Annotated in this window: 106 protein-coding genes and 1 other RNA gene (2 of these 107 cut by a window edge); 63 read left to right on the plus strand and 44 right to left on the minus strand. The window is 65.1% G+C overall.

Going from position 1 to position 111,746, the window contains the following annotated elements; all coding sequences use genetic code 11:
* Positions 1-371, plus strand: the 3' portion of a protein-coding gene (gene slmA / locus AC1D0O_RS07250; RefSeq protein ID WP_477652870.1) for a nucleoid occlusion factor SlmA. The gene continues 280 nt to the left of window position 1, outside the view; 371 of the gene's 651 nt are visible here — the last part of the coding sequence; its start codon lies beyond the left edge, outside the window; it ends in the stop codon at positions 369-371.
* Between the two features lie 116 nt (positions 372-487).
* Here the strand turns inward: slmA and manD are convergent, their stop codons facing one another.
* The 7 genes from manD to AC1D0O_RS07285 all read right to left on the minus strand — a co-directional run bounded on the left by manD (position 488) and on the right by AC1D0O_RS07285 (position 6,506).
* Positions 488-1,699 carry a D-mannonate dehydratase ManD gene (gene manD / locus AC1D0O_RS07255; protein ID WP_477652871.1) on the minus strand — a complete coding sequence of 404 codons (1,212 nt, stop codon included), beginning with the start codon at positions 1,697-1,699 and terminating at the stop codon, positions 488-490.
* Positions 1,700-1,750: 51 nt separating this feature from the next.
* The gene (locus AC1D0O_RS07260; RefSeq protein ID WP_477652872.1) at positions 1,751-2,557 is read right to left on the minus strand and encodes an amino acid ABC transporter ATP-binding protein; all 807 of its coding nucleotides are present in this window, start codon (positions 2,555-2,557) and stop codon (positions 1,751-1,753) included.
* A complete protein-coding gene (locus AC1D0O_RS07265; RefSeq protein WP_477652873.1) occupies positions 2,554-3,213 on the minus strand; it encodes an amino acid ABC transporter permease in 660 nt (219 codons plus the stop codon). Before AC1D0O_RS07265 ends, AC1D0O_RS07260 begins: the two co-directional genes overlap by 4 nt.
* The gene (locus tag AC1D0O_RS07270) at positions 3,210-3,875 is read right to left on the minus strand and encodes an amino acid ABC transporter permease (RefSeq protein WP_477652874.1); all 666 of its coding nucleotides are present in this window, start codon (positions 3,873-3,875) and stop codon (positions 3,210-3,212) included. The genes AC1D0O_RS07265 and AC1D0O_RS07270 overlap by 4 nt, the downstream gene beginning before the upstream one ends.
* Positions 3,876-3,960: 85 nt before the next feature.
* Positions 3,961-4,809, minus strand: coding sequence for a transporter substrate-binding domain-containing protein (locus tag AC1D0O_RS07275; RefSeq protein WP_477652875.1), 849 nt, complete (start codon positions 4,807-4,809; stop codon positions 3,961-3,963).
* A 56-nt stretch (positions 4,810-4,865) separates the two neighbouring features.
* Positions 4,866-5,705: a substrate-binding periplasmic protein gene (locus AC1D0O_RS07280; protein ID WP_477652876.1), complete on the minus strand. Its 840-nt coding sequence runs from the start codon at positions 5,703-5,705 to the stop codon at positions 4,866-4,868.
* Between the two features lie 60 nt (positions 5,706-5,765).
* Positions 5,766-6,506, minus strand: a complete 741-nt coding sequence (locus AC1D0O_RS07285) for a FadR/GntR family transcriptional regulator (RefSeq protein ID WP_477652877.1) — start codon at positions 6,504-6,506, stop codon at positions 5,766-5,768.
* Positions 6,507-6,633: 127 nt separating this feature from the next.
* Between AC1D0O_RS07285 and AC1D0O_RS07290 the strand changes: the two genes are divergently transcribed.
* On the plus strand, positions 6,634-8,061 hold the full coding sequence (locus AC1D0O_RS07290; protein WP_477652878.1) for a mannitol dehydrogenase family protein: 1,428 nt from the start codon (positions 6,634-6,636) through the stop codon (positions 8,059-8,061).
* Positions 8,062-8,080: 19 nt separating this feature from the next.
* Complete coding sequence (locus AC1D0O_RS07295; protein WP_477652879.1) at positions 8,081-8,836, plus strand: SDR family NAD(P)-dependent oxidoreductase; 756 nt, start codon at positions 8,081-8,083, stop codon at positions 8,834-8,836.
* Positions 8,837-8,840: 4 nt separating this feature from the next.
* Here AC1D0O_RS07295 and AC1D0O_RS07300 read toward each other — a convergent pair whose 3' ends face one another.
* From AC1D0O_RS07300 to AC1D0O_RS07330, 7 genes are all read right to left on the minus strand, one after another.
* Positions 8,841-9,896 carry a malate/lactate/ureidoglycolate dehydrogenase gene (locus tag AC1D0O_RS07300; protein WP_477652880.1) on the minus strand — a complete coding sequence of 352 codons (1,056 nt, stop codon included), beginning with the start codon at positions 9,894-9,896 and terminating at the stop codon, positions 8,841-8,843.
* 21 nt (positions 9,897-9,917) lie between these two features.
* Positions 9,918-11,462 (minus strand): UxaA family hydrolase, encoded by a 1,545-nt coding sequence (locus AC1D0O_RS07305; RefSeq protein ID WP_477652881.1) that lies wholly within the window; start codon positions 11,460-11,462, stop codon positions 9,918-9,920.
* 38 nt (positions 11,463-11,500) lie between these two features.
* Complete coding sequence (locus AC1D0O_RS07310; RefSeq protein ID WP_477652882.1) at positions 11,501-12,895, minus strand: TRAP transporter large permease; 1,395 nt, start codon at positions 12,893-12,895, stop codon at positions 11,501-11,503.
* A gap of 22 nt (positions 12,896-12,917) precedes the next feature.
* Entirely contained in the window at positions 12,918-13,472 is a 555-nt protein-coding gene (locus AC1D0O_RS07315; RefSeq protein WP_477652883.1) for a TRAP transporter small permease, read from the minus strand.
* A gap of 158 nt (positions 13,473-13,630) precedes the next feature.
* Positions 13,631-14,635, minus strand: coding sequence for a sialic acid TRAP transporter substrate-binding protein SiaP (locus AC1D0O_RS07320; RefSeq protein WP_477652884.1), 1,005 nt, complete (start codon positions 14,633-14,635; stop codon positions 13,631-13,633).
* 89 nt (positions 14,636-14,724) lie between these two features.
* Positions 14,725-15,687, minus strand: coding sequence for a tripartite tricarboxylate transporter substrate binding protein (locus AC1D0O_RS07325; RefSeq protein ID WP_477652885.1), 963 nt, complete (start codon positions 15,685-15,687; stop codon positions 14,725-14,727).
* A 73-nt stretch (positions 15,688-15,760) separates the two neighbouring features.
* Positions 15,761-16,504 carry a FadR/GntR family transcriptional regulator gene (locus AC1D0O_RS07330; RefSeq protein WP_477652886.1) on the minus strand — a complete coding sequence of 248 codons (744 nt, stop codon included), beginning with the start codon at positions 16,502-16,504 and terminating at the stop codon, positions 15,761-15,763.
* Positions 16,505-16,628: 124 nt separating this feature from the next.
* On the opposite strand from AC1D0O_RS07330, the gene AC1D0O_RS07335 reads away from it, so the two are divergent.
* The 14 genes from AC1D0O_RS07335 to AC1D0O_RS07400 all read left to right on the plus strand — a co-directional run bounded on the left by AC1D0O_RS07335 (position 16,629) and on the right by AC1D0O_RS07400 (position 30,445).
* Positions 16,629-17,363 (plus strand): SDR family oxidoreductase, encoded by a 735-nt coding sequence (locus AC1D0O_RS07335; protein ID WP_477652887.1) that lies wholly within the window; start codon positions 16,629-16,631, stop codon positions 17,361-17,363.
* A complete protein-coding gene (locus AC1D0O_RS07340; RefSeq protein WP_477652888.1) occupies positions 17,360-18,106 on the plus strand; it encodes an SDR family NAD(P)-dependent oxidoreductase in 747 nt (248 codons plus the stop codon). Before AC1D0O_RS07335 ends, AC1D0O_RS07340 begins: the two co-directional genes overlap by 4 nt.
* A 37-nt stretch (positions 18,107-18,143) precedes the next feature.
* The gene (locus AC1D0O_RS07345; protein WP_477652889.1) at positions 18,144-18,992 is read left to right on the plus strand and encodes a fumarylacetoacetate hydrolase family protein; all 849 of its coding nucleotides are present in this window, start codon (positions 18,144-18,146) and stop codon (positions 18,990-18,992) included.
* 109 nt (positions 18,993-19,101) lie between these two features.
* The gene (locus AC1D0O_RS07350; protein WP_477652890.1) at positions 19,102-19,341 is read left to right on the plus strand and encodes a hypothetical protein; all 240 of its coding nucleotides are present in this window, start codon (positions 19,102-19,104) and stop codon (positions 19,339-19,341) included.
* Positions 19,342-19,599: 258 nt separating this feature from the next.
* Positions 19,600-20,340, plus strand: coding sequence for a TetR/AcrR family transcriptional regulator (locus AC1D0O_RS07355; protein WP_477652891.1), 741 nt, complete (start codon positions 19,600-19,602; stop codon positions 20,338-20,340).
* Positions 20,341-20,359: 19 nt separating this feature from the next.
* Complete coding sequence (locus AC1D0O_RS07360; RefSeq protein WP_477652892.1) at positions 20,360-22,156, plus strand: acyl-CoA dehydrogenase C-terminal domain-containing protein; 1,797 nt, start codon at positions 20,360-20,362, stop codon at positions 22,154-22,156.
* Between the two features lie 27 nt (positions 22,157-22,183).
* Complete coding sequence (locus AC1D0O_RS07365) at positions 22,184-22,618, plus strand: DUF2147 domain-containing protein (protein WP_477652893.1); 435 nt, start codon at positions 22,184-22,186, stop codon at positions 22,616-22,618.
* Positions 22,619-22,642: 24 nt separating this feature from the next.
* Entirely contained in the window at positions 22,643-23,527 is an 885-nt protein-coding gene (locus AC1D0O_RS07370; RefSeq protein WP_477652894.1) for an alpha/beta hydrolase, read from the plus strand.
* 2 nt (positions 23,528-23,529) lie between these two features.
* The gene (locus AC1D0O_RS07375; RefSeq protein WP_477652895.1) at positions 23,530-25,944 is read left to right on the plus strand and encodes a 3-hydroxyacyl-CoA dehydrogenase/enoyl-CoA hydratase family protein; all 2,415 of its coding nucleotides are present in this window, start codon (positions 23,530-23,532) and stop codon (positions 25,942-25,944) included.
* Positions 25,944-26,450: a DUF4442 domain-containing protein gene (locus AC1D0O_RS07380; protein ID WP_477652896.1), complete on the plus strand. Its 507-nt coding sequence runs from the start codon at positions 25,944-25,946 to the stop codon at positions 26,448-26,450. Before AC1D0O_RS07375 ends, AC1D0O_RS07380 begins: the two co-directional genes overlap by 1 nt.
* Positions 26,451-26,473: 23 nt before the next feature.
* Positions 26,474-27,673 (plus strand): acetyl-CoA C-acyltransferase, encoded by a 1,200-nt coding sequence (locus tag AC1D0O_RS07385; RefSeq protein WP_477652897.1) that lies wholly within the window; start codon positions 26,474-26,476, stop codon positions 27,671-27,673.
* 207 nt (positions 27,674-27,880) lie between these two features.
* Entirely contained in the window at positions 27,881-28,759 is an 879-nt protein-coding gene (locus AC1D0O_RS07390) for an alpha/beta hydrolase family protein (protein ID WP_477652898.1), read from the plus strand.
* A 28-nt stretch (positions 28,760-28,787) separates the two neighbouring features.
* Positions 28,788-29,612, plus strand: coding sequence for an acyl-CoA thioesterase (locus AC1D0O_RS07395; protein WP_477652899.1), 825 nt, complete (start codon positions 28,788-28,790; stop codon positions 29,610-29,612).
* 35 nt (positions 29,613-29,647) lie between these two features.
* On the plus strand, positions 29,648-30,445 hold the full coding sequence (locus AC1D0O_RS07400) for an enoyl-CoA hydratase (RefSeq protein WP_477652900.1): 798 nt from the start codon (positions 29,648-29,650) through the stop codon (positions 30,443-30,445).
* Between the two features lie 102 nt (positions 30,446-30,547).
* Here AC1D0O_RS07400 and AC1D0O_RS07405 read toward each other — a convergent pair whose 3' ends face one another.
* On the minus strand, positions 30,548-31,564 hold the full coding sequence (locus tag AC1D0O_RS07405) for a LysR substrate-binding domain-containing protein (protein WP_477652901.1): 1,017 nt from the start codon (positions 31,562-31,564) through the stop codon (positions 30,548-30,550).
* A 135-nt stretch (positions 31,565-31,699) separates the two neighbouring features.
* On the opposite strand from AC1D0O_RS07405, the gene AC1D0O_RS07410 reads away from it, so the two are divergent.
* The 5 genes from AC1D0O_RS07410 to hpaI all read left to right on the plus strand — a co-directional run bounded on the left by AC1D0O_RS07410 (position 31,700) and on the right by hpaI (position 37,285).
* On the plus strand, positions 31,700-32,716 hold the full coding sequence (locus AC1D0O_RS07410; protein WP_477652902.1) for a tripartite tricarboxylate transporter substrate binding protein: 1,017 nt from the start codon (positions 31,700-31,702) through the stop codon (positions 32,714-32,716).
* Between the two features lie 20 nt (positions 32,717-32,736).
* A complete protein-coding gene (locus AC1D0O_RS07415; RefSeq protein WP_477652903.1) occupies positions 32,737-34,302 on the plus strand; it encodes a UxaA family hydrolase in 1,566 nt (521 codons plus the stop codon).
* Positions 34,303-34,461: 159 nt separating this feature from the next.
* A complete protein-coding gene (locus tag AC1D0O_RS07420) occupies positions 34,462-35,463 on the plus strand; it encodes a Bug family tripartite tricarboxylate transporter substrate binding protein (protein WP_477652904.1) in 1,002 nt (333 codons plus the stop codon).
* 4 nt (positions 35,464-35,467) lie between these two features.
* Positions 35,468-36,427, plus strand: a complete 960-nt coding sequence (locus tag AC1D0O_RS07425) for an NAD(P)-dependent oxidoreductase (RefSeq protein ID WP_477652905.1) — start codon at positions 35,468-35,470, stop codon at positions 36,425-36,427.
* Between the two features lie 54 nt (positions 36,428-36,481).
* Positions 36,482-37,285, plus strand: a complete 804-nt coding sequence (gene hpaI / locus AC1D0O_RS07430) for a 4-hydroxy-2-oxoheptanedioate aldolase (protein ID WP_477652906.1) — start codon at positions 36,482-36,484, stop codon at positions 37,283-37,285.
* An 18-nt stretch (positions 37,286-37,303) separates the two neighbouring features.
* On the opposite strand, the gene amaB is transcribed toward hpaI, so the two are convergent.
* From amaB to AC1D0O_RS07445, 3 genes are read right to left on the minus strand one after another with little or no spacing between them, the layout of a single operon-like run.
* Positions 37,304-38,815, minus strand: a complete 1,512-nt coding sequence (gene amaB / locus AC1D0O_RS07435) for an L-piperidine-6-carboxylate dehydrogenase (protein ID WP_477652907.1) — start codon at positions 38,813-38,815, stop codon at positions 37,304-37,306.
* A 29-nt stretch (positions 38,816-38,844) separates the two neighbouring features.
* Entirely contained in the window at positions 38,845-40,062 is a 1,218-nt protein-coding gene (locus tag AC1D0O_RS07440) for an aminotransferase-like domain-containing protein (RefSeq protein ID WP_477652908.1), read from the minus strand.
* The gene (locus AC1D0O_RS07445) at positions 40,059-41,087 is read right to left on the minus strand and encodes a 2-oxoadipate dioxygenase/decarboxylase family protein (protein ID WP_477652909.1); all 1,029 of its coding nucleotides are present in this window, start codon (positions 41,085-41,087) and stop codon (positions 40,059-40,061) included. Before AC1D0O_RS07445 ends, AC1D0O_RS07440 begins: the two co-directional genes overlap by 4 nt.
* 80 nt (positions 41,088-41,167) lie before the next feature.
* Between AC1D0O_RS07445 and AC1D0O_RS07450 the strand changes: the two genes are divergently transcribed.
* Complete coding sequence (locus tag AC1D0O_RS07450; RefSeq protein WP_477652910.1) at positions 41,168-42,082, plus strand: LysR family transcriptional regulator; 915 nt, start codon at positions 41,168-41,170, stop codon at positions 42,080-42,082.
* A 41-nt stretch (positions 42,083-42,123) separates the two neighbouring features.
* On the opposite strand, the gene AC1D0O_RS07455 is transcribed toward AC1D0O_RS07450, so the two are convergent.
* Positions 42,124-42,408 carry a hypothetical protein gene (locus AC1D0O_RS07455; protein ID WP_477652911.1) on the minus strand — a complete coding sequence of 95 codons (285 nt, stop codon included), beginning with the start codon at positions 42,406-42,408 and terminating at the stop codon, positions 42,124-42,126.
* 53 nt (positions 42,409-42,461) lie between these two features.
* Complete coding sequence (locus AC1D0O_RS07460) at positions 42,462-43,283, minus strand: IclR family transcriptional regulator (RefSeq protein ID WP_477652912.1); 822 nt, start codon at positions 43,281-43,283, stop codon at positions 42,462-42,464.
* 208 nt (positions 43,284-43,491) lie between these two features.
* Between AC1D0O_RS07460 and AC1D0O_RS07465 the strand changes: the two genes are divergently transcribed.
* The 7 genes from AC1D0O_RS07465 to AC1D0O_RS07495 all read left to right on the plus strand — a co-directional run bounded on the left by AC1D0O_RS07465 (position 43,492) and on the right by AC1D0O_RS07495 (position 50,345).
* On the plus strand, positions 43,492-44,562 hold the full coding sequence (locus AC1D0O_RS07465) for an ABC transporter ATP-binding protein (protein WP_477652913.1): 1,071 nt from the start codon (positions 43,492-43,494) through the stop codon (positions 44,560-44,562).
* Entirely contained in the window at positions 44,559-45,455 is an 897-nt protein-coding gene (locus AC1D0O_RS07470) for an ABC transporter permease (RefSeq protein ID WP_477652914.1), read from the plus strand. Before AC1D0O_RS07465 ends, AC1D0O_RS07470 begins: the two co-directional genes overlap by 4 nt.
* A 114-nt stretch (positions 45,456-45,569) precedes the next feature.
* Entirely contained in the window at positions 45,570-46,364 is a 795-nt protein-coding gene (locus tag AC1D0O_RS07475; RefSeq protein ID WP_413329086.1) for an ABC transporter permease, read from the plus strand.
* Positions 46,361-46,693 (plus strand): (2Fe-2S)-binding protein, encoded by a 333-nt coding sequence (locus AC1D0O_RS07480; RefSeq protein ID WP_477652915.1) that lies wholly within the window; start codon positions 46,361-46,363, stop codon positions 46,691-46,693. The genes AC1D0O_RS07475 and AC1D0O_RS07480 overlap by 4 nt, the downstream gene beginning before the upstream one ends.
* Positions 46,690-48,072 carry an FAD/NAD(P)-dependent oxidoreductase gene (locus AC1D0O_RS07485; protein WP_477652916.1) on the plus strand — a complete coding sequence of 461 codons (1,383 nt, stop codon included), beginning with the start codon at positions 46,690-46,692 and terminating at the stop codon, positions 48,070-48,072. Before AC1D0O_RS07480 ends, AC1D0O_RS07485 begins: the two co-directional genes overlap by 4 nt.
* On the plus strand, positions 48,069-49,226 hold the full coding sequence (locus tag AC1D0O_RS07490; RefSeq protein ID WP_477652917.1) for an NAD(P)/FAD-dependent oxidoreductase: 1,158 nt from the start codon (positions 48,069-48,071) through the stop codon (positions 49,224-49,226). The genes AC1D0O_RS07485 and AC1D0O_RS07490 overlap by 4 nt, the downstream gene beginning before the upstream one ends.
* Before the next feature lie 51 nt (positions 49,227-49,277).
* On the plus strand, positions 49,278-50,345 hold the full coding sequence (locus AC1D0O_RS07495) for an ABC transporter substrate-binding protein (protein ID WP_477652918.1): 1,068 nt from the start codon (positions 49,278-49,280) through the stop codon (positions 50,343-50,345).
* An 87-nt stretch (positions 50,346-50,432) separates the two neighbouring features.
* Here the strand turns inward: AC1D0O_RS07495 and AC1D0O_RS07500 are convergent, their stop codons facing one another.
* Positions 50,433-52,679 (minus strand): heavy metal translocating P-type ATPase, encoded by a 2,247-nt coding sequence (locus AC1D0O_RS07500; RefSeq protein ID WP_477652919.1) that lies wholly within the window; start codon positions 52,677-52,679, stop codon positions 50,433-50,435.
* A gap of 93 nt (positions 52,680-52,772) precedes the next feature.
* On the opposite strand from AC1D0O_RS07500, the gene cadR reads away from it, so the two are divergent.
* The 9 genes from cadR (at position 52,773) to AC1D0O_RS07545 (ending at position 62,247) form a co-directional block, all read left to right on the plus strand.
* Positions 52,773-53,312, plus strand: a complete 540-nt coding sequence (gene cadR, locus AC1D0O_RS07505; RefSeq protein ID WP_477652920.1) for a Cd(II)/Pb(II)-responsive transcriptional regulator — start codon at positions 52,773-52,775, stop codon at positions 53,310-53,312.
* Between the two features lie 74 nt (positions 53,313-53,386).
* On the plus strand, positions 53,387-54,118 hold the full coding sequence (locus AC1D0O_RS07510; RefSeq protein ID WP_477652921.1) for a TetR/AcrR family transcriptional regulator: 732 nt from the start codon (positions 53,387-53,389) through the stop codon (positions 54,116-54,118).
* Positions 54,115-54,999, plus strand: coding sequence for an SDR family oxidoreductase (locus AC1D0O_RS07515; RefSeq protein ID WP_477652922.1), 885 nt, complete (start codon positions 54,115-54,117; stop codon positions 54,997-54,999). The genes AC1D0O_RS07510 and AC1D0O_RS07515 overlap by 4 nt, the downstream gene beginning before the upstream one ends.
* Positions 54,996-56,609, plus strand: coding sequence for an acyl-CoA carboxylase subunit beta (locus AC1D0O_RS07520; RefSeq protein WP_477652923.1), 1,614 nt, complete (start codon positions 54,996-54,998; stop codon positions 56,607-56,609). The genes AC1D0O_RS07515 and AC1D0O_RS07520 overlap by 4 nt, the downstream gene beginning before the upstream one ends.
* A 65-nt stretch (positions 56,610-56,674) precedes the next feature.
* Complete coding sequence (locus AC1D0O_RS07525; protein WP_477652924.1) at positions 56,675-57,853, plus strand: acyl-CoA dehydrogenase family protein; 1,179 nt, start codon at positions 56,675-56,677, stop codon at positions 57,851-57,853.
* Positions 57,854-57,858: 5 nt separating this feature from the next.
* Positions 57,859-58,647 (plus strand): enoyl-CoA hydratase/isomerase family protein, encoded by a 789-nt coding sequence (locus AC1D0O_RS07530; RefSeq protein ID WP_477653305.1) that lies wholly within the window; start codon positions 57,859-57,861, stop codon positions 58,645-58,647.
* Positions 58,644-60,587, plus strand: a complete 1,944-nt coding sequence (locus AC1D0O_RS07535) for an acetyl/propionyl/methylcrotonyl-CoA carboxylase subunit alpha (protein WP_477652925.1) — start codon at positions 58,644-58,646, stop codon at positions 60,585-60,587. Before AC1D0O_RS07530 ends, AC1D0O_RS07535 begins: the two co-directional genes overlap by 4 nt.
* The gene (locus AC1D0O_RS07540) at positions 60,584-61,759 is read left to right on the plus strand and encodes an acyl-CoA dehydrogenase family protein (protein WP_477652926.1); all 1,176 of its coding nucleotides are present in this window, start codon (positions 60,584-60,586) and stop codon (positions 61,757-61,759) included. The genes AC1D0O_RS07535 and AC1D0O_RS07540 overlap by 4 nt, the downstream gene beginning before the upstream one ends.
* The gene (locus AC1D0O_RS07545; protein ID WP_477652927.1) at positions 61,756-62,247 is read left to right on the plus strand and encodes a thioesterase family protein; all 492 of its coding nucleotides are present in this window, start codon (positions 61,756-61,758) and stop codon (positions 62,245-62,247) included. The genes AC1D0O_RS07540 and AC1D0O_RS07545 overlap by 4 nt, the downstream gene beginning before the upstream one ends.
* 615 nt (positions 62,248-62,862) lie before the next feature.
* Here the strand turns inward: AC1D0O_RS07545 and otsA are convergent.
* The 6 genes from otsA to AC1D0O_RS07575 form a co-directional block, all read right to left on the minus strand.
* A complete protein-coding gene (gene otsA, locus AC1D0O_RS07550; protein WP_477652928.1) occupies positions 62,863-64,245 on the minus strand; it encodes an alpha,alpha-trehalose-phosphate synthase (UDP-forming) in 1,383 nt (460 codons plus the stop codon).
* On the minus strand, positions 64,242-66,101 hold the full coding sequence (locus tag AC1D0O_RS07555; protein WP_477652929.1) for a glycoside hydrolase family 15 protein: 1,860 nt from the start codon (positions 66,099-66,101) through the stop codon (positions 64,242-64,244). Before AC1D0O_RS07555 ends, otsA begins: the two co-directional genes overlap by 4 nt.
* On the minus strand, positions 66,098-66,925 hold the full coding sequence (gene otsB / locus AC1D0O_RS07560) for a trehalose-phosphatase (RefSeq protein ID WP_477652930.1): 828 nt from the start codon (positions 66,923-66,925) through the stop codon (positions 66,098-66,100). Before otsB ends, AC1D0O_RS07555 begins: the two co-directional genes overlap by 4 nt.
* Before the next feature lie 56 nt (positions 66,926-66,981).
* Positions 66,982-68,280, minus strand: a complete 1,299-nt coding sequence (locus AC1D0O_RS07565) for a multifunctional CCA addition/repair protein (protein ID WP_477652931.1) — start codon at positions 68,278-68,280, stop codon at positions 66,982-66,984.
* A 178-nt stretch (positions 68,281-68,458) separates the two neighbouring features.
* Positions 68,459-68,764 (minus strand): NIPSNAP family protein, encoded by a 306-nt coding sequence (locus tag AC1D0O_RS07570; protein ID WP_477652932.1) that lies wholly within the window; start codon positions 68,762-68,764, stop codon positions 68,459-68,461.
* Positions 68,765-68,776: 12 nt separating this feature from the next.
* A complete protein-coding gene (locus AC1D0O_RS07575) occupies positions 68,777-69,460 on the minus strand; it encodes a glutathione S-transferase family protein (protein ID WP_477652933.1) in 684 nt (227 codons plus the stop codon).
* Positions 69,461-69,836: 376 nt separating this feature from the next.
* Between AC1D0O_RS07575 and AC1D0O_RS07580 the strand changes: the two genes are divergently transcribed.
* Positions 69,837-70,580 (plus strand): class I SAM-dependent methyltransferase, encoded by a 744-nt coding sequence (locus tag AC1D0O_RS07580; RefSeq protein WP_477652934.1) that lies wholly within the window; start codon positions 69,837-69,839, stop codon positions 70,578-70,580.
* Positions 70,581-70,612: 32 nt separating this feature from the next.
* Here the strand turns inward: AC1D0O_RS07580 and AC1D0O_RS07585 are convergent, their stop codons facing one another.
* Positions 70,613-71,569 (minus strand): complex I NDUFA9 subunit family protein, encoded by a 957-nt coding sequence (locus AC1D0O_RS07585; protein WP_477652935.1) that lies wholly within the window; start codon positions 71,567-71,569, stop codon positions 70,613-70,615.
* Between the two features lie 182 nt (positions 71,570-71,751).
* Between AC1D0O_RS07585 and AC1D0O_RS07590 the strand changes: the two genes are divergently transcribed.
* Positions 71,752-72,195 carry a hemerythrin domain-containing protein gene (locus AC1D0O_RS07590; protein ID WP_477652936.1) on the plus strand — a complete coding sequence of 148 codons (444 nt, stop codon included), beginning with the start codon at positions 71,752-71,754 and terminating at the stop codon, positions 72,193-72,195.
* An 11-nt stretch (positions 72,196-72,206) separates the two neighbouring features.
* Here the strand turns inward: AC1D0O_RS07590 and AC1D0O_RS07595 are convergent, their stop codons facing one another.
* From AC1D0O_RS07595 to AC1D0O_RS07630, 8 genes are all read right to left on the minus strand, one after another.
* Complete coding sequence (locus tag AC1D0O_RS07595; RefSeq protein ID WP_477652937.1) at positions 72,207-72,758, minus strand: MgtC/SapB family protein; 552 nt, start codon at positions 72,756-72,758, stop codon at positions 72,207-72,209.
* Between the two features lie 93 nt (positions 72,759-72,851).
* Positions 72,852-73,436, minus strand: a complete 585-nt coding sequence (locus AC1D0O_RS07600) for a YdeI/OmpD-associated family protein (protein ID WP_477652938.1) — start codon at positions 73,434-73,436, stop codon at positions 72,852-72,854.
* 87 nt (positions 73,437-73,523) lie between these two features.
* Positions 73,524-74,699 (minus strand): ABC transporter substrate-binding protein, encoded by a 1,176-nt coding sequence (locus AC1D0O_RS07605; protein WP_477652939.1) that lies wholly within the window; start codon positions 74,697-74,699, stop codon positions 73,524-73,526.
* Between the two features lie 49 nt (positions 74,700-74,748).
* Positions 74,749-76,602 carry an AMP-dependent synthetase/ligase gene (locus AC1D0O_RS07610; protein WP_477652940.1) on the minus strand — a complete coding sequence of 618 codons (1,854 nt, stop codon included), beginning with the start codon at positions 76,600-76,602 and terminating at the stop codon, positions 74,749-74,751.
* A gap of 127 nt (positions 76,603-76,729) precedes the next feature.
* Positions 76,730-77,527, minus strand: coding sequence for an ABC transporter ATP-binding protein (locus AC1D0O_RS07615; protein ID WP_477652941.1), 798 nt, complete (start codon positions 77,525-77,527; stop codon positions 76,730-76,732).
* Positions 77,524-78,321 carry an ABC transporter ATP-binding protein gene (locus tag AC1D0O_RS07620; RefSeq protein ID WP_477652942.1) on the minus strand — a complete coding sequence of 266 codons (798 nt, stop codon included), beginning with the start codon at positions 78,319-78,321 and terminating at the stop codon, positions 77,524-77,526. Before AC1D0O_RS07620 ends, AC1D0O_RS07615 begins: the two co-directional genes overlap by 4 nt.
* Positions 78,318-79,394, minus strand: a complete 1,077-nt coding sequence (locus AC1D0O_RS07625; RefSeq protein ID WP_477652943.1) for a branched-chain amino acid ABC transporter permease — start codon at positions 79,392-79,394, stop codon at positions 78,318-78,320. Before AC1D0O_RS07625 ends, AC1D0O_RS07620 begins: the two co-directional genes overlap by 4 nt.
* Before the next feature lie 124 nt (positions 79,395-79,518).
* Positions 79,519-80,394: a branched-chain amino acid ABC transporter permease gene (locus tag AC1D0O_RS07630; protein ID WP_477652944.1), complete on the minus strand. Its 876-nt coding sequence runs from the start codon at positions 80,392-80,394 to the stop codon at positions 79,519-79,521.
* A 109-nt stretch (positions 80,395-80,503) separates the two neighbouring features.
* Here AC1D0O_RS07630 and AC1D0O_RS07635 point away from each other — a divergent pair, with 109 nt between their 5' ends.
* The 3 genes from AC1D0O_RS07635 to AC1D0O_RS07645 are packed head-to-tail and all read left to right on the plus strand — an operon-like array spanning position 80,504 to position 83,054.
* Entirely contained in the window at positions 80,504-81,889 is a 1,386-nt protein-coding gene (locus AC1D0O_RS07635; RefSeq protein ID WP_477652945.1) for an acyclic terpene utilization AtuA family protein, read from the plus strand.
* Complete coding sequence (locus tag AC1D0O_RS07640; RefSeq protein WP_477652946.1) at positions 81,886-82,260, plus strand: AtuA-related protein; 375 nt, start codon at positions 81,886-81,888, stop codon at positions 82,258-82,260. Before AC1D0O_RS07635 ends, AC1D0O_RS07640 begins: the two co-directional genes overlap by 4 nt.
* Positions 82,257-83,054: a crotonase/enoyl-CoA hydratase family protein gene (locus AC1D0O_RS07645; protein ID WP_477652947.1), complete on the plus strand. Its 798-nt coding sequence runs from the start codon at positions 82,257-82,259 to the stop codon at positions 83,052-83,054. Before AC1D0O_RS07640 ends, AC1D0O_RS07645 begins: the two co-directional genes overlap by 4 nt.
* A 3-nt stretch (positions 83,055-83,057) precedes the next feature.
* Here AC1D0O_RS07645 and AC1D0O_RS07650 read toward each other — a convergent pair whose 3' ends face one another.
* Positions 83,058-83,495, minus strand: coding sequence for an acyl-CoA thioesterase (locus AC1D0O_RS07650; protein WP_477652948.1), 438 nt, complete (start codon positions 83,493-83,495; stop codon positions 83,058-83,060).
* Positions 83,496-83,543: 48 nt separating this feature from the next.
* Between AC1D0O_RS07650 and AC1D0O_RS07655 the strand changes: the two genes are divergently transcribed.
* From AC1D0O_RS07655 to lepB, 12 genes are all read left to right on the plus strand, one after another.
* Positions 83,544-85,391, plus strand: a complete 1,848-nt coding sequence (locus tag AC1D0O_RS07655; RefSeq protein ID WP_477652949.1) for an ABCB family ABC transporter ATP-binding protein/permease — start codon at positions 83,544-83,546, stop codon at positions 85,389-85,391.
* Positions 85,392-85,761: 370 nt separating this feature from the next.
* Positions 85,762-86,730: a LysR substrate-binding domain-containing protein gene (locus tag AC1D0O_RS07660; RefSeq protein ID WP_477652950.1), complete on the plus strand. Its 969-nt coding sequence runs from the start codon at positions 85,762-85,764 to the stop codon at positions 86,728-86,730.
* Between the two features lie 176 nt (positions 86,731-86,906).
* Positions 86,907-88,313: an aspartate ammonia-lyase gene (locus AC1D0O_RS07665; RefSeq protein ID WP_477653306.1), complete on the plus strand. Its 1,407-nt coding sequence runs from the start codon at positions 86,907-86,909 to the stop codon at positions 88,311-88,313.
* A gap of 242 nt (positions 88,314-88,555) precedes the next feature.
* Positions 88,556-89,446, plus strand: coding sequence for a transporter substrate-binding domain-containing protein (locus AC1D0O_RS07670; protein WP_477652951.1), 891 nt, complete (start codon positions 88,556-88,558; stop codon positions 89,444-89,446).
* A 112-nt stretch (positions 89,447-89,558) separates the two neighbouring features.
* Entirely contained in the window at positions 89,559-90,281 is a 723-nt protein-coding gene (locus AC1D0O_RS07675) for an amino acid ABC transporter permease (protein WP_477652952.1), read from the plus strand.
* 1 nt (position 90,282) lies between these two features.
* Positions 90,283-90,972 (plus strand): amino acid ABC transporter permease, encoded by a 690-nt coding sequence (locus tag AC1D0O_RS07680; RefSeq protein ID WP_477652953.1) that lies wholly within the window; start codon positions 90,283-90,285, stop codon positions 90,970-90,972.
* Positions 90,973-91,024: 52 nt separating this feature from the next.
* Complete coding sequence (locus AC1D0O_RS07685) at positions 91,025-91,762, plus strand: amino acid ABC transporter ATP-binding protein (protein ID WP_477652954.1); 738 nt, start codon at positions 91,025-91,027, stop codon at positions 91,760-91,762.
* 189 nt (positions 91,763-91,951) lie between these two features.
* On the plus strand, positions 91,952-93,019 hold the full coding sequence (pyrC, locus tag AC1D0O_RS07690) for a dihydroorotase (RefSeq protein ID WP_477652955.1): 1,068 nt from the start codon (positions 91,952-91,954) through the stop codon (positions 93,017-93,019).
* On the plus strand, positions 93,019-93,801 hold the full coding sequence (locus AC1D0O_RS07695) for an NYN domain-containing protein (RefSeq protein ID WP_477652956.1): 783 nt from the start codon (positions 93,019-93,021) through the stop codon (positions 93,799-93,801). Before pyrC ends, AC1D0O_RS07695 begins: the two co-directional genes overlap by 1 nt.
* A 5-nt stretch (positions 93,802-93,806) precedes the next feature.
* Positions 93,807-94,559, plus strand: a complete 753-nt coding sequence (locus AC1D0O_RS07700) for a DUF3025 domain-containing protein (protein WP_477652957.1) — start codon at positions 93,807-93,809, stop codon at positions 94,557-94,559.
* Positions 94,560-94,656: 97 nt separating this feature from the next.
* Positions 94,657-95,532: a protease HtpX gene (gene htpX, locus AC1D0O_RS07705; RefSeq protein WP_477652958.1), complete on the plus strand. Its 876-nt coding sequence runs from the start codon at positions 94,657-94,659 to the stop codon at positions 95,530-95,532.
* 60 nt (positions 95,533-95,592) lie between these two features.
* Positions 95,593-96,261, plus strand: coding sequence for a signal peptidase I (gene lepB, locus AC1D0O_RS07710; RefSeq protein WP_477652959.1), 669 nt, complete (start codon positions 95,593-95,595; stop codon positions 96,259-96,261).
* A 7-nt stretch (positions 96,262-96,268) separates the two neighbouring features.
* Here the strand turns inward: lepB and AC1D0O_RS07715 are convergent, their stop codons facing one another.
* From AC1D0O_RS07715 to AC1D0O_RS07725, 3 genes are read right to left on the minus strand one after another with little or no spacing between them, the layout of a single operon-like run.
* On the minus strand, positions 96,269-96,964 hold the full coding sequence (locus AC1D0O_RS07715; RefSeq protein ID WP_477652960.1) for a ProQ/FINO family protein: 696 nt from the start codon (positions 96,962-96,964) through the stop codon (positions 96,269-96,271).
* A 33-nt stretch (positions 96,965-96,997) separates the two neighbouring features.
* A complete protein-coding gene (locus tag AC1D0O_RS07720; protein ID WP_477652961.1) occupies positions 96,998-97,624 on the minus strand; it encodes a flavin reductase family protein in 627 nt (208 codons plus the stop codon).
* Positions 97,621-99,291 carry an NAD(P)/FAD-dependent oxidoreductase gene (locus tag AC1D0O_RS07725; RefSeq protein ID WP_477652962.1) on the minus strand — a complete coding sequence of 557 codons (1,671 nt, stop codon included), beginning with the start codon at positions 99,289-99,291 and terminating at the stop codon, positions 97,621-97,623. The genes AC1D0O_RS07720 and AC1D0O_RS07725 overlap by 4 nt, the downstream gene beginning before the upstream one ends.
* Positions 99,292-99,376: 85 nt before the next feature.
* Between AC1D0O_RS07725 and rnpB the strand changes: the two genes are divergently transcribed.
* Positions 99,377-99,717: RNase P RNA component class A (gene rnpB / locus AC1D0O_RS07730), an RNA gene on the plus strand.
* Here rnpB and AC1D0O_RS07735 read toward each other — a convergent pair.
* From AC1D0O_RS07735 to AC1D0O_RS07745, 3 genes are all read right to left on the minus strand, one after another.
* The gene (locus tag AC1D0O_RS07735; protein WP_477652963.1) at positions 99,712-100,182 is read right to left on the minus strand and encodes a DUF2127 domain-containing protein; all 471 of its coding nucleotides are present in this window, start codon (positions 100,180-100,182) and stop codon (positions 99,712-99,714) included. The genes rnpB and AC1D0O_RS07735 overlap by 6 nt on opposite strands.
* 106 nt (positions 100,183-100,288) lie before the next feature.
* Entirely contained in the window at positions 100,289-101,140 is an 852-nt protein-coding gene (locus AC1D0O_RS07740) for a basic amino acid ABC transporter substrate-binding protein (RefSeq protein WP_477652964.1), read from the minus strand.
* 232 nt (positions 101,141-101,372) lie between these two features.
* Complete coding sequence (locus AC1D0O_RS07745) at positions 101,373-103,025, minus strand: MBL fold metallo-hydrolase (RefSeq protein WP_477652965.1); 1,653 nt, start codon at positions 103,023-103,025, stop codon at positions 101,373-101,375.
* 691 nt (positions 103,026-103,716) lie between these two features.
* Here AC1D0O_RS07745 and dapF point away from each other — a divergent pair.
* From dapF to AC1D0O_RS07760, 3 genes are all read left to right on the plus strand, one after another.
* The gene (gene dapF, locus AC1D0O_RS07750) at positions 103,717-104,595 is read left to right on the plus strand and encodes a diaminopimelate epimerase (protein ID WP_477652966.1); all 879 of its coding nucleotides are present in this window, start codon (positions 103,717-103,719) and stop codon (positions 104,593-104,595) included.
* Positions 104,596-104,673: 78 nt separating this feature from the next.
* A complete protein-coding gene (locus AC1D0O_RS07755; RefSeq protein WP_477652967.1) occupies positions 104,674-105,369 on the plus strand; it encodes a DUF484 family protein in 696 nt (231 codons plus the stop codon).
* Between the two features lie 11 nt (positions 105,370-105,380).
* Complete coding sequence (locus tag AC1D0O_RS07760; RefSeq protein WP_477652968.1) at positions 105,381-106,436, plus strand: tyrosine recombinase XerC; 1,056 nt, start codon at positions 105,381-105,383, stop codon at positions 106,434-106,436.
* Positions 106,437-106,458: 22 nt separating this feature from the next.
* Here AC1D0O_RS07760 and AC1D0O_RS07765 read toward each other — a convergent pair whose 3' ends face one another.
* Positions 106,459-108,237 carry a sensor domain-containing diguanylate cyclase gene (locus AC1D0O_RS07765; RefSeq protein WP_477652969.1) on the minus strand — a complete coding sequence of 593 codons (1,779 nt, stop codon included), beginning with the start codon at positions 108,235-108,237 and terminating at the stop codon, positions 106,459-106,461.
* A 183-nt stretch (positions 108,238-108,420) separates the two neighbouring features.
* Here AC1D0O_RS07765 and AC1D0O_RS07770 point away from each other — a divergent pair, with 183 nt between their 5' ends.
* The 3 genes from AC1D0O_RS07770 to dksA form a co-directional block, all read left to right on the plus strand.
* The gene (locus AC1D0O_RS07770) at positions 108,421-109,611 is read left to right on the plus strand and encodes a class I SAM-dependent rRNA methyltransferase (RefSeq protein WP_477652970.1); all 1,191 of its coding nucleotides are present in this window, start codon (positions 108,421-108,423) and stop codon (positions 109,609-109,611) included.
* A 170-nt stretch (positions 109,612-109,781) separates the two neighbouring features.
* Entirely contained in the window at positions 109,782-110,858 is a 1,077-nt protein-coding gene (locus AC1D0O_RS07775; RefSeq protein WP_477652971.1) for a CobW family GTP-binding protein, read from the plus strand.
* Between the two features lie 344 nt (positions 110,859-111,202).
* Positions 111,203-111,746 carry the 5' portion of an RNA polymerase-binding protein DksA gene (dksA, locus tag AC1D0O_RS07780; protein ID WP_477652972.1) on the plus strand. The gene runs 500 nt beyond the window's last position, so 544 of the gene's 1,044 nt are visible here — the first part of the coding sequence; it begins with the start codon at positions 111,203-111,205; its stop codon lies beyond the right edge, outside the window.

The raw sequence follows: 111,746 nt of genomic DNA on the forward strand, positions 1-111,746 counted from the left end.
TCAACCAGATCGGCGAACGCGAACCCGACCACTCGGTCCGCACCCGCAAGCTGGTGGTCATGGTGCTGCAGTTCGCCGAAAAAAATCCCGGCATGACTCGCGTCATGGTCGGCGATGCCTTGGTGTTTGAAAACGAGCGCCTGCAGGAACGCATGAACCAGTTCTTCGACAAACTGGAATCCAGCCTCAAACAAAGCCTGCGCGACGCGGCAGCCGCCAGCGGCGCCGCCACCCCCACGGTAGACGCCCAGGTCCGCGCCTCGGTCATCGTCGCCTTTATGGTCGGCCGCCTGCAGCGTTTTGCCCGCTCCGGCTTCAAACGCCTGCCCTCGGAACACCTCGAAGCCAGCCTGGCGACGATCCTGGCCTAAGGGCACGGATTCTTATCTAGTGGGGGCCGGGGTCCGGCTTTGCCGGCCCCAAGGCGCCTGTCCCCTTGAGGGGAGGGGCGCTACACGAAGTGAGCGTCCGATAGGGGTGAACTTCCCTACCAGTTCCAGAGCGTGCCGTCGTGCTGCAGCCGGTTCACCGGCAAGTAAGCGCGCTGGTACGGGTATTTGGCGGCCAGCTTTTCGTCGATCTCCACGCCGTGGCCCGGTGTTTCGCCGCAGTGCATGAAACCCTTGTCGAAGCGGTAGCTGTGCGGGAAGACCTCGTCGGTCAGCTCGGTGTGGCGCATGTATTCCTGCACGCCGAAGTTGGGCACCCAGGTGTCGAAATGCAGCGCCGCGCCCATGCACACCGGTGACAAATCGGTCGCGCCGTGGCAGCCGGTGCGCACCTGGTGCATGGAGGCGAAGTCGGCGATGCGCCGCAAATGCGTGATGCCGCCGGCATGCACGACGGTCGCGCGGATGTAGTCGATCAGCTGGTTCTGGATCAGGTCCTTGCAATCCCAGATGGTGTTGAAAATCTCGCCCACGGCCAGCGGCGTGGTGGTGTGCTGGCGGATCAGGCGGAAAGCCTCCTGGTTTTCGGCCGGCGTCGCGTCCTCCAGCCAGAAAAGGTGATACGGCTCCAGCGACTTGCCGAGCCGGCCGGCTTCTATGGGCGTCAGCCGGTGATGCGCGTCGTGCAGCAGATGGATGTCCGGCCCCACGGCCTGGCGCACCGCGTCGAACAGTTTCGGCGTGTGCAGCAGGTATTTTTCGCTGCTCCAGTCGTGCTCGCTGGGCAGGTTGCCGTCGGCCGGCTCGTAAAACATGCTGCCCTTGCCCACGCCATAAACCTTCTCGAGGCCCGGCACGCCGCTTTGCGCGCGTATCGCCTGGTAGCCCATTTCCTTGTAGCGCAGCACCTCGTCCACCGTGTGGGCGATGTCGCTGCCGTTGGCGTGGCCGTAGACCATCACGCCGTTGCGGCTGCGCCCGCCCAGCAGCTGGTACAGCGGCAGGCCGGCGGCCTTGGCCTTGATGTCCCAGAGGGCGGTGTCGACCGCGGCGATCGCGCTCATGGTCACCGGGCCGCGCCGCCAGTAGGCGCCCTTGTAGAGGTATTGCCAGATGTCTTCGATCTGGTGCGCGTCGCGGCCTATCAGGCAGGGGATGACGTGCTCGGTCAGGTAGCTCACGACCGCCAGCTCACGCCCGTTGAGCGTGGCGTCGCCGATGCCGGTCAGGCCTTCGTCGGTTTCAATCTTGAGGGTGACGAAGTTGCGGCCGGGGCTGCAGACGATGACGCGGGCGTTGGTGATTTTCATGAAAAGTCAGGGGGTAAAGAAAGAAAAAAGGCGGACAAGGCGGGATGGTGCTCAGCCGTTCCATCCCAGGTGGCCGAGGAAGTCGCGTGTGCGCGCGACCGTGGGGTTCTCGAAGATCTGCGTGGGCGGGCCTTCTTCCAGGATGGCGCCGTTCTCAAACACCACCACCCAGTTCGCCACGCGCTGGGCAAAACTCATTTCATGCGTGACGACGATCATGGTCATGCCTTCCTGGGCCAGCTTTTTCATCACGTTGAGCACTTCGCCCACGGTTTCCGGATCCAGCGCCGAGGTCGGCTCGTCGAACAGCATCACCTCAGGCTCCATCGCCAGCGCGCGGGCAATCGCCACGCGTTGCTGCTGGCCGCCCGAAAGGTTGGCTGGGAAGTTGCCGGCCTTGGACTCCAGCCCGACCTTCTCAAGCAAGACCATGGCGCGTTTGCGTGCGTCGGCCTCGCTCATGCCCAGCACGGTGATGGGGCCCATGGCCACGTTGTCCAACGCCGTCTTGTGCGGGAACAGCTCGAAGCTCTGGAACACCATGCCCATGCGCTGGCGCACTTTGCGCACCTCGGTTTCGCGCGTGGGCAGCGGAATGCCGTCCAGCAGCACGCGCCCGCCGTTGAGGGTCTCGAGCGCGTTGGTGCAGCGCAGCAGCGTCGACTTGCCCGAACCCGAAGGCCCGATCAGGCACATGACCTCGCCCTTGTTAACCTGCAGCGACACGCCGTTGAGCGCCACAAAGTCGCCGTACAGCTTGCGCACGTCTTCGTAGACCAGCACGGGCGGCTGCCCTGCGCCCTTGCGTGGTGCCGCTGCGGCGGCGGGGATCGTGCCTTGTGGGGTAGCTGATGTCATTCCTTGACTCCGTATTTTTTGTGGATCCAGTCCACGAGTTTTGCCTGGGGGTAGCCCATCAGCCAGTAGATCGCGGCCATGGCGGTCAGCATCTCCAGCACCCGGAAGGTCTGGGCGCGTATCTGCATCGAGGTGTAGGCCAGCTCGCTGACGGCGATCACCGACACCAGCGAGGTGTCCTTGAACAGCGAGATCCAGGTGCTGGCCAGCACCGGCAGGATGCGGTGCGCCGCTTGCGGGATCACCACCTTGAACATGGCCTGGCGGCGCGACATGCCCATGGCGAGCGCCGCTTCCATCTGGCCCTTGCGGATGGAGTTGATGCCGGCGCGGAAGGTCTCGGCGTTGTAGGCCGAGATGTTGAGCACCAGCGCGACCAGCGCCGTCGTGAGCGCGGAGAACTGCACGTCGAAGGCGATGGGCATCACGTAGAAGGCCCAGTAGATCACCAGGATCAGCGGCAGGTTGCGGAAAAATTCGACAAAGGCCAGCGAAGCCGAACTCAGCAGTTTGTTGGACGACAGGCGCATCAGCGCCAGCAATATGCCGCCCGGTACGGCCAGCAGCATGGTCAGCACCGTCAGGCCCACGGTCATGAGCGCGCCGTCCCACAGCGCGCCGCGGTGCGTCCAGATGACGTTCCAGTCGAAGTTCATGAGCGCCCCAGATGTGCGAGTTTTTGGTACATGCGGTCGACGACGCGGGTGACCGGGAACAGCACCAGGAAATACAGCACCATGACGGTCGTGAACACCTCGACCGGCCGATAGCTCTGGCCGGCCACGGTTTCGGCGCGGTGCATCAGCTCGGGCACGGCGATCACGGTGGCGATGGCCGTGTCCTTGATCGCCATGGTCAGCACCGAGCCGAAGGCCGGCAGCATGCGGATGGTGGCCTGCGGCAGGATGATCTTGCGCAGGATCTGCGCGCGCGACATGCCCAGCGCCAGCCCGGCGCGCGTCTGCCCGGGCCGTATCGACTCAATGCCGGCGCGGATGATCTCCGAGGCATAGGCCGCGATGTGCAGCGTCAGCCCCACCAGCGCGGCCCAGAAGGGAGGAAAGGTCACGCCGGCCAGCAGCGGGAAGGCGAAGTAAATCCACACCAGCACCACCAGGATGGGGATGGCGCGCATGGTGTCGACGTAAAAAACCAGCACGGTGCTGAGCCAACGCGGGCCGTAGAGGCGCAGCAGCGCGATCACCAGCCCCGACAGGATGCTGGTCACCGCGCTGACCACGCTGAGCAGCACAGTGATGCCCAGCCCGCCGGCGAAGAAGCGCCAGTTCTCGATGATCGGTGAAAAGTCCACGTCCATGAAAGGTCCGTCCGGGTTGAATGAGGAAGGGCGGCCCGCCTGCCAGGGCAGCGGGCCGCGCTGGCGGCACGGGGCCGGGCCGGATTTACTTGAGGTTCTGCGTCATGCGCACTTCTTCGGCCTGCAGTTGCGGCTCCATGCGTTTTTCGACTTCACGCAGCCAGTCCAGGTAGACCTGCTCGTTCTTGTTCACGCCCATGCCGGTTTTGATCTCGAAGATCTTGCTGTCCTGGCAGTTGTTTTCTTTCGGGAAAACCGCCAGGCCCTTGACCTTTTTGTTGATGTTGGGCCAGAGCATGCGGTTCAGCGGCGCGACGTCCGAGCGGCCGGCCAGCACCTCTTCAATCGGCGCGACCGAGCCCGAATTGGCCACGCCGCGCAGCTTGGCCTTGGAGAACTGCTCGCGCACCAGCGGCTCTTCGCCGGCGCCCGAGAAATAGGCCATGGTGATCTCGGGCTTGTTGAAGTCTTCCAGCGTCTTGGCATTCGTGAACTTAGGGTTGTCGGCACGGCCGAACATGCAGACGCCGGTGCTGGAGAAGGTCACGAAGTCGATGATCTTGGAGCGCTCGGCATTCTGGTTCAGCGGGCCGATCATGATGTCCATCTGGTTGGCGATCAGCGCCGGCACCTTGGTTTCGTGGCTGACCGGGACCGGCACGACCTTCACGCCCAGCAGCTTGGCGAACTCCTTGCCCAGCAGCCACGACGGGCCGGACCAGGGCTCGCCTTCGCCGGTGGTGTTCTGGGCGAGCCAGGGCGGGTTGTTGACCACGCCGACACGCAGCACGCCGGCCTTGCGGATCGCGTCTATGCGCGGGCTGGCGCCGGGCGCGGGCGGCGTCTGGGCGAAGGCGGCGGCCGATACGCCGGCGGCGACGGCGGCCAGCGCGAGATGCCGGCACAGGCGCAGGGAGGAGGTGATGCGGTTCATGGTTTGTCTCTTTCTCTTGGGTGAATGGGGGACGTTTTCCGGTGCTTTCCCGGTGTTTACTTGAGCGACTCGATCACGCGCTTTTCTTCGGCGGCGAGTTTGGGTTCCAGTGTTTTTTCCACCGCGCGCAGCCAGTCGAGATAGGCCTGCTGGTTCTTGTCGACAGCCAGGCCCACGGGCGAGGCTTTTTCCTTGCTGCCCTGGCAATTGTTCTCCTGCGGGAACACCGTCAGGCCCTTGACCTTCTGGTTCAGGTTGACCCAGGGCACCCGGTTGATGGGCGCCGCATCGGCGCGTTTGGCCATGATTTCCTCGACGGGTGCGGTGGCGCCCGAACTTGCAACGGCACGGAACTTGGCCTTGGGGAAACGCTCTTTCACCCAGTTCTCTTCGGCGCCGCCCGTGAAATAGGCGATGGTGATGTCCGGGCTGTTGAGGTCGTCCACCGACTTGACCTTGGCGAGCTTGTCATTGCCCGCGCGGCCGAACATGCAGACGCTGGTGGTGGAATAAATGACGAAGTCCACCACCTTGAGCCGCTCCGGCGTTTCGCCCAGCGGGCTGATGGTCATGTCGACCTGGTTGGCGGCCAGCACCGGCACCTTGGTTTCATGCGACACCGCCACCGGCACCAGTTTGACGTTCAACAGGCGTGCGTATTCGTTGGCCAGCGTCCAGGCCGGGCCGCTCCAGGCCTGGCCGCCACCCGTGGTGTTCTCGAGCAGCCAGGGCGAGTTCTGCAGAACGCTGACACGCAGTTCACCGGATTTTTTGATCGCGTCTATGCGCGGGCTGGCGCCGGCCGGGGGCGGCGCCTGGGCCAGCAGCGCGGTACCCGACAGACCCAGCAGCAGGCCGACCAGGGTGGCTTTGGGTTTCAGTTTTGGCATGTTCATCTTGTCTCTCTTGGTGTTGTTGGGGGAAGAACTGTCGGGGCTAAAAGCAAGGAAGTAGCGTTATCTCCAGGCTTGTGCAAATTCGCTGATTACGCGCTCGAGATGGGCGCGCATGGCGGCCCGGGCGGCGATGGGGTCGCGCGCCAGCAAGGCCTTGAAGATGCGCTGGTGGTCGGCGTGCGAGGCCAGGCGCAGCTCGGGCGTGTGGAAGTGGTGTTCGATCTTGGTCCAGACCGGGCCCTTGGCCTGAGCCCACATGGCGCTCACCATCTGCAGCAGCACGCTGTTGCCGGTGGACTCGGCGATGCGCAGGTGAAACAACTGGTCGGCCGCCTCGTTTTCTTCCTTGTTGTCGATGTGCTCGCGCATGTCGCTGAGCGCCGTGAAGATGCGGTCCAGGTCGCCGTCCTTGCGTGTTTCCGCCGCGACCGAGGCGATTTCCGACTCGATCAGGCAGCGCGCGCGCAGCAGTTCAAAAGGGCCGGGGCCGGTTTCCGACATGAAGGGCGAAGAGGCAGGGTTGCCGCGCACCTGCGTCACGTAAATGCCCGAACCGCCGCGCACCTCGACCACGCCCTGCAGCTCGAGCGCGATCATGGCTTCGCGCACCGAGGTACGGCTCACGTCAAAACGCTCGGCCAGCGCGCGCTCCGAGGGGAGCCGTTCGCCGAGCTTGAACTCGCCCTGGGCGATCAGCGCCAGCAGCTGCGTGGCCAGGCGCTGGTAAGAGCGGTCGGACAGTGCCCGGGGTGGGTTGGACGCGTCGTCCGGGGAGGCCGGCTGGATGAGTTGAAGTGCCATGGTGGCTCCAAAGTGGTTGGACCAATTATGGGATTTCAAGGCAATAAAGACCAATAGTGGTTTACCACTATGGCTAACTGGTCGGTCCAATTGTTCAATAAAGTCCTTTCATCGGCTGACACTAGGCATGCGCTCACTCTCTCAAACCGTGCTGGATAACGGGGCGGTTCCACCTTCCCTGCATCTCCCCGATTACCCGCGAAGCGCCCTGGCACCCGGCGTGCTGCACCTCGGCCTCGGCGCGTTTCACCGCGCCCACCAGGCCGTGGTCTTCGATGCCCTGCTGCAGGCCGGCGACCCGCGCTGGGGGGTGCTGGGCGTGGCCATGCGCAGCACCGGGCTGGCCGATGCGCTGGCCCGCCAGGACGGGCTTTACACCCTGCAAATCGCGAGCGCGGAAGGGCGGCGCTGGCAGCTGGTCGGCTCGGTGCTGAACACCTGTGTCGCGGCGCGCGAGCCGGACCGCGTCACCGCCGCCCTCGCTGCGCCGGCCACCCGCTGGGTCACGCTGACCGTGACCGAAAAAGCCTACGGCGCCGAGCTCGCGGCGCAGCTTGTGGCCGGCCTGGCCGCGCGCCATGCGGCCGGCCTGGGCGGCCTGACCATCGCCTCCTGCGACAACCTGAGCGGCAATGGCGGCAAGCTGCGCCAGCTGTGCCTGGACGCCGCAGCGGCCCAGGACACCGTGCTGGCGCAGTGGATAGAGAACAGCTGCGCCTTTCCCAACAGCATGGTGGACCGCATTGTCCCCGCGGCCACCGCGCAGCACCGTGACGACGCCGCCCGCGTGGCCGGCCTGGACGACGCCTGCGCCCTGGGCACCGAGGCCTTCTGGGAATGGGTGATAGAGCGCCACTTCGTGGACCCCGCCGACGGCGCTGCGCTGGCGGCCGCGGGCGTGCAGGTGGTCGAGGACGTCAGGCCGTTTGAAGAGGCCAAGCTGCGCATGCTCAACGGCAGCCACACCGCTATCGCGCTGATGGGCGCCGTCATGGGCCTGCCCACGGTGGCTGATTGCGTGGCCAACGCCGACATCCGCTGGTTCATCCATCACCTGATGACCGACATCGTGATGCCGCAGCTGCAGCGCCCCGGCCTGCCGGCCTACCGCGATGCGCTGCTCGCGCGTTTCGCCAACCCGGACCTGCACCACAAGGTGCACCAGATCGCCTCGGACAGTTCGCTCAAGATTCCTTTGCGCTGGCTGCCCACGCTGCAGGCCCGGCTGGCGGCCGGCGCCGATGTCGAGCCGCTGGCATTCGCGACCGCTGTCTGGATGCGCTACCTGCTGGCCGAAGACGGACAGGGCCGGCCTTATGCGATTTCAGACCCGGCCGGCGAGCGCCTGCAGGCGCTCGCGCAACAGCACCGCGGCGATGTCGCCGGCACCGTGGCGGCCTTGCTTGGGCAGCCGGCCATCTGGGGCGAAGTGCTCCCCGCCGACCCGCGCTGGACTTCACGCGTGGGCTTCTGGCTGGAACGCATCCAGGCCCTGGGGGTCGGCGAGGCGCTCGCGCAATTCAAATCCGGGCACGCGCCCAAACCTCAACCCTGAACACGGAAATATTTCAACCATGATCCCCCAACATCCTCCCATCCGAGATCAGGTCGCCCTCGTCACCGGCGCCAATGCCGGCATGGGCTTGGCGACCGTGCGCGCGTTGCTCGACGCGGGTTACCGCGTTGCGGCAACCGACCTGCGCACGGAAGCTGTGACCAGCGAACTGGCCCACCACGGCGACCGGCTGGCCTGCTTTGTCATGGACGTGAGCGACCATGCCCAGGTGCATTCGGCCTGCGATCAGATCGAAAAGCATTTCGGACGCATCGACGTCTGCGTCAACAACGCGGGTTTCCTGCAGTACGCCAACTGCGAGCAGACCACACCCGAACTCTGGCACAAGACGCTGAGGATCAATCTGGATGGCGTGTTCTACGTGAGCCAGCGCGTGGCCCCGGGCATGAAGGCGCGCGGCTTCGGCCGCATCGTCAACATCTCGTCTTTCGGTGCGAAGACCGGCGGCCTGTCGCCGCTGCCCGCTTATGCGGCCAGCAAGGGAGGCGTCACGTCCCTGACCTTCAGCTTCGCGCGTGAATACGCGCCCTTCGGCGTGACCTGCAATGCGCTGGCCCCTACCTTTGTAAAAACCCAGATGCTGACCGAACAGGTCAGCGCCGAGCGGCAGGCTGAGCTGCGGCAAAAGATTCCGGTGGGCCGTTTCTGCGAGCTTGAAGAACTGGCGCACAGCGTGCTGTTCCTGGCCCATCCCCTGAGCGGCTTTATCACCGGCGAGGTGCTGGATTTGAACGGCGGCCTGCAGTTCGACTGAGGGATCAGTTCGCCAGGCCCACCTTGGCGGCGGCGCCGACGATCTCTTCCCAGGTGCTGGCGTCGATCTCGATGCCGTCCCGTTCGCGCTCCACGCGCGCGCGGCGTTCGGGTTCTCCGGCGATCTGCACGGCTTGTACGCCGTCGGCCGGCGGGCTTTTGCGCAGCCATTCGACAAAGGCCAGAGCCTCGGTTTCCATCGCCGATTGTGTGCCCAGCTTGCCGGGGTCAATCAGGATGGTCAGCATGCTGTTGTAGACGGCGCGTGTGCCCACTGTCGGGTGGTGCCAGGTGCCGCCGCCGGTCAGCGCGCCACCCAGCAGTTCGCAGGCCACGGCCAAGCCGTAACCCTTGTGCTCGCCGAAAGGCATCAGTGCGCCGAAAAATCCATTGGCCTGCGGCACCACCACCACGCCGGGGTCGGTGGTCGGCTGGCCGTGCTCGTCGATCAGCAGGCCGGGCTGTACTGACTTGCCCTGGTTGTGCGCGACGCGCATCTTGCCCTGGGCCACGCGGCTGGTGGCGAAGTCCAACACAAAGGGCGGGCTGTCTTTCAGCGGTATGCCGATGCAGCAGGGGTTGGTGCCGTAGCGGCCGTCGGCACCGCCCCAGGGCGCGACCACCGGCCGCGTCATGACGTTGACGAAGTGCAGCGACACCAGGCCCTGGGCCACGGCCATCTCCGCGAAATGGCCTATGCGCCCCAGGTGGTGCGATTCGGCCAGCGCCAGGATGCAGCTGCCTTGTTCCTTGGCGCGGGCCATGCCCAGCAGCATGGCCTGCTCGCCGACCACCTGGCCGTAGCCGCGCTGGCCGTTGAGGCTCAGCAGCGCACCGGCGTTGAGCACCGTCTTGACCTGTGCATTGGGCGTGAGGCCGCCTTCAAGCACCGCGTCCACATAGCGCGGCAGCATGCCCACGCCGTGCGAGTCGTGGCCGCTGAGGTTGGCCATGACCAGGTTGGATGCGACTTTTTCGGCTTCTTGCGCCGAACTGCCGGCGGCGACGAGGATGCGGGCGCAATGGGCCCGCAGGTCTGAGGCTTGGATGTTTTTTTGCATGAAGCGAGACTGGAATGGAATTTACATCACGGCGCCGACTTGCCAGGGCACAAACTCGTTCTGGCCGTAGCCATGCTTTTCGCTCTTGCTGGGTTCGCCCGAGGCGGTGGCCAGCACCATGTCAAAAATGCGTTGCCCCATCTCCTGCACCGACACGCCAGCGTCGATGATCTCGCCGCAGTTGATGTCCATGTCTTCTTCCTGCCGCTTCCACAGCGCCGAATTGGTGGCGAGCTTGAGCGAAGGCGAGGGCGCGCAGCCGTAGGCCGAACCGCGGCCGGTGGTAAAGCAGATGATGTTGGCGCCGCCGGCCACCTGGCCCGTGGCGCTGACCGGGTCGTAGCCGGGGGTGTCCATATAGACAAAACCGTGCGCGCCCACGGGTTCGGCGTATTCATACACCGCCTCGAGGTTGGAGGTGCCGCCCTTGGCGACCGCGCCCAGCGATTTTTCGAGGATGGTGGTCAGGCCGCCGGCCTTGTTGCCCGGCGAGGGGTTGTTGTTCATTTCGCCATCGTTGATCTGGGTGTAGTGCTCCCACCATTTGATGCGCGAGATCAGTTTCTCGGCGATGTCGGGGCGCACGGCGCGCCGCGTGAGCAGGTGCTCGGCGCCGTAGATCTCGGGCGTTTCGCTGAGGATGGCGGTGCCGCCGTGGGCCACCAGCAAGTCCACCGCCGCGCCCAGCGCCGGGTTGGCGCTGATGCCTGAATAACCGTCGGAGCCGCCGCACTGCAGGCCGATCGTGATGTGGGCGGCGCTGCAGGGCTCGCGTTTCACGGCGTTGGCCTGCGGCAGCATTTCCTTGATCATGGCGATGCCCTTGGCCACGGTCTTGGCCGTGCCGCCCGTGTCCTGGATGCTGAAGACGCGCAGGGTTTCGCCCTCGCGCAGGCTGCCGTGGGCCAGCCAGGCGTTGATCTGGTTGGACTCGCAGCCCAGGCCCACCACCAGCACGCCGGCGAAGTTGGGGTGCGTGGCGTAACCCGTCAGCGTGCGCTGCAGGATCTGCAGGCCCAGGCCGTCGCTGTCCATGCCGCAACCGGTGCCGTGCGTGAGCGCCACCACGCCGTCGACGTTGGGAAAATTTTTGAGCGCTGAAGGATTGTTCTGCCGCGAGAAATGGTCGGCAATCGCGCGCGCGGCCGTGGCCGAGCAGTTCACGCTGGAGAGGATGCCGATGTAGTTGCGCGTGGCCACGCGGCCGTCGGGCCGCTTGATGCCCATGAAGGTCGCCTCCCGTTTGGCCGGCGCCGGCTTCACGTCGGCGCCGAAGGCATAGTCGCGCGCGAAGTCGCCCTTGTCGGGCCCCATGTCCAGGTTGTGTGTGTGCACGTGCTCGCCGGGCGCGATGGGCTTGCTCGCGAAACCGATGATCTGGTTGTAGCGCCGCACTGGCTCACCCGCGGCCAGCGCGCGCGTGGCGATCTTGTGGCCGGCGGGGATCAGGCCGCGCACGGCGACGTTTTCGACCTGGGTGCCGCCCACCAGCTGGGCGCGGGCAATCAGGACGTCGTCGGCGGGGTGCAGGCGGATAAAGGGCGTGGCGGGGGTCGTGGTCGTCATGGAAGTCATCGTGAAGTTATGGGACGGTTGTACCCCAATCAATAAAACATCTTCGGTAGCCAGAGTACTGCTTTCGGGAAGTAGGTGATGATGCCCAGGCTCAGCAGCAGCGGCACCAACCAGGGCAGGATGGCGATGGTGGTGCGTTCCACCGACAGGTTGGCCACGCGCGCCAACACAAACAGCACCATGCCCATGGGCGGGTGCAAGAGGCCGATCATCAGGTTGAGCACCATGACCAGGCCGAAATGCACCGGGTCTATGCCCAGCTGCGCGGTGATGGGCAGCAGGATGGGCACCAGGATGGTGATGGCGGCCGTGGGTTCCAGGAAGCAGCCAACGAAGAGCATCAGCAGGTTGGCCAGCAGCAGGAACACCCAGGGGCTCTGGGTAAAGCCCAGCACCCAGGCGGCGATCGCCGTGGTCACGCCGGTGGCTGTCAGCATCCAGCCGAAGATGGACGCGGCCGCCACGATGAAGAGCACGGTGGAGGTGGTTTCAACCGTATCCAGGCAGACCTTGACGAACATCTTGAACTTGAGCGCCTTGTACCAGAAGAAGCCCAGCACCATGGCCCAAACACAGGCCGCAATCGCGCCTTCGGTGGGCGTGAAAAGGCCGGTCGTCATGCCGCCTATCAGCAGCACTGGTGTCATGATGGGCAGCACGGCCTCGAACTTAAAAATCTTGTCGAGCACGAACAAGGCGATGAGCCCGGCAATCACCGTGACCTGCGCGGGCGCGCCGGCCTTGCTGATCAGCAGCCACAGCACCAGTGGCCAGGCCGCGACCACGCCCAGCTCTATCAGGGCTTTGCCCAGCTTGCTGGCCGAGAACTTGATGTCGGCGCCCCATTTGTTCTTGTGGGCGAAGTAGGCCACGGTCAGCATCATCAGCACCGCCATCAGCAGGCCCGGCAACAGGCCGGCCAGGAACAGCGCGCCAATCGACACATTGGCCATCATTCCGTAGATCACAAAAGGCAGGCTGGGCGGGATGATGGGGCCCAGCGTGGCGGAGGCGGCCGTCACGCCGACCGCGAATTCCGACGAATAGCCGTGCTCCTTCATGGCCTTGATCTCGATGGTGCCCAGGCCGGCCGCGTCGGCGATCGCCGTGCCGCTCATGCCGGCGAAGATCACCGAGCCCAGCACGTTGACGTGGCCCAGGCCGCCCTTGAGCCAGCCCACCAGCGCCAGCGCGAAGTTGTAGATGCGGGTGGTGATGCCGGCATTGTTCATCAGGTTGCCGGCCAGGATGAAAAAGGGAACGGCCAGCAGCGGGAAGCTGTCTATGCCCGACACCATGCGGTGGATCACCACAAAGGGCGGCAGGTTGCCGGTGACCAGGATGTAGACCAGCGAGGCGCCCGCCATGGCGATGGCGACCGGGATGCCGGCGCCCATGAAGATCAGGAAAAATATTTTGAGCATGATGGTGCAGTGAGCTTCGCGCTCAGCGGTCTTCCATGGTGGATTCGGGGCGTTCCAGCACGCTGTAGCCGCGGCGGTAATGAATCAGGGCGACCTGCAGCGAGCGCACCAGCATGGCGGCAAAACCCAGCAGGCACAGGCCGTACACGATGTTCATGGGCAGGTCGACGATGGTCATGCGGGTCTGGTTGCCGATTTTTTCCATCATCTGCACGGTCATGAACACGGCAGCGCCGTAAAAGGCGATGCGCAGCACGTCTGTCACCGTCGACATGACGCGGCCCATCTTCGCGGGCATGTGGCGGTAGAAAAAATCCACCTGGATGTGGTTGTTCTTGGCCACGCCTATGGCTGCGCCTATGAACACCACGGCGATCAGCTCATACCGGGCGATCTCTTCTGTCCACGCGGCGGAGTCGTTGAAGACGTAACGCGTGATGAACTGGTACAGCACGGTGGCGCCCAGCACCCAGAAAAACGCCAGGGCCATCCAGCCTTCGACGGTGACGGTGGACAGGTCCACCGCCTCGTCCTCGGTATGGAATGAACCGTCGTCGCTGATGATTTTTTCAGTCATCGTGTTTCCTTTGTTTTTGCCTTGCCAGCAGAGCGGGGTAGTCGTCCGGAAAGCGTAGCGAGCGGTCCGAGGTCGCGTCGAGAAGCGCAGCCGTACTCCGGTACGGCGAGCATCACAGGCGCGAGATCGGGCCGCGCAGTAGCTTTACGGGTGGCTACCTACTTCAAATTAATAATGCGGTCGTAATCGGCTTGACGATAACCCTGGTCCGCAGGGGAAGTGTTCTTCAGCACCGCCGCACGGAAGGCGTTCTTGTCGACCGTGATCACGTTGTTGCCTTTTTTCTTGAACTCTTCGACCAGCCGGGCTTCCGAGGCGATGATCTCGCGGCCGGTTTTTTCGGCGGCTTCCAGCATCACGTCGCTGAAGATCTTTTTCTCGTCGGCGCTGAGCTTGCCCCAGAGCTGGCCCGAGACCACGGTCAGCAGCGAGTCGACGATGTGGCCGGTCAGTGAAATGTTCTTCTGCACTTCATAGAATTTTTTCGCTTCGATGGTGGGCAGCGGGTTCTCCTGTGCGTCCACCGTGCCGTTTTGCAGCGCCAGGTAGACCTCGGCAAAGGCAATCGGGGTCGGGTTGGCGCCCAGCGCCTTGGGGAAAGCCATATAGGCCGGCGCGTCGGGCACGCGGATCTTCAGGCCCTTCATGTCTTCGGGCTTGGTGATGGGGCGCGCGGCGCTGGATGTCACGTGGCGCGCGCCGTAGTAATTGAGCGCGGTGATGTGGTTGCCGCTTTTCTGGTCGTAGCCGGCGGCCAGTTCCCTGAACACATCGCTGTTGGCGAACTTGAGCTGGTGCTCGGCGTCGCGGAAGATAAAGGGGAAATAGCCAATCGCCAGCGGCTGGTAGGTGCGGCCGGCAAAACTCGCGCCCGTGAGGATGATGTCCACGGTGCCCAGGGTCAGGCCCTGGTTGATGTCGGCCTCCTTGCCCAGCGTGGAGGCCGGGAACACCTGGATCTCATACTTGCCGTTGGTGCGCTTCTTGATTTCGTCGCCGGCCCAGACCGACCACTTGTGGAAGGGCTCGGAGGTTTCATAGACGTGCGCCCATTTGAGCTTGGTCTGCGCCGAGGCAATGCCGGAAAAGCCCAGGGCTCCGGCCATCAGCGCGCAGGCGGCGATGGCTTTGACGGCGAATCGTTTGTTGTGGAATGCATTCATGGTTGTCTCCTCAAAGGGTGTTGCTGGCATGAAAGGGGAAAACCGGCGTGCGCGCCAGCACGCACGCCGTGAAGCCGGGGTCTGTTGCCTCAGTTCTTCAGATTGAGCTTGGTCACGAGTTGCTTGAAGGTGTCGTTGTCGCGCACCATCTGCGCCTTGAAGGCGGGGCCGTCGGCATAGGCGTAGCCCAGGTTGAGCTTGTCCATGACCTCGCGCATGATGGGCTCTTCAGCCGCCTTCTTGCTGAAGGCCCGGATGGTTTCCACGACTTCAGGCGGCGTACCTTTGGCCACGCCGAGGCCGCGCCACGTGCCGATGGACAGATCGATGTTGCGTTCCTTTAGCGTCGGCACGTTCTCGAAACCCTTGACGCGCTGGTCGGCCATCACGCCGAGGATTTTCAGCTTGCCGGCGGCCACGTGCACCGCGACTTCGGCCGGGCTTACGCCCACGGCGTCCACATGGCCGCCCAGCAGGGCCAGCACGGCGGGGCCGGCGCCCTGGAAGGGAATGTGGTTGAACTTAGCGCCGGTTTTTTCTTCCAGCGAGGCGGCGGCCAGGTGCCAGATCGAGCCGTTGCCGGCGTTGCCGACCTTCACGTCGCTGCCGGTCCTTTTGGCGGCGGCCAGGAAGTCTTCAATCGTGTTGTAAGGCGAATCCGCGCGCACCGTGATGGCGGCCGGGTCGGCGTTGAGGCGGGCAATCGGGATGAAGTCGTCCTGCGTGATCTTGGTGATGCCCATGTGCGGCAGTATGGTCACCTCGACGAAGAGCATGGCGATCTTGTAGCCGTCGGGCTTGGCGTTCACCACGTCGGCCAGGCCGATGGCGCCGCTGGCGCCCGGCTTGTTGTAGACCACCAGCGATTGTGTGGTGTATTTTTTGGCCGCTTCGGCATAAGCGCGCGCCAAAGAGTCGGTGCCGCCGCCTGGCTGGAAGGCCACCATCACTTCAATCGGTTTGTTGGGGTAGGGCTGGGCCCAGGCGCCGCCGCAGAGGCCGGTGAGCAGCAGGGCCGCGGCCAGCCGTTGGGTGCGGGTCAGGAAGTTCATGCTTTGTCTCGCTTTCTTTCTTATGGATCAAGTTGCTGTTGAGGGGAAATCTCCGGGTGCGGGATGCTTCTTCTTATTTCTTGGGTGCTTTTGCTTGCTTGGTGGTCCGGCGCCAGCTCACGCTGAAACGCTTGTGCGACTGGTCCATGTGCTCGTGCATGGCCGCGCGCGCGGCGTCGGGATTGTGGTTGCGCACCGCCTCAAGAATCGCCTCGTGCTCCGCGATCGCCGAGCGCCAGGAATCCACGGTCTCAAAATGGCCGCCAAGGCGCTCGAACAGCGGGCCGCGCCGCGAGTCCCAGAAGCGCTGTATGGTTTCAATCAGCACCACGTTGCCGCAGGACTCGACGATGGCGCTGTGAAAGGCGCGGTCGCCGTTCAGCGGCAGCACGCCGCGGTCGGCATCCAGCTTCATGCTGGCAATGGCCTTGTCCATGGCGTCGATGTGTTTGCGTTTGGCCTGGGTGGCGGCCATGGCGGCGACCTCGCCTTCGACCACGCGGCGCGCGCGTATCAATTCCAGCGGGCCCCATTCATCGGGCGGGATCTGTTCGGCCCGGCTGTTGCCGTGGCTGGGCGCCTTGCTGCGGTCCAGCACGTAGACGCCGGAGCCGGTGCGCACCTCGACCCAGCCCTCGACTTCCATCGCGATCAGTGCTTCGCGCACCGAAGGCCGGCTCACGCCCAGCTGCCGCGCCAGGTCGCGCTCGGCCGGCAGGCGCGCGCCCACGGCCCATTCGCCGGCGGAGATCAGCGTGCGCAACTGCTCGGCGATCTGGCGGTACAGGCGTTGCGGTTCGACGGTCTGCAGGGGCATGGGTGAAAAAAGCGGAGGGGAGGGGCGGCTTAAGGGTTAGCCAGAATTGGACAAGTGGTCAGGCCAATTGATAATCCCATGAAACCCCCCGGCCAACATCCGGCAAAACCCTGTAGGAGCACTGATGAGACTTGAAGGAAAAAAAGCACTGGTCACCGCGGCGGGCCAGGGCATTGGGCGCGCCAGCGCGCTGGCGCTGGCGGCCGAAGGCGCGCAGGTCTGGGCCACCGACCTGAACCCCAAGCTGCTGGAAAGCTACCAGGGCGTGGCCAACGTCACCGCGCTGCCGCTGAATGTGCTCGACAAGGCCGCCATCCACAAGCTGGTGGGCGGCCTGCCGGCGCTGGACGTGCTGTTCAACTGCGCGGGTTTTGTACACGGCGGCACGGCGCTTCAGGCCACCGACGAAGACCTCGAGTTCGCCTTCCAGCTCAATGTGCGCGCGCAGTTCTGGATGATCCAGGCCGTGCTGCCGAAAATGCAGGCTAAAAAAGGCGGCAGCATCATCAACATGGCCAGCGTCTGCGGCAGCATCAAGGGCCTGCCCAACCGCTTTATCTACGGCACGACCAAGGCCGCGGTGATCGGCCTCACCAAAAGCGTCGCGGCCGACTTTGTGGCCGACGGCGTGCGCTGCAATGCGATCTGCCCCGGCACCGTCGACACGCCCTCGCTGCAGGACCGCATCAACGCCAACGACGACCCGGTGGAGGCGCGCAAGGCCTTCATCGCACGCCAGCCGCTGGGCCGCCTGGCCCAGGCGCATGAAATCGCGCCGCTGGTGGTGTTCCTGGCCAGCGACGAAGCCGCCTTTGTGACCGGCCAGGCCTACAACATCGACGGCGGCATCACCATATGAACCAGCTCGACCTGAAGGGGCGGCACGCCGTCATTACAGGTGGTGCGGTCGGCCTGGGCTTTGCGGTTGCGCAGCGCGTGCTGGCTTCGGGCGGCACGGTCACCTTGTGGGACATCAATCCCGAAGCGCTGGCCAAGGCCAAAGAGGCGCTGGGTGCGGGTGTGCACACCGTGGCCGTCGATGTCAGCAGCCATGCCAGCGTGGTGGAGGCGGTCAAACAGACGGTTGCCCACAACCCGGCCATTGATGCCCTGGTCAACTCGGCCGGCATCACCGGCCCCAACGTCAAGCTCTGGGACTATCCGCCCGAGCAGTGGATGCAGGTGCAGCAGGTCAACCTCAACGGGTTGTTCTTCTGCTGCCGCGAAGTCGTGCCGCACATGCGCGCGCGCAACTATGGGCGCATCGTCAACATCGCCTCGGTCGCCGGCAAGGAGGGCAACCCGAATGCCAGCGCCTACAGCGCCAGCAAGGCCGCGGTGATCGCCCTGACAAAATCGTTGGGCAAGGAACTCGCCGACACCGGCGTGCGCGTCAACTGCGTCACGCCGGCCGCCGTCAAGACGCCGATTTTTGAGCAGATGACGCCGGAGTTCATACAGTTCATGCTTTCTAAAATCCCCATGGGCCGCTTTGGCATGCCCGATGAGGTGGCCGCCATGGTGAGCTGGCTTTGCACCGAAGATTGCTCTTTTTCGACCGGCGCCGTGTTTGATCTGTCGGGCGGCCGCTCTACATACTGACTTATCGATCCTCTCTTTATTCATCAAAAGGAAAACCATGAAACTCGTTCGTTATGGCAACCCCGGCAAGGAAAAGCCCGGCCTCATCGATGCCAATGGCAAGCTGCGTGACCTGAGTGGCGTCATCAAGGACATCGGCCCCGAGCAGCTGGGCGACGCCGCGCTGGCCAAGCTCGGCAAGCTTAAGACCGACAAGCTGCCGCTGGTCAAGGGCTCGCCGCGCTACGGCAGCCCGGTCACCGGCACGCGCAAGTTCATCGCCATCGGTCTGAACTACGCCGACCACGCCGCCGAATCCGGCCTGCCGATTCCGGCCGAGCCCGTGGTCTTCATGAAAGCCACCAGCTGCATCCAGGGCCCCAACGACCCCATCATGCTGCCCAAGAACTCGGTCAAGACCGACTGGGAAGTCGAGCTCGGCGTGATCATCGGCAAGCAGGCCCGCTACGTCTCGCAGAAATCCGCGCTGGACCACGTGGCCGGCTATTGCACCATCAACGACGTCAGCGAACGCGAATTCCAGATCGAGCGCGGCGGCACCTGGGACAAGGGCAAAGGTTGCGACACCTTCGGCCCCCTGGGCCCCTGGCTGGTCACGCGCGATGAAGTGCCGAATCCGCAAAAGCTGTCGATGTGGCTGGAAGTCAACGGCAAGCGCGTGCAGAACGGCAGCACCAAGACCATGATCTTCAGCGTCGCGAAAATCGTCAGCTACGTGAGCCAGTTCATGACGCTGGAACCCGGCGACGTCATCACCACCGGCACGCCGCCCGGCGTCGGCCTGGGCATGAAACCGCCGGTTTTCCTGAAGAAGGGCGACACCGTGTCGCTGGGCATCGAAGGCCTCGGCGAGCAGCACCAGACGGTGGTGCCGTTCAAGCGGTAAGCATGCGGATGGTGATTGCGCAGGCCTAGGGTCTGCGTAATCGCCTGTAATCGACAGGCCGTGTGCGCCGCCGGAATATCAGTTTCCCTGAAACTGATATGGAGCCAACATGCCAAACCAAGTCTTCGATCGCGGCCACACCGCAAACCTTGGGGCCAACACCGTCCCAGGCAACCTGCAACTGATCGGCGTAGGCGCCAGCTACACCATCGCCATCAATGGGGGCGCGGCAGTCGCCCATGTGATCGCAATCGGCCACGTCGACAGCTACCCGATCAACAACCAGCCTGTTTCCATCACGAACACCACAGGCGCGGCAGGCCCAGCCAACATGACCTTGATTTGGTAGCCGATTCCACCTCTCGTGCTGGATTGACAAGTTCCAGCGGGCAGCTGCGGAACCGGCTTTGCCGGGCCGCAGGCGCCGCCCCTGAGGGAGGAGCAGGCTATACGAAGTGAGCCTGAAAGAGGGGGAGGGCTCTGGGGTTTACCCTATCCACGGTTAGAACTGGGTCCCTATAAGCAGGCACCCAACAACCCCTGCTTGCCCATGGTCATCAAAGTGTTGCAAAATAGAACGACCGTTCGTTTTATTTTGTAGCACCCCATGCCCGTCACAGAACTCCCCGCCAAAGCCTCCCGCGCCCCCGTTGCGGGCAGCGCCGTGGCCAAAAGCCAGCAAAAAGGCCAGCAGACCAAGGCGGCCATTGTGGATGCGGCCCTGGGCCTGGCGACGCAAATCGGCCTGGAGGGCCTGAGCATAGGCGCGCTGGCCGAGGTCATGCGCATGAGCAAGTCCGGCGTGTTCGCGCATTTCGGCTCGCGCGAGGAACTGCAGATCTCGGTGATTCGTGAATACCACGTGCGTTTCGAGGAAGAGGTCTTCTTCCCGGCGCTGCAGCAGCCGCGCGGCCTGCCGCGTCTGGCGGCGCTGTTCCACAACTGGATGAAACGCACCTCGCTCGAAATCGATTCGGGCTGCCTTTACATCAGCGGCGCCGTCGAGTTCGACGACAGGCCGGGCCCGGTGCGCGATGCGCTCGCGGGTTCGGTGCGCACCTGGCTGGCCGCCATGTACCGCGCCGTGGTGCAGGCCAAGGAGGCCGGCCACCTGCGGCCCGACGCCGATGAACACCAGATGGCCTTTGAAATCCACGGCCTGATCCTGGCGCTGCATTACGAGGCCCGCTTCCTGAAGACGCCGGGCTCCATGGACCGCGCCAACACGGGTTTTGCCAACATCCTGGGGCGCTACGGTGCTGACGCCGCCGCGCCTTCCATTCCGTCCACCTCTTCCGCTTCGCCCAAAAAAGCTTCGGGCAAAGCTTCCCCCTCCAAACCGGTTTAACGCTAAAGGACCCACTCCCATGCCACAGTACAGCCCACCCCTGCGCGACATGCAATTCGTCATGCACGAAGTGCTCAAGGTCACCGATGAATTCAAGGCCATCCCCAAGCACGCGGACGTCGACGTCGACACCATCAACGCGGTGCTCGAAGAAGCCGGCAAGTTCGCCGCCGAAGTGACCTTTCCGCTGAACATCAGCGGCGACGAAGAGGGCTGCAAGCTCGACAAGACCACGCACGAAGTCACGCCGCCCAAGGGCTTCAAGGAAGCCTATGCGCAGTACGTCGAAGGCGGCTGGGCCGCGCTGAGCTGCGACCCCGAATATGGCGGCCAGGGCCTGCCCTTTGTGCTGAACCAGTGCCTCTACGAAATGCTCAACTCGGCCAACCAAGCCTGGACCATGTACCCGGGCCTGTCGCACGGCGCTTACGAAGCCCTGCATGCCCACGGCACCGACGAGCAGAAAAAGCTCTACCTGCCCAAGCTCACCAGCGGCGAATGGACCGGCACTATGTGCCTGACCGAGCCGCATTGCGGCACCGACCTGGGCCTGCTGCGCACCAAGGCCGAACCGCAGCCCGATGGCACTTACCGCCTGACCGGCAACAAGATCTTCATCAGCGCCGGTGAGCACGACATGGCCGCCAACATCGTGCACCTGGTGCTGGCCCGCCTGCCGGACGCGCCCCAGGGCAGCAAGGGCATCAGCCTGTTCGCCGTGCCCAAGTTCAACATCGGCAAGGACGGCGCCCTCGGTTCGCGCAACGGCATCTACTGCGGCGGCCTGGAGCACAAGATGGGCATCCACGGCAACGCCACCGCGCAGATGGTGCTGGAAGACGCCGTCGGCACCATGGTGGGCGCGCCCAACAAGGGCCTGGCCGCGATGTTCGTGATGATGAACGCCGCCCGCCTGGGCGTGGGCAACCAGTCGCTGGGCCTGACCGAAGTGGCCTTCCAGAACGCGCTGGCCTACGCCAAGGACCGCATCCAGATGCGTTCCCTGTCCGGCGTCAAGGCCAAGGACAAGCCCGCCGACCCCATCATCGTGCACCCCGACGTGCGCAAGATGCTGCTGACGGCCAAGGCCTATGCCGAAGGCGGCCGCGCGCTGGCGATCTACTGCACGCTGCTGCTCGACAAGGAACTGAACCACCCCGACGAGAAGGTGCGCAAGGACTCCGGCGAAATCGTCGCCCTGCTCACGCCCATCGTCAAAGCCTTCCTGACCGACAACGGCCACATCGCCACCAACGCCTGCATGCAGGTCTTCGGCGGCCACGGCTTCATCAAGGAATGGGGCATGGAGCAGTTCGTGCGCGACAACCGCATCAACATGATTTACGAAGGCACCAACACCATCCAGTCGCTGGACCTGCTGGGCCGCAAGGTGCTGGGCAACAACGGCGCCACGCTGAAAAAATTCGGCAAGGTGATTGGCGCGCTGATCGCCGAGGAAGGCGTCAACGAGAAGATGGCCGAGTTCATCAACCCGCTGGCCTACCTGGCCGACCAGATGACCAAGTTCACCACCGAGCTGGGCTTCAAGGGCTTCCAGAACCCCGACGAAGTGGGCGCCGCCGCCGTCGACTACCTGCGCGTGGCCGGCCATCTGGTGTTCGGCTACTTCTGGGCGCTCATGGCACAAACCGCGCTGCGCGAGATCGCCGCGGGCAATACCGACAAGTTCTATGTGGCCAAGCTGCAGACCGCGCGTTTTTACTTCGCGAAACTGTTCCCCGAAACCGCGACGCTGATGCGCACGGCACGCTCGGGCAGCAAGGCGCTGATGGAAACCGACGAAGCACTGGCTTGATTTTTTTGAACAGGACAAGGAGACACCATGAAACACCCATTGCTCGCATTGACCCTGGGCCTGATGGCCATTCCGGCGCTGGCCCAGAACACGCCGGTCGGCCTGTGGCGCGGCTTCGACGAAAAAACCGGCGAGCCCAAATTCGAGGTTCGCATCGTTGAGAGCGGCGGCGTGTTGAACGGCAAGGTCGAAAAGCGGCTGTCTCCCGGCGTCAAGCCGGACGATGTCTGCACCGAATGCACTGACGACCGCAAGGACAAGCCGCGGCTGGGCCTGGAGATCATCCGCGGCGCGAAGAAGTCGCCCGACGCCGATGTCTGGGAAGGCGGCAAGATCCTGGACCCGGACAACGGCAAAAGCTACAACCTCAAGATGACCCCGGTTGAGGGCGGCAAGAAGATGGACGTGCGCGGCTCTTTTGGTCCTTTCGGCCGCACCCAGACCTGGACGCGTCTGCAATGAATGCCGCGCACATAAGGGCCAGCCATGGGTGAAGCGATTTCCCGTTTGTGGTCACGGCCCTTTGGCGCCGGTGGCGGCACACCGCCGGCCGCACGCCGCTGGTACGGCCACCATCTGCTCAAGAAGCCGTTTTTCGGACGCTTCATGAAGCCCTGGCGCTGGCCGGCGAACGTGCCGCAAGAAGGCTGGGAACGGGTGCGTATCGACAGCCGCAGCAGCAGCCGGCTCGAAGCCATCGTGGCGCGCACGCCGCTGGCCCCGCGCGGTGTCGTGGTGTGCGCCCATCCCATGGGCTTTGCCTGCAAAGGGTTCTGGTTGCGCCACGGCCACGCCCAGGCGCTGCTCGATGCGGGCTTTCATGTGGTGGCTTTCGACTTCAACGGTTTCGGTGAAAGCCCGTCGACCAATTTCGATTTTCCCGGCGACGCGATGTCGGTGGGCCTCTGGGCGCGCGCCGAATTCGCGGGCTTGCCGGTGCATGCGCTGACGGCGTCTTTCGGCGCCATCAACACGCTGAGCGCGATCGCCGAAGCGAATTTCCCTTACGACAAAGTGGTGGCCGAAGGCTGCCCGCCCACACTGCCCGATTTCTGGAAAGCTTACCCTTTTGCCCATGCGGTGCTCAACGTGATCCGGCGCATCAGTCCGCAAGGCGAGCTGCATCTGCGGCCCGTGCACCACCTCGCCAATATGCGCGACGTGGACGTGCTGCTGATCCACAGCCGGGGCGACCGCTGGACGCCGGTGCATTTTGGCGATGCGCTGCAGCAGGCCGCCTCGAGGCCCGAGCGCATCCAGCGCGTGATCCTCGACAAGGCCGACCACACCCACGGCATGCGCGACGAGCCGCAGCGCTACCGGGGCGCGGTGCTCGAATTTTTTAACCAGTCTTCTCCCACAAGGTCTTAACCATGTCACGATTCCAAGTCAAAAAAGTCGCCGTGCTCGGCGCCGGCGTCATGGGCGCGCAGATCGCCGCCCACCTGGCCAACGTCAAGGTGCCGGTCATCCTGTTCGACCTGCCGGCCAAGGAAGGCCCGAAGAACGGCATCGTCATCAAGGCGGTCGAAGGCCTGAAAAAACTCAAGCCCGCCCCGCTGGGCGTGCCCGAAGACGCGGCGCTGATCCAGCAGGCCAACTATGAAGAAAACATGGAGCTGCTGCGCGAATGCGACCTCGTCATCGAGGCAATCGCCGAGCGCATGGACTGGAAGACCGACCTGTACCACAAGATCGCGCCTTTCATCGCCGAAGGCGCCATCGTCGCCAGCAACACCTCGGGCCTGTCCATCACCAAGCTCAGCGAGGCGCTGCCTGAATCCATCAAGCCGCGCTTTTGCGGCATCCACTTCTTCAACCCGCCGCGCTACATGACGCTGGTCGAGCTGATCAACACGCCGACCACCGAACCCAAGGTGCTGGACGACCTCGAGGCATTCGTCACCAGCGCGCTGGGCAAGGGCGTGATACGCGCCCACGACACGCCCAACTTCATCGCCAACCGCGTCGGCATCGCCAGCATGCTGGCCACCATCAAGGAAGCCGAAGCCTTCAAGCTCAGCTACGACGTGGTCGACGACCTGACCGGCAAGAAGCTGGGTCGCGCGAGCTCGGGCACCTTTCGCACCGCCGACGTGGTGGGCCTGGACACCATGGCCCACGTCATCAAGACGCTGCAGGACAACCTCGGCCCCGGCAAGGTTGAAGACCCGTTCTCCGACATCTACGGCACGCCGCCCGTGCTGGCCAAGCTGCTGGAGTCCAAAAGCCTGGGCCAGAAGACCGGCGCCGGCTTTTACAAAAAGCAGGGCCGCGACATCCTGCGCCTGGACCCGGAAAGCATGGAGTACGTGCCGGCCGGCGCAAAGGCCAATGAGGTCGTGGGCCGCATGCTCAAGAAGCCCGCGGGCGAACGCCTGAAGCTCTTGCGCGAGGCCGAGGGCGCCGAAGCGCGTTTCCTCTGGGCCATCCTGCGCGACCAGTTCCACTACGCCGCCGTGCACCTGGAAAGCATTGCCGAAACCGCGCGCGACATCGATTTCGCGATGCGCTGGGGCTTTGGCTCCAAGCAGGGCCCCTTCGAACTCTGGCAACAGGCTGGCTGGAAACAGGTCGCCACCTGGATCCAGGAAGACATTGATGCCGGCAAGGCGCTGTCCAAGGCGCCGCTGCCCGAGTGGGTGTTCAAGGGCCCGGTGGCAGAGGCCGGCGGCGTGCACACCGAGCAGGGCTCGTGGAGCGCTTCCGCCAAGAAATTCATCCCGCGCCGCAAGCTGCCGGTCTACGAGCGCCAGTTCTTTCCCGAGGACGTGCTGGGCTCCAAGGCGCCGGCCTTTGAAACCGCCGGCACCACCTTGCATGAAGACGACGCGATACGCCTCTGGACGCTGGGCGGCGCGAACGACGACGTGCTGATCGCCAGCATCAAGACCAAGATGCACGCCATCAGCCCCGACGTGGCCGAAGGCCTAGCCATGGGCGTGGACCTGGCCGAGAAAAGCTACAAGGGCATGGTCATCTGGTCCAACGACGAGATGTTCTCGGCCGGCGCCGACCTGCAAGCCATGCTGCCCGCCTTCATGATGGGCGGCGCCAAGGCGATTGAAGGGGCCGAGGCCGAACTGCAGAATGTGATGCTCAAGCTGCGTTACGCGGCCGTGCCCGTGGTGTCGGCCATCCGCGGCATTGCGCTGGGCGGTGGCTGCGAAATGGCGGTCTACTCGGCCAAGCGCGTGGCCGCGATGGAAAGCTACATCGGCCTGGTCGAAGTCGGCGTGGGCCTGGTGCCTGGCGCCGGCGGCCTGACCTACATCGCGCGCCGCGCCGCGGAAAACGCCGGCACCTCGACCAACAAGGACATCTTGCCCTTCCTGACCGAAGGCTTCACTGCCGCGGCCATGGCCAAGGTCGGAACCAGCGCGATTGAAAGCCGCAAGATCGGCTATTTGCTCGACAGCGACGTGATCGTGCCGAACAAGGACGAGCTGCTCTTCGTCGCGCTCAACGAGGCGCGCGCGCTGTTCAACTCGGGCTACCGCGCGCCGCACAAGCGCCAGTTCCCGGTGGTCGGCCGCAACGGTTGGGCCACCATCAAGGGCCAGCTGGTCAATATGCGCGACGGCGGCTTTATCAGCGCGCACGACTTCCACATCGCGGGCCTGATCGCGGGTGTGGTCTGCGGCGGCGACGTGGATGCCGGCACCTTGGTGACGGAAGAGTATTTGATGACGCTGGAGCGCAAGGCCTTCTGCTCATTGCTCGAACACCCCAAGACCCAGGAGCGGATCATGGGAATGATGAGCACGGGCAAGCCCGTTCGTAACTGATGTCTGACCACAAGCCCAACCGCTTGGAGCGGCAGCTGGAACGGCTCACCGAAGTGCCGGCCTTCGCGCGCCCCTGGTTTCGCAACGTGGTGCTGCGCCGGGCCGTTCCCTTCACCGGTACCGCCGGCCTGGAGTTCGTCGAGATGACGACGGGCCGGGTCGAGATCGGCATTCGGAACGAGAAGAAGGTGCAGAACCACATAGGCGGCGTGCATGCCTCGGCCATGAACCTGCTGGCGGAAACCGCCACCGGCATGGTGGTCGGCATGAACGTGCGCGACGACTGCATTCCGCTGGCCAAGGAACTGAAGATGGCGTTCAGGAAGCGCGCCACCGGCGCCCTGCGCGCCGTGGCCACGCTGAGCGAGGCTCAGCGCACGGCCATGCAAGCCAGCGACAAGGGTGAAGTCACCGTGCCAGTCATCGTGACCGATGAAGCCGGCGTCAACCCGGTGGAATGCGAATTTGTCTGGGCCTGGATTCCATCCGGCCCACGGAAAAGTTAACCGAGAAATTGAAGGAAACCATCATGGCCAAACAAGTCCAGGAAGCCTACATCGTCGCCGCCACCCGTACGCCCATCGGGCGCTCGGGCCGCGGCTATTTCCGCAACATGCGGCCCGACGACCTGCTGGTCAAGGCGCTGCAGGCCGCGCTGGCGCAAGTGCCGTCGCTGGATCCCAAGGCGATTGAAGACATCATTTGCGGCTGCGCGATCCCCGAAGGCCCGCAGGGCCTGAACGTGGCGCGCATAGGCGCGGTGCTGGCCGGCCTGCCGACCAGCGTGGGCGGCATCACCGTCAACCGCTTCTGCGCTTCGGGCCTCTCGGCCATCCAGATGGCGGCCGACCGCATCCGCGTGGGCGAGGCCGACGTGATGGTCGCCGCCGGCACCGAGAGCATGAGCATGGTGCCCATGTCGGGCAACTCGCCTTCGCTGTCGCCCAGCATGTTCATGAACGACGAGAACGTCGGCATCGCCTACGGCATGGGCCTGACGGCCGAGAAGGTGGCCCAGCAGTGGAAGGTCTCGCGCGAGGCACAGGACCAGTTCGCGCTCGAATCCCATCTCAAGGCCATCAAGGCCCAGCAGGCCGGCGAGTTCAGCAATGAGATCACGCCGGTCGAAGTGACCGACCGCACGGCCAACCTGGAAACCGGCGAGGTGATTGCCAAGACCCGCACCGTGAGCCTGGACGAGGGCCCGCGCCCCGACACCTCGCTCGAAGGCCTGGCCAAACTCAAGACGGTGTTCGCCGCGCGGGGTTCGGTCACCGCTGGCAACAGCTCGCAGACCTCCGACGGCGCCGGCGCGCTGGTGCTGGCCAGCGAAAAAGCCGTCAAGCAGTTCGGCCTCAAGCCGCTCGCGCGTTTTGTGAGCTATGCCGCCAAGGGCGTGCCGCCGGAGATCATGGGCATAGGCCCCATCGAAGCCATCCCTGCTGCCCTGCGTTATGCCGGCCTCAAGCAGGAAGACATCGACTGGTTTGAACTGAACGAAGCCTTTGCCGCGCAGTCGCTGGCCGTCATCAATACGCTGAAGCTGGATGCCTCCAAGGTCAACCGCATGGGCGGCGCGATCGCGCTGGGCCATCCGCTGGGGGCTACCGGAGCGATCCGGGCGGCGACGGTGATTCATGCATTGCACAGGCATCAGCTTAAGTACGGAATGGTCACGATGTGCGTGGGCATGGGACAAGGCGCCGCCGGCATCTTCGAGAGAGTGTGAGGGGCTACTGCGCGGGCGATCTGCGGCGTTGGTCCGGTGCTCCCCATCCTCACGTACCTGAAGTACGTTCCGGTGGGTCCGCTCCGTCCGCCTTGCATCTCATCCCGCTCGCTACGCCCTTGAGGCCGTCGTGATTGAGGCCGTTGTGGGCGGGGCCGTCGGTTGGTTATGTGAACGGTTATTGCTGATCTTTTTCAGGAGACATCCATGCAGATCCAGACCCTCGACACCGGCACGGCGCAGCTCTCGCTGCGGGTTTATGACGCAACCCTGGCTGCTCACACCAGTGTGGTGATTGGTGGGGCCATGGGCGTGCGGCAGCATTACTACGCGCCTTTTGCGCAGTGGCTGTCGAGCCAGGGCTTTCGGGTCACGACTTTTGACTACCGCGGCTCGGGGGATTCGTTGCCGGGTACGGCCAATGGCGGCCTGCGCGGCTTCAAGGCCGACCTGCTGGATTGGGCCAATGACTATGAAGCCATGGTCGATGCCGCCAAGGCGGCCTTGCCGGATGCACCGCTTTACCTGCTGGGCCACAGCCTGGGCGCGCAACTGCCGGGTTTCTTCAAGAATCAGCACAAGGTCGACGGCCTGGTCAGCATCGCGGCGGGCAGTGGCTATTGGCGCGACAACGCGCCGCAACTGCGGCGCATGATTTTGTACTTCTGGTACGTGCTGGTGCCGCTGGCGACGCGGCTCTTTGGCTATTTCCCGGGACGCAGCCTGCGCAAGGTCGGCGACCTGCCGGCCGGCGTGATGATGCAGTGGCGCAAGTGGTGTTTGAACCCGCAGTACAGCGTGGGCGCCGAAGGCGAAAGCGCACGCCTCAGTTATGGGAAGGTCAGCTTCCCGGTCACGGCGCTGTCCATCACCGATGACGAACTCATGACCTGGCGCGGCACGCAAAACCTGATCAACCTCTACACCAATGCGCCGCGCAGCTTTGAACGCATCGCGCCGGCCGACCTCAAAGTCAGGCGCATCGGCCATTTCGGTTTCTTCCGCGAGCAGTTCAACAACACCCTGTGGCCGCGTGCCCAGCAGATCATCGAAGGCATGGCCGGCGTCGCCAGGAAGACCGCCTGAACCGCGAAGCTGCTGCACACTTGCCGACATGAGCAACCCCCACTCCTTTGACCAGGCGCTGCGGCTCGAAGCTGCCGGCGCCGACATGCCCGACACCTGGCTGGGCCACAGCAGCCCCGATTACTGGAACATGGTGGGCCCCTTTGGCGGCACCACGGCGGCCACGGCCTTACGCGCCATCCTGCTGCACCCGGCCCTGCTCGGTGAGCCGGTCGCGCTGACCGTCAACTATGCGGCGGCCATGGCGGAAGGGCCGTTCAATGTGACGGCCAGACCCGTGCGCACCAACCGTTCGACCCAGCACTGGACGGTGGAACTGTCGCAGGACGGCGATGCGGGCGGCGCCGTGATGACGGCCACGGCCGTGACCGCCGTGCGCCGCGAGACCTGGAGCCTCAATGACACGCCGATGCCCGCGGTGACGCTGGCCGATGCGACGGGCCGGCTGCGCTTTGCCACCTCCGCCTGGACCAACCGCTACGACATGCGGCCGGTGCGCGGCCTGATCCCGCAGGTCTGGGACGGTAGCGGTGTGGACAGCCTGACCCAGCTGTGGGTGCGTGACGACCCGCCGCGCCCGCTGGACTTCCCGGCGCTGGCCGCCATGTCCGACGTGTTCTACCCGCGCGTCTGGCTGCGCCGCGCCACGCGCGTGCCGGCCGGCACAGTCTCGATCACGACCTACTTCCATGCGGACAGCCGGCAGCTCGTGGAATGCGGCGAGGGATTTTTGCTGGGCCAGGCCAAGGCGCAGGCTTTTCGCAACGGATTTTTCGACCAGAGCGCGCAGCTGTGGAGCGAGGCCGGCGTGTTGCTGGCTACCAGCACGCAGATCGTCTATTACAAGGAATGAAGGCCCCTACACTTGGCGTCTCAACGGAAAACACCATGAACACTCCCACTCCAATTTCCACCGGCAGCATCCCCGAAATCCTGAGCCACGTCGACGCCGGCGTGATGACCATCACGCTGAACCGCCTGGACAAGAAAAACTCCATCACGTCCGCCATGTATGGCGCCCTGGCCGACGCACTCGAATCGGCGAATCATGACGCGGCCGTGCGCGCCGTGGTGATCCAGGGCCATGAAACGATTTTTTCGGCCGGCAACGACATTGCCGATTTCCTGAACAAGCCGCCCGCCACCATGGACTCGCCGGTGTTCCGCTTCCTGCGCGGCATCAGCAGCTTTCCCAAGCCGCTGGTCGCCTCGGTGTGCGGCCCGGCCGTCGGCATAGGCACCACGCTGCTGCTGCACTGCGACCTGGTGTATGCGGGCGACAACGCCGCGTTCTCGATGCCCTTTGTGAACCTGGGCCTGTGCCCCGAGGCGGCGTCCAGCTTCCTGGTGCCGCAGCTCATGGGCTACCCGCGCGCGGCCGAGGCCCTGCTGCTGGGCGAGCCCTTCATGGCCGAAACGGCACTGGAGATAGGCCTGATCAACCGCATCGTGCCGCCCACCGAAGCCAATGCGCTGGCACAAAGGCAGGCGCAAAAACTCGTGGCCAAGCCGCTCAGCGCACTGATGGAAACCAAGCGCCTCATGAAAAAAGGCAATGCCACCCTAGTGGCCGAACGCATGGCCGAAGAGGGCGCGAGTTTTGGCCGCATGCTGGGTGAGCCGGCTGCGAAAGAGGCGTTTTCGGCGTTCTTGGATAAGCGAAAACCGGATTTCAGCGCAGTCTGAAGTTTGCTGCTTCTTGCCCCTTCCCCCGCTGGGGGAAGGCTGGGATGGGGGCCTCGGCTTTATTTTGAGCCGCGATGATTCGTACGTCGCGAGCCCCCATCCCTACCTTCCCCCAGAGGGGGAAGGCGTCACACGCACTTGCACCGGCCTGCGGTTCTTGCGAACCTTGGCCTGCGGATCGGATTGCCGCGTGGATTCCGCCGTCAGGCGCAGGCAGGCCATCAACTGCTCGCTGCTGGGTGTCAGCCGCCGTCCCCGCACGGTGATGAGTCCGATAGGCGGCAGTTCAATCGGAACCTCGATCGGCAGGACATCCAGCAAGCCTTCCCGCTGGAAGTGCAGACCGACCGAGCGCGCCAGGAAGCCGGCCGCGTCGCGTTGCTGCACAAAGGTGCTGAGCGCCAGGAAAGACGATGTCTCGATGATGTCGGTGGGCGGATTCAGGCCATGGCGGAAGAAGGTCTGCTCTATCTTCACGCGCAGCGATGCCCAGGGCGGGGGCAGCACGCAGGGTATGCCGGCCAGATCGTTCCAGCCTGGATTTTTCTTGCGCATGAGCGCGTGGCCGTGCTTGACCACGACCACCATGGGTTCGTCGAACAACGCTTCCGTCACCAGGTCGGGAGCGGCATAGCCGGGCTCCAGGCGGCCGACGAACAAGTCCAGTTCGCCCATGCGAAGCCGGGGCAAAAGCCGCGTCAGGTCGCCTTCTTCCACCAGCACCGTCGCCAGGGTTGAGCGCTGCTTGAGCAGTTTGACGGCGCCCGCCAGAAGCACCGGCATGGCCACCACCATGGAACCCACACGCGTGCGTCCCGCCGCACCGCTGGCCACGGCGGAAATTTCGTCGCGGGTGCGCTCGTACTCGGCCAGCACCGAACGGGCAAACCGGACGATGGCTTCGCCGCTGGAGGTCGGCTCGGTGCCGCGGGTGGAGCGGTCAAACAGGGCCAGCCCCAGCATGCTCTCGACTTCGGTCAGCATTTTCGACACGGCGGGCTGGCTGACCGACAGGAATTCGGCGGTTCGGCCCAGGTGGCGGAACTGGTCCAGCGCCACCACCAGTTGCAGGTGGCGCAGCTTGATGTTGGAACGCAGGACACGGTCGATCTGGGTCATGCTTCATGTTAACCCATAGGATATGAAGCGATTCCAATATTCGATTAGGTTGTTATGAAGAAGCTGGCAAGAATCGGGGAACAAGAAATGCGGCGAAGCCGCAGCACGGCATCCACCCAGAGGCAGACAAACCCCATGACAACTTCCCCCGAGGTTCCCCCTTTTCCTTTCAACGCCAGGCGCCGCAGCCTGCTCATCGGCGGCGCCCTGGCCGGTGCCGGCGCGTTGGTCAACCCTTTGCGCGCGCTGGCCCAGGGCTATCCCGAACGCCCCATCACCTTCATCTGCCCCTGGCCCGCGGGCGGCACCGCCGACCAGTCCATGCGCGCCCTGTGCCAGGTCGCATCGCGCGTACTGGGCCAGCCGATCGCGGTGGAAAACAAGGCGGGTGCTTCCGGCATGATAGGTACCCGGGCCCTGGCTTCCGCCAAGCCCGACGGCTACACCATCGGCCAGATTCCCATTTCCGTCACGCGCTTTTCGCAGCTGGGCACCCTGCAACTCGACCCGCTCAAGGACCTGACCTATCTGGCCCGCACCTCGGGCCAGACTTTCGGCATGGCCGTCCCCGCGGACTCGCGCTTCAAATCGTTGCAGGAGCTTGTGGCCTTTGCCAAGGCCAATCCCGGCAAGGTGACTTATGCGCACGCGGGCGTCGGCGGCGCCACGCACGTGGGCATGGAAGAGTTCGCGCTTGCCGCCGGCATCCAGTTCAACCATGTCCCCTACAAAGGCGGCGCCGAGGCGCTGCAGGCCGTGCTCGGCGGGCATGTGGACCTGCTGGCCGATTCCAGCTCCTGGGCGCCGCATGTCGAGGCGGGCAAGCTCAGGTTGCTGGCCACCTGGGGTGAACGCCGCGCCTCGCGCTTCAAGGATGCGCCCACGCTCAAGGAACTGGGCTACAACGTCGTGGTGGATGCGCCCAACGGCATAGGCGCACCCAAGGGCCTGGACCCGGCCGTCGCGATGAAGCTGCGCGAGGCCTTCCGTGCGGCCGTGGCCAGCCCCGAGTTCAAGCAGGTGGCCGACAGGATCGATGCGCCGGTGCTTTACCTGGACGGCCCCGACTATGAGAAATACGTCGCCGCCATGTACCAGAAAGAAACCACCCTGATCGACAAGCTCAAGCTCAAGGAGCTGATGAAGAGCTAGGACCTGACCTGAACGGAACCATGACCGCCATCACCACCGCCACCACCGCCTTCACGGCACTCCCTGCCGCCAGCCCCCTGATACGCCTGCACGTCAACGACAACGTGCTGGTGGCCAAAACCGCGCTGTCGCTGGGCCAGGAACTGCCCGGGACCGGCGCGCGCGCGCGCGCGCAGGTGCCGGCGGGGCACAAGGTCGCGGCGCGCCGCATCGCCCAGGGCGAGCGCATCCTCAAGTACGACACCGTGATTGGCGTGGCGGCACGCGACATCGAGGCGGGCGACTACGTGCATTCGCACAATATGGCGCTGGTGGACTTTGAGCGCGACCCGGCCTTCGGCCGGGACGTGCGGCCGGTGGACTATGTGCCGGAAGCCGAGCGCGCCACCTTCATGGGTTTTGTGCGTCCCGACGGCCGCGTGGGCACCCGCAATTTCATCGGCATCCTGTCGTCGGTCAATTGCTCCGCCACCGTCATCAAGAACATCGCGGCCCACTTCACGCCGGAGCGGCTGGCGGCTTTCCCCCACGTGGACGGCGTGGCGGCTTTCGCGCAAACCAGCGGCTGCGGCATGTCGTCCCCCAGCGAGCATTTCGACGTGCTGCGCCGCACCCTGGCCGGCTACGCGCGCCATCCCAACCTGGCCGGCGTGCTGATCGTCGGTTTGGGTTGCGAGCGCAACCAGGTTTCGTCACTGGTGGAGTCCCAGGGCCTCGAGACCAGCAAACTCATGCGCACCATGGTGATGCAGGAGGTCGGCGGCACCCGCGCCACGATAGAGGCCGGCATTGCGGCCGTGCTGGAGATGTTGCCCGAAGCGAATGCGGCCAGGCGCCGGCCTGTACCGGCGAGCCACTTGAAGATCGGCCTGGAGTGCGGTGGCTCGGACGGTTTTTCCGGCATCACGGCCAACCCGGCGCTGGGCGCGGCCATGGACATCCTGGTGCGCCACGGCGGCACCGCCATCCTGTCGGAGACCCCTGAAATCCACGGCGTCGAATACATGCTGACCCGCCGCGCCGTCACGCCCGAAGTGGGGCAGAAGCTGCTGGACCGGCTGGCCTGGTGGGAAAAATACACGGCAGGCCACAACGCCCAGTTCAACGGCGTGGTCGGGCACGGCAACCAGGCGGGCGGGCTGGCCAACATCTTCGAGAAGTCTTTGGGATCGGCCATGAAGGGCGGCACCACGCCGCTGCAGGCGGTCTATGAGTATGCAGAGCCGATCACCCAGAACGGCTTTGTTTTCATGGACTCGCCCGGCTACGACCCGGTGGCTTCGACCGGCCAGATCGCCAGCGGCGCCAACCTGATCTGCTTCACCACCGGCCGGGGCTCCATGTTCGGCTCCAAGCCGGCGCCCACGATCAAGCTGGCAAGCAATACACCCATGTTCAAGCGCCTGGAAGAAGACATGGACATCAACTGTGGCGCCATCCTGGACGGCGAGCTGGACGTCGCGCAGATGGGCCGGTGGATTTTTGAGGAGATCCTGCGCCATGCCTCCGGCGAGCCGACCAAGAGCGAAGCGCTGGGCCTGGGTGACCACGAATTTGTGCCCTGGCACCTGGGCATTGTCAGCTAGGGTCTTGAAACAAGCGCTGTTGACGCTTTGACCCGCGCGCCAGGTATCTCTGCCAGGGCTTGCCCGGGCGATAGGCCCGAAAGGCCCTCAACGCTCTCGACCGCTTGAACCGCTTGAACCGTTTGAACCGTTTGAAAAATACACAAGGAGACAACGACCATGCCAACTTTTCCTCCCACCATGCGGCGGGCTGCCCGCCGGATACTGCTGCTTGCCGCTGTGGCAGCTTGCGGGCTGAGCCCCGCGGCCAATGCGCAAAGCGACTATCCCAACAAGCCGCTGACACTGCTGGTGCCTTACCCGGCCGGAGGCGCCAACGATGCCGTGGCGCGCCTGGTGGGGCTGAAGATGGGCGAGATCCTCAAGCAGCCGGTCATCATCGACAACCGCCCGGGTGCCGGCACCACCATTGGTACGTCGGCAGCGGCCAAGGCGGCTCCCGACGGCTACACGCTGGTGCTGGGTTCGCTGGCCAGCCACGCGGTCAGTCCTCACCTCTATGCCAAGCCGGGCTATGACGCCATCGCCGACTTCACCCCCGTGGGAACCATCGGTGTTGTGCCCATGGTGCTGATCGTCGCCAAAGAATCGCCGTATACCGACTTGCGTTCGCTGGTCGAAGCCGCGCGGCGCCAGCCGAACGCGCTGAACTATGGTTCCGCGGGCAATGGGTCCCCGCTGCACTTGGCGGCCGAGCTGTTCAAGCAAAGCGCGAATATCCAGATCAACCATGTGCCCTACAAAGGGGGCAATGCCCACACGATGGACCTGATGGGCGGCCGGCTCGACATGATCCTGGATACCTTGACCAGCGCCACGCCGCTGATCAAGGGCGGCAAGGTCCGGGCCTTGGCGGTCGCGGCATCCGCCCGGTTGCCCGAGTTACCGGGCGTCCCCACCTTTTCGGAGGCGGGCTATCCCGGTTTTGAGGTCAATGCCTGGTATGCGCTGTACGCGCCCGCCAAGACCAGCAAAGAAGTCGTCGGCCGCCTCAATGCGTCGCTGGTGGCCGTGCTCAAACAGCCCGACGTCCTTGAGAAGTTCGGCAACCTGGGCGTGCGGACCCAGCCCGGCTCGCCGCAAGACCTGGCCCGCTTTACCCAGGACGAATGGAGCCGCTATGGCAAGGTCATTGCCGCCAACGGCATCCGCATAGACTGAACGCATGGACTCCACTTTTCAGGTTCTCGTAACCGCTGCCCACTGGGCCCCGTCCGCGCAGGACATCGTGCGCGGCGCGGGCGGGCAGATCACCTTTTTACCCGACCCTGTTACCGAAGACCTGCTGGCCGCGCAACTGGCGGACACAGGCGCGCAGGCCGTGGTGTTGCGGGGCTCCAAGCCCATTTCGGCACGCGTTCTGGCTGCCGCCCCGGCGTTGAAGATCGTCGCCAAGAACGGGGCGGGCGTGGACAGCGTGGACCTGGTCGCTGCCCGCCAGCGCGGGGTGGCCGTCGCCGTGGCGCCCGCCGCCAATGCCGATGCCGTGGCCGAACATGCGCTGGCGCTCATGCTTGCGCTCACGCGGCAGTTGCCTTTGCTCGACGGCATGGTGCGCGGCGGCCGCTGGGCCGACAGCAGCTGGCAAGGGCGTGATTTCCGCGGCGCAGTGGTCGGCATCGTGGGCTACGGCAGCATAGGCCGCAGCACGGCGCGGCTGGCTGCCGCGCTGGGCGCCCGGGTGCTGGTATTGCGTCCCCCTGGGCAGGCCGACAGCCATGCGACCGAGCCCGACCTGGACCGCTTTCTGGCGCAGCTCGACATCCTGAGCCTGCACTGCCCGCTGACCGAACGCACACGCGGCCTGATAGGCCGGCGCGAGCTGTCGCTCATGCGGCGCGGCAGCCTGCTCATCAACACGGCGCGCGGCCCCGTCGTGGACGAAGCGGCGCTGCTGGAGGCCTTGCAATCCGGCCACCTGGAGGGTGCCGGGCTGGACACCTTCGATACCGAGCCCCTGCCGGCCGGCCACCCGCTGCTGGCGCTGCCCAATGTGCTGCTCACGCCGCATGTCGCGGGCGTCACCCGCAACGCGGCGGCGCAAGTGGCCAACATCACCGCGCGTAACATCGTGGACTACCTGGCCACCGGCACTTTGCCCGCCCACCATCTGGTGGCGGGCTGAGCCGGCCCGGCGACTTCCTCTTTCATGGACTCTCCTGGACCCAACACTTGCGCCATGCCCGCCAATAATTCCTTCAAAACCGCTCTCGCCGCCCGCCGGCCCCAAGTCGGCCTGTGGCTTTCCATGGCAGATCCCTATCTGGCCGAGGTCAGCGCCACCGCCGGCTTCGATTGGCTGCTGATCGACGGCGAGCATGCGCCCAACGATTTGCGCAGCACGCTGGCTTCGCTGCAGGCTGTGGCGCCCTACCGCGCGCAGCCCGTGGTGCGCGCGGTGGCGGGCGAAGTGCCGCTGATCAAGCAGTTGCTGGACATAGGCGCGCAAAACCTGCTGATCCCCATGGTCGACACGGCCGAACAGGCGCAGGCCATGGTCAGCGCCACACGTTATCCGCCGCTGGGTATTCGCGGGGTCGGCAGCGCCGTGGGGCGTGCTTCGCGGTGGAGCGCGCGCACCGACTACCTCGACACGGCCGACGGCGAGGTCTGCCTGCTGGTGCAGGCGGAAACCGTGGCCGCGCTGGGCAACCTGGAAGCCATTTGTGCGGTAGAGGGCGTGGACGGTGTTTTCATCGGCCCCGCCGACCTGGCCGCCTCCATGGGCCACCGCGGAAAACCCGGCCACCCCGAGGTGCAGGCCGCGATCGAGCAGGCCATGAAAACCATCATCGCTTCGGGGAAGGCGGCCGGCACGCTGACCTCGGACCCGGCACTGGCCAGGCGCTACCTCGAGCTGGGCTGCACTTTTGTGGCCGTCGGCGTTGACGTCCTGGTCTATGCCAACGCCGCCAGGCGCCTGGCGGCAGACCTTGTGCCCTCCGGCGCCGCGCAGCCGGCAGCACCCGGCGCGGCCTACTGACGCCGGCCTTCTCGGGCCCTAGATCTCGAAGCGGATACCCTGCGCCAGCGGCAGGCTGGAGCCGTAGTTGACGGTGTTGGTGGCCCGGCGCATATAGGCCTTCCACGAATCGGAGCCCGACTCGCGTCCGCCGCCGGTTTCCTTCTCGCCACCGAAGGCGCCGCCGATTTCCGCGCCGCTGGTGCCGATGTTGACGTTGGCAATGCCGCAATCGGAGCCGCGCGCCGAGGTGAAAATCTCGGCCTCGCGCAGGTCCTGCGTGAAGACGGCCGACGACAGGCCGTGCACCACGGCGTTGTTCATCGCGATGGCGTCCTCGAAGTTGTCATAGGGCACGACGTAGAGGATGGGCGCGAAGGTTTCGTGCAGCATGGGGCCGGCTTGTTCCTTCAATTCCACGATGGCGGGGCGCACATAGTGGGCCGAGCCTTCGCCGGGCTGCTTGTCGCCGAAATGCACCGTGGCGCCCAGCTTCTTCGCTTCACCCAGCGCCGACTGCATGGCTTCGAATGCGCGGCCGTCGATCAGCGGGCCGACCAGCGTGCCGTCTTTGAGCGGGTTGCCGATGGGCAGGCGTTCAAAGACGGCGACCAGGCGTTTGACCAGCTCCGGGTAAATGGAGCGGTGCACGACGAGGCGGCGCAGGCTGGTGCAGCGCTGGCCGGCGGTGCCGGCCGCCGCGAATGCCGCGCCGCGCACCACGAGTTCCAGGTTCGCCGAAGGGCAGACGATGGCCGCGTTGTTGCCGCCGAGCTCCAGCAGCGAGCGCTTGAACAGGCCGGCGCAGGCGATGGCCACGTTCTTGCCCATGGCGGTGGAACCGGTGGCGCTGACCAGCTTCACGTGCGGATGTTTCACCAGCGCCTCGCCGGTGGCGCGCTCGCCGATCAGCAGTTCGCTCAGGCCTTGCGTGGCCAGTCCCAGCTCTTTCGCCGTCTGCAGCAGCAGGCCGTTGAGCGCGATGGCCGACAGCGGGGTTTTCTCCGAAGGCTTCCAGGCCAGGGTGTTGCCGCAGACCAGCGCCAGCGCGGCGTTCCAGGCGAACACCGCCATCGGGAAGTTGAAGGCCGAGATGATGCCGACCACGCCCACGGGGTGCCAGGTTTCCAGCAGCTTGTGGTCGGGGCGTTCGCTGGCAATCGTCAGGCCGTAGAGCTGGCGCGACAGGCCGACCGCGAATTCGCAGATGTCGATGACCTCCTGCACCTCGCCCAGGCCTTCCTGCAGAATCTTGCCGGTCTCCAGCGAGATCAGCTGGCCCAGCCCGGCCTTGTGGCGGCGCACGGTTTCACCGAAGGCGCGCACCAGTTCACCGCGCTTGGGCGCGGGAACGTTGCGCCATTCGAGAAAACGCTGCTGCGCGGCGTTGAGCGCACTGTCGACCTCGGCAGCGCTGTGTGCGGCCACACGGGCCAGCTGGCTGCCGTCGATGGGCGTGGCCACTGTGATGGCCGAGGCTGCCTTGCTGGCCAGCTCGGCGTTGAGGCCCAGGGCCTTGAAGAGGGAGGAAACGTCGTTGGCGTGACTCATGATGAAGTCCTTTCGTGGGTGTCTTGAAATCAGTGTTGGGTGGCGAGCTCGCGCAATCCGCGGCCCAGGCGTTTCGCGCCTTGCCGCAGCGCGTCCGGCGTGGGGTTGGCAAAACTCAGGCGCAGCCAGGGCTGTGCGTTGTTGCCGATGCTGAAGGCGGCGCCCGGCACCACCAGCACCTGGTGTTGAAGGCCGAAGTCCACCCAGGCCTGCGTGGGCAGCAAGGGCAGGGCAGCGTTGAGTTTTGCCCATATGAACATGCCGCCCTTCGGCTTGTCAAACTCCAGCAGGCCACCGCAGTGCGCGCGCAAGGCCTGGTCCAGCGCCCTGCCTTTGGCGGCATAGGCCGGACGCAGATCAGCCAGGTGCGATGCCAGGCGACCGGAAGCCAGCATGGTCGCCAGCGTCAATTGCTCCAGCGAACCGCTGTGCACGTCGGCCGCCTGCTTGGCCAGCACCACGCCGCGCGCGATCTCGGCCGGCGCCAGCAGCACACCCAGGCGCAAGGCCGGCGCGACCACCTTGGAGTAGCTGGTCATATACGCGACCTGCGCGGGCGAGCCGGCTTGCTGGTTCAATTGCGCGAGCGAAGGCGGCGGCGCTTCCTCAAACCAGAGTTCGCCATAAGGATCGTCTTCGATCAGCGTGACGCCGTACTCTGCGGCCAGTTCCAGCAGGCGCAGCCGGCGTGCCAGCGGCATCACGGCACCGGTCGGGTTGGCGAAGTTGGGCACGACGTACAGCACGCGCGGGCGGTCGGCCTGCAGGATGGGTTCGAGTTTGTCGATGTCCATGTCTTGCGCGTTGGTCGGCACTTCGACCAGGCGCGCGCCCGCGAAACGGAAGGCCTGCAGCGCCGCCGGGTAGTTGAAGGATTCCACCGCCACGCCTTCGCCGGGTTCAACCAGCACGCGCGCGAGCAGGTCTATGGCCTGCTGCGAGCCGGTGGTGATCAGCACGCCGTCAGCCTGCGCCGCCAGGCCGCGCTGTTGCAGCAGCGCCGCGCTGGCTTCGCGCAGCGCGGCCAGGCCTTCGGTGGCGCCGTACTGCAGGCTGCGGCCTTGCAGCCGGCCGGCCACTTCCAGCAGCGACTCGCGCAGCCAGTCGGCCGGCAGCAGCGCCGGGTCGGGATGGCCGCCGGCCAGTGAAATCATGCCCTCGCGGCCGGCCAGCGCCAGCATGGCGCGTATCGGCGAACCGCTGGCCTGCGCGTACAGCGGGCGCAGCGCCCCGCGCGCAGCCGTCATGCGCGGGCGGCCGTCATGCCGAAAATGCCGGTGGCGTTGCCGGCGTCAAAGGCCAGGTCCAGGCGCGGCTGCACCGGGTCGTTGGCCGCGCCGGCGGTGCGCAGTTCGTCGCGTGTGATGAATTCGTAGAACGAGCCGGGCACTTCACGCGAGACGCGACCCTGGTCGGTGATGAAGTCGCGCTGCACGCCGGCGGCACGAAAGGCCGTTTGCCGCACGCGGCCGCTCGCCGAGACCTCGACCTTGTCCTTGATGGGCCGGCCCAGCGCGCGCTGGCGTTCAGCCACCGCATCCACGTCGTCCACGCGGTCGGTTGCATGGTTGAAGGCATTGCCTTCGGTGGAAATCCAGGCCATCTCGGCCGATTCGGCCAGCAGCAGTTCGTAGTCGTCCATCGCGAACACGCCGTGCTGGCGGTCAAAGCACTGCAGCAGCTGCGGCAGCAGGCGCAGCGCCTGCAACAGCGGCAAAACGCCGTCGCGCGTGAGCTGCTCCAGGTCGGCGATGTCCTGCGGGCTCAGCGGGTCGCGCGAGCTGGCCAGCACGCGCGTGACGGCGGACTGGAAGGTCGCGGAAAACTGCTCGGGGTGCAGTTCGGAGACAAAAAACTGCGCGATCTCTTCAGGGAAATCGCAGTGGCTGTAGGCCCGTCCCGTCATCTTGAGGCGCGGCAGCGGGTAGGTGCCCTGCAATTCAAAACCCAGCGGGCGCAGCACACGCGTGAAGGCCGCCTCGCCGGCGGGCAAGGCGCCGCTGGGCCAACGCACGGTGCGCAGCGCGCCGTGGTCGAACACCACCTTGCGCTGCTGGCCCACCACGTCGCTCGCGATGTAGTCCTGCCCAGCCGGCACGCGCTGCACCAGGCCGTGGAACAAGGCCATATTGAGCGCCTGGGCCAGTTCCGCGCGTGTCACGGTGCCGGAAGCGGCTTGCTGCAGTCCGGGATGAACGTACATCTGTTCATGGATTTCTTTGACGGCTTCGGATGGCAGGACAGCGGAGAGCAGCTTCTGGAGATGGGTCATTTCGGGGGTATTTATGCTAAAGAATGCCGGATTTTCGGTAATTTCGACACCATGTACAAAGGATCAATTTCGATAGATGCATGAGATATATTCATGTGATGCGCCGGAAAATCCCCTCCACCCAGGCCTTGCTGGCTTTTGAAGCGGCAGCCCACCGCGGCAGCTTCACCCTGGCGGCGCAAGACCTGTCGGTGAGCCAGAGCGCCGTCAGCCACCAGATCCTGGGGCTGGAGCAGGAGCTGGACGTGAGCTTGTTTCGCCGCCTGCCGCGCCAACTGGAGCTGACCGATGCGGGCCGCTCGCTGCTCGCGCGTGTCAGCCCGGCGCTGGATTCGCTGGAGGCAGCGATGCTGGACCTGGTCTCGTCCAAAGGCGAGGGCGGCACGCTGGAGCTCGGCGTGGTGCCGACGTTTGCGACCAAGTGGCTGATCCCGCGCATGCCGTCTTTCCTGAAAGCGCACCCCCATGTAACCTTGAACCTGGCGACGCGCCTGCAGCCTTTTGATTTCTCGCTGACGGGGCTGGATGCCGCCATCCACTACGGCCGGCCCGACTGGCCGGGCACGGAGTCCGAATATCTGATGGGCGAAGACAGCGTAGTGGTGTGCAGCCCGGCGCTCATCAAGAAACGCCAGCTGCGCAAGCCGGCCGACGTGCTGAAGTTCACCTTGATCCACCAGAGCACGCGCCCGAACGCCTGGCGCGACTGGTTCCAGCTGGCCGGCATCGCCGACACGCAAAGCGCGGCCACCGGCCCCAAATACGAACTCTTTTCCATGATCGCCCAGGCCGTCAAGGCCGGCCTGGGCCTGGCCGTGCTTCCGCGCTTCCTGGTGGCCGACGACATCGCCGACGGCACGCTGGCCGTGCCCTTTGATCTCGCGCTGAGCTCGGACTTTGCGTATTACCTGGTCTGGCCTTCGCAAAAGACGAACTGGCGACCGCTGATACAGCTGCGTGGGTGGTTGCGTGAGCAATCGGCTTCGTTGAAGTGAACGAGCGGCGAGCAGGTCGCCGTGTGCCTGAACCCCCGCCTTTAATCAGCTTTCGTTCCTGATGTCCATAGCTGCACAAGGCCGAGCATCAACAGCAGCATTCCCAGCGCCATCCAGATCCCGACAAGTCCACGCGGCCCCATCACCTCGAAAGCCAAGGTTTGTGTCCAGGCCCATTTACCCATAAAGGGCGGAACGGAAGGTGTGAGCCATTCCGCCCAGGCCAGGCAAAACGAGATCGCCGCAAGCCCCAGCTTGAAGACTGCCCGTTCTTTGACTGAAAGAATCGCACGGCGCTTCTTGGCGAGTTCGTTGTCGTTATCCATGAGGTCTTTCCATTCTTGGTGGCGTGAAGAAGGATTGCAACTTCAAGAGTGTCTCAGGCCTTGTCGGCCGGGGCCAAACTCTGCGCCGGCCGCCGCAAGGTGCTGTCAAAAGGGTTGATCTGCGCGCCTATGGCCGCGGCCTCGCGTTTGAGCAATTCGACCACCGTGGGCAGGCGGTCCGGGCTCAGGCGTGAGGAAATCGTGCCCACACTGAGTGCGGCGACGGCGCGGCCTTCGCGGTCCAGCACCGGCACGCCGACACCGGCCATGCCATCGAGCAGGCCGGTGTTACGCCCGGCGTAGCCGAATTCGCGCACACGCTCGATTTCGGTGCGCAGGTAGACCTCGTCAAACACACCGAACTCGCGCACGCGCGGCAGGTTGTAGCGGATCACTTCCTCGCGCTCGGTCTCGGGCAGGAAGGCCAGGATGGCCAGGCTGCCCTGGCCCATGCCCAGCGCCACACGCCCGCCTATGTCGCCGGTGAAGGAGCGTATCGGGAAGGGGCCCTCGCTGCGGTCCAGGCAGACCGCGTCAAAGCCGCTGCGCACCAGCAAAAAGATGGTGTCGCCCAGGCTGGCGCACAGGCGCAGCATGGACGGCCGGCACAGGCCGCGCAGGTCCATGGAGTTCCCGGCCTGGGCCGCCAGCGCGAAAAATTCGATGCTCAGCCGGTACAGCTTGGAGGCCGCGTCCTGCTCCACCACGCGCTCGGCCACCAGGCTTTGCAGGATGCGGTGGGTGGTCGCCTGGGTCAGGCCCGTGGCCTTGGCGACGTGGGTGATGCGCCCGCCCTTGGCCTGGGTCGCGGCCAGTGCCCGGATGATGGAAAAGGCGCGCTGCACGCTGCTGGAGCTATTGTCTTCGTCTTTCACAGCCTCTCCTTTGGCGGAATCGATTTGATGATAAGTGTATATAAATTCCGTTCAACGGAATAAATCAAATAAAGATATCTCTATACGGAATAACCTATTGACGATTTTTTCCTACATGCCATAGCATGAAGTCATCAAGGTGTCACCGTTTTGTACATCGTTTGGTATGTGCGGCGCTGGCCACCCCCTTGTTGCAGAGGTGCTCCCCATGTCCTTTTTGACCCTGGCGAACGTGAACAAGTCCTATGGCGCGACCCGAGCCGTGGCCGACATGAACCTGTCGGTGGACAAGGGCGAATTCGTCTCGCTGCTGGGCCCCTCGGGCTGCGGCAAGACCACCACCCTGCAGATGATCGCGGGCTTTTGTGAGGTGACTTCCGGGCAGGTCACGCTGGACGGCCGCGACATCACGCATGCCAAACCCAATTCGCGCGGCCTGGGCATCGTGTTCCAGAGTTATGCGCTGTTCCCGCACATGAGCGTTTATGACAACGTGAGCTTCGGCCTGGAGATGCGGCGTGTCGACAAGCAGGAGCGCGCTGAACGCGTGAAAGCCGCGCTGGCGCTGGTGCACCTGGAGGCGCACGCCGGCCGTTACCCGCGTGAACTTTCGGGCGGGCAGCGCCAGCGCGTGGCCTTGGCTCGTGCCCTTGTCATCGAGCCGCCCGTGCTGCTGCTGGACGAGCCGCTGTCCAACCTGGACGCCAAGCTGCGCGAGGAAATGCAGTTCGAGCTGCGGCAGATTCAGCGCAAGGTCGGCACCACCACGGTGATGGTCACGCACGACCAGACCGAGGCCATGTCCATCAGCGACCGCGTCGTCGTCATGGAAGCCGGCCGCGTGACGCAGATCGACCAGCCGCACCGGCTCTATGAACACCCGCAGACCCGCTTCATCTCGAGTTTTGTCGGCAAGGCCAATTTGCTGGAAGGCCGTGTGACGGCCGCCGGCCCCTGGGCCACTGTCAAGGTGGGCGGCAATGTGCCGCTGGAGGTCGAGGCCCCCGGCGTGTCTGAAGGCGACGCCGTGGTGCTGAGCCTGCGTCCCGAAAAAATCCGCCTGGTGCCCGAGGCCCAGGGCCGCCTGGGCGGCACGGTCAACGAGCGCTTTTTCCTGGGAAGCCAGTGGCTGTACCAGGTGTCCACCGCCGCCGGCCTGCTTGCGGTGGTCTGCCCCAACGATGGCACGGCGCCGGCGGAAGAGGGCGCCAACGTGGGCCTGGACTGGACCGCGCAGCAGGTGCGCCTGCTGCCCGGCGCGCAAGGGGTGCCGGCATGAGCAGCGCCGCCTTGGTGCAGGCACCTGCACTTGCACCGGCCCGGGCCGGCGCTTCGCGCGCGCCGTGGCTGCTGTCGGCGCCGGCCTTCACGCTGTTCGCCTGCCTGCTGCTGGTGCCGCTGGCGCTCACCGCCGTGCTGTCCTTCCAGGTCTTCGACCATGCCACCGGCGTCAAGAACAGCTTCACGCTCGCGCACTACGCTGCCGTGCTGACGGACGATTACTACCACGGCATCTTCTGGCGCACACTGTGGATTTCGGCGCTGACCACGCTGATCTGCGTCCTGGTGGGCGCGCCCGAAGCCTATGTGCTGAGCCGCATGCGCAGCCCCTGGCGCTCGATTTTGCTGCTGGTGGTGCTGGCGCCGCTGCTGGTGTCGGTGGTGGTGCGCGCTTTCGGCTGGAGCATGCTGCTGGGCCCCGAGGGCGTGGTCAACCAAGTCATGCGCGCCGCGGGCCTGCCGTCCATGCGCATCCTCTACACCGAGGCGGCCGTGGTCATCGCGCTGGTGCACGTGATGCTGCCTTTCATGGTGATCCCGGTGTGGACCTCGCTGCAAAAGCTGGACCCGGGCGTGGAAGACGCGGCGCTGTCGCTGCAGGCCTCGCACTTCACCACCTTGCGCCGCATCATTTTTCCGCAGGTGCTGCCGGGCATTTTGTCGGGCAGCCTGATCGTCTTCGGCCTGAGCGCCAGCGCCTTCGCGATTCCCGGCCTGCTGGGCGGGCGCCGCCTGAAGATGGTGGCCACCGTGGTCTATGACGAATACCTGCACGAGCTCAACTGGCCGCTGGGCGCGGCCATCGCGCTGACTTTGCTGCTGGCCAACCTGGCCATCATGCTGAGCTACAACCGCGTGCTGGAGCGCTCCTACAAAAAATCTCTGGGGTAATTCCATGCCTAATTCAGTCCGATACGTCGTTGCCCCGCCTTGCCGTGCTGTAGCACTGTCTGCGGCGGTGCGCCTAGTCTCGAACTGAATTAGACATGGAATAGAAAGTCAACCATGTCCAAAAACGGTCCCCTCGCGCTGCTCTTCAATGCGCTGGTCATCACCTTCATGCTGGCGCCGCTGGTCATCGTGTGTGTGGTGGCTTTCACGCCCGGCAACACGCTGGCCATTCCGACCACGGAGTTTTCGCTGCGTTGGTTCCGTGCGGTGTTCGCGCACTCTGATTTTGTGCAGTCCTTCAAGAACAGCCTCTGGCTGGCCGCGATTTCGGCCACGCTGGCAACCGTGCTGGCCGTCCCGGCCGGACTGGCGATCGCGCGCCACAGCTTTCCGGGCCGCGATTTCCTCAATGGCCTGTTCCTCTCGCCGCTGATCATTCCGCACCTGGTGCTGGGTGTGGCGCTGCTGCGCACCTTCTCCCTGATAGGCGCGACCGGCAGCTTCTTCTGGCTGGCGCTGGCGCACGTGGTCATCATCACGCCATACGTGCTGCGCCTGGTGCTGGCCTCGGTGGAGGGCAGCGACCGCAGCGCCGAGCAGGCGGCCCTGTCGCTGGGCGCGAGCCAGGCAACCGTGTTCACCCGTGTCACGCTGCCGATGATTTTGCCCGGCGTCACCGGCGGCTGGCTGCTGGCCTTCATCAACAGCTTTGACGAAGTGACCATGTCCATCTTCGTCACCGCGCCCTCGACCGTGACCCTGCCGGTGCGCATGTATATGTATGCGACCGAGTCCATAGACCCTTTGATGGCGGCGGTCTCGGCACTCATGGTGGCGCTGACGGCGGTGGCCATGCTGGTGCTGGACCGCATCTACGGCCTTGACAAGATTCTCGTGGGACACAAATGAAGCCATCCGCCGAAACTCCCGGCCTTGCCGAACCACGCGGGCCATTGCTCCAGAGACTGGCCGAAGGCGGCCGCAAGCCCGTGGGTTTTGTGCTCAACGGGCAGCCGCTGACGGCGCTGGCCGGCGACACCGTGTTGACGGCGGTGCTCACGCACAGTGCGCGCCTGCGCTTCAGCGAATTCAGCGGCGAGCCGCGCGCCGGCTTTTGCCTGATGGGCGCCTGCCAGGACTGCTGGGTTGCCACCGAATCGGGCAAGCGCCTGCGCGCCTGCGGTACTTTTATCGAAGATGGTATGCGGCTGGTGACCGGCGCGGAGGGCCTGGCATGAGCGTGCAGCCCGTGATTGTGGGCGCCGGCCCGGCCGGCGTGCGTGCGGCCCAGGCGCTGGTGGCGCATGGCCTGCGTCCGGTGGTGGTGGACGAGGCGCCGCGCTGGGGCGGGCAGATCTACCGCCAGCCGCCCGCGGGTTTTACGCGGCCCAAAGAAGCGCTCTATGGTTTTGAAACCGGGCGCGCCGATGCGTTGCACGGCGCCATGGCCGGCATCCTGGGCAAGGTCGATTACCGGCCCGACACCCTGGTCTGGAGCGCCGAAGGCGGCACGCTCGACCTGCTCCACCACGGTGCCATGAGCACCTTGCCCTACAGCCACCTGATCGTCGCCACAGGTGCGACGGACCGCGTCCTGCCTTTCCCGGGCTGGACTTTGCCCGGCGTCTACACACTGGGCGCCGCGCAGGTGGCGCTCAAATTCCAGGGCTGCGCGATCGGCTCGCGTGTGGTCTTTGCCGGCACCGGGCCGCTGCTGTATTTGATCGCCTACCAGTATGCGAAGGCGGGCGCCAACGTTGTTGCAGTGCTCGATACGGCAGGTTTCGCGGGCAAGCTCGCCGCCGTGCCCGCGATGCTGCGCCAGCCGGCGCTGCTGGCCAAAGGCATGTACTACCTGGGCTGGCTGCGCGCGCATGGGGTCGCGGTGCACCAGGGCGTGGAACTGGTTCGCGCCGAAGGCGGCGAGCGTGTGCAGGCCATGCATTGGCGCAAGGCCGGCCGTGAACACCAGATTGCTTGCGATAGTGTCGGCTTTGGCTACGCGCTGCGTTCCGAGACGCAGCTGGCCGACCTGCTGGGCTGCCGCTTTCGTTATGACGGCCTGCAGCGCGGCGCGCTGCCCGAGCGCGACGCCGTGGGACGCTCCAGTGTGGCGGGCGTCTACCTGGCCGGCGACGGCGCAGGCATCATGGGCGCGGACGCCGCCGAGTGGGCCGGCGAACGCACCGCCCTGGCGCTGCTCGCGGATACCGGGCACCGCATTGACCTCACACGCGCGGCCTGGCTGGAGCGGCAGCTGGCGCGCACCGCGGCCTTCCGCCAGGGGCTGGAGCGCGCCTTTCCGTTTCCGGTGCATTGGGCCGCCAGCGCACCCGACGAGCTTGTGGTCTGCCGCTGCGAGGAAATCACGGCGGGTGAACTGCGCCGTTGCGTGGCCGACACCGGCGCGCGCGAGATGAACCGCCTCAAGGCATTGACGCGGGTCGGCATGGGCAGATGCCAGGGCCGCAGCTGCGGCGTGGCGGCGGCCGAGATCCTCGCGCAGGCCTGCAGCGTGCAGCCCGATGCCGTGGGCCGGCTGCGCGGGCAGTCGCCCATCAAGCCGCTGCCGTTTTCGGCCACGGCCGCACCGGCGCTGCAGCAGGAGGCCGCATGATGGAGCGCATCACCGCCGACGTGGCGATTGTGGGCGGCGGCATCATGGGCGCGTCGGCTGCGCTGTTTTTGCGCCGCATGGGCTTTTCAGTCGTGCTGCTGGAGCGCGACCTTTGCGGTTCGCGCTCCAGCGGCGTGAACTACGGCGGCGTGCGCCGCCAGGGCCGGCCGCTGAGCCAGCTGCCGCTGTCGCAGCGCGCGCAGGGCCTGTGGGCGCGCTTGCCCGAACTCATAGGCATAGACGGCGAATACGTCCAGTCCGGCCATCTCAAGATCGCGCGCAGCGAGGCCGACCTGGCTTCGCTTGAAAGCTACCGCGAGCGCACGCAGGGCTGGGGCATGGATTTGCAGATGCTGTCCACGCGCGCCCTGCGCGAGCGCTGCCCCTGGCTGGGCCGGGCCGCCGTCGGCGCCTCGCTGTGCCCCGGCGACGGCCAAGCCAACCCGCGCCTGGTGTCGCCGGCCTTCGCGCTGGCCGCGCGCAACCTGGGCGCCCACATCCGCGAGCAGACCCGTGTGGACGAGGTCGCGCACGACGGCGAGCTGTTTGTGCTGCGCTCGGGCGAGGTGCTGGAAGTGCGCGCCAAACATTTGCTCAACTGCGCCGGCGCCTGGGCCGACCGCATTGCCGCGCAATTTGGCGAGACCGTGCCCATGGAGGCCGGCCACCCCGAGATGGCGGTGACCGAGCCGCTGCCCGTGTTCATGGACCTGAGCCTGGGCGTGGAGGGCGGCGGCATCTACGCCCGCCAGGTGGCGCGCGGCAACTGCGTCATAGGCGGCGGCCGGGGTTATGCACTGGACGAGCAGCGCGCCCGCGCGCAGCGCAGCGGCCTGGCCGGCCTGATGCAGCAGACCGTCGAGCTGCTGCCGGCGCTGAAAAACGCCCACATCATCCGCACCTGGAGCGGCACCGAGGGCTACCTCCCGGACCGACTGCCGGTGCTGGGCCCCAGCGCCACCACACCGGGCCTGATTCATGCATTCGGTTTTGCCGGCGGCGGCTTCCAGCTGGGGCCGGGGGTTGGCGCGGTGCTGGCCGACCTGGTCTGCGAGGGCCGCAGCGCCACGCCGATTGAGGCTTTTTCGATTGAACGTTTTCCTTCAAGCCCGAGTGCGGCAACCACTGGGCTTGCCTCTTCCGCCGTTGTCTAGCCATCTTCCTTTCACTGTCATTTCTTTCACCCACGCCACCAGGAGCTTTCCATGAACACCTCCCCACGATTCCTGAACGCCCGCGCCACTGCGGTATCGCTTGCCGTTCTCGCGGCGAGTTTCGCCGGCGGCAACGCCATGGCCCAGGCCAAGACGCTGTACATCGGCATGAACGGCGGCACCATGGAAAAAACCTACACCGAACACGTCTTCGGTGCCTTCGAGAAAGCCAACAACGTCAAGGTCGTGGTCGTGCCCGGTACCTCCTCGGACATCCTGGCCAAGGCGCAGGCCAACAAGGACAACCCGCAGATGCACGTGATGTTCCTGGACGACGGCATCATGTACCGCGCCATCGGCATGGGTTTGTGCGAAAAAATGCAGGCCGGCCCGGCGCTGAACGATTTGTTCCCGACCGCGCGCTTCAAGGGCGACATGGCCGCCGGCGTCAACATCGGCATGACCGGCATCGCCTACAACAAGAAGATGTTCACCGAAAAAGGCTGGGCGCCGCCGACATCCTGGATGGACATGGCCAACCCCAAGTACAAGGGCAAGGTGGTGTTCCAGTCGCTGTCTTCGTCGACCTTCGGCCTGCACGGCTTCCTGCTGTTCAACCGCATCCAGGGCGGCAACGACAAGAACGTGGAGCCCGGTTTCAAGGCCTGGCCCACGACCATAGGCCCCAATGTGCTCGAGTACATCCCGAGCTCCGCCAAGCTCGCTGAAATGGTGCAGACCGGCGAGGCCGCGATGTTCCCGCTCACGCCCACCGCCGTCGGCGTGCTCAAAGACAAGGGCCTGCCCGTGGAATACGTGCAGCCCAAGGAAGGCTCGGCCGTGCTGACCGTCGGTGAATGCGTGATCGCCAAGAACAGCGAACCCGCGCTGGCCCACAAGCTGGCCCAGTACCTGCTGTCGCCCGAAGCTCAAGCAGCGGCGCTGGAGTTCGGCGACCAGATCCCGTCCAACCCCAAGACCAAGGCCAGCGGCAAGGCCGCGGCGCTGGTGACCCAGATGAACGAGTACATGAAAACCGCCATCGCCGTGGACTGGGACGTGATCAACGAAAACCGCCCGGCCTGGAATGCGCGCTGGAACAAGACGGTCGAGCGCTGATTTCTTTTTTCCAATCTGCGCATCTGCGCGTAGGCCCCACAACCCGAAGCTGGCTTGCCCGCTTCGGGTTTTTCTTTGGAGCAGCTTTTAAGGCCGCTGGCGCAGCAGGCGCAAGCCGTTGCCCACCACCAGCAGGCTGGCGCCCATGTCGGCGAACACCGCCATCCACATCGTGGCCGTGCCGAACACGGCAAGGAGCAGGAAGGCGCTTTTGATGCCCAGGGCCAGGCTGATGTTCTGCCACAGGATGGCGTGCGTGCGTTGTGACAGGCGCACGGTCTCGGCGACGCGTTCGAGGTTGTCGTTCATGATGACCACGTCGGCCGCTTCCATGGCGGTGTCGGAACCCGCCCCGCCCATGGCGAAGCCGATGTCGGCCTGGGCCAGCGCGGGCGCGTCGTTGATGCCGTCGCCCGCCATGCCGGTGGCGCCGTAGCGTTGCTGCATCTCGCGTATCGCATCGAGTTTGGCCTCGGGCAGCAGGTCGCCGCGCGCGTCGTTTATGCCGGCCTGGGCCGCGATGGCGCGCGCCGTGGCGTTGTTGTCGCCGGTCAGCATCACGGGCGTGACACCCAGCGCTTTGAGGTTGGTGACGGCCTGGCGCGAGCTTTCCTTGATGGTGTCGGCCACCGCGAACAGGGCCAGTACGCGGGTGTCATCGGCGAGCAGGGTCACGGTGCGGCCCTGTTGTTCATGCCGTGACAATTCGGCCTCAAGCTCCGTGCCACAGAGGCCGAGTTCATGCACGAGGCGGTGGTTGCCCAGCACCAGGCGCCGGCCCGCGATGGCACCCTCCGTGCCGCGCCCTGGCAGGGCCTTGAAGTCCTGTACTTCGGCAGGCTCGGTGTTCAAGCCCGCGGCGATGGCTTTGGACACCGGATGGTCGGAGCGCGCGGCCATGCCGGCAGCCAGCTGCGTGAGGGATGCCTCGCGGGCGTCGCCCCAGGCGCGCCAGTCCACGAGCTGCGGTTTGCCTTCGGTGATGGTGCCGGTCTTGTCGAGCGCGACGGCCTTGAGCAGGCGCGCCTGCTCAAGATAAGTGCCGCCCTTGATGAGGATGCCGCGCCGCGCGGCGGCCGACAGGCCGCTGACGACGGTGACCGGCGTGGAAATCACCAGCGCGCAGGGGCAGGCGATCACCAGCAGTACCAGTGCTTTGTAGAGCGAATCCTGCCAGGTGATTCCGGCGAGCAGCGGCATCAGCAGCGCCACTGCGACGGCGATCACGAACACGGCCGGTGTATAGACCGCGGCAAAGCGGTCGACAAAACGCTGCGTGGGTGCGCGGCTGCCCTGGGCCTGCTCCACCGCATGGATGATGCGGGCCAGCGTGGTGTTGCCGGCCGCCGCGGTGACGCGCATTTCGATCTCGCCGGTTTCATTGATGGTGCCGGCGAAGACGGCGTCGCCGGCCTCTTTGTCGACGGGAATGCTTTCGCCGGTGATGGGTGCCTGGTTGACGGCGCTGCTGCCCCGGGTGACGAGGCCGTCCAGCGGCACGCGCTCGCCGGGGCGTATGCGCACCAGAGCTTGCAGCGGCACGGCGGTCACCGGCGTGATGGTCCAGGCGCCGTCTTCACCTTGCATCAGCGCCTGTTCGGGTGCCATGTCCAGCAGGCCCTTGATCGCATCGCGGGCGCGGTCCACAGCGCGGGCTTCGATCAACTCGGCAATTGCATACAGCGCCATCACCATGGCTGCTTCCGGCCATTGGCCGATCAGGAAGGCGCCGGTGACGGCCACCGACATCAGCGCGTTGATGTTGAGCTTGCCGCGCAGCAGGGCGGCCAGGCCTTTTTTATAGGTATCGAGGCCGGCCAGGGCAATCGCCGCGGCCGCGATCGCCATGCCGGCGATTTTCCAGGCCATCAGTTCGGGTGCAAAAAATGAAACAGTTTCCGCACCAACCGCCAGCGCCAGCGCGGCGACGAGGCGTGCTACGCCGCCGCCAAAGCCGCTGTCATGGCTGCGATCATGTCCGTGCCCTTCATGGCTTTCGGCTTTCGGGCTGGTGGCCTGGGCCGGCTGCGGGTCAAACCCGGCCCGGCGTATCGCCTCCAGCGCCGGCGCATAGGCTTCTTCGCTGGCGTCTATCCTGAGCGTGCGCGCGCCCAGCTGGAAGCCCAACGAGCGTATGCCGATGACGGGTTCCAGGGCGCGGCGTATGTCCGATTCCTCGGCGCTGCAGTCCATGGTCGCGATGCGGAACAGGCGCCCCGCGGCGCCGGCCATGACGGCTGCCGCGGGCCGGCTGGCGTGGGCGGCATGGGCGCTGCCGCAGCAGTCGCCGGTAGGGCCTTTGAGGCCGGAAACTGGGGTTTTTTCGGGTTTCATGGCTTAATTGGAAACCCTGTAGCGGCCTTAGAGTCAAGCGCGATTGGCGAGTGACCCTGCCGCGATGTCGGGACGATGTTCAAGGAGGTCGCCATGAAAATCGGAGAGCTGGCCAAAACCGCCCAGACCCAGACGGAAACCATACGTTACTACGAGCGCGAGGGTTTGCTGCCCGAAGCGGCGCGCACCGAGGCCAATTACCGCATCTACGACGAAAGCCATGTGCAGCGCCTGGCCTTCATACGCCACTGCCGCTCGCTGGACATGACGCTGGCCGAGATCCGCACCCTGCTGAACTTCAAGGACGCGCCCGCCGGCAGCTGCGCCGACGTCAACACCTTGCTGGACGAACACATCAGCCATGTCGCCACGCGCATACGCGAGCTCAAGGCGCTGGAAAAAGACCTCAAGCTGCTGCGTGAGCAGTGCGCCAGCGACCAGGGCGCCGATGACTGCGGCATCCTCAGCGGCCTGGAAAAAGCCGCCCTGCGGCAAAGCCAGAACCGTACACCTGTTGTGGAGCGCGGCCATGCGGCCCACCACATCCACGGCGCGCACCCGCAGGTGGGTGCGCCCGGCAAAGAAGGCGGCGCCGGGCCCGCCGCCGGCAAGGCGGGCCGCGCGCGCAAGTGAGCCGGCTCGCGCTGCGGTATTTTTACAAAGCGCTTGCTTGCTAAAAATACCGGGTTTTGCTATGGTCCGTCCTTATGGAAAAACCCGCCGCGCGTTCGCGCCTCGCCAAACGCGCCCCTTCACCCCCGAAAACCGCGGCCGCCAGCGCTGAAAAACGCCCGCGTGGCCGCCCGCGCAAAACCCTGGACGAGCGCGACGACGGCAACCGCCGCATCGAACTCATCAACGCTGCCGCCCGGCTGTTCCGGAAAAAAGGCTTCAACGCCACCAGCACGCGCGACATCGCGGCGGCCGTCGGCATGCACAGCGGCTCGCCCTTCTACCACTTCAAAAGCAAGGGCGCGCTGCTCTACGCGGTGATGGAGGAGGGCATGCGCTCGGCCCTGCTGCGCCAGGCCGCGGCCCTGCAGGCGGCCGGCTTGCCCACCGATGACGCGCCGGCTTTGCTGCGGCTGTTGATACGCAGCCACTTCGGTGTGCTGCTGGGCTCCGGCAGCGATTTCATCCCGGTCATGCTCTACGAGTCGCGCTCCATCACCACCCGGCAGCGCGCGCTGCTGACCAAGCTGCAAAGCGACTATGAAGCCGTCTGGGAGCCCGTGCTGCAGGCCCTGGCCGGGGCAGGGCAGCTCAAGGGGCCGGTGAAGCTGGCGCGCCTGCTGATGTTCGGCGCGCTCAACTGGTCGGTGCAGTGGTTTGACGCCAGACAGGCCGCCACGCTGGACGACCTGACCGACGCGGCCATGGCGCTTTTCATTCACGCCCCGGCGCCGGGCAAAACCGCCTCATCAAAGGCTTTGCCATGAGCTACCAATCGGTTTTCCAGCCCGGCCTGTTCGCCGGCCAGGTCATTGTCGTCACCGGCGGCGGTTCCGGCATAGGCCGTTGCATCGCGCACGAGCTCGCCGCGCTCGGCGCCCACGTGGTGCTGATAGGCCGGCAGGTCGTCAAGCTTCACGACGTGGCCGGCGAGATCGCGGCGCAGGGCGGCCGTGTCAGCTTCCACCCCTGCGACATACGCCAGGAGGAAGCCGTCAGGACCACCATCACCGCCATCGTGGTGGCGCAGGGCCGCATTGACGGCCTGGTCAACAACGCCGGCGGCCAGTACATCACGCCGCTGGAGGCCATCAGCGCCAAGGGCTGGGAGGCCGTCATCAACACCAACCTGACAGGCGGCTTCCTGATGGCGCGCGAATGCTATCTGCAGGCCATGCAGGACAAGGGCGGCAGCGTCGTCAACATCGTGGCCGACATGTGGGGCTCCATGCCCAGCATGGGCCACAGTGGCGCGGCGCGCGCCGGCATGGTGAGCTTCACTGAAACCGCAGCGGCCGAATGGGCCAGAAGCGGCGTGCGCGTGAACGCGGTGGCGCCCGGCTACATCGCCTCCAGCGGCATGGACCACTACCCGCCCGAGGCCGGCCCCATGCTGCGCGAGATGCGCCACACCGTGCCGCTGGGCCGCTTCGGCACCGAAAGCGAAACCTCGGCCGCCGTAGTGTTCCTGCTCAGCAAGGCCGCCAACTTCATCAGCGGCAGCACGCTGCGCGTGGACGGCGCCAGGCCCCAGGTGCGCATGGGCTGGCCCCAGCAGCGGCCCGATGCCGAAGCGCTGCAGCGTGAGGCCGTCAAGCCCTTCGACGGTTTCCACCTCGCCGAAACACCGAAAGTCTTGCAGTCATGACGGTGTTCCAGTCCGCGTGGAATGCGCAGTCGCCGCAGGCCTTGCAGCGGCGGGACGCCATGCTGGCGCGCATCGCGGCGCTGCGCGCGCTAGAGGAACGCAGCGCCGCCGCTTCGGCGAAGTCGCGGCCCGCCTTTGACAAGCGCGGCCAGCTGCTGCCGCGCGAACGTGTGGCGCTGCTGCTCGACGCCGGCGCGCTCTGGCTGCCGCTGTGTTCTCTGGCCGGCTACCTCCAGGACAGCAAGGAGGCCGCCCAGTCGGTGCCGGGCGGCGGCGTGGTGGCCGGCATCGGTTTTGTCAGCGGCGTGCGCTGCATGGTGGTGGCCAGCGACTCCGGCATAGAAGCCGGGGCCGTGCAAGCCATGGGTCTGGAAAAAATCCTGCGCGTGCAGGAAATCGCCTTGCAAAACAAATTGCCCTTTATCCACCTGGTGGAAAGCGCGGGCGCCAACCTCATGCGCTACCGGGTCGAAGGTTTTGTGAACGGCGGCGCCTTGTTCCGCAACCTGGCGCGCCTGTCGGCGGCCGGCATTCCCGTGATCACCGTGCAGCACGGTTCGGGCACGGCAGGCGGTGCTTACATGCCCGGCCTCAGCGACGTCGTCATCATGGTGCGTGACCGTTCGCGCGCCTTCCTGGCCGGCCCGCCGTTGCTGATGGCCGCCACCGGCGAAATGGCGACCGAAGAGGAGCTGGGCGGCGCGCTCATGCACAGCACCGTATCCGGCCTGGGTGAACAGCTGGCCGGGGACGACCGCGAGGCGCTGGGCCTGGCGCGTGAGGTCGTGGCACGCACCGCGTGGGCGCAGGCAGCCTCCCCAGGCACGGCGCGTGAACCGCTGTACCCGGCGCAGGAGCTGTTGGGCCTGGTGCCGGACGACCTGCGCCAGCCGCTGGACATGCAGGAGCTGATCGCGCGGCTGGTGGATGGTTCCGACTTCTTGCCCTTCAAGGCTTTGTATGGCGCGGCCACGGTCTGCGTGCAGGCGTCCCTGGGCGGCCATGCGGTCGGCATCCTCAGCAACAACGGTCCCATCGACGTGGCCGGCGCCAACAAGGCCACCCATTTCATCCAGCTGATGTGCCAGCTGGGCCATCCCATCATCTACCTGCAAAACACCACCGGTTATATGGTGGGCAAGGAGAGCGAGCAGGCCGGCATGATCAAGCACGGCTCCAAGATGATCCAGGCCGTCACCAACGCCACGGTGCCGCAGATCACGATCCAGTGCGGCGCGTCCTTCGGCGCTGGCAACTACGGCATGTGCGGCCGTGCTTATGCGCCGCGTTTTCTTTTCAGCTGGCCCAGCGCCAGAACGGCCGTCATGGGCGGCGAGCAGGCCGCGCGCACCATGCAAATCGTCAGCGAGGCGGCGCTGGCGCGCAAAGGCATCGCGCCTGACCCGGCCCAGTCGCAGGCCCAGTACGACAAGATCGTCGCGGTGTTCGAAGCCCAGGCAGACGTGTTCTACACCTCCGGCCTGGTGCTGGACGACGGCGTGATAGACCCGCGCGACACACGCGCCGTGCTGGCGCAATGCCTGGACATCTGTGCGCAGGCTGAGGCGAGGCGGCTCAGGCCGCTGCAATACGGCGTGGCGCGCATGTAGGCCGGTCCCCACGGCAGGAAAACAAAGAAACGAAGAAAGAAACGAAGAAAGAAGCGGAGACAAAAATGCAATACAGCCACGAACACCTGGAAATCCAGAAAACCCTCAAGCGCTTCATAGACGCCGAGATCAACCCGCATGTCGATGAATGGGAGGCGGCCGAGATATTTCCTGCGCATGAGGTTTTCAAAAAACTCGGCAACCTGGGCCTGCTGGGCCTGACCAAGCCCGAAGCGTACGGCGGCGCCGGCCTTGATTATTCCTATGGCGTAGCCATGGCCGAAGCGCTGGGCCACATCGACTGCGGCGGCGTGCCCATGGCCATCGGCGTGCAGACCGACATGTGCACACCGGCGCTGGCACGCTTCGGCAGCGACGAACTCAAGCGCGAGTTCCTGGCGCCCGCGATTGCCGGCGACACCGTGGGCTGCATAGGCGTAAGCGAGCCCGGCGCGGGCAGCGACGTGGCCTCCATCAAAAGCCACGCGCGCAAGGACGGTGGTGACTATGTGATCAGCGGCCAGAAGATGTGGATCACCAACAGCCTGCAGGCCGACTGGATGTGCATGCTGGTCAATACCGGCGAAGGGCCCGCGCACAAAAACAAAAGCCTGGTCATGGTGCCTATGCGCGAAGGCGGAAAACTGCGCAAAGGCATTGAGGCGGCGAAAAAGATCAAAAAAATCGGCATGCACTCGTCGGACACCGGCCTGATTTATTTTGACGAAGTGCGTGTGCCGCAGCGCTACCTCATCGGCAGCGAGGGCTCGGGTTTTACCTACCAGATGATGCAGTTCCAGGAGGAGCGCCTCTGGTGCGCGGCCAGCTGCATACAGTCGCTCTCCAACTGCATCGAATGGACGGTCGAATGGGCACATGAACGCAAGCTCTTCGGCGCCGTGCTGGCCGACCAGCAATGGGTGCAGTTCAAGCTGGCCGAGATGAAGACCGAAGTCGAAAGCCTGCGCGCCATGACTTACCGCGCCTGCGAGCTTTATGTGCAGGGCCAGGATGTGACCGAACTCGCTTCCATGGCCAAGCTCAAGGCCGGGCGGCTCAACCGCCTGGTGCCCGACACCTGCCTGCAGTTCTGGGGCGGCATGGGCTACACCTGGGAGAACAAGGTCGCGCGCATGTTTCGCGACGGCCGGCTGGCTTCCATAGGCGGCGGCGCCGACGAAGTCATGATGGGCATCATCGCCAAGATGATGGGCGTGGCCAAGTCCGTCAAGAAGCCAGCGTGACCGCCATGAACAAGCTGCTGGATGTGGTGCGCGAAGGCGCAACCGAGACCTGGATACTCAAGGACCCGGCCACGCGCAACGCCTTGAGCGACGCGATGGTGGAAGCCCTGCAGGCCGCCTGCGAGCGCGCGGCGAAAGACCTTTCGCTGCGCTTTGTCGTGCTGGCCGGAGCCGGCGGCGCTTTTTGCACGGGCGGCAGCCTGGGTGGTTTTTCCGAGGCCATAGGCCAAGCCCTGCCATTGGGCGCGGCGGACCCGCTGGTCGCGATGAACCGCCGCTTCGGCACGCTGCTGCAATCCTTGAGCAGGCTGCCGCAAGTGCTGGTGGCCGTGGTCAACGGCCCGGCCATGGGCGGCGGCCTGGGCCTGGTGTGCTGCGCCGACTTTGTGCTGGCCGGCTATCGCGCGGTGCTGGCCGCGCCCGAGGTGACGCTGGGCATCGCCCCGGCGCAGATCGCGCCCTTTGTGCTCAAGCGACTTGGCGACCGCGCGGCACGGCAATGCCTGCTGACGGGCCGCAGGTGGACGGCGTGGGAAGCCCTGCAGCTGGGCCTGGTGGACGAAGTACATGCAGGTGACGAATTGCCGGCGGCTTTGCAGGCCCTGCTGGCTCGGCTGGGCCAGGCCGGGCCGCGCGCGCTGGCCGCCACCAAGGAATTGCTGGCGGCATCGCAGGGCCAGCCGGACGTGCTGGACCAGGCGGCCGCCCTGTTTGCCGGCAGCCTGCGCGGAGCCGAGGCGGCCGAAGGCTTGCAGGCCTTTTCGCGCAAGGCCCAGCCGGAATGGGCTGCATGACCAAAATCCGTCGCCTGCTGGTGGCGAATCGCGGCGAGATCGCCCGCCGCATTCTGCGCACCGCCCACGCCATGGGCATGCAAACGGTGGCGGTGTATTCGGACGCCGATGCCGGTGCGCTGCACGTGCGCGAGGCCGGCATGGCGTGTGCCCTGGGCGGCGACGTCTCGGTCGACTCTTATTTGCGGATCGACAAGCTGATCGCCGCGGCGCAGGACAGCGGCGCCGACGCGGTGCATCCCGGCTACGGCTTCCTCAGCGAGAACGCGGCCTTTGCCGAGGCGGTGATCGCTGCGGGGCTGGTGTGGGTGGGGCCGCCGCCGGCCGCGATGCGGCAGCTGGGCAGCAAGGCCGCCGCCAAACAGCTGGCGCGGGCGCAAGGCGTGCCCTGCCTGCCGGGTTACCAGGGAGATGACCAGTCGGACGCACGCTTTGAAACCGAGGCCGGCCGCATCGGCTACCCGCTGATGGTCAAAGCCGTGGCGGGCGGCGGCGGGCGCGGCATGCGGCTGGTGTTGTCGGCTGAAGCCCTGGCTGCGGCTCTGCGCAGCGCGCGCTCGGAGGCTGCGTCGGCCTTCGGCAGCGAGGAGCTGTTGATCGAAAAAGCCTTGTTGAACCCTCGTCATGTCGAGGTGCAGGTGTTTGCCGATGCCCACGGCTCTTGCATCCATCTGGGTGAGCGCGACTGCTCGGTGCAGCGGCGCCACCAGAAGCTCATTGAAGAAACGCCGAGTCCCGCCGTCGATGCGGCCCTGCGCGCGCGCATCTGTGCCGCCGCCGTGGCGCTCGCGCGGGCGGCGGGCTATGTGGGCGCGGGCACGGTGGAGTTTCTGGTTGAGGGTTCGGACTTCTTTTTGATGGAGATGAACACGCGCCTGCAGGTTGAACATCCCGTGACCGAGGCGGTGACCGGTCTGGACCTGGTCGAATGGCAGCTGCGCATCGCCCAGGGTGAGGCCTTGCCGCTGGCCCAGGAGGACGTGGTGTTTACGGGCCATGCCATCGAAGTGCGACTGTGTGCGGAAGACGAAGACTTCAGGCCGCACGCCGGCACGGTCCGGCGCTTTCGCGAGCCGCGCGGCGTTCGCTTCGACCACGCGCTGTTCGAAGGCCTGGTGGTGCCGCCGCACTATGACTCCATGCTGGGCAAGCTCGTGGCGCATGCGGCTACGCGCGAGGAGGCCGTGGACGGCCTTATCGCGGCGCTAGGCCGCACCGAGGTGCTGGGCCTGCCGACCAACCGCGCCTTTCTGGCCGCCTGCCTGGACCATGCGGTGTTTCGTGCCGGTGATGCGCTGATACCTTTCCTGGCGGAGCACGGCGCTGCTTTGAGAACCGGACTGCGAAAAGCGCAGGAGGAGGCGCTTGTGCTGCTGGGGCTCGCGGCGATTTTTCCCGGGGCTAGCTCCGACCTGCCGTGCCCGTTTCCCAAACCGCTCAGGTTGCGGCACCGCGGCCAGGTGCTGGACCTTCGCATGCGCGAAGCGGGCCGGGGACGTCTGGAGGTCGAGGCCGGCGGTCGGACCTTGTCGGCGGAAACGGCGACAGGGCCCGAGGGTGCGACCATGGTGCAAATCGGTGGCACGCAACGGCGCGCGGTGGCCGTGCGCCTGCAGGACGCCGTTGGGCAGGCCACCTTGCGCTGGCATGTGCAGGCGGACGGCGTCGACCTTTTTCTCGAAGACGCGAGCTTTGAAGCCGCGGCTTCGGGCGCAGCGGCCGCATCGCGCGAGTTGCGCGCAGCGTTTAACGGCAAGGTCATCGCCGTGCATGCCGTCGCCGGCCAGGCCGTGCGGCGCGGCGACACCCTGCTGGTGATCGAATCCATGAAACTCGAACATGCGGTCAATGCCCCGCACGATGCGATGCTGGCTGCCGTGATGGTGGAGCCCGGCCAGCAGGCAGTGCCCGGCCAGATCCTGCTGAGGTTTGAGGCATGAACTCGCCGCACCCGGCCCATGGCGAGGACGAAGAGGCCATCGCCGCGATGGCCGAAACCGTTCAGCGTTTTGCCGAACGCGAGATCGCGCCCCATGCCACGGCATGGGACGAAGCCGGAGAGTTTCCGCGTGCGCTTTACACACGAGCGGCCGAACTGGGTTTGCTGGGCCTGGGCTATCCCGAGGCGTTGGGCGGCACGCCGACTTCCTGGCGGCTGCGCAACGCGGTCACTCTGGCCTTGTGCCGTTACGGCGGCAGCGGCGGCGTGATGGCCAGCCTGTTTTCCCACAACATCGCGCTGCCGCCCGTGCTGCGCCATGGCAGCCCTGACCTGCAGCAAGAAGTCATCACACCCGTGCTGCGCGGCGAAAAAATCGCAGCGCTGGCTGTCACCGAACCCGGCGGCGGTTCGGACGTGGCCGCGCTGCGCAGCACCGCGCGGCGCGACGGCGGCGATTATGTGATTGACGGTGAAAAAGTATTCATCACCTCGGGCCTGCGCGCCGATTTCCTGACAGTGGCCGTGCGAACGGGCGAGGCCAAAGGGCCGGCCGGCATTTCCCTGTTGGTGGTGCCGGGCGATACGGCGGGCTTGTCGCGCAGCCCTTTGCAGAAGATGGGCTGGTGGTGTTCGGACACGGCGCATCTGCGCTTTGACAAGGTGCGCGTGCCGGCCCGTTACCGGATCGGCGAGGAGGGCGCGGGCTTTCGCATGGTCATGGGCAATTTCAACGGTGAGCGCATGGCGCTGGCGGTAGCCGCGCTCGGTTTTGCCGAGGCCTGTTATGACGAAGCGCTGAACTGGGCGCGCCAGCGCAAGACCTTCGGGGCCGCGCTGGTCGAGCGCCAGGTGGTGCGCCACAAGCTGGTCGATATGCAGATGCGCATCGCCTCCACACGCGCCTGGGCGGACGCGCTAGCCGCGCGCGCCGACGCCGGCGAGGAGGCTTCGGGCAATGCCGACTGGGTGGCCCAGGTCTGTTTGCTGAAGAACCATGCCACACAAACCATGCAGTTCTGCGCCGACCAGGCGGTGCAGATCCTGGGCGGCATGGGCTATATGCGCGGTACAAAAAGCGAACGCATTTACCGCGAGGTCAAGGTCATGATGATAGGCGGCGGCGCCGAAGAAATCATGAAGGACCTCGCTGCACGACAATTGGGACTATGACCAAAGCACAGCCCATACCCACCGGTGCGATTGAATTCGAGCCGGATTTCATCGCTTCACTCAAGAACTTGTTCGAGGAAAAAATCGTCTTCAACAAGTTGCTGGGGCTGAAGATCACCTCGGTGACGGCTGAAAGGGTCACGGCGCGCATCGACATGCGCAACGAACTGATAGGCCATTACGCGCACAACCGCATCCACGGCGGCGTGATCAGCGCCGGGCTGGACGCCATAGGTGGGCTGGCGGTGATGGCGGCGATAGGCGCGCGCCATATGGATGAGACGCCGTTGCAGCGACTGCAGCGTTTCGCCAAGCTGGGGACTATAGATTTGCGGATCGACTATCTGCGGCCGGGGATTAGTGATTATTTTGAGCTTCGGGCTGAGGTGATGAGGCTCGGTTCGCGGGTGGCGAGTACGCGGATGGAGTTTCTGGGTTCGGACGGGAAGCTGTTTTCGACTGGGGCTGGGGCTTATATCGTTTCTTAGCCGTCTTGCTCCGGCGGTGCGCTCGCTGCTGAGGGTTGCTGGCCGGGGTCGCCCGGCATGCGACTCACTTTTTTTGCTTCGCCAAAAAAAGTAAGCAAAAAAAGGCGACCCGCAGTCTGGGTCCCTATGCTTCGCTACGGGCAACCTGCGGTGCTCGACTACGGCGGGGTCTCGCGCAAACTCGCTTCGCTCAAACAAGCGCGATCCCTGATCCGCCTACGTCTGCGCTCCTCGGCCCAGCCAGGACGGGACAAGCGGGAGCAGGGACAGAAGACAGAAACACAAAGAAGACAAATACAAACAAGGACTCGCCGTGGCGAGTCCTTGTTTCTTAGGTATTGGTATTCCTTCCCCACCCCTTGTGGATGCGCCGAGGAGCGCAGGTCCAGACGGATCAGGGATCGCGTTGTTTGAGCGAAGCGAGTTTAGCGAGACCCCGTCTGGACCGAGCACCGCAGGTTGCCCGCAGCGAAGCGGAGGGACGCAGCAACCAGGGTCGCCTTTTCTTTTGCTTACTTTTCTTTTGGCGAAGCAAAAGAAAAGTGAGTAGCTGCCGGGCTACCCCCGGCCAGCAGAACTCAGAAGAGCGCGCGTCGCCGGAGCAAGAACCGGCAGCTAAGCAGGCCCCTCATACCCAAGCGCATTAAGAAACTCCCTCCTCCACCAATGCACATCATGCTCACGAATATTCTTGAGCAATTTCTGGTGCCGCGCCTGGCGCTCCTCCAGCGGCATCTGTAGGGCGCGCTGTATCGTGTCGGCCGTACCGTCGGTGTCATAGGGGTTGACCAGCAGCGCGTCTTCGAGCTGCTCGGCCGCGCCCGCAAAGCGCGACAGCACCAGCACCCCGGGATCGGCGGGGTCCTGGGCGGCGATGAATTCCTTGGCCACCAGGTTCATGCCGTCGCGCAACGGCGTGACCAGCGCCACGCGCGCCACGCGGTACAGGCCGGGCAGGCGCTTGCGCGCCACGTTGCGGTGGATGTAGCGTATCGGCATCCAATCAAGCTCGCCGAAATTGCCGTTGATGGCGCCGCACAGGCTTTCAAGCTCCTGCAGCAGGTCGGTGTAGGTGCCCATGTCTTCGCGGCTGGGCGAGGCGATCTGGATCAGGGTGGCGCTGCGGATGTTTTCGGGGTATTTTTTCAGCAGGGTTTCAAATGTCTTCAGGCGCTGCGGAAGGCCCTTGGAATAGTCGAGCCGCTCCACGCCCAGCAACAACTTGCGGCGCGAATATTCTTCCTTCATGCGCTCGTACATGTCGCGCGCGTCCTGCGCGTGCGTGAGCGCCGCGAATTCGTCCACGTCTATGCCTATGGGAAAAGCACCCGCGCGCACGGTGCGGTGAAAGGCCCTGAAGCGGTTGCCGCCCAGCGCCACGGCGCCGGCCTCGGCCTGCACGTAGCGCGAGAAGTGCAGCAGGTCGTTTTCGCTCTGGAAACCCACCAGGTCGTAGGCGAACAACGCGCGCATCAGCCACTCATGCTGCGGAATGGCTGCCAGTATCTGCTGCGGCGGCAGCGGGATGTGCAGGAAAAAACCGATACGATTGTTGCAGCCCATGGCGCGCAGCTCGGCGGCCATGGGGATCAGGTGGTAGTCGTGGATCCAGATGATGTCGTCGGGCCGGAGCAGGGACATCAGCTTGTGCGCGAACAGCCGGTTCACGCGGCGGTAGGCTTCGATGAAACCGGTGTCGAAACGCGCCAGGTCCAGCCGGTAATGGAACACCGGCCAGAGCACGCCGTTGCTGTAGCCCAGGTAGTAGCCCGCATGGTCTTCGGCCGACAGGTCCACCGTCGCCAGCTTGACGTTGCCGGCCTGCTGCACATGCAGCTCGCCTTCGCCAGCCGCGCCGCCTTCGATGACGTTTCCGCTCCAGCCGAACCACAGGCCGCCCGTGGCGTTCAGCGAATCGCCCAGCGCCACGGCCAACCCTCCGGCGGCGGCCTTGCGCGGGTCGGCCACGCGATTCGAGACGACCACCAGCCGGCTCATACCTGGGATTCCCAGGGCGTGGAAAGGCGGACTGCCGCGTTAATGATCCCCACCATGGAATACGTCTGCGGAAAATTTCCCCACATTTCGCCGGTCACGGGATGCGTGTCTTCCGACAGCAGCCCCACATGGTTGCGGGCGGCCAGCATGGTGTTGAAGATCTCGCGGGCCTGCTCCTTGCGGCCTATGCGGGCCAGCGCGTCTATGCGCCAGAAGGTGCAGATGTTGAAGGCGGTTTCGGGCTTGCCGAAATCGTCGGGTGCCTCGTAGCGGCGCATATAGGGGCCGTCGCATAAATGGGTTTCGAGCGCGTCCACCGTCGCGATGAAGCGCGGGTCCTTGGGATCGATAAAGCCTACTTCAATCATCAGCAGCACGCTGGCGTCGAGGTCGCAGCCTCCGAAGCTTTCGGCAAAGGACTGGCGTTCCTCGCTCCAGGCTTCGCGCAGTATGCGTTCCTGCATCACCGCCGCGTGGTTTCGCCAGTAATCGGCGCGCTCCGGCAGCTTGAGCACCAGCGCGATCTTGGCCAGCCGGTCGCAGGCGGCCCAGCACATCAGGGCCGAGGAGGTGTGGATGCGCGCGCGCGTGCGCAGCTCCCACATGCCGGCGTCGGGCTTGTCGTAGTTGCGCACGGCCTGCTCGCCGACGTCTTCGAGCCGCTTGAATTCGGCAATGCCCGCGCGGTGCAGCAGCCGGTGGTCGTGAAAGGACTGGGCCGCGCCCAGGATCACGTTGCCGTAGACGTCGTGCTGAAAGTGCTCCTGGGCCTGATTGCCGACGCGCACCGGGCCCATGCCGCGGTAACCGCCCAGGTGCACCATGATCGATTCGGGGAGCTCGCGTTCCAGGCCTATGCCGTAAAGCGGCTGGATGTGCCCGCCCTTGGATTGCACCACCACATTGCTGAGCCAGCGCAGGTAGTCCTCCATGGTGCCGACTTCCGAAAGGCTGTTGAGCGCGCGCACCACAAAAAAGGCGTCGCGCAGCCAGCAGTAGCGGTAGTCCCAGTTGCGCTGGCTGCCGGGCGCTTCCGGGATGCTGGTGGTCATGGCCGCGACGATGGCGCCGGTGTCTTCAAACAGCGAGAGCTTGAGCGTGATGGCCGCGCGTATCACGGCATCCTGCCACTCCAGCGGAATGTGCAAGCGCTGGCTCCACTTCTTCCAGTAGGAAATGGTTTCCTGCTCAAACAGGCGCGCCGTGTCGGCGATGCCTTCGGGCAGCGATTCGTCGGCGCCGAGCAGGAAATTGTGCTCGCGCGTCAGTACAAAAGGCTGCTTTGACAGCAGGTGCGAAATCGACACGTCGGTGTTCAGGCGCAGCGTGAGTTCGTCACCCACATAGCGCAGGTGGTTGCTGCCCTGGGTGATCAGGGGCTTGCGCCGGCCCCAGTCGAAACGGATGTCCAGCACCACGCGTATGCGCGGCGCGCCGTTGATGGGCTTTACGCGGCGCACCAGGGTCATAGGCCGGAAAAAGCGCGACCGGCTGAAAAAACGCGGTGCGAAGTCGGTGATCTCTATGCCCTGGCCGTGCTTGTCGAACAGCTGTGTGCGCAGCACGGCGGTATTGGGTTCATACCACTGCCTGGCTTCGGCGAAGTCCTCGATCTCGATGGCGAAGGCGCTGGACTGCGAGTCCTGGGCGCCGGGGCTGGTCGCATCGTCCTGCGCGGGCTGCGGCTCGAGCAGGGCGTTGAAGACCGGGTCGCCGTCAAAGCGCGGCAGGCAGCACCAGACGATGCGGCCGCGCGCGTCAACCAGGGCGCTGAAGCCGCAGTTGCCGATCACGCCCATCGCCAGGGAGGGCTTGGCGGGCGGCTCAAAGTGCAGGGAATCGGCGGCGACGCTCATGGACGGCTTTCTGGTGCGGCGGCCGGCGCATCTTCGGCCTCTCGCGACCTGCCGTCGAAGGCCGCATGCAGCCATTCGCGCAGCACGTCGGGCGATGCGCAGCGATGGTGCGCCACGGTCGCGCCTTCACCAACCTTGATGCCTTCGCCGCCCATGGCCTGCACGGCGGCAAAGCCGGCTTCGTCGGTGGTGTCGTCGCCGGCAAACAGCGGCAGGCGGCCGGCAAACGGCGCTTCGCCCATAAAGGCCCTGATCGCCAGGCCCTTGCTGACGTTTGCCGGTTTGACTTCAAAAACACATTTGCCGCGCAGCAACTCGACCCCGGGCGTGCGGTCCGCAGCCTCCTGCATGAGCTGCAGGCACAGCGATTCGAGTTCAGGCGCATGCCGGTAGTGCAGCGCCACGGCCGCCTGCTTGATCTCAACGCGCAGCCCGTCATGGTGGGCCGCGAACTCGGTGGCGCTGCGCGCGAGCTCGGCCAGGTCCGGCTCGGCCAGGCTGACGATGCGGCCGTGCGCGTCGCGGCGCTGCGCGCCGTGCTCGGTGGCCAGGGGAAGTTGCAAGGGCGAAAGAAAGCCGTCAAGGTCGGCCAGCCTGCGGCCCGAGACGATCGCCAGCGCGCCGCCGAGCTGGCCCGAGAGCCTGAGCAGGGCCGGAATCACGCCCGACACCAGCCGGACCGCATCGGGCTCGGGCGCCAGGTCGGCCAGGGTTCCGTCAAAGTCCAGGAAGAGGGCGGTCTGCGCGCCTATGGCCGGTAACGGCCCGGGAAGCGGCAAGCGCGAAGAAGGCGAAGCCGGCGATGGGGAAGGTGATAACTGCATCGCCCTTCACCTTAGCAGGACCCCAACGGCGTCGCTGTAGGCCGGTTTCGCTTTTTTCAGGTGGCGGCGGGTGGCGGCTGCTCTGTCGCGGTGACGGGAAGGCTGTCTTGCACCGCTTTGATGCGTGCTTTCCGAATGGCATCGCCCACCTGCTTGCCGTCACGGCCCTCCGCCTGTGCCGCCAGCGCCAGCGGCTGCGTTTCCACTGCCTGGGCCGCGGCCAGGGCTCCAAGCAGGTGCGTGCGCTGCGGGTAGGGCGAATCGTGCAGGCCCAGGCGGCCGCGGGCATCGCACTCGCAGGCCAGCAGTATGTCGGCGAAGCGCCGGGGCTTGCGAAAGGCATCGCAGCGCTCCAGCAGCCGCACGATGGACGCGGCGTTCAGGCCTTCGCTGCGGTGGACGTTGCCGTGCTCGCGCGCCACCACGTCGGCGGTTTCGCGGCAGTCCACCGGCACTCGCAGGCGTTCGCACACGTCTTTCAGCAGCCGGGCGCTGCGTTCTTCATGGCCGATGTGGCGCGGCAGGACGTCGGCCGGCGTGGTGCCCTTGCCGAGGTCGTGGCACAGGCAGGCAAAGCGCGCGGCCAGGGGCGCCTTGAGCTGCGCCGACATGTCCAGCACCATCATCAGGTGAATGCCGGTGTCGACCTCGGGGTGGTGGCTGGCGGGCTGGGGCACGCCCCAGAGGCGCGCCACCTCGGGCAGCAATTTGGCCAGCGCGCCGCTGTCCCGCAGCACTTCGAACATGCGGGAGGGTTTGTCTTCCATGAGCCCGCGCGCCAGTTCCTGCCACACGCGTTCGGGCACCAGCGCGTCGGCTTCGCCGGCGGCCACCATGCCTTGCATCAGCGCCAGGGTCTCGGGCGCCACTGAAAAATCGGGAAAGCGGGCGGCGAAGCGGGCCAGCCGCAAGACTCGCACCGGGTCTTCGCGAAAAGCGTCGGTCACGTGGCGAAGAACCTTGTCCCGCAGGTCTTTCTGGCCGTCGAAGGGGTCTATCAGCGCGGAGAAGTCGGGCTCGAACTTGCCGGGTTCTCCGCCGCCGTCGCGGGCGGGCGCCGCGATGGCATTAATGGTCAGGTCGCGCCGCGCCAGGTCCTGCTCCAGCGTCACGTCGGGTTCGGCATGCACCGCGAAGCCGCGGTAGCCGCGTGCGGTCTTGCGCTCTGTGCGGGCCAGCGCGTACTCTTCGCGGGTCGCGGGATGCAGGAATACCGGGAAGTCCTTGCCCACGGGCAGGTAGCCCTGGGCCGCCAGTTCTTCGGGCGTGGCGCCCACGACCACCCAGTCGTGGTCCTGCACCGGCAAGCCGAGCAAGGTATCGCGCACCGCGCCACCGACCATGAATATTTCCATGAGCCCAGTTTAGGATACTTCCCTAAACCCGATTGCCGGGCGCATGGCGGCGTTGTACGGTGCTCGGAATCCTCATGCCCCGAAGTGCATTCCGGTGTCCTGCGCGCCGTACGCCTTGCCCTGCATCCCGGTAATCGAGTTTATGAAAGCATCCAGCTCCCTCGCCGGAACCCGGTAGTCAGGAGAAAACCGGCCGGAAGAAGCTGCGCTCGTAGCTGATGATGCAGCCCGTGGTTTCGGCGTACTTGAACGCCGCCAGGCAATCCTGGTCCGAAAACGAACGCTGGCGATAGCTCTCGTAGGCTGCCAGGCTGTCGAAGGTGAACAAGGCCAGTGCGATGTTGTTGGCCCCTTCGCTGGGCATGAAGTAGCCGTGGTGCTTGCCGCCGAATTTTTCGACCAGCGGGATCCACAGCTTGCCATAGTGCTCGAACTCCTTGAGTTTTGCGGTGTTGAGCACGTAGCGCAGATAAATCGTGACCATGCGGCCTCCTGTTCAGCGCTTGACGCGGTAGGGTTCTTCGAACTCGCGGAAATCGTTTTCGGCGAGCGCGTCGTCTATCCAGGCCTTCACGCCGGGCAAGGCGGCCACACGCTGCATGTAGGCGCTGATGGCGGGCGGCACGGGCAGGGCATAGCGGCTCAAGCGCATGCAGACGGGTGCAAAAAATGCGTCGGCGATGCTGAACTCGCCAAACAACATCGGCCCCTGGTACTGCTCCAGCAGTTCCGTCCACATTTCGACGATGCGCTGCACGTCGGCGCGCACGGCCGACTTGTCGCGCCAGATCAGCTGGCCCATGTCGGACAGGTCGGCCTCGATGTTCATGGGGCAGGCCGAGCGCAGCGCGCCGAAACCGCTGTGCATTTCAGCGCAGATGCTACGCGCCCGGGCACGCGCCTTCACATCCTGCGGCCAGAGTTTTTTCTCGGGGAAGCGTTCGGCCAGGTATTCGGCGATGGCCAGCGTGTCCCACACGACAAAACCACCGTCGTCCAGCGCCGGCACCCGGCCGGTCGGGTTCACGCCGCCGATTTTTTCCTTGAAGCTCGAGTTGGCGTCGAAGGAGTCGAAGCGCAGCTTGATCTCTTCAAAGGGAATTCCGGCCTGCTTGAGCAGCACCCAGGGGCGCATGGACCAGGAAGAGTAGTTTTTATTGCCGATGTAGAGCTTGAGCATGGAATTCCCGTCTGCTGATGATGAAAGTCGAAATGAAGCGACTTGTGATGCTACAACCGCGCCGGCGCGCCATTGATGCAAAAAAACCGAAAAATTGATGCTGCTCCTGGCGGCGCAAGGCGACAGCCCGCCAGGCCCCCCTGCGTTGGCTGCCGGTAAAAGGCTTTTGACGTGCAAATCACGCTACAGTGAGCGCACTGTCAACCCGTCGGTAGCCGCTGCCGGTAAAAAAGGTTTAAGCATGATTCTGGGCGATTTGTTGCGCGCGCTTTGGGGTGAGATGTTCCGGGGCCGCCGCCGGGGCGCATCCTCAAAACAGGCTGTTTCCGGCTCGCTTCCCTTTCTTCCGAAATATTCGACACCCGAAAAAAGCAAGGTGCCCACCTTTTTTCTCCCCGTGTTCTGGGGCACGACCGACGACCGTGCGGTGACCGAAAGCATGAAGTCGGTGACCCAAAAACTGGTGGGTGGCTATTACTTCGCCGACAACCTGCTGACCTGGGGGCGCAACCTGTCCATGTTCGATGATGGCCCGTTCCTGGAAGCATGGCGGGACAACGTCGAGAGCGACTCCGACAAAGCCATCGTGTGGCGGCGCTATGTGCTGGCGTGCGCGGCCTACCATTGCGTGCACCTGGATGGAGATTTCGTTGAGTGTGGCGCCTACACCGGCGTAGGCGTCAAAACGGTGATCGACTACCTCGGAGGCCCCGCTTTCCCGAAGACCTTCTGGTGCTACGACCTCTTTGAGCACGATAGCAGCATGCTCAACCACGCCATGCCGGAGCACGGCGAAGGCCTGTATGAGCGCGTCTGCAAGAAATTCATGCGTTACCCCCAGGTCGAGATCATGAGGGGGGAAATCCCCGAAGTGTTTGCAAGCGGCTGCCCGGAGCGCATTGCCTACCTGCACATTGACCTGAATCAGGCACCCGCCGAGATCGCGGCGCTGGAGCATTTGTTCGACCGCATGGTTCCGGGCGGTATCCTGATCCTCGACGACTATGAATGGGCCGGCGCCTACCGCGGGCAGAAGATCGCCGAGGATGCCTGGTTCGATGCGCGGCAGTACCGCGTGATGCCGCTGCCCACGGGCCAGGGACTGGTCATCAAGCGCTAGGAGTCTCCTGGCCTTCGCGGACGCGTACGCCGCTAAAACCTCCCGGCCGTCTTGCGCTTGGCCGTCAGCCCGCTGCGCAGACCCTGCTCGCCCAGGTAGGAAGGCCCTATGGCCTCCAGCGATGCCGGACGTATGCCCAGCGCCTGCAGGCCGGGCAGCTTGCCGGTGGCGACGTTGTCGCTGGCCATGGCGTCGAGGTTGTCGCGGCTGAGCATGGGCTCACCGGGAGCCAGTTCCATGAGGCGTGCCTGCAGGCGGCCCAGCGCGGCGGGCAGTGCGACCACCGGCCGGCCCTTGCCGCCGTTCACGCCGGCGTAGCGGCCCGCCAGTCCCATGAGCTGCCGCAGCGTGAACACGTCGGGGCCGCAGGCTTCGTAAATCTGTCCCACGGTGTCGGCATCCTGCAGGCAGTGCACGATGGCCTGCGCCACGTCTTCCACCCACACGGGCTGCAAGCGCGCTTCGGCGGCGGCCAGTGGAATCACCGGGAACACGCGCTGTAGCCGCGCGAAAGTGTTGAGGAATTTGTCCTCGGTGCCGAAGATCACGCTGGGCCGCAGCACGGTCACGTCCAGCCCGGTGCTCAGCATCACGGCCTCGCCGCGCGCCTTGCTGCGCTGGTACATGGACGGCGAGCCGGGCGAAGCGCCCAGCGCGCTGATGTGGACGATACGCCGCAGGCCGCTGGCCTCGCAGGCGCGGGCCAGCTCCAGCGGCAGCTGCACATGCGCCTTGTCGAAGGCGGCCTGCGAGCCATGCAGGATGGCGACCAGGTTGACGACGGCGTCGTGGCCGGCCAGCAGCGGCGCCAGCGAACTGCTGTCGTGGGCGTCGGCTTCCACCACATCGACCAGCGGCAGCATCTGCAGGTGGCGTGCGTTGCTTTGCCGCCGCGTGACGACGGTGACGCGGCACTGGCGCTGCGCCAGTTTTTCACAAACATGGCGCCCGACAAAGCCGGTGCCGCCCAGGAGCAGGATTTTGTTCATAGGCCCTAATTTAGCGCTTTTGCCGTGCCTTGCCGCCGATGAGATGCCGTGCCAGCCGTTCTGGAGGAAAAGTTCAGGCGGAATGCGGATTGGCTGCTATCAATTTGATATCGTTGGAGGCCCTCCGCGGAATCCGGTCTTGGCCTACATGCGCCAGCAGGCGGTGTCCGCATACTTTCCGGATGAATATCTTTGAAGCATTGCGAACCAGCCACGACACCCAGCGCGCCCTGGCCGACCACCTGATCAAGACACAAGGGGACAGCCCGGACCGCGATTCCCTTTTCAAGGAACTCCGGCGTGAACTGGCGGCGCACGCGGCGGCTGAGGAGCGATTTTTTTATGTCCCGCTGATCGCGCACGACATGACGCAGGAGCCTTCACGGCACGGCATCGCGGAGCACCACCAGATGGACAAGCTGGTGGAAACGCTGGCGGGCACCGACTTCAGCTCGCCGGCCTGGCTGGCCACGGCGAAAGAGCTGCACCACAAGATCCATCACCACCTCGAGGACGAAGAGCAGGGAATTTTCCAGCTCGCGGGCAAGGTCCTCAGCGAGGCTGAAAAGCTCTCGCTGGCCAAGGGCTACGAGGGTGAATTCGTTTCTCAGCGCACCAAGGACTGAGCAGGCCCGGCTTATGGCTTGTCCGTGTGGGTGCCTTCATCGGGCTTGAGCAGCGGTTCGGGTTTTTCCATCAGCCGCACCAGCCTCGGCACCACCGCCAGGATTCCCAGCGCCAGCAAGGTGCTGAGGACCGCCGTCGCTTCGCGCCCCATGCCGGCCGCCACGCCTATGGCCGCGGTCAGCCAGATGCCGGCAGCGGTCGTCAGGCCTTTGACCTGTTCTTCGTCGTCGCTGTGGCCCTTGATGTGGCCTTTGAGGATGGCCCCCGCGCCCAGGAAGCCAACACCGGCGACGATGCCTTGAATCACACGGCTCAGGTCGGTGCTCAGCATACCGGTTTGCGCCGACACCAGCACAAACATCGCGGCGCCCATGGCCACCAGCATGTGGGTGCGCACACCGGCGGCCTTGCCCTTCTGTTCACGTTCTATGCCCAGCAGGCCGCCCAGCAAGGCCGCCAGCACCAGGCGCAGCATGACGCGGGTGGCCTGTTCGACATCGGGCAAATCCGAGAACTCAGAGGCGATGGTTTCGCCGATCTGCTGCCACCAGCTGGACGCCATGCGGACTCCTTTTCACGTAGTTGGTTTGTGGATGGGTGTCCTGTCCAATGTACCGTTTACGCCTCGCCGCGTCACCAGAAGCCCCGCCCGCCTTCAGGGATGGATTTTTTCCCCGCGCTGCAGCATGCCGAAAAACAGCGCGAGCCGGCGTTCGCGTGTCTCGGCTTTCTTGGCGGTCTGCAGCCTGAACAGGATGGCGAAACGGTTGCGCGAATCGAGGGATTCAAAAAAGGCCCTGGCCTTGGGTTTTTTGGCCAGCAGGGTGGCCAGGTCGTCGGGCACAGTGATCTTGCTTTGCCCATCGTAGGCCGCGTCCCAGCGGCCGTCGGCCTTGGCGCGCTCGACCTCGGCCAGGCCCGCGGGCTGCATCCGGCCCGAGGCGATCAGCGCCATGGCCTTGTCGCAGTTGATCTTGGACCAGGTGCTGCGCGCGCGGCGCGGCGTGAACTTCTGCAGGAAGAACTGCGTGTCCAGTGCGTTGCGCTGGCCGTCTATCCAGCCCTGGCAGAGGGCCTCTTCCAGCGCCTCGGCATGGGTGGTGGAGGCGATGCCGGAATCCTTTTTGGCGATTTGCAGCCAGATGCCGGGGCTGCCGGCATGGTGTTTTTTGAGCCAGGTGGCCCAGCTCTTCGTGGTTTTACAGTGAAGCGTGGCGAGGGTGTCGGGTGAGGCGGGCATGCGGCATTGTGCCGGGCGCGTGCCTCCAGCGGCAGGGCCACGAAAAAACCGCCCGAAGGCGGTTTTTCGAAGGCTGCAGCGCGGCGCTCAGTGCGTGATGTAGTCCGACACCACTTTCCAGCGCGCATCCTGCAGCAGCGAAAGGCGCGACTGGTTGTTGCCCAGGCGTTTTTGCGGACCGAACTTCGCTTCGGAGCTGCCGAAGATGTCGGCTGGGATCACCATGGTGTCCATGGCCTTGATAAAGCTGTCGGTCGACAGATTGGCGCCGGCCTTCTGCGAGGCGCGGATAAAGGCGTCGACCACCGTGTAGCCGTAGACCGAGAATACCGTCGGGTCTTCGTTGAAGGCGGTCTTGTACTTGTTGGCCCAGAAGCGGATGGGTTGCGAGGCCTCGTCCAGGTAGGGGTTTTGCACCGTCATGGTCGCGTAGAGGCCGTCCATGGCCTTGCCGCCCAGCTTGTGGATCAGGTCGGTGTAGGCCGCGCTGGAGCCCAGGAAGACCGGGTTGTAGCCCAGCTTGCGCGCCGTGCCTATGCCGCCTATGGTTTCACGGATGATGGTGCCCAGCACCACCAGGTCGCACTCGGAGGCCTTGAGCTTGGCGACCTGCGACGAAAAATCGGTGGCGCCGCGTTTGAAGGAGGTTTTCTCGACCATGGTCATGCCGATGGCCTTGAGGCCGTCGTCGGCGCCGCGCTGCACTTCCAGGCCGAACTCGTCGTCCTGGTACATGGAGCAGACCTTCTTGGCGTTCTTTTCCTTGACCAGCTTGGGCACGGCGGCTTTCATCTGGTCGTAGTAGGTGGCGGCGAACGAATACTTGAGCTTGTGGAAGGGCTCGTACATCTCGCGGGCGGCCGTCACCGGGAAGAAGTTGATGACGTTTTTCTCGAACTGCACCGGCATGGCCGCCAGGTTCTGCGCCGTGCCCAGGTGGCCCACCATCGCGAAGATCTTGTCCTGGTTGACCAGCTTCTGCGCCGCCAGCACCGCCTTCTTGGGGTCGTAGCCCGAGTCCTCGACGATGAGCTTGATCTTGCGGCCGTTGATGCCGCCCTGCTCGTTGAGCTCGTCCACGCGCAGGGTCATGCCGTTGCGTATCTGCTTGCCGAAGCCCGCCAGCGGCCCCGACAGGTCCTGGATGGACCCCAGCGTGATTTCGGTTTTGCTGACGCCCTGGCTTTGCGCCTGTGCCGGCGCGGCCGACAGGGCGGCGGCACAAGCCAGCGCGGAAAGGGCGGCGGTTGATGTCAGTTTCATGGTTTGTCTCCTTAAAGGTTCATCGTTCTTGTTCACTCGTTCGCGGTGATCAGTACATGGCCTCGATGTGCGGGGCGTATTTTTGTTCTACGAGCTTGCGCTTGAGCTTCATGGTCGGCGTGAGTTCTTCGTCCTCCGCCGTGAGCTGTGTGTCGAGCAGGAAAAATTTCTTGATCTGCTCGACCCGCGCAAACTTCTTGTTGACCCGGTCGATTTCCGACTGGATCAATTCTTGCACTTCGGTCGCCCGCGTCAAGCTGGCGTAATTACTGAAGGGTATGTCCGCATCCTGGGCGAATTTCTCGACGTTTTCCTGGTCGATCATGATGATGCAGGTGAGGTAGGGCCGCTTGTCGCCTATGACCACCGCGTCGGTGACGTAGGGCGAGAACTTGAGCTCGTTCTCGAGCTCGCTGGGCGTGACGTTCTTGCCGCCGGCCGTGATGATGATGTCCTTCATGCGGTCGGTGATCCTGAAATAGCCTTCCTCGTCCACCACCCCCACGTCGCCGGTGTGCAGCCAGCCCTCCGTATCTATGGTTTCGGCGGTCTTTTCGGGCTGGTTCAGGTAGCCCATGAAGACGTTGGGACCCCGCACCAGGATTTCGCCGGTGGCCGGGTCCAGGCGCATTTCGTTGTAGCCGGCCGCCGGGCCTATGGAGCCGGGCTTCATGCGGCTTGCCGGTACGCCGCTGGCGGCGCCGCAAGTCTCCGTCATGCCCCAGACCTCCAGCATGGGAACGCCCAGCGCCATGTACCACTTGACCAGGTCGGGCGAAATCGGTGCCGCGCCCGTGACGCAAAAGCGCGCGCGGTGTATGCCGATGAGCTTGCGTGTATTGTTGAGCGCCAGCCAGCGCGCCAGTGTGAACTGGAGCTTGAGCGCGGCGCCGACCGGCCGCCCCGCCAGCACGGTATCGGCGATGCGCATGCCCACGCCTATGCTCCAGGCATAGGCCGCCTGCTGCAGCCAGCTGGCTTCCTTGAGCGCGATCATCACGCCGGAATAGAACTTTTCCCACACGCGCGGCACGGCGGTGAAAACCGTGGGTGCGATCTCGCGCACGTTTTCGGGAATGGTTTCGGGGTTTTCGACGAAGTTGAGTTTGGCGCCCGTGTACAGCGAAAAATACTCGCCGCCCATGCGCTCGGCGATGTGGCACAGCGGCAGAAAACACATGCGCTCGTCGTTTTCATCCTGCGCCACCAGCGTGTTGTAGCCGCGCGCGGTGAACACCAGGCCATGCTGGCTGTGCATGGCGCCCTTGGGTTTGCCGGTGGTGCCCGAGGTGTAGACCAGGATGGCGAGGTCTTCGGGCCGGCATGCGGCGGCGCGTTCTTTCACCGCCTCGGGATGGTCTGCCAGGTAAACGCGGCCCAGTGCGCGCAGCGCGTCCAGGCTCATCACGCCAGGATCGTCCAGTTCGCGCAGGCCTTCCATGTCGAACACGATCACCTGGCGCAGCAGCGGCAGTTGCGGCCGGACTTCCAGCGCCTTGTCGAGCTGTTCATCGTCCTCGACGAAGAGCAGCGTGGTGCGCGAGTCTTCGCACAGGTAGTGCACCTGCGAGGCGGCGTCGGTCGGGTAGATGCCACTGCAGACGCCACCGCAGCTCAGCACGGCGATGTCGGCCAGCACCCAGTCGACGACGGTGTTGGAGAGGATGGAGGCGCATTCGCCGCGCGCAAAACCCAGGCTCAGCAGCCCGGCCGCGATCTCGCGCACCGCGTCGCCGGTCTGGGTCCAGCTCCAGCTGCGCCAGATGCCCAGCTTCTTCTGGCGCATCCAGGTCTTGTTGCCGCGCTGCGCCACCGCGTTCCAGAACACGGCGGGGATCGTGTCGCCCGGCATGACGATGGCATGTTCGGGCTGGATATGGCTTAGATCCCAAAGATTGCTCATTCGAAACTCCAATGCCGAAATACAACAGGCTCAGTGCAAGGATGCCGCGGAACCGGCTTTGCCGGGCCGCCAGCATCGCCCCCCAGTGGGGGGAGGAGGCCGAAGGCCGCTTGGGGGGGCGTCCTAATCACCGCCATGTTTTTTTCTTTTTCCAGCGCCGTTCACCGCGCACGCCGTCTTCCTTCATGCCGAGGTAGAACTCCTTGATGTCGTCCTTCTCGCGCAGGCGGGCGCAGGTGTCTTCCATCACGATGCGGCCGTTTTCGAGCACATAGCCGTAGTCGGAGGCGTTGAGCGCCATGTTGGCGTTCTGCTCGACCAGCAAAATCGTGGTGCCGCGCTCGCGGTTGATGCGCACCACGATCTCGAAGATTTCCTTGGTGAGCTTGGGCGACAGGCCCAGGCTGGGTTCGTCGAGCAGGATCAGGTCGGGCGAAGCCATCAGCGCGCGCGAGATCGCCAGCATCTGCTGCTGGCCGCCCGACAGCAGGCCGGCATCCTGCAGCGCGCGCTCCTTCAGGATGGGGAAGTAGCCGTAGACCGCTTCCATGTCCAGCGCCACGCCGTCGCGGTCCTTGCGGGTGTAGGCGCCCATCAGCAGGTTGTCGCGCACGCTGAGCAGCGGGAACACCTCGCGCCCCTCGGGCACATGGCTCAGGCCCTGCTGCACGATAAAGGCCGGGTCCTGCGCCGTGATGTCCTGGCCCTTGAAATCGATGGAGCCCTTGCGCGGGTCCAGGATGCCCGAGATGGTCTTGAGGATGGTGGATTTTCCCGCGCCGTTGGAGCCCAGCACGGTGGCGATCTCGCTGCGCCGCACCTGCAGGCTCACGCCGCGTATGGCCTTGATCGGGCCGTAGGCGCTCTCGACGTTGAGCAGCTTGAGGACCGGCTGGTCGCTGACAGGCGGCGGTACTGCGCTCATGCCGTCCTCCGCAAAGATGAAACTTCATCCACCGAACCCAGGTAAGCCTCGATCACGCCCGGGTCGTTCTGCACCTCGCGCGGCGTGCCCACGGCCAGCACCTCGCCCTGGTTCATCGCCAGCACGCGGTCGGAGACGCGCGAGACCAGCGTCATGTCGTGCTCGACCATCAGCACGGTGATGCCCAGCTCGTGCTGGATGTCCTGTATCCAGAAGGCCATGTCGCCGGTTTCCTCCACATTGAGGCCGGAGGACGGCTCGTCTAGCAGCAGCAGCCGCGGCTCGGTGCACAGCGCGCGCGCCAGTTCCACCACCTTGCGCACGCCGTAAGGCAGGCCCGCCACCATGGAGTCGCGGTGGTGCTGCAGGTCGAGGAAGTCGATCACCTGCTCGGCCTTCTCGCGCGCCTGGAGTTCGGCGTCGCGCGCCTTGGCGGTGAAAAAGAGGTCGTGCAGCAAACCGGTCTGCCGGTGCGTGTGCCGGCCTATCAGCAGGTTGTGCAGCACGGTGGCGTGCTCGAACAGTTCGATGTTCTGGAAGGTACGCGCAATGCCCAGCGCGGCGATCCTGTGCGGCGGCTGGGCCGTGAGCTTTTCGCCGCGGTACTCGATCTCGCCGCTGGTCGGCGTGTAGATGCGGCTGATCAGGTTGAACACCGTGGTCTTGCCCGCGCCGTTGGGGCCTATCAGCGTGAAGACCTCGCCTTCTTTCACGTCAAAGCTCACCTTGTTGACGGCCAGCACGCCGCCGAAGCGCACGCTGAGGTCCTGGGCGGAGAGAAGTGTCGTGCTCATTTCAGGCGATCTGACTTCTGGAAGGATTTCTGCCGCTTGAACAGCCCTTTTCGATAGAACGGGAAGAGCTGAAAGTAGGTGCGGACCTTGAGCCAGCGGCCGTAGAGTCCCATCGGCTCGAACAGCACAAAGGCAATCAGCACGATGCCGTACACGGCCGCCTGCAGGCCGGGCGCCTGGCCTATGGCGGCGGGCAGGTGGTCCTTGGTGAGGGCGATCACCTGCGGCATCGATATCAGGAAGATGGCGCCCAGGAAGGCGCCGTGCACCGAGCCCACGCCGCCGATGACGATCATCAGCAGCAGGTCTATGGACTGCAGGATGTTGAACTGGTCGGGCGAGATGAACTGCAGCTTGTGCGCATACAGCGCACCGGCAACGCCGGCCAGCGCCGCCGACAGCGCGAAGGACAGGGTCTTGTAGCGCGCCAGGTGTATGCCCATGCTCTGCGCGGAAATTTCGGAATCGCGTATCGCCACAAAGGCCCGGCCCGTGGGCGAGCGCAGCAGGTTGAGGATGGCCAGCGTGGAAACCACGGTGATGACGAGGCAGAGGAAATAGAAGGACTCGCCGCTGGCGAGCTTCCAGCCGAACATGTCGGGCACCTTGATGTGGATGCCGGCATTGCCGCCGGTCACGCTTTCCCAGCGCGCGAACACCTCTTCAACAATGAAACCGAAGGACAGCGTGGCCATGCCCAGGTAGATGCCCTTGACGCGCAGCGCCGGCAGGCCCACGACCAGGCCCACCGCGGCCGAGAGCCCGGCGGCGCAGGCCAGCGCGATGGGGAAGGGCAGGCCCGCATTGGTCAGCACGGCCTGGGTGTAGGCGCCCACGCCGAGGAAGGCCGCATGGCCCAGCGAGAACAGGCCGGTGAAACCCGCGAGCAGCATCAGGCCCAGGCCGGCAATCGCGTAAATCATCACAAAGGTCAGCTGCGCAAGCCAGTATTCGGCGACCAGCCAGGGCGCGGCCAGCAGCAGGAGCATCAGCGTGCCGTACCAGAACACATGGCCTGGGTGTTTGGCGAGTTTGAGGTCCTGGCCGTAATCAGTCTTGAAGATAAAGCGCATCAGAAAGTTCCCCCCCGAAGCGCCTTCGGCGCCTCCCCCTCAGGGGGCGCCACCTGCGGCCCGGCAAAGCCGGTTCCGCGCTGGCCTGGCTGGACGGGATAGAGCGCCTGAACCTGTTCGTGCTTCATACTTTTTTTCTTAACTTCTCGCCGAACAGGCCGCTGGGCTTGACCATCAGCATGATGAGCACCACCACATAAGCTGCGATGTCTTTGAAGCCGTCGGGCAGGTAAAAGCCCGACAGCGATTCGACCAGGCCTATGACCAGGCCGCCGACGATGGCGCCCGGCAGGCTGCCGAAGCCGCCCACCACCGCGGCCGGAAAGGCCTTGAGCCCGATGAAGCCCATGTTGGCGTGCACAAAGGTGATGGGCGCCAGCAGCAGGCCGGCAATGGCGGCCACGGCGGAGGCCAGGCCCCAGACCAGGCCGTTGAGCCGCTTGACCGGAATGCCCATGTAGTAGGCGGCCAGCTGGTTTTGCGAGGAGGCCTGCATGGCGATGCCCAGCTTGCTATACCTGAAGAGCGCGAACAGCGCCAGGCACAGCACCGCCGTACTGGCGATGATGGCGACCTGCTCGACGTTGATGACCAGCGTGCCGGCGGTCCAGATCTGGTCTTTGTAGGGCACGGGCAGCACGTAGGTCTCGGTGCCTATGCCGGGAATCATGGTGATGAGGCCGCGCGCCGTGTAGCCCACGCCTATGGTCAGCATGACGATGGAGAACGCGGGCTGGCCGAGGATGGGGCGTATCACGAGGCGCTCGAGCAGCATGCCGAACAGCGCCATGCCGGCAATCGCGCTGAGCACGGCCAGCCAGAAGGGGAAACCCAGCAGCGTCATGCAGGCCAGGCCGGCGAAGGCGCCCAGCATCATCAGCTCGCCCTGCGCAAAACTGACCGTCTCGGTGGCCTTGTAGATCAGTACGAAACCCAGCGCGATCAAGCCGTAGATGCAGCCTTGGGCGATACCGCTGATGAGCAGCTGCAGGAATTGCACGTAGCGGTCTCCCCAGTGATGAGACTTGGTTATAGCTGTCGCCTACAGGTCTGTCGCTAGGGGTTGTTCCGAATACGTGTCGCCTTCGCGATCAAGCGTAATCCCTTACATGGATGGAAAAGTTCGGATAGGCGCGGGCCTGGGTTTTTATGGTGATGCCTGGGAACCCGTGGCGGCCAGCATTGAGCGCGGCGGCGTGCACTACATCGCGAGCGACCATCTCGCGGAGCTGACGCTGGCCATCCTGCAAAAAGACCGGCAGCGCGATGCATCGCTGGGCTATGCGCGTGACGTGGTGCCCATGCTGATGAAGCTCTGGCCGCTGATGCAGGCGCGCGGCGTCAAATTCATCTGCAATGCCGGAGGGCTCAACCCCGCGGGGGCGGCGGCTGCCTTGCGCGCGGCGTTTGCGGCCAAGGGCTGGAAGGCGCGCATTGCGGTGGTCAGCGGTGATGACGTGCTGCCGCGGCTGGCGGCGCTGGCGCCGCCGCACCTGTTCAACGCCCGGCCTTTTGAAACCGTGCGTGAGTGCGTGGTGTTCGCCAATGCCTACCTGGGCGCGCGGCCCATCGTGTCGGCGCTGCAGCAGGGCGCCGACATCGTCATCACCGGGCGCGTGGCCGACGCGGCGCTGTTCCTCGCGCCGCTGGTGCACGAATTCGGCTGGAAGCTCGAGGACGCTGCCACACAGCCCGAGCTGGACCGGCTGGCCCAGGGCCTGGCGGTCGGGCATTTGCTCGAATGCTCAGGCCAGGGCAGCGGTGGCAACTTCGGCAGCCAGGGAGCCTGGAAGGCCATTCCGGATCTGGCCCACATCGGCTATCCGATTGCCGAAGTCGGCGAAGACGGCGCTGCGCTGATCACCAAGGCGTCGGGGACCGGCGGCCGCATCAACTTCGACACCGTGCGCCAGCAGCTGCTCTACGAAGTGCACGACCCTAGGCGCTATGTCTCGCCCGACGTGGTGCTGGATTTGTCGGAGGTGAACCTCGAAGACCTGGGCCACGACCAGGTGCGCATGACGGGCGCTCGCGGCCATCCGCGGCCGGCGCAGCTCAAGCTGGTGGGCGGTTTTCGCGACGGCTACAAGGCCGAGGTCACCTGGGGTTTCAGCTGGCCCGATGCCTGGGACAAGGCGCAGGCGGCGGTTGCCATGGTGAAAGCCCAGCTGGCCGACAGGCGCATGCCGCATGACGAACTCTTTGTCGAGTTTCCGGGTGTCAACTCGGCGCACGGCCCGCTGGCGCCCCTGCCCGCGCCCGAAGCGCTGGCCGAACTCAACGAGGTCTGGGTACGCATGGCGGTGCGCACGCAAGAGAAGGCGGTCGCCGACGGTTTCGGCCGGCTGTTTCCGTGGATGGCGCTGAGCGGGCCGGCCTACAGCTGCGGCTTTCACGGCCTGAACAACAGCAGCGAACTGCTGGGCATCTGGCCCGCGCTGCTGGACCGGCAGGCGGTCGAGGCCGCTGTGCAGGTGGAGGTCGTGTCCTCATGAAAGTGCAGCTCGTGAAGCTCGCGCATGCGCGCAGCGGCGACAAGGCCGACTGGGTGGACTTCGGCCTGTTCGCCTGGAACGAGGCGGGCTACCGCCTGATCGCCCGCGAAGTCACGGCCGAACGCGTGCGGGCGCACTTCGCGCCCTGGCTGCCCGGCACGGTGCGGTGCTGGGCCCTGCCCAACATCCTGGCGCTCAAGCTGGTGCTGCAAGGGGCGCTGCAGGGCGGCGGGGCGCGCAACCTGCGCATGGACAACCTCGGCAAGGCCATGGCGGCGGCCCTGCTGCGCATGGAGATCGAAGTCAGCGCCGCTGAATTCGCCGAGGCCTGCGCTGCGCCGCGCGTCGGCTGGTGGCCGGAGGCATCATGAGCATTCATATTTCGAAGCAAGGGCAGGTCACCGTGATCACGCTGGACCGGCCCGAGGTGCGCAATGCGGTCGATGCCGAAACGGCGCGTGCGCTGCATGAAGCCTTCGTTGCCTTTGATGAAGATGAGGATGCGCATGTGGCGGTGTTCCACGGCGCGCACGGCCGCTTCTGCGCGGGCTGGGATTTGCAGGCGGGCGCACGGCTGGCCGCGCAAGCCGGCGGTGAGCAGGTCTTGGGCTCGCTCGACTTCTCACCCGGCGATAAAAATCCGCCGGCGCCCATGGGGCCGTCCCGGCTGCTGCTGTCCAAGCCGGTGATTGCCGCCGTCAGCGGCGCGGCGGTGGCCGGCGGCATGGAGTTGGCGCTGTGGTGCGACATGCGCGTGATGGAGGAAGACGCCTATTTCGGCGTGTACTGCCGGCGTTTCGGTGTGCCGCTGATCGACGGTGGCACGGTGCGCCTGCCGCGGCTGGTCGGCATGGGCCATGCGATGGATTTGATTCTCACCGGGCGCAAGGTGGAGGCGGCCGAAGCCTTGCAGATGGGACTGGCCAACCGCGTCGTACCCAAAGGCGGGGCGCGCGAGGCCGCTGTCGCACTGGCGCAGCAGCTCAGCCGCTTTCCGCAAGCCACTATGCGGGCCGACCGGCTCAGCGCCTACCGGCAATGGGACCTGGGATGGGAGGAGGCGCTGCACCAGGAATGGGAGCGCGGCAAGCGGCGCCTGCCCGATGCCTTTGCCGGCGCCGCGCGTTTTGCGGGCGGGCAGGGGCGCCATGGGGAGTTTGAGTAGGCCTCAGGCCTTGGCGATCTTTCGCGGCTTGCCGAAATCGTCAATCGCCACATAGGTCAGGCTGGCCTCGGTGACCTTGATGTAGCGCCCTTGCGCCCGGAAACGTTCGGCGTAGACCTCGACCTGGACGGTGATGGACGTGGTGCCTATGCGGGTGAGGCTGGAAAAAAACGACAGGATGTCGCCCACGCGCACCGGCTGCTTGAAGATGAACTGGTTGACCGCCACCGTGGCCAGCCGGCCGTCGACGTGGCGGGCCGGCACCACGGAGCCGGCCAGGTCGACCTGGGCCATGACCCAGCCGCCGAAGATGTCGCCGTTGGCGTTGCAGTCGGCCGGCATGGGGATGACCTTGAGCACCAGCTCCTTGTCGGTGGGCAACTGGACGTTCAGGGCGTCTTCGGTGTGAATGTCCGTAGGGGCGCTTGATTCGGTAGACATAGGCACAATCTGAAAAAGTTATTACAACAACCCTCACGATTGTCCCTCATGCGCTCCCGAGCTTCCGCCGCCGATTCTTCCCTTGCCGTGCCCGCCACGCCCGTGCCGGGCACCGGCAAGGCGCCAGCGCCCCAGCGCTCCGACCTGGACACCCTCAAACGCCTGTTCCCCTACCTGTGGGACTACAAATGGCGCGTGCTGGCGGCGCTGAGCTTCATGGTGGGCGCCAAGCTGGCCAACGTGGGAGTGCCGCTGCTGCTGAAAAACCTGGTCGACGCCATGAACTTCAAGCCCGGCGACGCGCAGGCCGTGCTGGTGGTGCCGGTGGCGCTGCTGCTGGCCTACGGCCTGCTGCGCCTGTCGACCACGCTGTTCACCGAACTGCGCGAGCTTGTGTTCGCCAAGGCCACCGAGGGCGCGGCGCGGCGGATTTCACTGGAGGTGTTCCGCCACCTGCACGCGCTCAGCCTGCGCTTTCACCTGGAGCGGCAGACCGGCGGCATGACACGCGACATCGAACGCGGCACGCGCGGCGTGCATTCGCTGATCTCCTATTCGCTCTACAGCATCATCCCGACGCTGATCGAGGTGACGCTGGTGCTGAGCCTGCTGGCCGTCAAGTTCGATGTCTGGTTCGCCGGCATCACCGGCATCGCGCTGGTGTTTTATATCTTCTTCACCGTCACGGTGACCGAGTGGCGCACGCAGTTCCGCAAGACCATGAACGAGCTGGACTCGTCGGCCCACAGCCGTGCCATCGACTCGCTGCTCAACTACGAAACCGTCAAGTACTTCAACAACGAAGAGTTCGAGGCCGCCCGCTACGACGAGAACCTGCTGCGCTACCGGCGCGCCGCCATCAAGAGCCAGAACACCCTGAGCCTGCTCAACGCCGGGCAGCAGCTGATCATCGCCATCGGGTTGGTGGCCATGCTGTGGCGCGCCACGCAGGGCGTGGTCGACGGCCACATGACGCTGGGCGACCTGGTGATGGTCAATGCCTTCATGATCCAGCTCTACATCCCGCTGGGCTTCCTGGGCGTGATCTACCGAGAGATCAAACAAAGCCTGACCGACCTCGACAAGATGTTCGCACTGATGGAAAAAGAGCGCGAAATCGCCGACCTGCCGGGCGCCAAAGCCCTCGTCATCAGTGAATCGCCGGCGGTGCGTTTCGAAAACGTGAACTTCGCCTACGACCCTGCGCGTCCCATACTGCACAACGTGAGCTTCGAGATCCCGCCGGGCAAGACTGTCGCGGTGGTGGGCTCCTCGGGCGCCGGAAAATCCACGCTGGCGCGGCTGCTTTACCGCTTCTACGACGTGCAGCAGGGCCGCATCACCATCGCCGACCAGGACATCAAGCAGGTCACGCAATCCAGCGTGCGGCAGGCCATAGGCATAGTCCCGCAGGACACGGTGCTATTCAACGACACGGTGGAATACAACATCGCCTACGGCAAGCCGGGCGCCACCCACGAAGAGGTGGAAGAAGCCGCGCGTTCGGCCCGCATCCACGGCTTTATCGCCTCCACGCCGCTGGGCTACCAGACCATGGTGGGTGAGCGCGGACTCAAACTCTCGGGCGGCGAAAAACAGCGCGTGGCAATCGCCCGAACCCTGCTGAAGAACCCGCCGGTGGTGATTTTTGACGAGGCCACCTCGGCGCTGGACTCGGCCAACGAGCGCGCCATCCAGACCGAGCTGCGCGCCGCCGCGCAGAACAAGACCACGCTGGTGATCGCGCACCGCCTGTCCACCGTGGTCGACGCGCACGAGATCCTGGTGATGGACGGCGGGCGCATCGTCGAGCGCGGCACGCATGCCCAACTGCTCGAAACCGAAGGCGCGTATGCGCGCATGTGGGCGCTGCAGCAGAGTTCGCCCGAGGCCTGAGCAGGCGAGCCGCAAGCGGTTTGTATTTCTAGAGACATTTCGAGGACGGTATTTACGGCGAATGCCGCTCCTTCGTCCTGCCATGGGATTCCCCGTAGGCCGAAATGCCTCACTGCCTCGCATAATCAGAGGACCCAGCGGCCACGGTTGACCGCTTGATTGCCTTTTGGAGCCTGCATGAGCACTCACGCCAGTCACTTTGAACGCCCCCGACGTGAAGTTGAGAGCGCTACGCACCCGATTGAGCCGCCCTGGCGCACGCCAGCGGCGTTGCTCCTCCTTGCAGGCATGTGCCTGCTGCCTCGTCGCGCCTTGCCGGCGCACGCCATGACGGCCCACTCGGGCGCGTCCAACCGCGGTCGCTAGGTCCATGGAAACCAAATGGCTGGAAGATTTCGTCAGTCTGGCTGAAACCCGCAGTTTCAGCCGCTCTGCCCAACTGCGTCACGTCACCCAGCCGGCGTTTTCGCGCCGTATCCAGGCACTGGAAGCCTGGGCCGGCACCGACCTGGTGGATCGCAGTTCCTATCCCACGCGCCTGACGCCGGCGGGTGAAACCCTGTACAGCCAGTCGCTGGAAATGCTGCAGGGCCTGCAGTCCACCCGTGCCATGCTGCGCGGCCACACCTCGGCCGGGCAGGACGTCATCGAATTCGCCGTGCCGCACACGCTGGCCTTCACTTTTTTCCCGGCCTGGGTCAGCAGCCTGCGCGAGAAATTCGGCCCCATCAAAAGCCGGCTGATCGCGCTCAATGTGCACGACGCGGTGCTGCGCCTGGTGGAGGGCAGCTGCGACCTGCTGATCGCCTACCACCACGACTCCCAGCCTTTCCAGCTGGACCCGGACCGTTATGAAATGGTGTCGCTGGGCCAGGAGGTGCTGGCGCCATTTGTGCGGGCCACGGCCGCCGGCGATCCCGAGTACAGCCTGCCGGGGCGCCCCGGCCAGCCCCTGCCTTACCTGGGCTACGCGCCCGGCGCCTACCTGGGCCGCATGGTGGACATGATCCTCAAGCAGTCCAGCACCGCCATCCACCTGGACCGTGTCTACGAAACCGACATGGCCGAAGGGCTCAAGGCCATGGCCCTGGAAGGTCACGGGATTGCGTTTTTGCCGCTCAGCGCCGTCAGAAAGGAGTTGCGGGCCAAAAAACTCGTGAGCGCCGGCGGCAACCTGGAGATGACCATGGACGTGCGCGTCTACCGCGAGCGGCCGACCTCCAAGGACTCCGCCAAAAGCCACGCCCAGGCCTTGTGGAGCTATCTGCAGGCGCAAACCAGCGGCAGGGAAAAGGCAGCCTTGCGGGGAAGCGCTAATCCCGCCGCGCGACTGGGCTAGACAGGCGTACTAGTAGTAACCCTGAGTGGTTATAAGAAAAATGCATAGAAGATCGTTGAAACAGCATTGGTGTTTTCAAACCCGCAAACTTACAGTTCGTGACGTCCAAATTCTGATCGTTGCCCGTGCCCCCTGATTCTTCTTTCACCCCGCTTGCCGAGCCCGTTCCCACCCCGGTGGGGGCCACCCGCACCGAGCACGACTTTCTCGGTGAAAAGCAGATTCCCTTCGCCGCGTATTGGGGTGTGCACACGGCGCGCGCGGTCGAAAATTTCCCGATTTCGGGCACCCGCATCTCGGCCATGCCCGACCTGATACGCGCGCTGGGTTTCGTCAAAAAGGCCGCGGCACGCACCAACCAGCAACTCGGTGCGCTGGATGCCCGGCGGGCCGCCGCCATCATGAGCGCCTGCGAAAAACTCATTGCCGGCCAATACCACGAGCAGTTCGTGGTCGACGTGATCCAGGGCGGCGCCGGCACTTCCACCAACATGAATGCCAACGAGGTCATCGCCAACCTCGCGCTGGAAAAGCTGGGCCTGGAAAAAGGCCGCTACGACGTGCTGCATCCCAACGATCACGTCAACGCTTCACAAAGCACCAATGACGTCTATCCCACGGCCGTGCGCATCGCCCTATGGTTCGCCATCGAGCGCCTGCTGGCTTCCATGGCCATCCTGCGCGCCGGCTTCGAGGCCAAGGCCCATGAGTTCCGGGACGTGCTGAAGATCGGCCGCACCCAGCTGCAGGACGCCGTGCCCATGACATTGGGCCAGGAATTCCTGACCTACGCGGTCATGATCGGTGAGGACGAGGCCCGCTTGCGCGAAGCGCGCGCGCTGATCCAGGAAATCAACCTGGGCGCCACGGCCATAGGCACCGGCATCAATGCGCCGGCCGGCTATGCCGACATCGTCTGCCGCCACCTCGCCGAGGAATGCGGCGTGCCGGTCGAAAAAGCCGCCAACCTGATCGAAGCCACGCAGGACACCGGCGCGTTCGTCCAGCTGTCCGGCGTGCTCAAGCGCGTGGCCACCAAGCTCAGCAAGATCTGCAACGACCTGCGCCTGCTCTCCAGCGGTCCGCAGGCCGGCTTCGGCGACATCCGGCTGCCTCCGCGCCAGGCGGGCTCGTCCATCATGCCCGGCAAGGTCAACCCGGTGATCCCCGAGGTCATGAACCAGGTCGCCTTCGAGGTGATAGGCAACGACATGACCGTGACCATGGCCTCCGAGGCCGGCCAGCTGCAGCTCAATGCCTTCGAGCCCATCATGGGCTGGAGTCTTTTCAAGAGCATTGAACACCTGAGCCAGGCCTGCCTCACGCTTCAAACCAATTGTGTGGCCGGCATCGAGGCCAACCGCGAGCTGCTGGCCAAACGCGTGCGCGAATCGGTCACCCTGGTCACTGCGCTCAACCCCATCATCGGCTACGAAAAGGCCGCGCTGATTGCCAAGACGGCGATCGCCACCGGCGCACCGATTGCCGAGATTGCGGAATCGCTGGGCATCATGACGCAGGCCGAAGTCGAGGCCCTGCTGGTGCCCGACAAGCTCACGCAGCCCCTGCCGCTGCTTGCCTGACGGCCGCTGGCACAAAGACTGCTTACATCTGCCGTATAGTTCCGGACTTCTTCATGCGTGCACCACTTTGGAAAACCCCAGGAATTGCCACGGCTTCCGCGGGTTCATCGGCAACTACCGCTCCAAACACTTCGCAAACACTTCGTTTTCCCCGTTTTAGAGGCCGGGTAAACCTAGGCCAGCCCCGGGTACCATCTCTCTAAAATAGTTCGCTAACCGTTTCATTCATTACAGGAGATTCCATGAAACTCAAGCTTGTCGCTCTGTCCGTCGCCCTGCTCGCCACCGGCGCCGCATTCGCCGACACCCTTTCCAAAGTCAAGGCTTCCGGCGTTGTCACCATGGGCGTTCGCGATTCCTCCGGCGCGCTCTCCTATACCCTGGGTGACGGCAAGTACACCGGCTACCACGTCGAAATCTGCCAGCGCATTCTGGCCGGCCTCGAGAAAGCCGCTGAACGCAAGCTGGAAATCAAATACCAGCCCGTGACGTCGCAGAACCGCATCCCCCTCGTGCAGAACGGCACCGTCGACATCGAGTGCGGCTCCACCACCAACAACGCGACCCGCCAGAAAGACGTGGCTTTCGTCGTCACCACTTTCGTGGAAGAAGTCCGCATCGCCGTGAAGGCCACCTCCGGCATCACCTCGGTGGCCCAACTGAGCGGCAAGACGGTGGCCACCACCACCGGCACCACCTCCGTGCAGACCCTGCGCAAGAACAAGCGCGCCACCGGCGTCGAGTTCAAGGAAATCTTCGGCAAGGACCACTCCGACAGCTTCCTGCTGCTCGAGTCCGGCCGCGCCGATGCGTTCGTGATGGACGGCTCCATCCTGGCCGGCAACATCGCCACCGCCAAGAAGCCTTCCGACTTCAAGATCGTCGGTGAAGTGCTGAGCGTTGAGCCCATCGCCATCATGATCCGCAAGGACGACCCCCTGCTCAAGCGCCTGGCCGACGACACAGTCAAGGGCATGATCAAGTCGGGCGAGATGAACAAGCTGTGGACCAAATGGTTCCTGTCACCGATTCCTCCGAAGAACACCAAGGTCGGCCTGGCCCTGAGCGCCAGCACCAAGGCGGCCTGGGACAACCCGAACGACAAGCCCATGGAAGAGTACGTCCAGAAGTAATTTCGGGCAGGTAAATTGAACAACCCCGCCGGTCGCCTTGCACTGGCGGGGTTTCCCGTTTACCGTTAGCGTCGCAGGGAAGACAACATAACAACCATTTGCTGGAGCCGTGATGACTTGGGATTGGCAGGTATTTTTGAATGATGACGGTAGTGGTCGAACCTACCTGCAGTGGATGTTTGATGCCTGGGGCTGGACGCTGTCCGTCGCCGGCGCATCCTGGGTGATTGCGATGCTGTGTGGCGCGATCATCGGCACGCTGCGCACATTGCCGAACAGCCCCTGGCTTGTGCGTTTCGCCAATGCCTGGGTCGAACTGTTCCGCAACGTTCCCCTGTTGGTCCAGATTTTCATCTGGTACTTTGTGGTTCCCAAGATTTTCCCCGCCATGAAGGAGCTGCCCAGCTTCATCCTGGTGGTGTTCGCCCTGGGCTTTTTCACCTCAGCGCGTATCGCCGAGCAGGTCAGGGCCGGTGTCCAGGCATTGCCCCGCGGCCAGCGTTATGCCGGCATGGCCATGGGTTTCACCACCCTGCAGACCTACCGCTACGTGATCCTGCCGATGGCCTTTCGCATCATCATTCCGCCGCTTACCAGCGAGTCGATGAACCTTTTGAAGAATTCCTCCGTGGCTTTCGCGGTGTCCATCGCCGAACTCACCATGTTCGCCATGCAGGCGCAGGAAGAAACCTCGCGCGGCATTGAAATCTACCTGGCGGTGACGGCGCTGTACGCCGTCTCGGCTTTCGCGGTCAACCGCGTCATGGCTTTCGTCGAGAAGCGGGTGCAAATCCCCGGCTTCGTCGTCGCCGGCTCAACAGGCGGAGGACACTGACATGCTTGGACTCGACATGAGCTTCCTGAACTGGGACATGATCTCCCAGTTCGTGGTCAAGGGTTTTATCTTCAGCATAGAGCTGACCGTCATCGCCACGATAGGCGGCATCATCTTCGGCACCGTGCTGGCCCTGATGCGCCTTTCCGGCAAATCCTTCCTGACGATTCCCGCGACCTTCTATGTCAACGGCATGCGTTCCATTCCGCTGGTCATGGTGATCCTGTGGTTCTTCCTGCTGGTGCCGGCCTCGTTCTACACGACCTTCGGCAGCTGGGGTTCCAACTACCGCGCTGAAATCTCGGCCATCATCACTTTCGTCGCCTTCGAGGCCGCTTACTTCAGCGAAATCATGCGCGCCGGCATACAGTCCATCTCCCGCGGCCAGGTCAATGCCGGGCGCGCCCTGGGCATGAGCTACGCGCAGAACATGAAGCTGATCATCCTGCCGCAGGCTTTCCGCAACATGGTGCCCATCCTGCTGACGCAGACCATCATCCTGTTCCAGGACACCTCGCTGGTCTATGCCATCGGCGCTTATGACCTGCTCAAGGGTTTCAGCACCGCCGGCAAGATTTACGGCCGCCCTGAAGAGGCTTACCTGCTGGCTGCCGTGGTTTATTTCGTGATCTGCTTCGGGCTGTCCTTCATGGTCAAGCGCCTGAACAGCAGAATCGCCATCATTCGCTAAGAGCGCCGCGCATCACAGCAGGCAAACCTCAAAGAGCACACTGGAGAAGAAGATGATTGAGTTGAAAGAAGTTTCCAAATGGTACGGCGACGTGCAGGTTCTCAACAGCTGCACCACCCGCATCAAAAAGGGTGAAGTGGTCGTGGTCTGCGGTCCTTCGGGATCGGGCAAGTCCACCCTGATCAAGACCATCAACGCACTGGAGCCCTTCCAGAAGGGCCAGATCTTCGTCGACGGCAAGGCCGTGCACGATCCCAAGACCGACCTGCCCAAGCTGCGCAGCCGCGTCGGCATGGTGTTCCAGAACTTCGAACTGTTCCCGCACCTGAGCGTGACCGAAAACCTGACGCTGGCGCAGGTCAAGGTGCTGGGCCGCAAGCCCGACGAAGCCAAAAAACACGGCCTCAAGTACCTGGACCGCGTGGGCCTGATGGCGCACAAGGACAAATTCCCCGGCCAGCTGTCGGGCGGCCAGCAGCAGCGCGTGGCGATCGCCCGTGCGCTCAGCATGGACCCTATCGCCATGCTGTTCGACGAACCCACCTCCGCGCTCGACCCCGAAATGGTCGGCGAGGTGCTGGACTGCATGATGGGCCTGGCCGTCGAAGGCATGACCATGATGGTGGTGACCCATGAAATGGGCTTTGCCCGCAAGGTCGGCAGCCGCGTGATTTTTATGGACGTGGGCGGCAAAATCCTGGAAGATTGCTCAAAAGACGAGTTCTTCAACCATCCCGAGAACCGCCAGGCGCGCACCAAGGACTTCCTCAACAAGATCCTGTCGCACTGAACGCACTGAAGATCACCGCAACTGCAAAAAAGAAGAAGAAACAAAAAAGCCCCGCAATGCGGGGCTTTTTTCATGGCGGCGGCCGGCCGTTTCCAGGCTGCCGTGTGGTGGTGGGGGTCGCCCAGGCCGGCTTTGCCGGACAGGCCGAGGTAAGCGTCTTTGCGTCCCGGCGGTGCGACAATTCAGGCCATGACCTCCGCCACCCGCACCCCCGCTACCACCCTGACCCTCACCCGCCCCGACGACTGGCACCTGCACGTGCGCGACGGCGAGGCTTTGCTGACCGTGGTGCCGCACACTGCGGCTCAGTTCGGCCGCGCCATCATCATGCCCAACCTGCGCCCGCCGGTGACCACCGCCGTCCAGGCCGTGGCCTATCGTGAACGCATCCAGGCCGCCGTGCCGGCCGGCGTGCGCTTTGAGCCGCTGATGACGCTCTACCTGACCGACAACCTGCCGCCCGACGAAATCGCTCGCGCCAAGGACGCCGGTGTGGTCGCGGCCAAGCTCTACCCGGCCGGCGCCACCACCAACAGCGACGCCGGCGTGACCGACCTGCGCAAGACCTACAAGACGCTGGAAGCCATGCAGAAAGCCGGCCTGCTGCTGCTGGTGCACGGCGAGGTGACCTCGTCCGACATCGATCTGTTCGACCGCGAGGCCGTGTTCATCGACACCCAGCTGATTCCGCTGCGCCGCGATTTCCCCGAACTCAAGATCGTCTTCGAGCACATCACCACGCGGGAAGCGGCGCACTATGTGCGCGATGCCGGCCGCTTCACCGGCGCCACGGTCACCGCTCACCACCTGCTCTACAACCGCAACGCGATCTTCACGGGCGGCATCCGTCCCCACTATTACTGCCTGCCGGTGCTCAAGCGCGAAACCCACCGCCTGGCGCTGGTCGAGGCCGCCACCAGCGGCAACGCGCGCTTCTTCCTCGGCACCGACAGCGCGCCGCACCCGGCCCACCTGAAAGAGCACGCCACCGGCTGCGCGGGCTGCTACACCGCCCATGCCGCGATGGAGCTTTATGCCGAGGCCTTTGACGCGGCCGGCGCGCTGGACAAGCTCGAGGCCTTTGCCAGCTTCAACGGAGCTGACTTCTACGGCCTGCCGCGCAATACCGGCAGCATCACCCTCAAGAAGGAAAACTGGCACCCGCCTGAGAGTTATGCCTTCGGCGAGGCCGAGCTCAAGCCCTTGCGCTCGGGCGAGAGCCTGCCCTGGAAGCTCGAAACCCCAGAAAGCACCTGATGGACCACAAGCCGCGCGTTGCCTTGCTCATAGACGCCGACAACTCGCCGGCGTCCAAGATCGACCTGATCCTTAACGAGTTGTCGACCTTCGGCGAGACGAATATCCGGCGCGCCTACGGCAACTGGAAGAAGAACGAACTCAAAGGCTGGGAAGAGGTGTTGCACGAACACGCCATACGCCCCATGCAGCAGTTCGATTACACCAAGGGTAAGAACGCCAGCGACATGGCCATGGTGATAGACGCGTTGGAGCTGCTCTATACCGACCGGCCCGACGCCTTTGGCATCGTCTCGTCGGACGCCGATTTCACGCCGCTGGTCATGCACCTGCGCGCCAAGGGCGCGGCGGTCTACGGCTTCGGCGCGCAGAAAACGCCCGAGCCCTTCGTCAACGCCTGCTCGCGCTTCCTGTTCCTCGACAAGCTGCGCCCCATCGCGGTCGCCGACGCTGCCGGGACTCCCCACGGCGACAGCAAGGACGACGGCGAAGCCGTGTCCGCCACGCCGCTGCGGGCCACGCCCGCGCAACTGCGCCAGGACGCCAAGCTCGTCATGCTGCTGCGCAACGCGGTGCAGGCCGCGGCTGACGACGAGGGCTGGGCGCGCGTGGGCGCGGTCGGCACGCAGATCGCCAACCAGGCCTCCTTCGACCACCGCAACTACGGCTATGCCACGCTGACCAAGCTGCTGGTGGCCACCCAGCTTTTTGAGATCACCGACGAAGGCAAGTCCACGGTCATGGTGCGCGACAGAAAGCAGCCCAAACCGGCCAAGGCCTGACCGCCATGGGAAACCCGGCTCCCCTGCCTCCCATCGACTGGGAACGGCCCTGGCTGCAAGCCTGGCGTGAACCCGGCCAGCGCGCGGCCTGCGCGGTCACGGCGGGCGTCGCGCTGCACCAGGCGCTCAACGCGGTGCAGCCCGCGCCGGTCTGTTTCGCGCCGCAATGCACGCTGCCCCCGGGCGAGGCCTATGAGAGCTTTATCGCCAGGACCCGCCTGTGCCCGACCCGCGAAGGCGCGCACGATTTTTTCAACGGCCTGTGCTGGATGCGTTTTCCGGAGACCAAACGAAAGCTCAACCAGCTGCAGGCCGCGGAGATCGCCGCAGCGGGCGTGGCCCCGGTGCGCGGCCCGGTGCGCGATGCCCTCACGGTGTTTGATGAGAATGCGGCTTTCCTGTCGGCGCCGCAAGCGCTGTGGGACGCGCTGCTCGCCCGCGACTGGAACAGCCTCTTCATCACCCACAGGCCGCTGTGGCGGGAGGCCCGGCTCGTGCTGTTCGGCCACGCCCTGCTCGAAAAACTGCTGAGCCCGCGCAAAGCCATCACGGCCCACGTCTACCTGGCGCAGCCGCCCATGGGCTCCATCGCGGAACTGGACGCCTGGGTGGCGGCCGACCTCAGCGCAGCCAGGCTCGCCGCCAAGCCTTTTGCGCCCTTGCCGGTGCTGGGCGTGCCCGGCTGGTGGACCGGGAACGAGAACTTTTCCTTTTATGATGACTCCCTCGTATTCCGGCCGGCCATAAATAACAGATAAAAATCAGCCACTTAGGCGCGGGCACCGCTTGAACCGGGCCTGCGGGCCCTCATATCCTGCGCAAGGCGGGCTTTTTCACCGACCCCACGGAGAACCCATGAAACGTATTTTCCTGTTTGTCCTGACCAATATCGCCGTCGTGGCGGTGCTGGGCATCGTCGCCAGCCTGCTGGGCGTCAACCGCTACCTCACGCCGAACGGGCTGAACCTCGGCATGCTGCTCGGGTTTGCGCTCGTGATCGGTTTTGGCGGCGCCATCATCTCGCTGCTGATCAGCAAGCCGGTCGCCAAATGGAGCGCCGGCGTGCGCGTCATCAATGAAGCCCAGAACGCCGACGAGGCCTGGATCGTCGAGACCGTGCGCAAGCTGGCCGAAAAGGCCCAGATCGGCATGCCCGAGGTCGGCATCTTTGAGGGCGCCCCCAACGCCTTCGCCACCGGCGCGTTCAAGAACTCCTCGCTGGTGGCCGTGTCCACCGGTTTGCTGCAAGGTATGACCAAGGAAGAAATCGAGGCCGTGCTGGGCCATGAGATCGCCCACATCGCCAATGGCGACATGGTCACCATGACCCTGATCCAGGGCGTGATGAACACCTTTGTGGTCTTCCTCTCGCGCGTGATCGGCTACGCCGTCGACAGCTTTCTGCGCCGCGGCAGCGACAACAATTCCGGCCCCGGCATCGGTTACTACGTCAGTACCATCGTGCTGGATATCGTGCTGGGTTTTGCCGCCGCCATCGTCGTGGCCTGGTTCTCGCGCCAGCGTGAGTTTCGCGCCGACGCCGGCGCCGCGCAGCTGATGGGCCGGCGCCAGCCCATGATGAACGCCCTGGCCCGCCTGGGCGGCATGCAACCGGGCGAGCTGCCCAAGGCGGTGGAGGCCATGGGCATCACCGGCAGCATAGGCAAGTTGTTTGCCACGCATCCGCCGATTGAAGAGCGGATTGCGGCGTTGCAAAACAGCCAGGCTTAAGTATCCAGGGCGCCCCGCACAGGGCGCCCTTTTTTGCACGGATTTCACGGGAGCACGAGCATGAAAAGCTGGATGAAACAGAACCGCGGTTTTCTGGTATTTCTGTTGTTGTTCGGATTGTTCCGTACCGCCATCGCGGACTGGAACCCGATTCCCTCGGGTTCCATGCGGCCCAATCTGCTCGAAGGCGACGTGGTCTTCGTCAACCGGCTGGCCTACAACGTGAAGGTCCCGCTGACTGACGTGGTGCTGGCGCGCACGGCCGACCCGCAGCGCGGTGACGTCGTCACCTTTTCCTCGCCGGTGGACGGCGTACGCCTGATCAAGCGGCTGGTGGCGCTGCCGGGCGACGTTGTGGAAATGCGCGCCAAGGTGCTCATCATCAACGGGCAGGCGGCGCGCTATGAAGCGCTGGACACGGCGCTGGAGCCGGCCGGCCCGGTGGGCGTGCTGGTGGCCACCCACGTGAAAGAGAGCACGGCCCAGGGGCAGCATGAAATCCAGTGGCTGGCCGGCGTGACGGCCAGGGACAACTGGGGCCCGATCACGATTCCCCCCGACCAGTTCATGATGCTGGGCGACAACCGTGACAACAGCGCCGATTCGCGCTACATCGGCCTGGTGCCGCGCCAGCTGCTGATAGGCCGGGCCGAACGCATTCTGGTGTCGGCCGACATCCTCGAGAAGTGGCAGCCCCGCTTCGAGCGCTTCGGCCGCTCGCTCTACTGACGCTGCCTTATTGCGGCTGAGCCGCGCCGGCCTGCCGCGTGCGTTCCACCGCCTGGGCGACGTCCGCCGGGGCCATGCCGTACATCTCGGCAAACTGCTCCACCGTCTTGCCGCTAGCCTCAAAAGCCCGTATCAGCGCTTCACGTTTGGCGGTCTGCACCGCGATTTCGGCAAATGCCTCATCAAGCAGTGCGTTGGCGGCCTCGTCCTGCGTGCGGGTGCGCTCGGCGTAGTCTTCGCGGCTCAGGCCCGAGGCCTCGATGGCCGCGACCAGGCGGGCAATGACCTTGGGGCGCAAATCCTCCTTGGAGCGCGCCTGGCGGCGCCGGAAGACTTCCATGATGGCGTGGTGCACGTGCTCGGGCGCCACGGGCTCCACGGGTTCGCCCTGCAGGTTGTGGCGCGGATGGCCGGCCGCCACGCATTCGAGGTAGCGGGTGGATCGCGCGTGCAGACCGAGCGCGACCTTGAGTTCGTCGCGCTTGAAGACGTCCGGGTTCTCGGCCAGCAGGTCCTGGAAGGCGCCCAGCTTGAGCGGCAAGAACTGCGCGCCGAACATCTTGGGGTAGAGCTCGAACAGCTTTTCCAGCACCGGATGGACTTCGCGGGTGCGCTGTTGCTGCTGTGGCGGGCCGGCGGGCCGGGAGCGTTGTGCCGGGCGGGGGCGCTTGGCCCGTTGGGTTGGTGTGGTGGTGTCGGTCATGTGATGGGGTGAAAAAGAGGGAATGCCGGCCGCCTAGCGCGGCCTGAACATGCGAAAGAGGTTGTCGGGGGTAACCGCGAAATAGTCAGCCGGGCCGCCGCCACGAAGAATCGGTTCGGCGGCCGCCGTGTCGTAAATGCCGTCCTTGAGCAGATGCCTTGCAATGTACACGCCGACGACTTCGCCCAGCACCAGCCAGGTCGGCACCGGCACGCCGTCGGCGCCCTGCAACTGCAGGATCTGCGTCAACCGGCACTCGAAGGACACCGGGCTTTCCAGCACGCGCGGCGCGGCGATGCGCTGCGAAGCCACCGGCGTGAGGCCGGCCAATTCGAACTCGTTGACCTCGGGCGCCACCATCGCGCAGGAGCGGTTCATGGCCTCGGCCAGCGGCCGGGTCGCCAGGTTCCAGCCGAACTCGCCGGTTTCGCGGATATTGCGCAGGCTGTCCTTCGCGCCAATGCTGGCGAAGCCGATGATGGGCGGCGTGTAATTGAAGGCGTTGAAAAAACTGTAGGGCGCCAGGTTGAGTTGCCCTTTCGCGTCCCGCGAGGAAATCCAGCCGATGGGCCGCGGCCCCACCATGGCGTTGAAGGGGTCGTGCGGCTGGCCATGGCCCTGAGAGGGCTCGTAGTAATGAAAATCGTCGGCGGCCATCATGCGGCCACCCGTTGCCGTTCGGCATCCTGCAGCACGCTGTGCGCCAGCGCCTCGGCGACCTTGATGCCGTCCACGCCGGCCGACAGGATGCCGCCCGCGTAGCTCGCGCCTTCGCCGGCCGGGTAGAGGCCGCGCACATTGATGCTTTGCAGGTCCTCGCCGCGGCTGATACGGATGGGCGAGGAGGTGCGTGTTTCCACGCCGGTCAGCACCGCATCATGCGTGTCGAAGCCCTTGATCTTCTTGCCGAACACCGGAAAGGCCTCGCGCATGGCCGCGATCGCATAGGCGGGCAGTGCCGGCGACAGGTCGCCCAGGGTCACCCCCGGTTTGTAAGACGGGGTGATGCTGCCCAGCGTGGTCGAGGGGCGGCCCGCCATGAAATCGCCGACCAGCTGGCCCGGGGCGTTGTAGTTGCCGCCGCCCAGCACAAAGGCGTGCGACTCGAGCTGGCGCTGCAGCGCGATGCCGGCCAGCGCGTCGCCGGCTTCAAAGCCAGGGTAGTCGCGCGGGTCTATGCCCACCACGATGCCGGCGTTGGCATTGCGCTCGTTGCGCGAGTACTGGCTCATGCCATTGGTCACCACGCGTCCGGGCTCCGAGGTGGCGGCGACCACCGTGCCGCCCGGGCACATGCAGAAGCTGTAGACCGATCGGCCGTTGCTCGCGTGGTGCACCAGCTTGTATTCGGCCGCACCCAGCGAGGGGTGGCCGGCATGGCGGCCCCAGCGCGCGCGGTCGATGATGCCCTGCGGGTGCTCGACCCGAAAGCCGATGGAAAAAGGCTTGGCCTCGATATACACGCCGCGCGCATACAGCATGGCGAAGGTGTCGCGCGAGCTGTGGCCCAGCGCCATCACCACCTGGTCGGCGCGCATCTCCTGGCTCTGGCCGGTGGCCTGGTCCAGCACCGTGAGGCCGCGCAGTTGCTTGCCCTCGGGGCCATCCTCGATCAGCACGTCGGTTACGCGCTGCTCGAAACGGATCTCGCCGCCCAGCGCGACGATCTGCGCGCGCATGTTCTCGACCACCTTCACCAGCTTGAAAGTGCCGATGTGTGGATGCGCCTCGAACAGGATGTCGGCGGGCGCGCCGGCTTTGACGAATTCGTTCATCACCTTGCGACCCAGGTGGCGTGGGTCCTTGATCTGGCTGTAGAGCTTGCCGTCGGAAAAAGTGCCGGCGCCGCCTTCGCCGAACTGCACGTTGGACTCGGGATTCAGCACGTTCTTGCGCCACAGGCCCCAGGTGTCACGGGTGCGCTGGCGCACCGTCTTGCCGCGCTCCAGCACGATGGGCTTGAAGCCCATTTGCGCCAGCAGCAGGGCCGCGAACATGCCGCAGGGGCCGAAGCCGACGACGACAGGACGCAGCGGCAGGCCGGCCGGCGCCTGGCCCACGCTGCGGTAAGCCATGTCGGGCGTGGGCAGGATGTGCGGGTTGCCGCAAAATTTCGTCAGCAGCACGCTTTCCTGGCCTGCATCGGCCAGCGTGACGTCGACGATGTAGACCTTGAGAAGGTCGGCCTTGCGCGCGTCAAAGCTGCGTTTGTGGATGTGGAGATCCTGCAAATCGGCTGCGGCGATGCCCAGGGTCTGGGCCGCCAGGGCGGGCAGGGCGTCTTCCGCGTGGTCCAGCGGAAGTTTGAGTTCGGTCAGGCGAATCATGGGAAGGGGGCTCGTGTTGATCAAGCAGCCCGCATTTTAAAGGGCGACACGCCTTTGGGGTTTGCTGGCGGATAATAGGCCCCGTGAAGCCTGCCAGACCGCCGCTGGTGCAATCTGGGAAACCAGGCACTGGAGGAACGTCCGGACTGCACAGGACAGCGTAGGAGGTAATACCTCTCCACCGTGAGGTGAGGATCAGAGCAACAGAGACGAGTCGGCCTTGGGGTAACCCCGGACCGGGTGAAACGGGCAATCTCTACGCGCAGCAATACCAAGTAGGCCAGCGTTGATGTGGTTCCGCAGAGCTGGCGGGTAGGTAGCATTGAGCCGCGGGGGCGACCCCCGGCCCAGATTAATGGCGGTCACGCCGGGCTTTCTCCAAGGGGGCCCGGTGCACAGAATCCGGCTTATCGGCGGGCTTCACACTTTATTTAGGGCCTTGGGGGCAACATGCCTGCCATGGCTTCGGCGCATCCAAAGCTGGAACGCCAGGAAACCGACCACTCCCACATTGATGAGCAGCACGCCGGCATTGAGGGCGCCGGGCCGATGCGCCAGGTGGGCCAATTCCAGCGGGATGTACAAGGCCCCCGACAGCGCACCCAGCCATTCGGCCCAGGTTTTTTCCTTCCACAGCCCCCAGGCTTCCAGGAAGCGCACGGCGATATACGCCAGCGCCACAGGCGCAAGCGTGCGCAGGTCTATGGCGCCCAGCAGGTCGGCATAGTGCAGCAGGAGCGTGGGATAGGGCAGCGCCGGGTCAAGGTGAAAGCGCCACAAGAGCGCAAGGGCCAGCCGGTGGAGATCGTGGTGCAGCAGCTCTAGCAGGCCTAAGCCGGCCGCCATTGCGGCCAGTCCCTTGGCGGCTTCAAAAATGGCAATGGCGCGCAAGGCGCGCCGCCTGCCGGTAGGTTTAGCGCCGGCAGGGGAGGTTTTGTCAGGAGTCATAAGGACGCCGCAGGATTAAAGCCGGCGACGTCCAAGGCGGGGGCCAGCCTTACTTCGACGCGGCTGCCGCGGGTGCCTTGGCGGCCGCGCCGCCGAAGTACTTCGCGTAGATCTTGTCGTAGGTGCCGTCGGTCTTGATGTCGGCCAGGCCCTTGTTGAGTTTTTCCAGCAATTCGGTGTTGCCCTTCTTTACGGCCAGGCCGTACTGCTCGGGGGAAAAGCTGGCGTCGGTGATGGTCTTGAACTGGGCGCCGCTGTTGTTGTTGACGTAGTGTTCGACCACGCCGTTGTCGGCCACCACGGCGTCCACGCCCCCGGCTTCCAGTTCTTTCAGCGCCAGCGGCGTTGCTTCAAAGCGCTTGATGTTGGGGCTCTCCTTGCCCTGCAGCTTGGTGACGACTTCATCGCCGGTGGTGCCGTTCTGCACGCCGACCTTGAGTTTTTTCAGGTCGTTGAACTTGGCGATCTTCGAGTCCTTCTTCACGGCGATCAGCTGTTGCGCGTCGAAGTAGGGGGTCGAAAAATCCATGGTCTGCTTGCGCTCGGCCGTGATGGTGATGGCGGATACCAGCAGGTCGCGGTCACCCTGGTTGAGCGAGTTGAAGATGCCTTCCCACGGCGTGTTGATGAATTTCACCTCGATGCCGGCTTTTTTCGCTACGGCCTGCACGACCTCGATGTCGAAGCCGACGATTTCGCCCTTGTCGTTCTGCGATTCAAAGGGCACGTAGGCGGCGTCTGTGCCCACCACATAGACCTTGGCGGCCGGTGCTGCTGCGGCGGGCGCGGAGGCGCCGGCTGCCGGTGCCGGCGGCTCCTGCTTGCCGCAGGCTGCCAGAACCAGGCCGGCCAGCAAAATGCCGGCGCTTTGAAGGAAATGTCGGGTCGTGATGGAAGGCATGAAAAAAACCTCGCTGAATGTTGAATACGTGAGTTCAGAATCCCGCGGAAAGGCGGGCTGGTGGCCCGGTTCCCGGCAGGTATGAGAAAAAAAGTATAAACCGTGGCCGCCACAGACCAAGCAATTGATGTGCCTGATGGCGCGGAATGCAGGATACCTTAGCAAGGGGCCGTCCGTCAGCCTGAAATTCCCTCTCTGGGGGCGGCATGACGAGCGAGGCGCCCCGGTAGCCCTACAAATTGGAAAATCCCAGAGACTCGATGCGTTCCACGTGCGCGAGCAGCGAGCGTTTGGCCACCGGCCAGATCCGCGGGTCCACATCGTCGTACGCGGCCGCCACCCAGTCGTCCATGGTGCCATCCGGCCGGGCCTGCATCACGCCAAGGATTTTGGCCTCGCGCTTGAGGCGGTGCGCCTTGAGCTGGGCAATCGCAGTTTTGGCCTCGCCGATCACATAGCCGTGCGCCGGGGCGATGAATTCAATGTGGTGCTCGCCGCAAGCCGCGCTGAGTGCATCCAGCGATTCGAGGTAGGCGTTCATGTCGCCGTCCGGCGGGTCGATGACGGTGGTGCTGCCGTTGAGGATGTGGTCGCCGCTGAACAGCAGGCCGTCTTCCTCCAGCACCAGGCAGACATGGTTGGCCGCGTGGCCGGGGGTGTGAATCACCTTCAGCGTGTGGGTGGCCGCTTCGCCGTCCGGGCCTTTGCTTTCAAGCGTGAGGCGTTCCCGGTTTTGCAGCGCCCGGTCCGGCGTGAAGGCGCTGGCGCTGCGCGCCGTGGGTGCGGAAGGCAGCCCCAGGATGGGCGGGGCTGTGCGGCACAGCGCCTGCAGCGGCTTCGCGCCGGGGGAATGGTCGGGGTGTGAGTGCGTGCAGACAATCATGCGGATATCACCGCCGGCCGCCTGCCAGAGGCGTTGCAGGTGTTCCTGGTCTGCCGGGCCCGGGTCGATCGCGATATAGCCGCTGCCCGGGTCGCCGACGAGGTAGCTGTTGGTGCCCGGCCCGGTCATCACGCCCGGGTTGGGGGCGGTCAGGCGCTGCACGTTGCGCAGCAGCGCCACCGGCTGCGCGCTTTGCCAGTCCAGCGTATGCACGATCTGCCCGTCGGGGCAGGTCAACGCGAGCTCGCCGTACGGGGCTTCATGCTCCATATAGCGCGCTTCCTTGCCGCCCAGCAGCCCGGCGCGCGGGCAAGAGGTCCACAGCGGGATTTCGGACGTGCAGGCGGCGAGCACCGCATCGACGTCGGGATAGTGCTGCAGTTTTTCCAGCGTGCGTATGGTGGGGAAGATGATGAAGAAACCGCCCGCCGCGTGCCGCGCCAGAGCCTCGGCGGGCCGCACCCAGACCGGCTCGAACTGCTCGGCCTCGTCGGCCACCGGGCTTTGGCCCTCGGGCATGCGCGCCACCAGAAAGGGCACGTCAAAACGCCGCGGCAGGTCGCGGTCGGTGATCCAGTGCGCCAGCACAAACACCTCGTCGCCCGCCAGCGTGAGGCCGCGCTCGCGGCATTGCGCCGCGAAGGGCGCCTTGCGGTCCAGCGAAGCGATGTCGGCCGTCGTCACGTGGCTGCCGTCGGCATGGCGCGCCAGCAGCACGCCGAGCTCCTCAAAACTCTCGCGGATCGCCGCGATGGCCTGCGTCAGGTGCAGGTCGCTTTGTGTCGCGCGCCGGGTGGACTGGGCGTGCGCCTGTGCGTCCGTTGCGTCGATGCCGCCGCCGGGGAAGACGTAGGCGCCTGGTGCGAAGCTGGCCGTCATCGAACGGCGTGTCATCAGGACTTCTATGCCTTGCGCGGTGTCGCGCAGTAGGAGGACCGTCGCGGCTGGGCGCAGGGGGGCTGGGTCGCGGTGGGGGTGGAGTTGTTGGGAGGGGCGGGGCATGGCTTGGATTATGGCTTTTGGGGCCGGGTCTTGCTCCGGCCTTTGCGCTCTTTGCTGAGGGCGGCTGGCCGGGGTTGCCCGGCAGCAAGTAACTTTCTTTTGCTTCGCCAAAAGAAAGTCACCAAAGAAAAGGCGACCCGCAGTCTGGGTCCCTACGCTGCGCTGCGGGCAACCTGCGGTGCTCGAGCCAAGCGGGGTCCGGCTAAACTCGCTTCGCTCAGACAACGCCGGCCCTGATCCGCTTGTCTCTGCGCTCCTCGGCCCAGCCAGGACGGGGCAATCGGGAACGGGGACGGAAACGGGGACAGAAGATAAATACCAAAGAACAAACCAAGACAAACAAGGACTCGCCAAGGCGAGTCCTTGTGGTTTTCAGTATTTGGATTTGGTATTCCTTCCCCACCCCTTGTGGATGCGCCGAGGAGCGCAGGTTCAGGCGGATCAGGGATCGCGTTGTTTGAGCCGAAGGCGAGTTTAGCGAGACCCCGCCTGAACCGAGCACCGCAGGTTGCCCGTAGCGCAGCGGAGGGACGCAGCAACCAGGGTCGCCTTTTCTTTTGCTTACTTTTCTTTTGGCGAAGCAAAAGAAAAGTGAGTAGCTGCCGGGCTACCCCCGGCCAGCAGAACTCCGCTAAGGGCACTTAGCCGGAGCAAGAACAGGCCAAGAGAAAGAACCACAGATAATCTCTCTATGCGAATCCGATTCACCAAAATGCAAGGCGCCGGCAACGATTTCGTCATGCTCGACGAAACCCGAGGCCCCTTGGGTCTGACCACCGCCCAATACCGTTTCCTCGCCGACCGCCACTTCGGCGTGGGCGCCGACCAGATACTCACGGTGCGGCCGTCGCCTGCGGAAGGCATTGACTTCGAGTACGTGATCCACAACGCCGACGGCGGCGAGGTGGAGCAGTGCGGAAACGGTGCGCGTTGTTTTGTGCGTTTTGTGCGCGAGCAGGGGCTGACGAGCAAGGATGTTGTGAGGGTCAAGACCCTGGGCGGCATCATCGAGCCGCGCATGCAGGCTGACGGACGCGTCACGGTGGACATGGGTGCGCCGGTGTTCGAGCCGATGCGCGTTCCTTTCGACGCTTCCGGGCTTACGGCGACTGCCGAAGGTTCGTGGGAGACATGGCCGCTGGAACTGCCGGGCCAGGCGCAAGCCGCGCCGCTTTTCATAGGCGCTTTGTCCATGGGCAACCCGCATGCGGTGCAATTGGTAGGCGACGTCGATACCGCGCCGGTGCTGCAGACCGGCTCGCTGATCGAAAACCATGTGCGCTTTCCGCGCCGTGTGAACGCCGGCTTCATGCAAGTGGTCTCGCGCGGGCAGATACGCCTGCGTGTCTACGAGCGCGGCGTGGGCGAGACGCTGGCCTGCGGCACGGGCGCCTGCGCGGCGGTGGTGGCCGGCATACGCTGGGGCCTGCTCGATACGCGGGTGGACGTGATGACACGCGGCGGCCAGCTCACGATTGAATGGTCGGGGCAGCTCGATGCGCCCGTCATGATGACCGGGCCGGCCACCACGGTGTTCGAGTCTGAAATTGAGATTCCCGACACGATCTGAGCGCTTTCGGCGCAAGCGGATGTAACGCGAACCACCAGCGACCTTTGCGTGGGCCGCAAAACTGAGGACAATGCCAGCATGAACCCAACTGAACATCCCATCACCGAAGACGACATCGCCAATTTCCTGGCCAACACGCCCGACTTCTTCGAGCGCCACGCCGAGTTGCTGGCTTCGGTGCAGCTGTCCAGCGGCCACGGCAACCGCGCCGTCAGCCTCCAGGAACGCCAGGCGCTGATGCTGCGGGAAAAAATCAAGGGCCTGGAGACGCGCATGGTCGACATGATCCGCCACGGCCAGGAGAACGTGGGCATCGCCGACAAGATGCAGCGCTGGACGCGCAAGCTGCTGCAGGCCGCGCAGGCGCGCGACCTGCCCGGCGCGGTGGTCGAGGGCATCACCACCGAGTTCCTGATCCCCCAGGCGGCCATCAAGATCTGGGATGTGAACGGCATTTTTTCCGACGAAAGCTTCGCCACCGGTGTGAGCGAAGACGCCAAGGCCTTTGCCTCTTCGCTGGGCGCACCCTATTGCGGTGTCAACTCGGGCTTTGAGGCGGCCGGCTGGCTGCCCGAACCCGCCGTGGCGCTGTCGATGGCGATGATCCCGCTGCGTGCCGCTCCGGGCGCGGAGGCTTCCGGCCTGCTGGTGCTGGCCTCGCCCGATCCGGAGCGCTTCCACAGCGGCATGGGCACCGACTTCCTGGAGCGCCTGGGCGAACTCGCCAGTGCGGCGCTGACGCGCCTGCGGCCCCAGCAGGTGGCGGCCGCGTAAGCATCACGGCCATGGCGCAGGCATCCCCTCTCGCGCCTGAAACCAGCGGCGCCGAGCCCGCGCCTGTGTTGCCCTCGCACCCCCTGGTCGAACGCTACCTCGAGCACGTGCGCGTCGAAAAGCGCCTGGCCTCGCGCACCGTGGAGCTGTATGCGCTGGACCTGCAAAAACTCGAGGCCAGCGCTCTGCAGGCCGGCGTGCAACTGACCGAAGTTCAAAACATCCACATGCGGCGCTGGGTGGCGCAGATGCACGGCGCGGGGCGCAGCGGCCGCGGCATCGCGCTCATCCTCTCGGGTTGGCGCGGTTTTTACACCTGGCTGGGCCGCGAGGGCCTGGTCAAGGGCAACCCGGTGCAAGACGTGCGCGCGCCCAAGGCCGCCAAGCCCCTGCCCAAGGCCCTGAGCGTGGACGAGGCCGTGCAGCTGGCTGCCTACCAGGCCGACGTCACCGACGGTGACCCTTTGCTGGCGCTGCGCGACCAGTGCATCACCGAACTGCTTTATGGCTGCGGGCTGCGCATCGGCGAGCTGGTGGGCCTGGACGTGCAAGCCAGCGCCCAGGCGCGCGGCTGGATAGACATCGACGCGGCCGAGGCCCATGTGCTCGGCAAGGGCTCGAAGCGGCGCAGCGTGCCGGTGGGGGTTGCGGCGCTGCAGTCGCTGCGGCAGTGGCTGGCGGCGCGCGGCGGCTGGGCGCGCGAGGACCCGGCCCTGTTCATCAACCAGCGCGGTACGCGCCTGACACCGCAGCACATACGCGTGCGCCTGAAGCAGCGCTCATTGAAGGCCGGGCTGGCCACGCCGGTGCACCCGCACATGCTGCGCCATTCCTTCGCCAGCCATGTGCTGCAGTCCAGCGGCGACCTGCGCGCCGTGCAGGAATTGCTGGGCCACGCCAACATCACGACCACGCAGGTTTACACGCGGCTGGACTTCCAGCACCTGGCCAAGGTGTATGACGCGGCGCATCCGCGCGCGGTGTCAAAAGCCGGCATGGGTGTGGCGCCGCCGCTTGGGACCGACCAAGCCGCTACGCCGAAAGCGCCCAAGACCGGCAAGGCCTGAGCAGGCAGGCGCCGGGACCGTCTCAGGCGGCTTTGGGCCGGTCGCGCCGGGGTTGCCGCAGGGGCTGCGCTTCCCCGAGCATGAACACCGCGCGCTTGCTGTCGGTGGAGGCGGCGGCCAGGCGTTCTTCGAGCTGCGTCAGCAGGCCCTGCGCATTGGAGCCCTGGTGGGGCACCAGCGCATAGGCCACATGCACCTGCGCCACGCAGTCCACATGCAGGCCCTTGTAGGGCATGAGGCAACGCGCCACGATGCGCGGCCCCAGCGTGCCGGCGTCTTCCGCGTTGAACGGGCCTTCCACCAGCATGCCGAAGCGCCGCTCCGACAACCTTGCAGCGCTGTCGATTTCGCGCGCGGTGGACAACAGGCGCTCGGCCACGCGCAGCGGCAGCTCGTCGGCCGCCTTGCGCCCGAAGTCACGCTGGATCTGCTCGGTATTGACCAGGTCGATGATCATCACGGCGCTCTGGTGGCGCAGCCGTTCGGAGCGCGCGATCATGCGGATCAGCCGTTCTGCGAACACATGGCCGTTGATCAGGCCGGTCGCCGGGTCCACCCGGTCCAGACCCTGGATGCGGCGTATGTTTTCGCGGCGCTGCTGGCTGCGCAGCATCAGCACCAGCATGACGATGGGCAGGTGCAGCGCCACGCCCAGCTGCATGCCATGCTGAGTCAGGAAGCCGATGGGCACTAATTCGGCGTTGCGCGCAAGGGTCCAGCCGGCGGCGACCAGCACCGGCACATAGGCCAGCATCAGCCAGGGCGCGAAACGGTCGCCGCGCCGCCAGGCCCAGCCCATGACCAGCATGCCGCTGAACTGCAGGAGCAGCATGATGGGGATGAACACATCCATGCGAGAGGCGGCGGGCACCACTGCCAGGAGCACGGCCGTCAGCGCGCCCAGCACGGCCTGGCCGACCATCAGCCAGTGCAGGCGCATGGAGCGCTCGGGCAGGGCCACGGCCGCGGAAATGAACAGCAGCGTGGCCGCGGCTGTCAGCATGGGCAGCACCGAGGTCGCGACGTCGCTCCAGCCGGGCCAGGCGGGCCACAGGTGCAGGCCGGCGATGCCGGTGACGGTGGCCTGGGTCAGCCCCAGCAGGGTCACGCACAGGGCGTAAAAGCCATAAGCGGAGTCGCGCAGCGACACGGCGCCCAGCGCCGAGATCAGCGCGGCCAGGCCGGTCAGGCCGAAGAAAATGCCCAGGATCAGCGAGACGCGCTGTTCGGAGTAGCTGAGCCGCCCCTCGCTGATGAACTGCAGCGGTGCGCTGAAGGGGTGGCCGTTTTCCAGGCGCAGCAGGTAGTTGGAGGGAACCTCGGCAGACAGCGCGATGGGCAGCAGCGGATGGCGGTGCGGCACCGGCCATTTGTTGACCGCCACCAGGTCGCCGGCCCGCTGCTCGGTCCACTGGCCGGCGCCGTCCAGCGTGTACAGCGACGCCCGGTCTATGGACGGGTAGGGGACCTCGAGGTACCAGCGTTCGTTATCGGGTGCGGGCGGCACGTTGAAGCGCACCCACATCGAATAACCGCTGGTGACCGGATAGATCGCGTCGGCGTGCGTCGGCTTCCAGGGAATGTCGGGCGAGGCGGCGACCTGCTCGGGGGTGAACTTGCCGGTGGTGTCTATCCAGTAGTCGCCCCAGTCCTGCAGCGCCACCGGTTGTATCTGGGCGTCGAGGTCCAGCACCGTGCGCGAGCGGGCATCGAGGCTGGTCAGCGCCAGCAGCGAGCCCATCAGCAGGCTCATCGCCAGGCCCAGCAACAGGGTCCGTACAGCCGTGCCTCTGCGAATCACAATGCCTGCAATTGGCGTGTGTTTCTTCAACTGCACGGAAAAGTACTTAAAAATCATTAACCTGCGATTGTCGCAAACTTTCGCGAAAATTACAGTCCCTGTTTATGGGACAAAGGCGGGCGTTGTTTTGCGGTTCACTGGGGAAGGGCTGGGGCTGGTGCGCCCTGCCGCGACAATAGCGCCATGAAAATTATTCGATTGCGGGATGGCAAGGAGCGCTCCTTGCTACGGCGCCACCCCTGGATTTTTGACGGCGCCATCGCCAAGGGTGGCGGCGACGCCGGCGAAACGGTGCGGGTGGAAAGTCACACGGGTCAGTTCCTGGGCTGGGCGGCTTTCAGCCCGGCGTCCAAGATTCGCGCGCGGGTTTGGAGTTTTGACGAGGCCCAGCGCATCGACGCGGCTTTTTTCGCGGGCCGCATCGCCCAGGCCCTGAAGGCCCGAGAGCTGTTTGATATCCAGAGCGACGGCCGGCGCCTGGTCCATGGCGAATCCGACGGACTGCCCGGCCTGGTGGTGGACCGCTACGGCGACACCCTGGTCGCGCAGTTTTCCAGTTGCGGCGCGGAAAAGTGGAAAAGCGTGATCGTCGAGGCCTTGCTGGCTCAGACCGGGTTGACCCGTTTGTATGAACGCTCCGACGCGAGTTCGCGCGCGCTTGAAGGTCTGCCTGAAGTGACCGGATGGCTCAAGGGCTCCGGCGAGACCGGCATCACCATCACCGAGCACGACTGGAAGCTCAGCCTGGACATCGCCGAGGGCCACAAAACCGGCTTTTACCTGGACCAGCGCGACAGCCGGCAGAAGTTTGCCGCCTACACGCGCCGCCTGGGCTTCGGGAGTGTGCTCAATTGCTATTGCTACACCGGCGGCTTCACCGTGGCCGCGCTGGCCGGCGGAGCCGGGCACGTCACGTCCATCGACTCGTCGGCCCCGGCGATTGAACGGGCCCGCGCCAACGTGGCGCTCAACGGCTTTGACGCCGGCCGCACCACCTTGCTCGACGCCGACGTGAACGCTTCGCTGCGCCAGTACCAGAAGGAGGGACGGACCTTCGACGCCATCGTGCTGGACCCGCCCAAATTCGCGCCCACCGTGACGCACGCCGAGCGCGCCGCCCGGGCTTACAAGGACATCAACCGCCTGGCGCTGTCCATCCTGTCGGCCGGGGGCGTGCTGTTCACCTATTCGTGCTCGGGCGGCATCAGCGCCGACCTGTTCCACAAGATCGTGGCCTCGGCCGGCACTGACGCGGGTGTGGACGCCTTCATCTCCGAACGCATGGGCGGCGCGCCCGACCACCCGATGACGGTGGCCTTCCCGGAGGGCGAATACCTCAAAGGGTTGGTGCTGGTCAAGCGGGTGGGAGGGTGAGAGCGTAAGGGTCCCTGTCCAGGGGCTTGACAGCCTCTGTAAAGTAACTGCTGGCCGAGGTGGTATTCGCCCGGGCCCCGCTTGGGGCTTGAACCCGCCGCTAAACTCCCCAGCTTGGGTTCTCGCGGCCCGCCCGCATTCCCGCAACCCCCCGTTTTTAGGTAGACACCATGAGCTTGATCCCCGTCACCATCCTCACCGGCTTTCTGGGCTCCGGCAAAACCACGCTGCTCAAGCGCGTGCTGACCGAGGCGCACGGCCAGAAGATTGCCGTCATCGAGAACGAGTTCGGCGAGGAAAACATCGACAACGAGATCCTGGTCAACGACACCCAGGAAAACATCATCCAGATGAACAACGGCTGCATCTGCTGCTCGATCCGCGAAGACCTGCGCGAAACGCTGCAGCTGCTGGCGGCCAAGAAACGCAAAGGCCTGCTCGACTTCGACCGCGTGGTGATCGAAACCACCGGCTTGGCCGACCCCGGCCCGGTGGCGCAGACCTTTTTCATGGACGAGGAAATCGCCGAGCAATACCTGCTGGACTCCATCCTGACCCTGGTCGACGCCAAACACGCCGCCACCCAGCTCAACGACCGCCAGGAGGCACGCCGCCAGGTCGGTTTCGCCGACCAGATCTTCATCAGCAAGTCGGATCTGGTGGCCAAGGATGAGGTCGACGCGCTGATGCACCGCCTGAAGCACATGAACCCCCGCGCCCCGCAGACCGCCGTGCATTTCGGCGAGGTGGCGATCAAGGACGTGTTCGACCTGCGCGGCTTCAACCTCAACGCCAAGCTGGACATCGACCCCGACTTCCTCAAGGAAGACGACCACGCCGGCCATGACCATGACCATGACCATGAGCACGGCGAACATTGCGACCACCCGTCCCACGCCCACGACGCCAAGGATGGGCACGAGGGCCACGGCCACCATCACCACCATGACGACGACGTCAAGAGCTTCGTCTTCCGCTCCGACAAGCCCTTCAGCCCGGCCAAACTCGAGGATTTCCTGGGCGCGGTGGTCAACATCTACGGCCCGCGCATGCTGCGCTACAAGGGCGTGCTGAACATGGACGGCACCGACCGCAAGGTGATTTTCCAGGGCGTGCACCAGCTCATGGGCAGCGACCTGGGGCCCGCCTGGGCCGAGGGCGAGAAGAAAAACAGCAAGATGGTGTTCATCGGCATCGACCTGCCCAAAGATATTTTTCTGCAGGGCCTGGAGCAGTGCCTGGTTTGAGGTAGGCTGTCCGCCTGTAGCCTATAAAAGGCGGAGGGCTTCATGTTTGTCTCGATTCTCCAACGATTTGTTTTTTGGGTGTCACAGGGCGCTGGCGAGCCGCTACAATCGCGCGCCGACCAAAATACCCGGAAAACCGGATCGGGAGGCCAGTCAGGCACAAAACCGGCTAAAAAGCGGGTTGAGGACCGCGTTTTAGCGGTTCTCAGGACTGGCGGGCGGCGGACAAACCAGGAAATCTGGCAACAGCTAGGGTTGGACTACCGCACTGCGGCAGTCTGGCCAGGAAGCCGCCGCAGAGGCCCCCGGGCCGTTCCAAGGCTGCTTTCCAGAGGAGACACATTGTGAAAGCCCCAGCGAAGAAGACCAAAACGCCCGCCAAGGCTGCAGCCAAACCGGCCGCCAAGACAGCCGTGAAGGCCAAGACGGCGCCCAAGGCCGCCGCCAAAGCCGTGAAAAAAGTTGCCAAGCCCGTGGTCAAAGCCAAGCCGGCGCCCAAACCCGCCGCGAAAAAGGTTGCGAAGCCGGTGCCCAAGGCGGCGCCCTCGAAAAAACCTGCCGCAGCCGTCAAGAAAACCGCTGCCAAGCCTGTGCCTTCCAAGGCCAAGGCCGTCGCCAAACCCGCCAAGCCAGTGCTCAAATCTCCACCAAAACCCGCCGTCAAACCTCCCGCAGCCAAAGCCGCCGCAAAACCCGTAGCCAAGCCGGTGCCGCCTGTGGCCGCCGTTGCGCCGGCTCCGGCCGCGGCTCCCGTGAGGGCCGGGCTCGCCGCCCCGCCTCCCCTGAAACCCGGCCGGCGCAGTTCCGCCCGGGTCGCCACCCAGTCACCCCCTCCCGCACCCATGGTGCCAACCCATGCGCCCGACGCAGCCAAAGCCAGTTACTCCA

The organism is Polaromonas sp. P1_F2 (assembly GCF_056405735.1).

Excerpts from the sequence above, each read along its gene's own strand:
- AC1D0O_RS07445 (WP_477652909.1), bottom strand. The coding sequence starts at position 41,087 with ATGACCCATCTCCAGAAGCTGCTCTCCGCTGTCCTGCCATCCGAAGCC.
- AC1D0O_RS07650 (WP_477652948.1), bottom strand. The coding sequence starts at position 83,495 with ATGTCTACCGAATCAAGCGCCCCTACGGACATTCACACCGAAGACGCC.
- AC1D0O_RS07265 (WP_477652873.1), bottom strand. The coding sequence starts at position 3,213 with ATGAACTTCGACTGGAACGTCATCTGGACGCACCGCGGCGCGCTGTGG.
- AC1D0O_RS07595 (WP_477652937.1), bottom strand. The coding sequence starts at position 72,758 with ATGGCGTCCAGCTGGTGGCAGCAGATCGGCGAAACCATCGCCTCTGAG.
- AC1D0O_RS07565 (WP_477652931.1), bottom strand. The coding sequence starts at position 68,280 with ATGGAAATATTCATGGTCGGTGGCGCGGTGCGCGATACCTTGCTCGGC.
- AC1D0O_RS07485 (WP_477652916.1), top strand. The coding sequence starts at position 46,690 with ATGAGCGTGCAGCCCGTGATTGTGGGCGCCGGCCCGGCCGGCGTGCGT.
- AC1D0O_RS07370 (WP_477652894.1), top strand. The coding sequence starts at position 22,643 with ATGGGTGAAGCGATTTCCCGTTTGTGGTCACGGCCCTTTGGCGCCGGT.
- AC1D0O_RS07475 (WP_413329086.1), top strand. The coding sequence starts at position 45,570 with ATGTCCAAAAACGGTCCCCTCGCGCTGCTCTTCAATGCGCTGGTCATC.
- AC1D0O_RS07495 (WP_477652918.1), top strand. The coding sequence starts at position 49,278 with ATGAACACCTCCCCACGATTCCTGAACGCCCGCGCCACTGCGGTATCG.
- AC1D0O_RS07450 (WP_477652910.1), top strand. The coding sequence starts at position 41,168 with ATGAGATATATTCATGTGATGCGCCGGAAAATCCCCTCCACCCAGGCC.
- AC1D0O_RS07660 (WP_477652950.1), top strand. The coding sequence starts at position 85,762 with ATGGAAACCAAATGGCTGGAAGATTTCGTCAGTCTGGCTGAAACCCGC.
- otsB (WP_477652930.1), bottom strand. The coding sequence starts at position 66,925 with ATGCAGTTATCACCTTCCCCATCGCCGGCTTCGCCTTCTTCGCGCTTG.
- AC1D0O_RS07315 (WP_477652883.1), bottom strand. The coding sequence starts at position 13,472 with ATGACTGAAAAAATCATCAGCGACGACGGTTCATTCCATACCGAGGAC.
- AC1D0O_RS07300 (WP_477652880.1), bottom strand. The coding sequence starts at position 9,896 with ATGCAAAAAAACATCCAAGCCTCAGACCTGCGGGCCCATTGCGCCCGC.
- AC1D0O_RS07655 (WP_477652949.1), top strand. The coding sequence starts at position 83,544 with ATGCGCTCCCGAGCTTCCGCCGCCGATTCTTCCCTTGCCGTGCCCGCC.
- AC1D0O_RS07760 (WP_477652968.1), top strand. The coding sequence starts at position 105,381 with ATGGCGCAGGCATCCCCTCTCGCGCCTGAAACCAGCGGCGCCGAGCCC.
- AC1D0O_RS07395 (WP_477652899.1), top strand. The coding sequence starts at position 28,788 with ATGAGCAACCCCCACTCCTTTGACCAGGCGCTGCGGCTCGAAGCTGCC.
- AC1D0O_RS07755 (WP_477652967.1), top strand. The coding sequence starts at position 104,674 with ATGAACCCAACTGAACATCCCATCACCGAAGACGACATCGCCAATTTC.
- AC1D0O_RS07410 (WP_477652902.1), top strand. The coding sequence starts at position 31,700 with ATGACAACTTCCCCCGAGGTTCCCCCTTTTCCTTTCAACGCCAGGCGC.
- AC1D0O_RS07320 (WP_477652884.1), bottom strand. The coding sequence starts at position 14,635 with ATGAATGCATTCCACAACAAACGATTCGCCGTCAAAGCCATCGCCGCC.
- AC1D0O_RS07470 (WP_477652914.1), top strand. The coding sequence starts at position 44,559 with ATGAGCAGCGCCGCCTTGGTGCAGGCACCTGCACTTGCACCGGCCCGG.
- AC1D0O_RS07360 (WP_477652892.1), top strand. The coding sequence starts at position 20,360 with ATGCCACAGTACAGCCCACCCCTGCGCGACATGCAATTCGTCATGCAC.
- AC1D0O_RS07680 (WP_477652953.1), top strand. The coding sequence starts at position 90,283 with ATGCTTGGACTCGACATGAGCTTCCTGAACTGGGACATGATCTCCCAG.
- dapF (WP_477652966.1), top strand. The coding sequence starts at position 103,717 with ATGCGAATCCGATTCACCAAAATGCAAGGCGCCGGCAACGATTTCGTC.
- AC1D0O_RS07325 (WP_477652885.1), bottom strand. The coding sequence starts at position 15,687 with ATGAACTTCCTGACCCGCACCCAACGGCTGGCCGCGGCCCTGCTGCTC.
- AC1D0O_RS07700 (WP_477652957.1), top strand. The coding sequence starts at position 93,807 with ATGGGAAACCCGGCTCCCCTGCCTCCCATCGACTGGGAACGGCCCTGG.
- AC1D0O_RS07415 (WP_477652903.1), top strand. The coding sequence starts at position 32,737 with ATGACCGCCATCACCACCGCCACCACCGCCTTCACGGCACTCCCTGCC.
- AC1D0O_RS07720 (WP_477652961.1), bottom strand. The coding sequence starts at position 97,624 with ATGATGGCCGCCGACGATTTTCATTACTACGAGCCCTCTCAGGGCCAT.
- AC1D0O_RS07640 (WP_477652946.1), top strand. The coding sequence starts at position 81,886 with ATGAAAGTGCAGCTCGTGAAGCTCGCGCATGCGCGCAGCGGCGACAAG.
- AC1D0O_RS07310 (WP_477652882.1), bottom strand. The coding sequence starts at position 12,895 with ATGCTCAAAATATTTTTCCTGATCTTCATGGGCGCCGGCATCCCGGTC.
- AC1D0O_RS07330 (WP_477652886.1), bottom strand. The coding sequence starts at position 16,504 with ATGCCCCTGCAGACCGTCGAACCGCAACGCCTGTACCGCCAGATCGCC.
- AC1D0O_RS07350 (WP_477652890.1), top strand. The coding sequence starts at position 19,102 with ATGCCAAACCAAGTCTTCGATCGCGGCCACACCGCAAACCTTGGGGCC.
- AC1D0O_RS07400 (WP_477652900.1), top strand. The coding sequence starts at position 29,648 with ATGAACACTCCCACTCCAATTTCCACCGGCAGCATCCCCGAAATCCTG.
- AC1D0O_RS07590 (WP_477652936.1), top strand. The coding sequence starts at position 71,752 with ATGAATATCTTTGAAGCATTGCGAACCAGCCACGACACCCAGCGCGCC.
- AC1D0O_RS07745 (WP_477652965.1), bottom strand. The coding sequence starts at position 103,025 with ATGCCCCGCCCCTCCCAACAACTCCACCCCCACCGCGACCCAGCCCCC.
- AC1D0O_RS07375 (WP_477652895.1), top strand. The coding sequence starts at position 23,530 with ATGTCACGATTCCAAGTCAAAAAAGTCGCCGTGCTCGGCGCCGGCGTC.
- AC1D0O_RS07355 (WP_477652891.1), top strand. The coding sequence starts at position 19,600 with ATGCCCGTCACAGAACTCCCCGCCAAAGCCTCCCGCGCCCCCGTTGCG.
- AC1D0O_RS07365 (WP_477652893.1), top strand. The coding sequence starts at position 22,184 with ATGAAACACCCATTGCTCGCATTGACCCTGGGCCTGATGGCCATTCCG.
- amaB (WP_477652907.1), bottom strand. The coding sequence starts at position 38,815 with ATGAGTCACGCCAACGACGTTTCCTCCCTCTTCAAGGCCCTGGGCCTC.
- AC1D0O_RS07335 (WP_477652887.1), top strand. The coding sequence starts at position 16,629 with ATGAGACTTGAAGGAAAAAAAGCACTGGTCACCGCGGCGGGCCAGGGC.
- AC1D0O_RS07425 (WP_477652905.1), top strand. The coding sequence starts at position 35,468 with ATGGACTCCACTTTTCAGGTTCTCGTAACCGCTGCCCACTGGGCCCCG.
- AC1D0O_RS07775 (WP_477652971.1), top strand. The coding sequence starts at position 109,782 with ATGAGCTTGATCCCCGTCACCATCCTCACCGGCTTTCTGGGCTCCGGC.
- AC1D0O_RS07510 (WP_477652921.1), top strand. The coding sequence starts at position 53,387 with ATGGAAAAACCCGCCGCGCGTTCGCGCCTCGCCAAACGCGCCCCTTCA.
- AC1D0O_RS07555 (WP_477652929.1), bottom strand. The coding sequence starts at position 66,101 with ATGAGCGTCGCCGCCGATTCCCTGCACTTTGAGCCGCCCGCCAAGCCC.
- AC1D0O_RS07515 (WP_477652922.1), top strand. The coding sequence starts at position 54,115 with ATGAGCTACCAATCGGTTTTCCAGCCCGGCCTGTTCGCCGGCCAGGTC.
- lepB (WP_477652959.1), top strand. The coding sequence starts at position 95,593 with ATGAAAAGCTGGATGAAACAGAACCGCGGTTTTCTGGTATTTCTGTTG.
- AC1D0O_RS07275 (WP_477652875.1), bottom strand. The coding sequence starts at position 4,809 with ATGAACCGCATCACCTCCTCCCTGCGCCTGTGCCGGCATCTCGCGCTG.
- AC1D0O_RS07440 (WP_477652908.1), bottom strand. The coding sequence starts at position 40,062 with ATGACGGCTGCGCGCGGGGCGCTGCGCCCGCTGTACGCGCAGGCCAGC.
- cadR (WP_477652920.1), top strand. The coding sequence starts at position 52,773 with ATGAAAATCGGAGAGCTGGCCAAAACCGCCCAGACCCAGACGGAAACC.
- AC1D0O_RS07545 (WP_477652927.1), top strand. The coding sequence starts at position 61,756 with ATGACCAAAGCACAGCCCATACCCACCGGTGCGATTGAATTCGAGCCG.
- AC1D0O_RS07260 (WP_477652872.1), bottom strand. The coding sequence starts at position 2,557 with ATGACATCAGCTACCCCACAAGGCACGATCCCCGCCGCCGCAGCGGCA.
- hpaI (WP_477652906.1), top strand. The coding sequence starts at position 36,482 with ATGCCCGCCAATAATTCCTTCAAAACCGCTCTCGCCGCCCGCCGGCCC.
- AC1D0O_RS07480 (WP_477652915.1), top strand. The coding sequence starts at position 46,361 with ATGAAGCCATCCGCCGAAACTCCCGGCCTTGCCGAACCACGCGGGCCA.
- AC1D0O_RS07290 (WP_477652878.1), top strand. The coding sequence starts at position 6,634 with ATGCGCTCACTCTCTCAAACCGTGCTGGATAACGGGGCGGTTCCACCT.
- AC1D0O_RS07270 (WP_477652874.1), bottom strand. The coding sequence starts at position 3,875 with ATGGACGTGGACTTTTCACCGATCATCGAGAACTGGCGCTTCTTCGCC.
- AC1D0O_RS07740 (WP_477652964.1), bottom strand. The coding sequence starts at position 101,140 with ATGCCTTCCATCACGACCCGACATTTCCTTCAAAGCGCCGGCATTTTG.
- AC1D0O_RS07465 (WP_477652913.1), top strand. The coding sequence starts at position 43,492 with ATGTCCTTTTTGACCCTGGCGAACGTGAACAAGTCCTATGGCGCGACC.
- AC1D0O_RS07695 (WP_477652956.1), top strand. The coding sequence starts at position 93,019 with ATGGACCACAAGCCGCGCGTTGCCTTGCTCATAGACGCCGACAACTCG.
- AC1D0O_RS07380 (WP_477652896.1), top strand. The coding sequence starts at position 25,944 with ATGTCTGACCACAAGCCCAACCGCTTGGAGCGGCAGCTGGAACGGCTC.
- AC1D0O_RS07575 (WP_477652933.1), bottom strand. The coding sequence starts at position 69,460 with ATGCTCAAGCTCTACATCGGCAATAAAAACTACTCTTCCTGGTCCATG.
- AC1D0O_RS07585 (WP_477652935.1), bottom strand. The coding sequence starts at position 71,569 with ATGAACAAAATCCTGCTCCTGGGCGGCACCGGCTTTGTCGGGCGCCAT.
- manD (WP_477652871.1), bottom strand. The coding sequence starts at position 1,699 with ATGAAAATCACCAACGCCCGCGTCATCGTCTGCAGCCCCGGCCGCAAC.
- AC1D0O_RS07540 (WP_477652926.1), top strand. The coding sequence starts at position 60,584 with ATGAACTCGCCGCACCCGGCCCATGGCGAGGACGAAGAGGCCATCGCC.
- AC1D0O_RS07455 (WP_477652911.1), bottom strand. The coding sequence starts at position 42,408 with ATGGATAACGACAACGAACTCGCCAAGAAGCGCCGTGCGATTCTTTCA.
- AC1D0O_RS07305 (WP_477652881.1), bottom strand. The coding sequence starts at position 11,462 with ATGACGACCACGACCCCCGCCACGCCCTTTATCCGCCTGCACCCCGCC.
- AC1D0O_RS07600 (WP_477652938.1), bottom strand. The coding sequence starts at position 73,436 with ATGCCCGCCTCACCCGACACCCTCGCCACGCTTCACTGTAAAACCACG.
- AC1D0O_RS07570 (WP_477652932.1), bottom strand. The coding sequence starts at position 68,764 with ATGGTCACGATTTATCTGCGCTACGTGCTCAACACCGCAAAACTCAAG.
- pyrC (WP_477652955.1), top strand. The coding sequence starts at position 91,952 with ATGACCTCCGCCACCCGCACCCCCGCTACCACCCTGACCCTCACCCGC.
- AC1D0O_RS07725 (WP_477652962.1), bottom strand. The coding sequence starts at position 99,291 with ATGATTCGCCTGACCGAACTCAAACTTCCGCTGGACCACGCGGAAGAC.
- AC1D0O_RS07385 (WP_477652897.1), top strand. The coding sequence starts at position 26,474 with ATGGCCAAACAAGTCCAGGAAGCCTACATCGTCGCCGCCACCCGTACG.
- AC1D0O_RS07625 (WP_477652943.1), bottom strand. The coding sequence starts at position 79,394 with ATGCGCTTTATCTTCAAGACTGATTACGGCCAGGACCTCAAACTCGCC.
- AC1D0O_RS07610 (WP_477652940.1), bottom strand. The coding sequence starts at position 76,602 with ATGAGCAATCTTTGGGATCTAAGCCATATCCAGCCCGAACATGCCATC.
- htpX (WP_477652958.1), top strand. The coding sequence starts at position 94,657 with ATGAAACGTATTTTCCTGTTTGTCCTGACCAATATCGCCGTCGTGGCG.
- AC1D0O_RS07675 (WP_477652952.1), top strand. The coding sequence starts at position 89,559 with ATGACTTGGGATTGGCAGGTATTTTTGAATGATGACGGTAGTGGTCGA.
- AC1D0O_RS07520 (WP_477652923.1), top strand. The coding sequence starts at position 54,996 with ATGACGGTGTTCCAGTCCGCGTGGAATGCGCAGTCGCCGCAGGCCTTG.
- otsA (WP_477652928.1), bottom strand. The coding sequence starts at position 64,245 with ATGAGCCGGCTGGTGGTCGTCTCGAATCGCGTGGCCGACCCGCGCAAG.
- AC1D0O_RS07295 (WP_477652879.1), top strand. The coding sequence starts at position 8,081 with ATGATCCCCCAACATCCTCCCATCCGAGATCAGGTCGCCCTCGTCACC.
- AC1D0O_RS07490 (WP_477652917.1), top strand. The coding sequence starts at position 48,069 with ATGATGGAGCGCATCACCGCCGACGTGGCGATTGTGGGCGGCGGCATC.
- AC1D0O_RS07405 (WP_477652901.1), bottom strand. The coding sequence starts at position 31,564 with ATGACCCAGATCGACCGTGTCCTGCGTTCCAACATCAAGCTGCGCCAC.
- AC1D0O_RS07635 (WP_477652945.1), top strand. The coding sequence starts at position 80,504 with ATGGATGGAAAAGTTCGGATAGGCGCGGGCCTGGGTTTTTATGGTGAT.
- AC1D0O_RS07645 (WP_477652947.1), top strand. The coding sequence starts at position 82,257 with ATGAGCATTCATATTTCGAAGCAAGGGCAGGTCACCGTGATCACGCTG.
- AC1D0O_RS07605 (WP_477652939.1), bottom strand. The coding sequence starts at position 74,699 with ATGAAACTGACATCAACCGCCGCCCTTTCCGCGCTGGCTTGTGCCGCC.
- AC1D0O_RS07530 (WP_477653305.1), top strand. The coding sequence starts at position 57,859 with ATGAACAAGCTGCTGGATGTGGTGCGCGAAGGCGCAACCGAGACCTGG.
- AC1D0O_RS07345 (WP_477652889.1), top strand. The coding sequence starts at position 18,144 with ATGAAACTCGTTCGTTATGGCAACCCCGGCAAGGAAAAGCCCGGCCTC.
- AC1D0O_RS07420 (WP_477652904.1), top strand. The coding sequence starts at position 34,462 with ATGCCAACTTTTCCTCCCACCATGCGGCGGGCTGCCCGCCGGATACTG.
- AC1D0O_RS07670 (WP_477652951.1), top strand. The coding sequence starts at position 88,556 with ATGAAACTCAAGCTTGTCGCTCTGTCCGTCGCCCTGCTCGCCACCGGC.
- AC1D0O_RS07525 (WP_477652924.1), top strand. The coding sequence starts at position 56,675 with ATGCAATACAGCCACGAACACCTGGAAATCCAGAAAACCCTCAAGCGC.
- AC1D0O_RS07280 (WP_477652876.1), bottom strand. The coding sequence starts at position 5,705 with ATGAACATGCCAAAACTGAAACCCAAAGCCACCCTGGTCGGCCTGCTG.
- AC1D0O_RS07620 (WP_477652942.1), bottom strand. The coding sequence starts at position 78,321 with ATGAGCACGACACTTCTCTCCGCCCAGGACCTCAGCGTGCGCTTCGGC.
- AC1D0O_RS07340 (WP_477652888.1), top strand. The coding sequence starts at position 17,360 with ATGAACCAGCTCGACCTGAAGGGGCGGCACGCCGTCATTACAGGTGGT.
- AC1D0O_RS07535 (WP_477652925.1), top strand. The coding sequence starts at position 58,644 with ATGACCAAAATCCGTCGCCTGCTGGTGGCGAATCGCGGCGAGATCGCC.
- AC1D0O_RS07500 (WP_477652919.1), bottom strand. The coding sequence starts at position 52,679 with ATGAAACCCGAAAAAACCCCAGTTTCCGGCCTCAAAGGCCCTACCGGC.
- AC1D0O_RS07615 (WP_477652941.1), bottom strand. The coding sequence starts at position 77,527 with ATGAGCGCAGTACCGCCGCCTGTCAGCGACCAGCCGGTCCTCAAGCTG.
- AC1D0O_RS07715 (WP_477652960.1), bottom strand. The coding sequence starts at position 96,964 with ATGACCGACACCACCACACCAACCCAACGGGCCAAGCGCCCCCGCCCG.
- AC1D0O_RS07685 (WP_477652954.1), top strand. The coding sequence starts at position 91,025 with ATGATTGAGTTGAAAGAAGTTTCCAAATGGTACGGCGACGTGCAGGTT.
- AC1D0O_RS07390 (WP_477652898.1), top strand. The coding sequence starts at position 27,881 with ATGCAGATCCAGACCCTCGACACCGGCACGGCGCAGCTCTCGCTGCGG.
- AC1D0O_RS07285 (WP_477652877.1), bottom strand. The coding sequence starts at position 6,506 with ATGGCACTTCAACTCATCCAGCCGGCCTCCCCGGACGACGCGTCCAAC.
- AC1D0O_RS07770 (WP_477652970.1), top strand. The coding sequence starts at position 108,421 with ATGAAAATTATTCGATTGCGGGATGGCAAGGAGCGCTCCTTGCTACGG.